The following is a 115343-nucleotide window of genomic DNA, read 5'->3' on the forward strand; positions in this document are numbered from 1 at the left end:
CGATCCTCGCCGCGCTGGAGGGGGTCACGCCCATACCCGACGCACGCCTGTCGAGCGAGACCGCCGGTGCCATGATCGACCGCCTGTCCATCCTCGCGCTCAAGATCCACCACATGCGCGAACAGACGGTGCGCCTCGATGCCGGCACCACCCATGTCGATGCCTGTACGGCCAGGCTGGGGCGCCTCGTCACGCAGCGCGCCGACCTGGCCGGCTGCCTCGACCGCCTGCTGCGCGAGGCACAGGAAGGCCGGGCCTACTTCAAGGTTTATCGACAATACAAGATGTACAACGATCCGGCCCTGAATCCCCTACCTGTACGGGCAAGCCCAGCGTCCACCGATGCCGCCGGCGGCGGGCCGGAGCGTGCCGTGACGGCGGACGTCGATGTGCTGGTACCCACCTGCGGCCGCCCGACCGCGCTGGCGGTCACGCTCACGGCCCTGGCCGCGCAGACCGGCCCGACGATGCGCATCGTCGTCTCCGACCAGTCCGAAGGCGCGGCAGCCTGCGAGCAGCCCCGAGGTGCGCGCCGTGCTGCGCTACCTGCGTGCGCGCGGCATCGCGGTCGACACCTTGCGCCACCTGCCGCGCCGCGGCATGGCCGAGCAGCGCGCCTTCCTGCTGGCGCAGGCCAGTGCACCGGCCTGCCTGTTTCTCGACGACGACGTCATCGTCGAACCCGGCCTGCTGGCGCGCCTGCACACTGCGCTGCGCGCGCAAGGCTGCGGCTTTGTCGGCAGCGCCGTGCACGGCTTGAGCTACCTGGGGCAGCTGCGGCCCGAGCAGGAATCCATCGAATTCTGGGACGGGCCGGTCGTACCCGAAACGGTGCGTCCCGGCACGGCCGCCTGGGCGCGCCATCACCTGCACAGCGCGGCGAACCTGTTCCATGTGCAGTCGCGCCTGGCGCAGCGGAGCGGGCCGCGCCTGTACCGGGTTGCCTGGATCGGCGGTTGCGTCCTGTTCGATGCGGCCAAGCTGCGCGACTGCGGCGGCTTCGATTTCTGGCAGGCGCTGCCGGCCGAACATTGCGGCGAAGACGTGCTGGCGCAACTGCGCGTCATGGAGCGCTACGGCGGCTGCGGCATCTTGCCGTCGGGGGCGTATCACATGGAGCTGCCTACTACCGTCACGATGCGCGAGGTCGATGCGCCGCACGTCCTGCTGGGGCTGCCGCCTGGCGGGAGCGGCACGCAAACCGGCACGCGAAGCGATACGGAGCTCGACACGCAAATCGACAGGCGGGTCGATGGACGAGTCGATACGCAAATCGATACGCAAACTGGCACGCGAAGCGGTACGACGATTGATACGCAAGTCGATATTCAAGTCGATACGCAATTCGATATGCAAGTCGATACGCAATTCACTACGCCGGTGGGCGCGGTGGTGCGATGAGCCCGGCGCACCCGTTGTGTGCCCGCCTCCGCCTTCCAGGCAGCGCAAGCTGCGCGGTGTCGTTGCCGCCTGCCCGCGCCGTCCATCTTGAGTGCTTCATCCTGCCGATGGCATGGCGGCCGACGGAGGAGACATGATGGCGCCAGGGCGCACCGGCAAGCTCGTCGGGGTGCGCAAGATCGCCGTACTGCGGCCCAATGCCGTGGGCGATTTCGTGTTCGCGCTGCCTGCCCTGCACGCGCTCAAGCAAACTTATCCAGAAGCTGAGCTGATACTGCTGGGCTTGCCCTGGCATGGCGCCTTCCTGGCGCATCGCCCGGGGCCAGTGGACCGGGTACTGGTGGTGCCGCCGATGGCCGGCATCGGCCTGGCGCCGGACGCTCCCGACGACGGTGCCCGCCATGCATTTGTCGAGGCCATGCGCGCTGAAGACTTCGACCTCGCCTGCCAGATGTACGGTGGCGGCCGTTACGCCAATCCGCTGGTGAGGGCATTCGGCGCGCGGGTGACGATCGGTGCCCGCGCCGAGGACGCTGAGCCGCTGGACCGCTGGGTGCGCTACACGGAACCGACCAATCGGCGCCTGGCCCTGCTCGATATCGCTGCATTGGCGGGAGCCGGTGGGCTGGTGATGGGTCAGGAGCTGGCGGTGACGCAGGAAGACCGGCATGCGGCGGCATGCGTGCTGGAAGGGATGCCGGCGATGCCTGTCGGCGCTGCTCCCGGGCGCGCGATCGATGCAGTCGCCGGCGCAGCTCCCGGCTCGATTGACGGCCCGATTTCCGGCTCACTTTCGGCATGGGTTCTGGCCCAAGGCCTGGGACAACGCGTGGCGAGGCTGGTCGCCCGGGGCCTGGTTCGCTTCACACGCCAGGTTGCGTTCCCATCTCCGGCCCAGCGTGCGGCCCGAATTCCTGCCCGGTTGTCGAGCCGGTTACCGGCTGGACTTCCAGCCCGTGGCCAGGCCCGATCCGCGCTCCGGTCCCGGCTCCAGTCCCGGCTCCGATCGCCGGCTCGATTCCCAGCCCAGTTCCTGGTCCGCTTTCCGATCCGGTCCCCGGCCCACCTCCCGTCCAGGTTCGCGGCTCGATGCGGGACGCAACACCAGCTGCAACATCTCGCGGGGCTTCCCGCTGCCCTCGCAAGCATAGTGCCGGGGCCGGGCCGGATGAGGCACCGCTGGTGCTGCTGCAGCCCGGCTCGACCGATCCGCGCCGTTGCTGGCCGCCGGCATCCTTTGCCGCTGTCGGCGACGCGCTGGCCGTACTCGGGGCACGCATCGCCGTCAACGGCACGGCCGCCGAAGCACCGCGGGTGCGCGCCGTGATCGGTGCCATGCGCGCACCGGCGCTCGACCTGTCCGGCAAGCTGGACCTGGGCGGCCTGTGCGGATTGATCGAGCGTGCCACCTGCGTGGTGTCGAACGACACCGGTCCACTGCACCTGGCGCTGGCAATCGGCACACCGTGCGTCGGGATTTTCTGGCTGACGAACCTGATCGACGGCATGCCGCTCCGGCCCCACCTGTTGCGGCTGGCCCTATCCCTGCGCACGGATTGCCCCGTCTGCGGCCTGCCCAACCTGAGCAGCCGTTGCGCGCACGACACCAGTTTCGTCGCCGACGTGCCGGTCGAGCAGGTAGTGGTATTGGCGAGCGACGTGCTGGCGCAGGCGGGTGCCGGGCCATCGTGAGGTAGCGCCGGGCCATCGTGATCAGTGTATCGACACCGGCTAACATGGCGGCAGCCCCGCAGCCCCGCAACCCCGCAGCCCCGCAGCCCCGCAACCCCGCAGCCCCGCAGCCCCGCAGCCCCGCAGCCCCGCAACCCCGCAACCCCGCAACCCCGCAACCCCGCAACCCCGCAACCCGCAACCCCGCAACCCCGGAACCCCGCAACCCCGGAACCCCGGAACCCCGCAACCCCGGAACCCCGCAACCCCGCAACCCCGCAACCCTGCAACCCGCAACCCCGGCAGCCCGGCAGCCCGGCAACCCGGCCGCATCGCATCGATGAGCCATGCGCTCCTTGGCGTTTGCGCCGCATTGGCCGCTTTCCAGGTCTTTACCAGTAGGGCCACATCCCCGCCGTGCGCTGCCGTCCCGGGTCGGTGCCGGACCAGCAAGGCGCGTGCATGCTGGAGCACGGCAGCCGAACGCTGCGCGTCGGGATCCCAGATGCAGCGGTGCTGGTCGCGGTCGAGGGGGGCCCAGCGCGCGATATCGGCTTTGCTGAAGATGACAACGCTTTTCAGGCGTAGTCCGGCCGCAATGTGAGACACGCCGGTGTCGTTGCACACGAGCAGGCGGGCGTTCTTCATCAGCGCGGCCATTGCGCCGATCGAGATCGGCGCCGCCGCATTGATTGCCTTGGCCTGCATGTTGCTGGCGACCTCGCTTGCCAGTCCGGCTTCGTCTGCCGAGCCGGTCAGCACCACGCGCACGCCGAATTCCGCGGCCAGGCGGTCCGCGACCTCGGCGAAGCGTTGCGGCGGCCAGCATTTGTCGCGCTTGCGGGCGCCAGGATGGACGCAGATGTAGCTGCCGGGTGCCAGGTCGGGGGCGACGCCGCTGGCCTCGAGCTCCTGGCGGTCTGCCTGGGCGAGCGGGAATTCCAGGTAATCGCCGACCGCTTGCGCACCCAGGCGTTCAACAAGGCTCAGCAGCCGCTCGGACTCGGCACCCAGTTCAGGATAGGGGAACAGGACGGTGTGTTCGGTGGCGACCGGCTCGTCGCGGCAATAGCCGGCCATGGTGCCGGCGCCGAAGCCGGCGACGATCTCGTTGGAGACGAGGCCATTGCCATGCAGTTGCAGCGCCAGCGAAAAGCGGCGCGAGCACATGTCGGCATAGAAAGGCGTCAGCGCCTCGTGGCGGACCTCCTGCTCGGGCAGCTTGGGGTGGCCAGGGAAAGGAACGAAGTCGTCGATATAGCTGCGAAAGCGCTGCGCGAACTGGCGCGCCCAGGGCAGGCCGACCAGGGTGACCCGGGCCTTTGGCAGCGAAGCGCGCAAGGCACGCAGGGCGGGCACGGCGCACAGCATGTCGCCCAGGTGCAGCGCGCGAAACACGACGACGGACTCGATGTCGAGCCGGTGAAACAGCGGACGCCGATACACAGTTTCCTCCTTCGGATGCATGTCTGATGGATGAGTCCCACATCGTCCTGTCGTGCCAAGCTTGCGTGTCCTGTAGAACCTGACGGGCGGCGTCAGCCGGCGCCGCCGACTTCGCGGCTTCTCCGTCCACCGACGCTGCGCCATCGACCACTGCAATTCAGTAGCGCAGCAGCCGGTCCAGCACGTTGCGGGTGATGCGCTCGACCCGGCGGTCGCGCCCGTCGGCGAGCACCTGCGCCCAGTCGGTGGTGCCGCTGGAGAACACGGTGCCGCCGCGATGGAACAGGCCGAGGGTCGCCGCGTGCACGCCTTCGCCAGCCGCATGGCGCGCGCGTGCGGGGAGCTCCTGCCAGCGGTGATCGAGCGGGCAGGCTGCCAGCAGCTGATAGTCGTCGGGCGTGCCGTCCTGGTCGGACCAGGCCGACAGTGTCGCCACACCGCTCGTCGGGTCGAATTTGTCGAGCGGTACGCCGTCGCATTCGTAGCCAGCCAGCGGCGGCCAGGTATCGGCGCCGAAGCTGTCGCCATGCCTCAGGCCGGTTCCCTCGAACACCCAGTGCCCGGGCTGCTGCACGATGAAGCCGGACGTCTGGCGTGCGCCGTCCCACCAGCCGCCACCGTGACGGTAGCTGACGCCGCCCAGGCTGTCTTCCGGACGGGCGGCGCCACTGGACGGCCACCAGTGATCGAAGGCGCCGCGCGGTCCGCCCCTGGTGGCAGACCGGGGCCCGGCCCTTGTCGACCAGGTGGACGCGCCACCAGCACAGGTTGGCGGCAAACCAGGCGGCGTTGCCGCCGGAGGAGACGAAATCCTCGACGGCATCGCGTGTCTGTTCGGTCCAGTATTCGTCGTGGCCGACCGCGAGCAGCAAGCGATAGCGCAGCGGCAGCGCCGGGTCGGCGTGGATGTCGAGATCGGTACAGAAATCGGGCGCATAGCCCTGGCGCGCCAGCCAGCGGATGAAGCGTGCGTCCCAATGGGCAAAGGTCTGGCGCGGCGAGGTGGCGTCGTAGTGGTCCGGCGCGCCCCAGGTGGGCCCGCCGATGCCGCCGCCCGGCCGCCGCAGCGATACGCGTGCGCCAGGCGGGTCGATCGAGCGTGGCGGGTTGCTGTAGTAGCAGCCCCCGCCCGTGAAATTGTAGGCGTGGTAGGTGGCCAGCGGCAGCTTGTAGAGCAGGCCGGCACGGGCACCGCGGCATGCCGGTGCCCGCACGACGAACAGGGCAGCGGCACTGTCGAGCGCAAGCGACAGCGGCTGCGGACCCTTGGCCTCTTCCAGGTGGGCGATGTAGACCCCGGATGGCCAGTGTGCCGGCACCTCGAACGCGTAGGCCGGCCAGTCCCAGTCTTCGCCGGCGCCGCGCTCGCCGGCCCGTTCGCCCGGCAGCCAGCTTGAACTGTGCAGGGCCTCGAAGCCGTCGCGCCAGCGATGGAAGTGGACGCGAAAGCGGCGGCTGTCGGTGGCGACGTGCAGCACCAGCCGCTCGCCTGGCAGGACGCTGGCCTGGCCCGGATAGGCACGGATCATTCGGGCAGCTCCGGCTCGATGCGCTTGCGCAGCAGGTAGGGGGCGGCATGGCCAGCGCGTGCAAGGGCATGCGCCGGAACGATGCCACGGCCTGGGCCGGGGTTTCGACGATCGGTTCGTCCTTGCCGTTGAACGAGGTGTTCAGGAGCACGGGCACCCCGGTGCGTTCGGCAAAGCCCAGCAGCAGCGAGCGCAGCAGGGGATCGCCGCCGGGCCCCACCGTCTGCAGGCGGGCAGTACAGTCGACGTGGGTAATGGCCGGCACCGTGCTGGCGCGCTCGGGCCGCACCGGTGCCGCGAACTGCATGAAAGGGGAGGGGCCGGGCACGTCGAACCAGTCCCCGGCCTGTTCTTCCAGCACGACCGGTGCGAGCGGGCGGAACCACTCGCGCGCCTTGACGCGGGCGTTGATCCAGTCGCGCATATAGCCGCGGCGCGGGTCGCCCAGGATGCTGCGGTGGCCAAGCGCGCGCGGGCCGAATTCGCTGCGGCCCCGGTACAGCGCCACTACCTTGCGTGCGCACAGCAGGTCGAGCACGCGTGCGCACAGGGCGTCGCGACCGGGCAGGCGTTCGACCAGCAGGTCGGGGGCGTCGCGCAGCGCATCCACCGCGGTATCGATGTCGTCAAACTGCGGTTCCGGGCCGAGGTAATCGTGGGTCCAGCGGAATTCCACTGGCTGGCCGGCCAGTTCGCCCAGGCCATACATGGCGCAGCCGAGGGCGGTGCCGGCGTCGCTCGGTGCGGGCGGAATGAACACGCGCCGGAACGGGGTTTCGCGCAGCAGGCGCTCGTTGGCCGAACAGTTCAGGCCAGTGCCGCCGGCGAAACACAGGTTGTCGAGTCCGGTGGCGGCATGGAGCCAGCGTGCCGGGGCCAGCAGGGCTTCCTCGAAGGCGCGTTGCCCGGCCGCCGCCAGGTTGGCGCAATCGGAAAAGCCGACGCCGGGCGTGCCGTAGAGGAAGCGGCCGCGCTCTCCCAGCAGCGCACGCCAGGCCGGCGGGATGGTGACGCGGCAGCCCTCGACCGCGAGCGGGGGCAGTCCCAGCGCCTGGGGATTGCCGTGCGGCGCCAGGCCCATCACCTTGCCCTCGTTGCCTTCGCCGGGAAACAGCGCCTGGGTCAGCAGGAAGTAGAACATGCCCAGCCCGGCCGGGCGGGCGTCATCGCGGTCCCACAGCTGCTTGTCGATGCAGGCGAAGCGTTCGCGGCTGGCGACATAGAAGGACGAGACTTCGCGCCAGTCGCCGGGTACCTCGCTTGCACCGCTCCAGTATTCGGTGAAGCCGGCGACGGGGCTGCCCTGGCCGTCGACGATCATGACGGCGGCTTCGCGAAACGGCGACGGGTGGAACACGCTGTACAGGTGGGCCACGTGGTGCGAGATGCGGGCACGGCGGCAGCCGGGGGCGAGCACGAGGGTTTCGGCCAGCTCGGCCTCGTATTCGGCCAGCGAGCCGATTTCGGCATCCGACGAATAACATTCGACCAGCACGTCGATCGGCCGCTCGAGGCCGGGCAGGGAGGGCAGGTAATGCGCGCGCAGGTCGCCTGGTTTGCCCCAGTGGTGTTTTTTTCGGGTGAGCCGTTCCTTCTGGATCGCCCAGGCCAGCTGCGAGCCATGCATGAGGCAGATGCTGGCGTCCTGGGTGCGGTTAATGCCAAGCACAACGGGTGCATCGTTCATCGTGTTCTCCTCGGTATTGTTCGGGCGATGCAGCGATCCAGTGACTCTTTGAGCATGATGAGCTGGGATTAGTTCAGCCATGCCGGCGCGATGCGGTCAGGCAGCGGACGCGGCCACACGGCGCGCCGGCCTCGGAAACCCGGACGCGCAAACACGGTCTGAGAAAGTGCGTGCCCACGCCAAACGGGGGAGGACCATGGCGTCGCTCAATCCGGTCCAGGTCCGGAAATACCTGAAGGGAGTCGACTACCCGGTGTCGCGCGCGGCGCTGCTCGACAGTGCGCGCAGCATGGGCGCCGACGAAGCGCTCTGTGCCTCGATCGAGCAATTGCCTGGCGACGCGTACCAGACGCCGGCCGATGTCAGCCAGGCCCTCGGGCGCCTGCTGCCGGGTGGCGCGCCGTGGTCCTCCGGCGCCGACGGTGCGTCCGTGGCCGGCACGCCGACGGGTGGACTGCCCCGGGACGGCAGCGATGCCTTCCTGGTGCTGGCCATGCAGGATGCGATGGCGGAGATCCAGGTCTGCGAACTGGCGCTCGAAAAATCCGGCAAGGACGCGGTGCACGCCTTTGCCCAGGCGATGATCGACGAGCACGGCCGCATGGGCCGCGACATCGAACAACTGGCCGCGCGCAAGGGCCTGCCGACACCGCAGACCATCCGGCCGGAGCAGGAAATGACGGTCGAGGAATTGGCCAGCCTGTCCGGGCGCGACTTCGAGCAGCGCTGGATCCAGTACAACATCGACCTGCACGAACGCGACGTCAAGCTGTTCCGCCAGCATGCGCTGGACCAGCGCGACAGCGAGATTCGCGCGCTGGCAGGGCAGATCGGCGAGGCGCTGGCCGGGCACCTGCAGATGGCGCACGAACTCGGCAAGACGCTGGCCATCCCTGAGCAGCGCAGCGTCGGCACGCGCCGGTCCGGCACGGTATGATGGAAGCTTGAATCCTCATCCGTGACCGACGATGCTGCAAACGCCCCCGACCTTCACGCCGCTGATGGCGCCCCAGCAACACGACGCCCCCCTGACTTTCCTGTTCCATGGCGGGCGCCTGCTCGTGCGCGAACACGACCTGGCCCTGCCGGACGCCGCGGCCCTGGCGCAAATCGGGCTCGACCCGGCCCGGGTCCAGCCGGTCGGCCTGCTCGGCGAGCGCTATTGCCAGGCGGGCTGGCTCGACCAGGAGGCGGCGCTCGAAGGCTACGCCTGGCACGGCCTGCGTTCGCTGCTGTTCGGCGCCTTCGACGAGCAGCTGATGGGCGTGGCCGGGCGCGCCGCGCAGATCGCCGAATGGGCGCGCACGCACCGTTTCTGCGGCGCTTGCGCCCATCCGATGGCGCGCGTGCTGCACGAACGCAGCTTCAGGTGCGCCCATTGCGGGCACCTGGCCTACCCGCGCATTTCGCCGGCGATGATGGTCCTGATCCGCAAGGGCGACGCGGTGCTGCTGGCGATGCACGTGGCCTCGCCCACGAAACGCTTCACGCCGCTGGCGGGATTCCTGGAAGCGGGCGAATCGATCGAGGAAGCGATCCACCGCGAGGTGTACGAGGAGGTAGGATTGCAGGTGAGGAACCTGCAGTATTTCGCGAGCCAGTCATGGCCCTTCCCGCATTCGTTGATGATCGCTTTTACGGCCGACTACGCGGGTGGCGAGATCCGCGTCGATCCCACCGAGATTGCCGAGGCGCGCTGGTTCGGACCGGATGATGAGTGGCCCGAGCGCGTGCCGCAGGTGTCGGTGTCGAGCGTGCTGGTCGACGCGCACCGGCCACCGGGACGCTAGGCGCGACGCATATAAGCCGCTGGCTGCGCGGCGGCGTACTGCGGTGCCGCCGCGCCTTGCCGTGCGCACTTTGTCGAGCTGCGAGGATTACTGCACCGCTGGCGGCAAGGCCGGCGCGCCACGCACTTCCAGCGCGACGCTGCCGACCTGTGCGCCGGCCGGGGCTGGTGCGAACGACGGCACGAGCTCCACCCGCGCGCTGTCGTCGGGGCGCGCGCCGGTACCGCGCAGCTGCACCGCGCGCTGCAGCAGGTCGAACCAGAACGGGGCGCCGAACAGCGTCGTGGCGGCCGTCACGATCCAGCCCGCCACCTGCAGCGCGAAAGCGGCATTCAGGACCGGCGGAAAGCTTTGCCAGCCGATCGGCAGGGCCCACAGCTGGCGCAGGGTTTGCGCGTCCAGCGCGCTGGGCACGGCGCCGATGTGCGCGGCCAGCTGAGGCTGCTGCCACAGGGTGCGGAACAGGGCGATACTGTCGATATTGAACAGGATCGCCAGCAGCAGCGAGACCAGGAAGGAAATCAGGAGCTGGCGCCGTTTGTAGCTGCCCGACACGCGCTGCATCGCATTGTCGAACCAGCCGGCGACCAGGCGCTGGAAGCGCTCCAGGTCGCCACCGGCGCGCGCGTGCAGGGCGTGCAGTGCGCGCCGTACCTGCGGGTCGCTGACGGCATCGATATCCGCGCCGAGCCGCGCGAAGTTGCCTGGTACCTGCTGGATGCTGTCGATCAGCGCGATCGCGAAGTGCGCCGGTTCGATATAGGATGGGCGCGCCGCAAGCGCCGGTTCGGCGACCGTGCTGCCGTCGCTGTGCGGATTGACGAGCGGATGGGCATACACGGCCTGCGCCAGCGCCTCGAAGCGTGGGTCGTTCAGCATGCTTTTGATGCCGGCCAGCAGCGTATTGGCGCGCAGGCGAAAAGCCGCCGCCAGTGCCTCCTGCACCGTGGTCACGATCAGCGCCACCGTGCCATAGCAGAACGTCAAACCGATTGCCAATTCCAGTACCGAGCTTCCGAACATAGGCCGCCTCCGTCGCATGAGAACGGATTCACGCTAGCCCAAGCTTGTCAGCGTTGAGTTCGGTTTGCTCAAGAAAATGGCAGCCTCCAGTCGCTTTCGCGCATTTTCTATATACTGGCGGCAATCGCATTTTTCAGCGCATTTTTCAGGCGCACTTTCCAAGGTTTCCCCATGTCCGACAAAGAAGCATTCACCGAGCACGACTGGCGCCGCCTGCTGGCCAGCCTCGGTGAGGATCCGAACCGCCCTGGCCTGCACGAAACGCCTGCGCGCGTTGCCAAAGCCTGGAAGCACTGGACTTCCGGCTACGACCAGAACCCGGTCGAAGTCCTGAAAGCCTTCGAGGACGGTGCCGAGCAATACAACGAATTGATCGTGGTGCGCGGCATCCCGGTCTACAGTCATTGCGAACACCACCTGGCGCCATTCTTCGGCAAGGCCACCGTCGGCTACCTGCCGAACGGGAAGATCGTCGGCCTGTCGAAGCTGACCCGCCTGGTCGACATTTTCTCGAAGCGCCTGCAGGTGCAGGAGCGCATGACGATGCAGATCGCCAACGCGCTGATGGAAGTGCTGGAACCGAAGGCGGTCGGCGTGGTCGTCAAGTGCCGCCACATGTGCATGGAAAGCCGCGGCATCCGTACCCAGGGCGAAGAAACCATCACCTCCTGCATGCTGGGCGAATTGCAGCCGAACCTGGCGCTGCGTACCGAATTCCTCGCACTCGCACGCGACTGACCTGCACCCCTGCCGGCCCTGGCCGAACAGCTTTCCGCGGGCCGGCGCTGCAGTTCGGGAACCTGTTCCGGAACTTCGCCCTCAAAGGGATTTTGGGGCGACGACATGGCCAGGCCCGAATTCCCCAGCGATATTCCACGCGAGCAGTTCGAGCTCGTGCGCGACATGCTCGAAGCGGCACGGCGCAAGACGCGCCCGCGCAAGCATGACCTCTACGATGTGTATTGCGCGGTGCTGTATTTCCTGCACACGGGCATCGCCTGGCGCAGCCTGCCGCGTGAATTCCCTCCCTGGCGCACCGTGCACGAGTATTTCACCCAATGGACGATGCTGCGCGAGGGCGATCGCACCCTGCTCGAGCAGACGCTCGACCGCATCGGCCGCGATGCCGAGATCGCGCAATTGCACAGGCTGCTGAGGCCGCACTGAGCGGAGGTTTCCGGATACCGAGGGCGGCGCAGAGGCAGCCGTCCCGATGCTGCGCATGCCCAGGCGCGTGCAGTGTCTCAGCGGCTGTGTGCACTGTTAGCCACAAAAGTTCCCTTCATCGAACGCGTTTGTCTGCGCTGCGACAGAGCTTTTCACCACTGCACGCCGCTTGTCACAATCTGTTGCGATTTCGAATCGTGCGCATCTGCCGGCTGGGCTAAGCTGGACTATTGTCTTTATTGCATCCAGCCATGTTCGATCACCTGAACCAGTTCCTGTTTTCCTTTATTAACGCCGCTCCTGGCCTCGCGGGCTGGCGCCTGCACGGCGCCCTGTTTGCTGCCGAGTGGATCGTCCTGGCGGTGCCGCTGGGCCTGGTGCTGATGTGGACCAATGGCACGGCGGCACAGCGCGAAGCGGCCGTACGCGCGCTGCTGGCGGCCATCGTTGCCTTCACGCTGAGCAAAGTCATCGGCCTGATGTGGTTCCATCCGCGTCCCTTCATGGTCGGGGTCGGTCAGACTTTCCTGCATCACGCACCGGACAGTTCCTTTCCGAGCGACCACGCGACCGGCATGTTCTCGGTGGCACTGGCTCTGGTGCTGAGCAGCGTGGGCGAGGCGCGCCGCTTCGGCTATGTCCTCCTGGGACTGGCCGTGGTGGTGGCCTGGGCCCGCGTTTTCCTGGGCGTGCATTGGCCGCTGGACATGGCAATGGCCTTGGTGGTGTCGCTGGTGGGCGCGCTGCTGGCCAATGGCCGCTTCGGCCTGGCGCTGGCGGCCATGCTGGTGCCGCTGATGCGTTCGATTTACCGCCGTGTACTGGCTTTGCCGATCGCGCGCGGCTGGATCCGTCCTTAGCGCTGAGCCATACACCCCGGGCGCGCTGTATCCCTACTGCGTCGTTGGCGCCGCCGCTTCCTCGAACACCAGCTTCTTGTTCTCGTCGAGGTGGAACAGGCCGAGCGGCTGCCCGGTAACCTGTTCCGGCGCGTCCATTTTGCTGCAGCCCTGCGTTTCCACCCGCCATGCCTGTTCGCCCGCACGCAGCGTATAGATGTTCTCGCCGGAGGCGAACAATTCCAGGTCCACGTCCGACATCGGCAGCCTGCCCAGTTCGATGCGGCGCTGGCAATCCGGCATGCGCGCGGCAATCAGCTCCAGCGTGACGTCCTTCTTCCAGAACTGCTCCTGCCGCGCACGCACCGTCAGCGCGTGCTGGTTCCCTTCGATGTAATAGGTGGCCGAATCGTCGACGCAACCGGCCAGCAACAGGGGAGCGAGCAGAAGAAGTTTACGCATGCATGGAGTCCAGGTGGGGGCCGGCAGGCGCCGGCGCCGCGGCCAGTATAGAACGCGTCATTCTTGCCTTGCAACACAGCACCTGGAAGACAGGTCGGCGGCCGACACAGCGGGACTCTCCCGGACTCCCCGTTTTTGCGAAATCGGCGATGATGAATTCATGTCGTTTTCACCCTTCCTGCAATGAAGCAACCCGAATACGAACTGCTCGACACCGGCGCAAGTGCCAGGTCGACCGTCAAACCGGTCAAGATGTGGACGCGCGGCGTGCCCGTCGAACCCGGTGCCAAGGACCAGCTCGCCAAACTGGCCGAGTTGCCTTTCGTTTACCACCACGTGGCTGTCATGCCCGACGTGCACATTGGCAAGGGCTCGACCATCGGCAGCGTGATTCCGACGCTGGGCGCGGTGATCCCGGCCGCGGTTGGGGTCGACATCGGCTGCGGCATGATGGCGGCAAAAACCACGCTGCGTGCGACTGACTTGCCCGACAGCCTGGGCAAACTGCGCAGCGCCATCGAACAGGCGATTCCGCACGGAATGTCGCCGAAGACGCGCAATGCAAGAGGGCGCGACGTCGGCTCATGGGACCGCCCGCCGCCGCCCGTCGACGCCGGCTGGGCGAAACTGAAGGACGAATTCGACGCGCTGTGCCGCAAGTGGCCGAAACTGCGCGGCACGAACAACTACAAGCATCTCGGCACGCTCGGCAGCGGCAACCATTTCGTCGAGATCTGCCTCGATGAAGACAATTTTGTGTGGTTGATGCTGCACTCCGGCTCGCGCGGAGTCGGCAACGCGATCGGCACCCATTTCATCGAACTGGCCAAGCAGGACATGCGCCGCCACATGGTGAACTTGCCCGACGACGACCTGGCCTACCTGCAGGAGGGCACCCAGCACTACGACGATTACGTGGAAGCCGTCGGCTGGGCGCAGAAGTTCGCGCGCACCAACCGCGACGTGATGATGCAGAACCTGATCCACGCGGTACGTGCCGTGATTCCAAAGCCCTTCGAGACCCATGTCGAGGCGGTCAATTGCCATCACAACTATGTGCAGCAAGAGCGCCACTTCGGCCGCGACGTGATGATCACGCGCAAAGGTGCGGTCTCGGCGCGCACCGGCGAATTGGGCATCATTCCTGGGTCGATGGGCGCAAAGAGCTTCATCGTGCGCGGCAAGGGTAACCCGGAAAGTTTCAATAGCTGCAGCCATGGGGCCGGCCGCCTGATGAGCCGCACCGAAGCCAAGCGGCGCTTTACCCGCGCCGACATGGAACGCGCCACGCAGGGCGTCGAATCACGCAAGGACGATGCCGTGATCGACGAAATCCCGATGGCCTACAAGGACATCGATGCCGTCATGCGGGCGCAAAGCGAACTGGTGGAGGTGGTGCATACCCTGAAGCAGATTGTCTGCGTGAAAGGATAACCAGCAGGCGCATTGCGGCGGGCCGCAGGTGCACCACGTCCCGGATCCATCCAACCGACGAGAAGACCATGCCAGACGACGATCAACATGCCATGGCGCAGCAGGCGCCGCCCTACGTTCCACCGCAGCCTCTGACCCTGCGCATTAACGGGACAGACCACCAGCTACTGGTCGAGCCGCGCGTCAGCCTGCTCGACGCGCTGCGCGATCGTATCGGGCTGACCGGTACCAAGAAAGGTTGCGACCGCGGCCAGTGCGGCGCCTGTACCGTGCTCGTCGATGGCCAGCGCATCAATTCCTGCCTGACGCTGGCGGTGATGCACGACGGCCGCGAGATCACCACCGTGGAGGGGCTGGCGCAGGGTGACAAGCCGCACCCGGTGCAGCAAGCCTTCATGGACCACGACGCTTTCCAGTGCGGCTATTGCACGCCCGGCCAGGTGTGCTCGACGGTGGCGCTGCTGCGCGAACTGGCTGAAGGGCAAGCCAGCGCCGTCACGCGCGGCGAGCGGCTGGTGCAACTCAGCGAGGAGGAAATCCGTGAGCGCATGAGCGGCAACCTGTGCCGCTGCGGCGCCTACCAGAACATCGTCGCGGCAATCCGCACTGCGGCCAGCGTCGCCGGTCAATGAGGGAGGCAGCGTGCATTCACTGAGCTATGAACGGGCGCGCGACCTCGCCCACGCGATCGAACTGGGCAGCGAGCCCGGCAGCAAGTACATCGGCGGCGGCACCAATTTGCTCGACCTGTACAAGAGCGGCATCGAGCGGCCGGTGCGCCTGGTCGACGTCAGCCGGCTGGCGCTGAACGGGGTCGAGGAATTGACCGACGGCGGACTGCGCATCGGTGCGATGGCCAGCAACACGGTCGCGGCGAATCACCCGCTGGTGCGCACGCGCTATCGCGTGCTGTCGGAAGCGATCCTGAACGGTGCCACGGCGCAGTTGCGCAACATGGCCACCGTGGGCGGCAACCTGCTGCAGCGCACGCGCTGCTATTACTTCACCGATCCTGCTTTCGAACACTGCAACAAGCGCGTGCCTGGTTCCGGCTGCGCGGCCATCGACGGTTTCAATCGCATCCACGCCATTCTTGGTGCCAGTCCGTCCTGCATCGCCACCAACCCCTCGGACATGGCCGTGGCCCTGGTGGCGCTGGACGCGAGGGTGCGCCTGGCGGGGCCGGATGGCGAACGTGTGGTGCCGATGGCTGATTTCCACCGCCTGCCGGGCGATCAGCCGCAGTTTGACACCGTCATCGCACCGGGCGAACTGATCACGGCCATCGACCTGCCGCCGCCGTTTGCCGCGCAATCGCATTATGTAAAAGTGCGCGACCGCGCCAGCTATGCCTTCGCGCTGGTGTCGGTGGCGACCGTCCTCGACTTGCAGTGTGATGTCGTGCGCGACCTGCGCCTGGTGCTGGGCGGCGTCGCCCATAAACCATGGCGGGCCGTCGAGGCGGAGGACCTGCTGCGTGGCCAGCCCTTGAGTGAGGATGCGATCGCGCGTGCCGGCGCGGCTGCCGTGGCCGGCGCCCAGCCCTATGTCCATAATGCCTTCAAGGTCGAGCTGGTGCCGCGTGCCATCGCCCGGGCACTGCGCATTGCGGGAGGACGCGCATGAACAGCATCGGCGCACCCATGAATCGTACCGACGGCTGGGACAAGGTCAGCGGCGCGGCGCGCTACTCGGCCGAGCACCCGGTCGATAACCTGGCCCATGCGGTGCTCGTTACCAGCACCATCCCGAACGGACGCGTCAAGCGGATCGACAGCAGCGACGCGCAGCAGGTGCCGGGCCTGCTGCTGGTGATGAGCCATGAAAACGTGCTGCGGCTGCCGCGCGAGACCAGGGCCGGCAAGGTATCGCCGCCGATCGGCCGCGTGCTGTCGCTGCTGCAGGACGCCGACGTCCACTACAACAACCAGCCGATCGCCGTTGTCGTCGCCGAAACCTTCGAGGCCGCGCGCGAGGCGGCGGCGCGCCTGCGTGTCGAGTACGAGCACAAGCCGGCCCTGCTCGACTTCGAGGAAGCGAAGCAGCACGTGCATCCTCCAGAAAAAGTGCTCACGCAAAAGCCGGACACGAAACGTGGCGATTTGCAGACGGGCCTGCTGGCCGGCAGCAGTCGCATCGACGTCACTTACCGCACGCCGATCGAGCACCACAACCCGATCGAGCCGCACGCGACGATTGCGGCCTGGGACGGCGAACACCTGACGCTGTACGACTCGACCCAGTACATGAAGGGCGTGCAGCGCACCGTGGCGGGCACGCTCGGCATCGACCCGGAAAACGTCACCGTGCTGTGTCCGTATGTGGGCGGCGGCTTCGGCTGCAAGGGCTCGGTGTGGTCGCACGTGGTGCTGGCCGCCATGGCGGCAAAAATGGCGGGCCGGCCGGTGCGCCTGGTGCTCGACCGCAACCAGATGTTTGGCCCGGTCGGCCAGCGTCCGGTCACCGAGCAGCGCATGCGCCTGGCGGCGATGGGCGACGGCCGCCTCACCGGCAGCGCCCATGACACCGTCGCCTACACCTCGATGATCGAAGACTGGATCGAGCCTTGCGGGCTGATGACGCGCATGATGTACGCAGTGCCGAACCAGGAAACCTCGCACCGCCTGGCGCGCATGCACCTGGGCACGCCGACCTTCATGCGTGCGCCCGGTGAAGCCTCGGGGTCGTTCGCGCTGGAGTCAGGCATGGACGAACTGGCCCATGAACTCGGCATCGACCCGCTGCAGCTGCGCCTGCAAAACTATACCGAGCGCGATCCGGGCAAGGATTTGCCGTTCTCCAGCAAATCGCTGCGCCAGTGCTACGAAGTCGGCGCCGAGCGCTTCGGCTGGAGCCGGCGCAACCCGCAGCCGCGTTCGATGCGCGAAGGCGATAAGCTGGTTGGCTGGGGCATGGCGACGGCCACCTATCCGACCAACCGTTCCAAGGGCGCCTGTTCGGCCACGATGGCGCCTGACGGGAGTGTCGTGTTCCGCTCGAGTACCCAGGACCTGGGCACCGGCACCTATACCGTCATGACGCAGATCGCCGCCGATGGCCTGGGCGTGCCGGTCGCGCGCGTCCGTTTCGAGCTGGGCAATTCGCAATTGCCCGAGGCTCCCGTGTCCGGCGGCTCGACAACCGTCGCGAGCGTGGGGTCGGCGGTGCTGGCGGCGGGTGGCGCCTTGCGCCTGAAACTGATCGGCATCGCGGTGGCGGACGAACGCTCGCCACTGTACGGCGTCACCGCCGACGAGGTCGATGCACAGGATGGCGAACTGTTCCTGCGTGCCGATCCATCCCGGCGCGAGGCGATGGCAAGCATCGTCGGGCGCCATGGCGGTGGGCCGGTGGAAGCCATGGCCGAGGCCGAACCGGGCGACGCCAGCAAGCAGTTCTCGATGCACGCTTTTGGTGCGGTGTTCGTCGAAGTCCATGTGGACGAAGCGCTGGGCGAAGTGCGGGTGCCGCGCGTGGTCGGCGTGTACGGCGTGGGGAAACTCATGAACGCGAAGACCGGGCACAGCCAGCTGATGGGCGGCATCGTCGGCGGCCTGGGCATGGCGCTGCTCGAGGAAACCGTGATCGACCCGCGCAACGGCCGCGCCGTCAACGGCAACCTGGCGGAATACCACGTGCCGGTGAATGCGGATATCGGCCATATCGATGTGCAGGTGGTCGAAGAAGAGGATCCGCACGTGAATCCGCTCGGCGCCAAGGGCATCGGCGAAATCGGCATCACCGGCGTGGCGGCGGCAGTGGCGAATGCCGTGTATCACGCGACCGGCAAGCGGATCCGCGCGTTGCCGATTACGCTCGATAAATTGTTGTAGGGTTGGTGCGGCCGGCGAGGTGTGGCCGGCGAGGTGCGGGCTGCGGGGCGACTCGTCACGCGGGCATCCAGCCTGCGTACCCCGACGCGGGAATCGCTGGCGGTAGCATCATCGTGCGCGAGGGTTTTGCTGCCGACAATCACCGCGTGGACGGCCGAGCCGCCTCGCCGGCCGCGTCCACCCTACGGTCACCGTGGACGGTTTCGTAGGGTGGGCACCCCGTGCCCACGCGGTACCGTCGTGTCCGCCAGTTCCGGATCGATGACTGAGCGCTCGCATCGGCTCCGCGAGCCGTACCGGATATCGATCAGCCAGTCCATACGTTTCAGACCGCGGCAGCGACCATTCACCGCAAGCGATATACGCGCGCAGTTATCGCATGGGCACGGGGTGCCCACCCTACCGAAATCCGGAGCCGCCAACGATCCGTGATCAGCGTGGTGCCCCTTCCCACCCCCCACCCAGCGCCAGGAACAGCGTCACCTGATCGCTCGCCAGCGCCGCATTCGATGCCGCCACCGCCGCCTCGCTGGTCGCCAGCGTGCGCTGGGCGTCGAGGGTGGTGAGGAAATCGGTGCGGCCGAAGCGGTACAGCCTGTCGGCCTGCTGTGCCGCCAGCGCACTTTGGTCGCGTGCCGCGCGCAGGGCCGCATTGCGGTCGAGCTCGCGCGCATAGGTGCTGAGCGCCGTCTCGGTTTCGCGCAGGGCGTTCAGCACCACGCCGTCGAAGCGCGCCAGCGCGCCGCCCGTTCCCGCTTCGGCCTGGGCGATGTGCATGCGCGCCGTGCCGGTGGCCGGCAGGCTCCACGAAATCAGGGGGCCCAGGCTGTAGCGCAGCGTGTTGCCTTCGCCGAAGCCGGACAGGGTGCCGCTGCTGCCGGCGGACAGGCCCAGGCTGATCGCCGGATACAGCTCGCCGGTGGCCACGCCGATGCGCGCGGTGGTGGCGGCCAGCTGGCGTTCGGCCTGGCGAATGTCCGGTCGCCGCCGCAGCAGGGCGGCACCGTCGCCGACTGGAATGGTCGATGCCAGTTGCGGCGCGCGTTCGCATTGGGCCACCGCCGGCGGAAAGCGGCCGGGAACGTCACCGGTCAGCACGGCAAGACGGTACAGGGCGGCGCGCCGCTGTGCTTCAATGGTGGCAGCGCTGCGCGCAATTGTTCCAGTTGGCCCCGCGCGCGGCTGTTGTCGAGGGCGGTGCCGCGGCCAAGCTTCACCCGCTGGGCGGTGGAGCGCACGAACTTGTCCTGCAAGGCGACGGACTGCCGCGCGATCACGATCTGCTGGCCGGTGGCGCAGGCATCGGGCGTAGGCGCGCGCGGTGTCGGCGGCCACCGTCACCCGTGCCAGGTCGAGCGCGGCCTGGGCGGCGTCGGCATCGGCGCCGGCCGCTTCGACGGCGCGCCGGATCTTGCCGAACAGGTCGAGCTGGTACGACACGTGCAGGCCGGTGTCGTAGCTGGCGCGGTCCGGCAGCGCGTGCGGCACGCCGCTGACAGCACCGGCCGCACGGCCGAACGCGGGCGCCGCGGACAGGTCCACGCCCGGGCGCTGCAATTGCTCGGCCTCGGCGACGACGGCGCGCGAACGCTCCAGGTTGGCGGCCGCCACGCGCAGGTCGGTATTCGCCGCCGGGGCCTTGTCGACCAGGCCGTCCAGCGTGGCGTCGCGGTACAGGCGCCACCACTGCGCTGGCAGCGGCTGCGCGCTGAACGGCTTGTCGGCGGCGCCGAGGAAAGGCGTGGCCGCTTCAGGACGCGCCACGACGGCTTGCGCCGGCACCCGGTAGTCGGGACCGACCGTGGTCGAGCAGGCGGCGACCAGCAGCAGCGGCAGCAGCTTGAGGAAAGTACGGCGGGCAGCCATCATGCGCCCCGCTTATGTGAGGCCGCCATGGTGTGCGCCGGTGCCGGCGTGGCAGGGGGCGCGCAACGGCCGGCAGCACCTGCACGGTCGCGGTCTGGCCCGCCACCAGGCGCACATTGGCCGGCACCGGGTCGAGCGCCACCCGCACCGGAATGCGCTGGGCCAGGCGGACCCAGTTGAAGGTCGGGTTGATATTCGGGAGCATGTTGGTGCCGGTGCTGCGGTCGCGGTCCGAGATGCCTTCGGCGAAGCTTTCGACGTGGCCGCTGAGTTTCTGGCCTGCGCCCATCAGCGACACCGCGACTGGATCGCCGAGGTGGATTGCGCCCAGCTTGGTTTCCTCGAAATAGCCTTCGACGTAGAAGGAGGCCCGGTCGACCAGGGCCATCACCGGGTGGCTGGCGCTGACATACGCCCCGGGACGCAGGTCCAGGTTGGTGACGGAACCGCTCACCACCGACACCACCCGCGTACGTTCCAGGTTCAGGCGCGCGGTATCGCGGTTGACGAGCGCTTGCGCCAGCGCCGCACGGGCCTGCTCGACGCGCGACTGGCCCTGCTCGCGCGCTTCCCGGGCCACCAGGTCGCCCAGCTGGACATTGCGGCGCGCCTCGCGTTCGGCCTGGGAGAGCGACGCGCGCGCCGCCTGCTCGGCCGCTTCGGCCTGGCGCAGCGCGAGTTCGAAGCGGGCACGGTCGATGTCGAACAGGACGTCGCCGGCTTGCACCTGCTGGTTGTCGTGCACATACACCTTCGTGACCTGGCCGGTGACGTCGGGCGCGACCTGCACCACATAGGCCTTGACGCGGCCATCGCGCGTCCAGGGTTCGATTTCATAGTGGCGCCACAGCTGCCAGCCCGCATAGACGGCGCCGGCGGTGGCCAGCAGGGTGATGCCGACGCGGGTGATTGCTCGGGGATTGAATTTCATGACCATCTCAAAACAGGTTGGAACAAAGGTAGGCAAGCATGCCCAGCACGATGACGAACAGCGAAAAATCAAACAGCGCCGGATGCCAGACATGGCGATAAAAGCCGGTGCGCGCCAGCACGCGGTTGACGAGGCGCGAGACCACGAGCGCGAGCAGGGCCAGCAGCAACAGCGGCGGGAAATAGATGCCGTAGAGGCTGACTTCGCCGATCATCGGATCTCCTTTTCAAGCAGGGGTGAGGGTTGGTACGGGGGCGCCTGCGGGAACAGGTCGCGGCGGATGCCGGCCAGCGCCGCCAGCGCCTGCTGCCGCGCATTGCCCCCTGGGCGGCGGCCACCGAGCGCAGCGCATTGTCGAGCGAAGCGAGCAGGTGCGCGTCTTCCAGCGTGTCGACCTGCGGCCGCGCCGCGAAATGCTGCGCCAGGTGTTCCAGCAGCGCCCATAGCGCGGCCTGGCTGCGGCCGAGTTCGCCGCTGGCGGCGCGCAGCTGCGTCATGTTCAGGCCGATGCGCAGGTCGACCAGGGCATCGGCCGCCTGCAAATCCGCGTGAAAGCCGGCCATCGCCAGGCGCGGCGTCAGCAGGGCGATGCGGTCGACCATGCGTGCCGAGAATTCCGGCACGGAAGGCACTTGCCGGCCATCGCCGATGCGCGCCAGTTCTCCCCAGCCGGCGCGCAGCAGGCGGCGCGCGGTCCAGCCGGCACCGACGCTGCGGAACATGCCGATGACGAGCACCGCCAGCGCCAGGCCGGCCAGTTGCGCCAGCGTCGCATTGATGAAGGAGGCGGCGTCGGCGGTATTCGTGTCCTGCATGGCCAGGGTGCCGGCGATGCCGAACATGAAAGGCATGGCCTTGCCGAAGGTGGCTGGACGCGCAATCAGGACGCCCAGCACCAGGAACACGGGCGCGGCCGCCAGCACGAACATCTCGAAGCTGTGGATGGCCGGCAGCACCGCCAGCAGATAAAAGGCCGACAGCGGGATCGAATAGATTGTCCACACCAGGAAGCCTTTAATGAAAGGCACCGGGTCGTCCTGGGTGGCGAAGAAACAGGACATGACGGCGGCCATCATCGGCACCGCGGCGCCAGCCGGCCAGCCGGTCAGGATCCAGAAGGCGCAGCCAAACCAGGGTCGCGATCACGGCCGCCAGCGCGGAAACCATCGCCAGGCCGCGGTCCAGGTGCAGCGCCTGCGGCTTGACGCCGGCCAGGTCGCGGCCCAGGCGCGGCATGCGGCCGTCCGCACCTTCTCCAATCTGGCCGCGCAGCGTGCGCGCTTCCACGCACAGGTCGACCAGCGCGCGCAGGCGGGCACCCACATTCAGTTCCAGCAGTTGCGGCCAGTCCGCATGGCGCCCCGGCTGTGGTGTGAGGGCAGCGATGGCGCCATGCAGGGCGGCCGGCGTGGTGGCCAGGGTTGCGTCGCGGCGGGCACCGGTCCAGGCGGTGATATCGGCCAGCAGCGCGTGCCAGCGCGACGAGGCTTCCGGGGCGCCCAGTTCGCGCAGCGCGCGCAGCCGGTCTTCCACTGCGGAGAGCAGCGGCACCATCGCCGCCAGCCTTTCCTGCAGCGCGTGGATGGCCTGCGCGGTCCAGCGCAGGTGCGAAGTGTCGAAAGGCAGGTGCACGGCCATCATGCGCAATTCCGTGATATCTCCGGCCAGCTTCCTGCGATCGAGCGCGCTCTGCGGCGTGCCGCCCGGGGGGCCAGCGCGTCCGCAATCCAGGCCTGGGCGTCGCGCAGCGCGTGGTCCAGGCGGGCCAGCATCACCGGGCCGAAACCCTGCGGAAAGACCAGCGAATGCACGACGGTGGCGCAGCTGATGCCGAGCAGGATTTCCTCGACGCGGGCCAGCGCGATGTCGAAGATGGTGCCGGGATCGTTCACGGCAGGAAAAGCGATCAGGCCCGCGGTGTAACCGGCCAGCATCACGACATAGGAACGGGGCGTGCGGTCCAGCAGCGACAGGTACAGGCAGCCGCCCACCCACAAGGCCAGCGCCAGCGACAGCAGTTCGGGAGAATTTGCAAAAGCTGGCACGATCAGCACCGTGGCCAGCGCCCCCAGCAGCGTGCCGCCGAAGCGGTACACGGCTTTCGAGCGGGTGGGTCCTGCGAAGGGCGCGGCGACGATGTAGGCCGTCATCAGCGCCCAGAACGGACGTGGCAAGCCGATGCGCATCGCGATGTAGAGCGCCAGCATCGCGGCGGCGAAACTTTTCAGCGAAAAGAGCGCCTCGTTTTTCGACGGCAGCTTCACGCTTTGTCTGGATTCTGCTCGCTTGGCTTGCCAATGCGCGACTGGATGCAGGTCAGCACGCGCAGGCAGGCATCGATGTCGGCCGGGTCGCATTCGCCGAACACGCTGCGGCGAAACGGAATCAGGGCCGCTTCCATCTGCGCCGCGCGGGTGGTGCCGTCATCGGTCAGTTGCAGGATCTTCGCGCGCCGGTCCTGCGGATCCTCGCGGCGTTCGATCAGGCCGTTGTCGATCAGGAGGTCGACCACACGCACCAGCGAGGACGCTTCCAGCCCCAAGGCGTCGGCCAGCACGCCGGGACGCACGCCTTCCGCGCCAAGACGGCCCAGGATCAGCACGGGCAGCGCTGTGGCCTGCGACAGGCTGTATTCGGAGGCAACCTTGTCGGCCATCGATTTATACGCCCGGGAGGCCTGGGTGAGGGCGGTGGTCAGTTGCATCAGGGTGTGGTCGAGGGAGTCCATGCGCTTCGCATTTTGGTTTGATTGCGAAAGTTTAGCATGCGAAGTAATTTCTTGCTGACGCCCGCACCTGTTCGCCAATCGATACTGCCCGACGTCTTATCGTTCCGCCACCATCGACGCGATCGCCACCAGCGACAGCGGCGCCTCGAACTCGTGTTCCGGCTCCACCTTGCGCAGCGCCTCGATTGGCGCATAGCCCCAGTGCACGGCGGCAAAGGCGATGCCGGCGCGGCGGGCGGCGTCGGCGTCGGTGGCCTGGTCGCCGATGTAGAGCGCCGCGCCTGGCACCACCGCCGCGCGCCGGATCACCTTGCGGATGCGCGCGGTCTTGCCGAAGACCGAGGCGCCGCATTCGTACTGGCTGATCAGGCCGGCCAGTTCCGGCCCCAGCACCGGCGCACGTTCTGTTCCGAATTCGACGAGACGATGGTCAGCGTGATGCCGCCGCGGGCCAGTTCGCGCAGCGCGTGGTCGATATGGGGAAACAGGCGGATCTGCCCCGCATTCGCGCTCATCAGGCTCTTGAAGCTGGCGGCGGCCAAGGGGAGCTTCCAGGCGGGCATGCCGACGTGGCGCATCACCTCGCGCGTGCCCGCGTGGCGCAGGCGTTCGGCCTGGCCTGGGTCGATGCGGCTGAAGCCATGCTGGTCGGCGATCTGGTTGAACACGCTCAGGAAGAACGGAAACGAGTCGGCCAGCGTGCCGTCGAAGTCGAAGATGGCGAGTCGGTAGGTCATGGCAGTTTAAGTACTCACCCAAAAATAAATGTGTTTTTGGCTGCCAGAACCGACGCGTTGCTGCGTTGGCTCCTGCTTGCAGTGCTCGCACTGCGGCGCAGCCGCCGCCTTGCACCGCATCCGGTTCTGTTTGCCAAAATTCCCATTTATTTTCGGTCGAGTACTTAGGAGGGCGCGCTTGCATGATACACAAGCGCGCCCGCGCCGCCTTGACGCCTGCCTTCACGCCTGGGCGGCGCGTTCCGGCACCACGAAGGCCAGGCTTTCCTCGAACGAACGCAGCACCATGTCGACATGCTGCTGCACCACGTTCTGGTTGGCGGCGGTTTCGCCGAAGGGCAGGCGGATCGTCACCAGCAGCGCGTGCGGCAGGGCGGCGCGCAATTCGTCGGCCACGCGCTGCCACTGGTCCAGCATCGATTCGACCGGATAGGTGATGAACACGGTCGACACCAGGTCGGCCGTCTGCGGGCCGGGATTGTCCTGCTCGGTTCCAACGACGACCCTGCGCGCATCGATGTCGAGTTCGCGCAGGGCGCGCACCAGCAGTTCGCTGAGCAGGTCGTCGCGTTCGGTGCCCAGGCCCGCGCACAGCACCACGGAATGCGCCGGCACGTCGAGCGAGCCCTGCCAGCGGCCGAGGCGGGCTTCGCGCATCTGGCGCAGGTGGGCGCCGACATTCGCATCGAGCAGCGACACACGCTGGCGCCGCCGCCGCGACGAGCCCGACACCGGCGTCAGCGTAGCGGCAACCTCGGCGATGGTGCTGCGGATGCGCGCGCCCCGGTTCATTTCGATCTGGCCGCTGCGCTGTTCGGCCGCGGCCAGCGAAATGCCCGGCAGCAGGATCTGGTCGCAATAGCGGGCGAAGCTGTGGCGCGCCAGATAGGATTTCGCATCGGCCAGGATGGCGTGGGTCTCGCCGCCCAGCGCGCGCTGGTAAAAGCGCTGCGCCGTGTTCACGTTCGGCACTTCCCCAGCAGGATGGTGACCGGTTCCAGCGCCCGCACGTGGCGCCCCGCCACCACCGGGCACAGGGTCAGTGGCGTCGACAGCAGCAGCCCGACCGGACCCCACAGGGCGCCCCAGAACAGGGCCGAGACGATCACGGCCAGCGGCGACAGGCCCGAGCTGTGCCCATATACCTTCGGCTCAACCACGTTTGCCACGAACAGTTCCAGCGCGACGAATACCGCCAGGCAGGACAGCGCCAGGCTCCAGCCCGGATCGATGGCGGCGACGAACGTGGCGATGAGCACCCCCCGCCACCATGATGCCGAGGTGGGGCACGAAGCGCAGCAGGCCGCTGAGCGCGCCCCACAGCGCCGCATGCGGCACGCCGAAGCCCCACAGCAGCACGCCGATCAGGCTGCCGAAAGTGAGGTTGACGACGAATTGCGACAGGAAAAAGCGCGACACGCCGCGGGTGGCGTCGGACAGGGCGCGCACGGTGCGGCTGATCTCGGCCTGGCCCGCCAGGCGGATCGCACGGTCGCGCAGGGATTCGTGTTCGAGCAGGATGAATACCAGCAGCACCAGCACCAGGCCGGCCTCGCCGATCGGCCCCCAGGCCAGCGCGAACAGGCGTGCCAGCGTGTCGCGGGTGGTGGCGCGCGGGGCGCGGATTTCCACCGGCAGCGGTTGATTGGCGCCGGTGGTGAGCGTGCCGCGCTTGACCGTCACCGGCGGCGGGGGCGGCACCGGTGCCTGCGGCGCCACCGCGCTCAGTTCGGCCTCCAGGCGCGCGAACGGACGCTCGGTGATCTCGCGCACGCGTTCGATCTTCGAGCGGATGGCGGCGCGGTATTGCGGCAAATCGCCGGTGACGGCGACCAGCTGGAAGGCGAGGATGGTACCGGCGCCGATCACGCAGGTGCCGGCCAGCAGCACCGAGACCGGGGTCGCCGGCAGGCGCCGGAAGCCGACGCGGCGCAGGCCGCGGATCAGGGGCGCGAGCACCAGGCTCAGGATCGAGGCCAGCGCCAGCGGCTCGAGCACGTCGCGTCCGAAGTAGAGCAGTCCGAGAATGCAGGTCGCGGTGACGACCGAGCTCGAGGTCAGGTTGTTGAGCAGGGATGAATCGCGCATCGGGAACGGGAACTCCGGCATTGCTGCTGCGTTGTGGTGGTCGCTGAACCGGCAGGGCCGGCGCCCAGCAGTCTAGCATCAATGGCAACCCGGCAGTTTGCCGTCGCGTTTACCACCCACCCGCGTGCGCAGGAGCGGTTGCGCGTGGCAAACGGTGGCGACTGCGCCACCCTACGAGCGTGTGAAAAAATGGCCATGGCCGCGTTGCATCATCTCGCCGTACCCTCGTACTGTCTTCGACGATGCGCCTTGCCCTGACCATTTTTTCACACGCTCTACGGCGCGATCTCGGCGAGCGCGGCGATCAGTGCGGCGGCGTCGACCGGCTTGACGAAATGGTGGTCGAAGCCGGCCTGGCGCGACGATTCGAGGTCGCTTGACTGCCCGTAGCCGGTCAGTGCGACATAGCGCGCCACCTGCAGCGCGGGTGCGGTACGCAGGCGGCGTGCCAGCTCGTGGCCGTCGATGCCGGGCATGCCGATGTCGAGGATGAAGACGTCGGGCGGCGCGGCCAGCGCGGCGTCCTGTACCGGTAGGGGTCGTTGATCGTGTCGACCTGGTGGCCGGCCGCGCCCAGCAGGGCACCCGGGGTGGCGGCGGCGTCGACGTTGTCGTCCACCAGCAGGATGCGCAGCGGCCGCGCGGCGCACATTGCCGTGGCCGCGGGCAGGACGGGGCCGATGGCGCCTGCGGCGCGCTCGCCGCCATCGACGGCAGCTCGACCGTGAAGCGCGCCCCGCGCCCCGCCCCCTCGCTGTGCACCGCGACCTGGCCGCCATGCATGCCAACGATATTCTTTACCAGCGCCAGGCCGAGGCCAAGGCCGCCCCGGGCCCGGTCCGGCGTGCGCTTGCCCTGCACGAACAGGTCGAACACGTGCGGCAGCAGCGCCGCGTCGATGCCGTTGCCGTTGTCGCTGACGACGATGCGCACCTTGCCGTCTTCGACATCGACCGCCAGGGTGATGGTGCCGCCGCGCGGCGTGTACTTGGCAGCGTTGGCCAGCAGGTTGGCCGTGACCTGGATCAGGCGCGCGCGGTCGCCCAGCACGCAGGCACGGGCCGAACCGAGCTGCAGCGCCAGCGCATGCCCTCCGCCCTCCACCAGCGGATGCACCTGCTCGGCGGCGCTGGTGACGACGGATTTGACGTCCACTTCGCTCTGTTCCAGCTGCACCATGCCGCGCGTGACGCGCGAGACGTCCAGCAGATCGTTGACCAGCGTCGTCATGTGGCTGACCTGGCGCGAAATGACCTCGCTGTACTGGCGCACCTTGTCGGCGTTGTGCGGCATCAGGCGCAGCACCTGGGCGGCGGCGCTGATCGGCGCCAGGGGATTGCGCAGCTCGTGCGCTAGCATCGCCAGGAACTCGTCCTTGCGGTGGTTCGCGGCCTGCAGCGCTTCTTCGTTCAGCTTGCTCTCGTGGATGTCGGTGTCGGTCCCGAGCCACTTGACGATGACGCCGCTCTCGTCGCGCAGCGGACGGCCGCGCGCCAAGATCCAGCGGTACTCGCCCGAGTGGTGGCGCGCGCGGTAGGTGATTTCGTAGGGGTCGCCGGTCGCCACGCTGTGCTCCCAGCGCGCCCGGCCGGGCTCGCGGTCGTCGGGATGCAGCAGGCTCTCGGCCCAGGCCGTGCCCTCGGCGGTGCCGGCCGCCATGCCGACAAAGGCGTAGAACTGCTCGTTGTGGTAGTCGACCGTGCCGTCGGGCAGCGCCGTCCACACCATCTGCGGCATGGCATTCGTGATGGTGCGAAAGCGCAGTTCGCTGTCGCGCAATTCCTCTTCGAAGCGCTTGCGTTCGGTAACGTCGCGGGTAGTGCCGGCCACCGCCTCGACTTCGCCGTCGGGCCCGAGGATGGGCACGAAGATGTAATCGTAGATGCGCGGTCCGACAGTGCCGGTAAAAGGCACTTCGCCACGGATCGGCTTTCTGGTCGCCTTCACCTGTTCGATCTCGCGGTCGTGCATGGCCGCATGCCAGGGCTCGTAGCCCAGTTCCAGGAAGGTCTTGCCGACCGCTTCCTCGAGCGTCTTGCCCAACAATTTCAGCAGCACGGCGTTGGCGAAGGTGAAGCGGTGCTCGAGGTCGAACACATAGACCAGGTCGGGCGTTGCCGACAGCACGGTTTCGTACAGCCGCCGGCGCCGCTCGGACTCTTCGTGCAGCGTGGCCAGTTCGCGCTCGGCGGCGTCCTGGCGCGCGGTGCTGTCCTGTTCGCGCAGGTGGCGTTCGGTCAGCAGCGCCAGCAGATCCGTGAAGTAGCCGATTTCGGCGGCCAGGGCAGGGCTCGGTGTGCGCGCGGCCGCGTGATAGAACGTCAGCGTGCCCAGTACCCGTCCGCTCGGGGAATGCAGCGGAAACGACCAGCAGGCGCCGACTCCGTGGGCCGCGGCCAGGTCCCGGTAAGGAGGTGGCAGCGGATCGCGCGCCACATCCGCGACGACGACGGGCGCGGCGCCGTGCACGGCCCGGCCGCATACGCCCCGTCGGGGCCGATCGGCAGCGCGCCAGCGCCGCCGCGAGCTGCGCCGGCAGGCCGCTGGCGGCGGCCATGGTGAGGTCGCCTTCCACTTCGTCGATGACGTAGAGCGCCGCCCAGGTGTCGCCGATCAGCCGGCGTGCTTCTTCCAGCAGGCTGTGCAGGATGGCGTCATGGGACGCGCCGCGCACCGCTTCCGACAGGATGTGTTTCAATCCGCCGAAATCCAGGCCTTCCGGATGTAGCCTCATCATGGGCATTCGCAAGTGGAAAATATCCGATTGTAGCGCACGGCCCAACCGTTCAGGGAGGCTTTGCGGGGCTGCGGCGCCCGTATCCGGCCCCCGCGGCCGCGCTCCACGCGCGCACGGTTTGAAAGGTGTGTTTCCTTCGCGTGAACAGCCTTACAATCTTGCTACCTTTATATCTGCGAAGCCCGATCCCATGGCCCAAATCCATCCTGCCGGCTGGCGCGAGATGTCCGTCACCGGGAATGCCGCACGCGAGATCGAAACCCTGGCCCTGCTCGAGCAGCGCCTGTCCGATACGCCCTACCACATCTACCACGGCGTGCACTGGACGAACGTCGAGCAGGGTTACTCGGTATATGGCGACGTCGACTTCATCATCGTCGCCCCGAACGGACGCATGCTGCTGATCGAGCAGGTGGCGGGCCTCCTCAACGAAACGCGCGACGGCCTGCTGAAGAATTTTCAAGGTAAACCGCGCAAGATCCGCGCCCATATCCTGCACACCATCGAGGGCCTGACGCGCCGTTACCAGGGCGAGCTGTCGATCGACTACCTGCTGTACTGCCCGGATTACACGGTGCGCGACCCGAACCTGGCCGGCATCGACCCGCGCCACATCATCGACGCCACCAACAAGGGCCGGCTGGGACGCATCATCCGCGAGGCGCTGCCGATTACCGAGAAAACCGAGGACTTCGACAAGGTGACGCGCTTCCTCGGCGACACGCTCAGCCTGCGGCCCGACCCGAGTTCGATGATCGGCTCGGCCACGCAGATGGTGACGAGATTGTCCGGCGGCCTGGCCACCTGGGCGCGGCGGCTGGAGTTTTCTCCCTACCGCCTGCGCGTGGCCGGCACGGCCGGCAGCGGCAAGACGCAGCTGGCGCTGGCCGAATATACCGCCGCGCTCGACGCCGGCCTGCGCCCTCTATATGTGTGCTTCAACCGGCCGCTGGCCGACCACATCGAGCGCCTGGTGCCGCCGGGCGGACGCGTGTCGACCTTCCACATGCTGTGCGACGCCTACATGCGCGCCCAGGACGTCACGCCGGATTACTCCTCGCCCGAAGTCTGGAACGACATCGAAAAGGCGCTGGCCGAGGTGGCGCTGCCGGAAACCTGGCAGTACGACGTGCTGATCGTCGACGAAGGCCAGGATTTTTCCAGTTCCTGGCGCGACATCGTGCTGGGCATGGTCAAACCCGGCGGGCGTGCGATCTGGCTGGAAGACCCGGACCAGAACCTGTATGGCAAGCAGATGGTGACGCTGCCAGGCTGGGTGAAGCTGCATTCCGACACGAATTACCGCAGCCCGCGCCAGATCGTGCAGATGCTCAAATCGATCGGCGCCGCCAGCGAAGCGGTGGAGGCCGGCAGCCCCTTCAAGGGCGCCGACATCGAGGAGCTGACCTATCCCGAAGGCGACGTCGAGGCGATGCTGGCGCAGACCCGGCGTGCCGTGACGACTTGCCTGGCCGCAGGCTTCGGCCGCCACGACATCGCCATTTGCTCGTTCAGGGGGCGGGAAAAGTCGGCCATCCTGAATATCGACAAGCTGAGCGACGCGCATACGCTGAAGTTGTTCACGGGTTCGTATGACCTGTTCGGCAACCCGGTATTTCGGGAAGGCGGGCTGCTGGCCGAATCCGTCTATCGTTTCAAGGGGCAATCAGCGCCGGCGCTGATTTTCACGGAAATCGACTTCGAGGAGATGACGGACCTGGTGCTGCGTAAACTCTTCGTCGGCATGACGCGCGCGCGGTTGAAGCTGGTGCTGGTGATGAGTGACCGGGCGGCGCTGCAGTTGCTGGACCGGATGTAGCCCGCCGTCCGCGGTCAGATCCCGGCCCCGTCCTGCGCCGCGGGGGGAACCTGCGTCCCGCTATGCTCCTTGGCCACCCGTACGCAGTTGCGGCCCTCGTGCTTGGCCTCGTACAGCGCCAGGTCGGCCGCGTGCATCAGCAGCTGCATGTTGTTGCCGTGCTGGGGATAGGATGCCACCCCGATCGATGCGGTCGCACCGATGCGTTTGCCGTCGTGCAGCACGTCGCCGGCGGCGATCGCCAGGCGCAGGGCTTCGGCGCGCATGAGCGCATTGTCCTGGCCGCAGTCGGCCAGCAGCACCACCATTTCTTCGCCGCCCATGCGGCAGGCGACGTCGCAGGCGCGGATGCCTTCGCGTAGCGTCAGCGCCACCTTGCGCAGGATGGCGTCGCCGCCCTCGTGGCCGAAGGTATCGTTGATGCGCTTGAAATGGTCGAGGTCGAGGATCAGCACGCTCAGGGGCGCATCGTTCCGGCTGGCGCGCGCCATCTCGCGCTTGAGCACCTCGTCGAGGTAGCGCCGGTTGTAGAGCTGCGTGAGCGGATCGACGATCGATTGCTGGCGCAGCGACACGCGCAGGCGCACATTGCTCAGCGCCAGGCCGAGCTGCTCGGCGAGCTGGCCGATCCAGGCGCGCTGGTCTTCGGCCGCGTCCAGCAGCTCGTCGCCCGCCACCGTCAGGCAGCCGATCACGTCGCCCTGCGTCACCAGCGGCAGGCACAGGCGGCCGGTATCGACCTTCGGCACGTGGCGGCAGGCCAGGCCCCCGTTCGGGCCGAACTGGTGCGGACTGCCGCGCCGCAGCGCCCAGCAATCCGTCGCTTCGATGATGTCCGGCTCGTGTTCGGTCGTGCCCCAGCCGGCCTTGCGCTCGAGGATATCGCGCGAGTTGTTGTACAGATACAGGCTGCCGGACAATTTCGGCAGCACGCGCGGCAGATAGCTGGCGATGACGCCGGCCGATTCGTCGACCGTCTCGGCCAGTTCCAGCGAATGCATCAGTTCCGCGCTACGGAAGAGCAGGGCGTTTTGCAGCGAGATGCGCTCGCTTGTCAGTTGGGTCTGGTCGGCAGCGTCCTGCGCCTTGCGCTCGGCCGCGTCACGCTGGCGCAGCACGCGCGAAGCGGCAACCAGCACCCCGGCCAGGAACAGGATGTTCGTAATCGTTGCCACGAGACTGGCGTTTGCGGCGGAATTCGAGGTCGCCAACAATTGATTGCCGAGTTCGGCACGCCGGTGCGAATACATTGCCAGTTCCTCGCCGATCAAATGGCGCAGCCCATCCATCTGCGCCTTGCCGGTGCCGGTGGCGATGAAGGTGGCTGCAGCGGCAAAACCCTGTTCACGGCGCAGGACGATTGCCTGCTCGACGTTATGCATTTTCGCTGCCGCGGCACGCTCGATGACGGCAAAGCGGGCAACCTCGCCAGGGCTGGCCATGCCTTTGCGAAGCCCCTCCTGGGTTGCAGGAATCGTGTTGATCGCCGTGTGATACGGCTCGAGAAAGCGTTCGTTTCCGGTGACAACGAAACCGCGCTGCGCGGTTTCGGCATTGAGCAGCTGCTCCAGCAAGGTCATCTGCAGCCGCTCGACGTCGGCAGCGGCGCGCAGCTGTGACATCACGGTCGTCACCTGGTTGTTGACGACCATCGGCAAAGCAGCGACGGTCGACATGACAAGGATGATCGCGCAGGCGGCGAGTTTGATCTTGGATTCGAATTTCATCTGTGGAGGCTGGGCTAACGCGGCTTCATTGCCGGCCAGCCCACAATCCCACGGCATTCTGCGGCAGCCGCTACCTGATGAGGGTAGGTTATCACAGGCCATAGGCGATTTAAGGTCTGGTGCGTAGCGGGGTTGCGGGCGGTTGTGAGGCGGACGCCCCGCTGACGAAAATCGGTTCGCGTCTCGTCAGCGCCGGGTTGGCGCGACTGGAATTGTTTCTCTAATCACAGCAACTTCTGGTCAGCGTGAAACAATTGCTAACCTTTCTCGTGGTAGCACTTGTACAAGCTCGGCTATGATGGCGGCCCGGTCGGCAATATCAGCATCAATGCGTGCTTTGGTAGGGTCGGAAAGCATTGTTGACGATAGTGCGAAGCATGAGGTGGGAATGAGCGCAGCAGGCGTAACAGCGCCCCGAGCGAACGGGGCCGGTGGTAACCAATTTTTCTTGATCAATCTGTTGAAGGCAGGGGCGGCGCAGCTGATCGTGTTGCACCACTTGGCGTTCTATGGACCGATGGCGGATCACGCGCGCCAGTTGGCGCCCGCGCTGTTCGATTGGCTGGCCGCCGATGCGCGGATTGCGGTGCAGGTGTTTCTTGTTGTGGGCGGTTTCCTGGCTGCCAAATCCTTGTCGCCGCGCGGATTGCCCGGCCTGAGCAATCCCCTTGCCACCATTTGGCGCCGCTACCTCAAGCTGGCGCCTCCGTTCTTGGTGGCGATGCTGCTGGCCATTGGTGCCTCGGCATTGGCATCGACCTGGATGACCCATGACTCCATCGCCGCACCGCCGAGTTTCGGCCAGCTGAGCGCGCATGCCTTGCTGCTGCACGATGTGCTCGGCTATGAAGCCTTGTCCGCAGGGGCCTGGTATGTGGCGATCGATTTCCAGTTGTATGCGGCGATGAGCTTGCTGCTGTGGGGATGCGGACGCTTCGCTGGCGGGCGCAATCTGCCCTGGCTGATGCCGATCGTGATGACGATCGTGGTCGCCGCTTCACTGTTGTACTTCAACCTGGATTCGGATTGGGATGTGTGGGCGCCGTATTTCCTGGGTAGTTACGGCCTGGGCGCGCTGGCATGGTGGGCAAGCGATCCTGCACGCCGCCCGCGCGCCGTTGCGCTCTTGCTGCTGATGATGGTGGTGCCCGCCTTGCTGGCGTTGACGCTGGATTTTCGCAGCCGTATCGCGGTGGCCCTGGCGGTGGCCTGTGTGTTGATGTTGTGCGGACGAACGCAAACTGCTCCAACAGGAATGTGGCCGCTGGTGAATCGCTTAGCGAAGATTTCTTACTCGGTATTCCTGATTCACTTCCCAGTATGCCTCGTGGTCAATGCCGCGTTCACTCAGTTTGTCCCCACCCAGTCCCACCTACAGGCGGCCGGCACGCTGTTCGCTTGGATCGCTAGCTTGGCAGCGGGGGCATTGTTCTTCCGCTGGATTGAGAGGCCGCTAGGGCAGATGGCGAAGTTGCGCCCTAGCTCGAGGGATGCACTTGCATTCAATGCAACCCGCTGAAAATGGGCAAGTAAAGATGGATGTGGCGCGGTTGCTTTACAATGCAAGCGCCTCACGTCAGAATGCAAGACTGCTCGTTAACACACGCCTTTTCGAAGTGGCGAAGAGGTGATCTCGACGGACAGCTGATCTAGCCGAGTTTGCGAGTTTCGGCGGAGCTCGCACTCCCAGACGACAAGCACTCGCCACCCTGCTGCTTCAAGTGCTGATTGTTTTCGCATGTCTCGCTCTATATTGGAGTTGAATTTCTCGTTCCATTGCCCGGCATTTGATGCGGGTGTCGTGGCGTAGCGGCAACCATGATGCCGATGCCAGAAGCAACCATGAACAAAAATCGCGACCTTGTACTTCGGGAGAACCAGATCTGGGGAGCCAGGCAAGTCACGAGTATGGAGACGGAAGCGAAAACCTTGTGCGTGGAGATATTTACGCACAGTCATCTCCGGCTTTGTGTCTTTTGAACGAATTCCGGCCATCATTCTCGACCGCGTGGCTGAATCGACTACGTCCATTTTTCCTGGTATCCTGTTCCCCCACGCAAGTTTTCACGTTAGGCCAAGTTGCTCATCGAACCGCTATCCAATCTTGCGGGTACTATCCCGATTGTTGACCTCTTTGCTGGACCGGGAGGTCTTGGTGAAGGATTTTCGTCGGTAAAGGGCGATCCTTTCAGGATAATTGTATCCGCAGAAATGAATTCTTCTGCGCGCAATACGCTTCGTCTGCGTGCCTTTTATCGTTTGCTCAAGCGCCAAAGCGGGAATGCGCTCGATTCGTATTACCGATTTTGCAATGGGCAGGCAGACCTTCCCCATGACGATACCAACCTTGACAAATGGATAGAGGCAGGCGAAGAAGCGCGGCAGCTGGAGCTCGGTAACCCTGCCGACAATGACGAGCTCGACCGCCGAATCTCGGCTTACGAACTCGGGCCAGATATACCTTGGGTCCTGATCGGTGGGCCGCCATGCCAAGCATATTCGCTTGTCGGACGGGCTCGCAACCGCGGAAAGGTCGAGTACCGCGCGGAAGACGATCATCGTCATTTTCTCTACAAGGAGTACCTGCGGATCATCCAGAAGTACCGCCCTGCGGTGTTCGTCATGGAGAACGTGAAGGGCATTCTTACGGCGACTGTGGGCGGGAGAAAGATTTTTGAAACGATCCTTCACGATCTTTCGGATCCCGACAGGGCAATGGAAATGCCGGCTTCCGGAAGTGGATACCGAATACACTCGCTGACCTGCCGTACCAGCTTCTCCACCAAGGATGCGCCCCGAAAAATCGATGTGCACGATTTCGTGATTAAAGCAGAACAGCACGGAATTCCCCAGGCACGGCACCGCGTAATTCTCATCGGTGTTCGCGATGACATCGGCCTTGGGTCGCCCGGGCAGATCGAGAAGGTTGCCGAGGTCACAGTCGCGCGGGTCATAGGCTCGTTGCCCAAGTTGCGCAGCCGGCTCAGCAAGGAACTCGATTCAAGCGAGAGTTGGGGGGAGGTCGTGGCGAATCACTTCCGCGAAATGGCTCGAGAGGTCACGGCTAGCAAAGCACAGGCTGAATTGCGGCATGTGCTCGAGGAGGTGTCCGCGGAGATCCCTCGGGGACTAGGGACGGGCGGCAACCAGCTTCGCAAGATCGGTTCCGACGAAGATGATCCGACATTGCTTGATGGCTGGTATTACGACCCTCGCCTTGAAGTCTGGCTGAATCACGATGCGCGAGGGCACATGCGCGCCGATCTGCGACGGTATGCGTTTGCGGCAGCATTTGCTGATGCGTTCGGCTGGTCGCCGAAGGGGCATGCCGAGTTCTCGTTGCAAGGTTTGCGGCCGAACCATGACAACTGGGAGACAGGAAAGTTCTCGGATCGCTTTCGAGTTCAGCTGCAAAATCGGCCCGCAACGACAGTAACCAGTCACATTTCGAAAGACGGCCACTATTTCATCCATTACGATCCGAAACAGTGCCGGAGCCTGACTGTGCGGGAAGCCGCAAGGCTCCAAACTTTTCCAGATAACTACTTTTTTCAGGGAAATAGAACTGAGCAGTTTCACCAAGTCGGGAACGCAGTGCCTCCGCTACTTGCGAAAAAGATCGGCGACATCGTTATTGCCCTGTTACGTGGTGGGGATGCAGGCTCTACGGCCCCTGCACAACAGGATCTCTGGGCGACAAGAGTTCCGTAACCGTTCTGTGCCGGCTGTCAGTCAGAGTGAAAACAGAGCGTGTGTTGGAAAAATGCTGCGGTGATTGTTTGTTAGTTTTAAGTGCGCAAAATAAGTGATAATGAAAGGAAATAAGTTTCCCTTGTCACTTTGAAGCGCATCACTGCATGGCCCATCACCACCACTTGGTGTTTCATCCTCGCCCTTTGCTCCTGTGGCTGAAATCCAGGTCGCAATAATGCAGGCGGACAGAAAGCTTAGTCCGCTTTTCCGGCTTGCCCTCAAGTCGGGGGCAGTGGAGGCGATTGCGCTCCACATTCATCGCGGCGAATCGCTAAATGGCCGCGATTCTGCCGGTCTCACGCCGCTGATGATCGCGGCCATTCACAACCAGCAGGATTCGTGCACGAAGCTTCTTGCCTTGGGTGCAGATGCGTCGCTGCTCAGTGCCGGCGGTAAGACGGCCGTCGAGCTGGCGCGTGACCATGGCCACCTTACGCTTGCTACACTTCTCCTGCCACGTGGTGCGCCGAATTCCGACGGGCCTCACACCGCTGAGATTGGCAATGTCCTGTTGAGCAACGGATCTTCTTCGCCTCCCGCGATCGGCGGCACGCATCTCCTGCCTCTTCAACACTGCAGCGCAGAGGGCCTTCAAATGGCTTCCGTTGACACCACGTTGGCGCAGAGCGCAGAAATCCACCCGTTAGAATTTACTGATGATCTATCCGGATGGACTGCCGACGCAAACGTTAGTGTGCCTGTTCACGATGCAGACTGCGTAATGGCAGCCGAGGGAGTTCAGCGGCGTATCTCTGAGCACCGCAGAATCAGCGACGATGCTGACTGGTCAGCAATCGACTTCGAACTTCCTGAAGCTCGCGCAGCCCAGCTTTCGCCCCGGATCGAGGATCTAGCCGCAGTTGAAGGCCTCATTGCATCCGGGTTGCGCGACGGCTACGTGACGGACGACAACCTTCAACAGGCGCTCGAAAAGGACTTTGGTTTTGAGATCGAGCGTGTGCGGGTTGTCATGGAGGGGCTTCTCGACGATCTCGGCATTCTGCTGGAGACTGTCGGCACACCCCTTCCCCAAGTGAGCCTCAGCGCCAATAACGAGGAGTTAATCGAGGTTCTTCATGTGCTCCACGATCGTCTCGCCGAACCCACCGGGCCGGAGCATATGTACTTCACTGAGGCACGCAAGTACGACCTCATCAAGCGCGAGGACGAGGAACGGCTGGGGCGGCAGATGGACAGCACCCTCGGCCAATTGACCCGCGCCCTTGCTTCGCTGCCCGAGCGCGACTGGCTGCTTTACTTTGCACAGACTGGTGAAGGCGGCGGTGTCGCCATCCATGAGCTGGAGGATGGTGACGAAATGGCTGAAGGCGGCGAGTCGCTCGAAGCTGCTTCGGAAGAGAAGGGCGCCGATAGCGTTGAGGGCGATTTCCGATCCTACGTGCAGCTCGTCCGCAGCGGCGCACCGGAGAATGGCCGTGACAGGGCAGTGCCGCGGCCCGCCCCGGTCGACCTGAAGAGGATGCTTGACGCAGCATCGCGGCTTGATGACGTTGCCGCCGATCTCGTGAACTCGTCGATTGCCGGGTACGAGCGTGCACGCGATCGCTTGGTGACTGCCAATCTTCGCTTGGCGATCTCGCTCGCGCACAAGTATCGCTACAGTGGTCTGCCGCTGGCAGATTTGATTCAGGAAGCGAACATCGGTCTCATGCGTGCTGCGGAACGATTCGATTTCCGGCGCGGCTTCAAGTTCTCCACGTACGCGACTTGGTGGATACGCCAAGGCATGAGCCGGAGTGTACAAGACACCTCACGCACAATTCGAGTGCCGGTTCACCAAGGCGAAAAAATATATCAGGTCAGCCGGGTGCAGCGCGAGCTGGAATACGGTCGCGCAGGAGAGGTGCGTCCCGAAGAAATCGCCAATCATCTCTCTCTTTCGTTGCGGCAGGTTGAGCAGATCATCCGTGCTGATATCCGGGTAATTTCTATTGAGGAGTGCGGTCCGGATCTCGAACCATTTACTCCGGATCCCTTCAGCATCGTTGACCTGCAATGTGATCCGTTGCAGAGAGCGTGTGACCGTAGTCTGGCTACGGCAATCGAACGCTTGCTTGCCGGGATCGACAAGCGAGGACGCCAAGTGATCGTAGCGCGTTTTGGCTTCGATGGCGCGGGTGGCCGGACCCTCGATGAGGTGGGGCAGCAGTTCGGCGTGACACGGGAACGCATTCGCCAGATAGAAGCAAAGACTCTTCGAAAACTCAACCATCCATCCCGTGCCGATGTGCTTGCTCCCTACGCGCCAATGGCCCGTACAGGGACCGAACCGCAGGAAGAAGAATGAAAGAAAACGGATTCCGCCACGCGCCTCCGCGCGCGGTCGCAATGATAGAAGCGCTGCGCGGATTGGGTTACAGCACCGCCACGGCGCTTGCCGACATCATCGACAACAGCATCGCTGCCGGAGCGAAAAATGTCGAGCTGACATTCGAATGGAGTGGCAAGGGAAGCCGAGTCCGCGTAGAGGATGACGGCGACGGCATGAGTGCCGTCGAGCTCGACTCTGCAATGCGTCTGGGGGAAAAGAACCCACTGGACCGCCGGGACGAAAATGACCTCGGGAGATTCGGTCTTGGGCTGAAGACGGCCTCCTTCTCCCAGTGCCGACGCCTGACCGTTGCGTCCGTTGGGCCGGATGGATTGCAGTGCCTGCGCTGGGATCTCGATGTTCTGGCCGCCAGCGAAGGCGATGGCTGGCATTTGCTGGAAGGGCCGCATGACAGCGCCGGCGAGCTGGTTGAACAGTTCGGTAGTCGTTCGCATGGAACCCTGGTGTTGTGGGAGGTCCTTGATCGAATCGTTACGGACAGCTATGGCGAACAGGATTTCCTCGACATGATCGACCGAGTCGAGCGGCATCTGGCGATGGTGTTTCATCGGTATCTCGAGGGCACGCGTCCTCGTCTGCGGCTGCGCATCGGCGGCAAGCCAGTCAATCCCTGGGACCCGTTCCTGTCAGGCCATCCGGCAAAGCCGTGGCATTCCCCGCCGGCGTCGGCTCCTGGAATGCCCGGGGTAGAGGTGGAATGTCATGTCCTTCCGCACAAGGATCGGCTGACCTCAAAGGAGCATGAGTCGGCCCAAGGGCCTGACGGCTGGACGGCACAACAGGGTTTTTATGTTTACCGTAACGAGCGGTTGCTAGTGGCAGGAAGCTGGCTTGGGCTCGGCCAAGGACGCGGGTGGACCAAGGACGAGGCACACCGACTTGCTCGCATTCGGCTCGACATACCGAATTCGGCCGACCAAGCATGGAAAATCGATATCCGGAAATCGACCGCCAGGCCCCCGGTGGAGGTCCGCGCGTGGCTCGCAAGGCTTGCTGACGAGACGCGCAGCAGGGCACGCAAGGCGTTCGCACTGCGTGGCCAGGCTCCTCGGAACCGAAACGGCGAAGAAGTCAGCCAGGTATGGCGCTCGCAGAAGTTCTCGGGCGGAATGCGCTACCGCATCGACACCGACCATCCCGCCGTGCGCGCCGTGCTTGACGACGCGCGCGCGCTGGCCCCCCAAGTACTGGCAATGCTGCGTGTGATCGAGGAGACCGTACCGGTTCAGCGGATCTGGCTCGATACGGCGGAAAACCGGGAGACTCCGCGCACGAGCTTTTCCGGCGAGCCACCCGCGGCGGTCACCGAAGTGCTGATGGTCATGTACCGCAACATGGTTCTGCTCAAGGGCATGTCGCCGGCCATGGCCCGCACCCGTCTTCTGCTGTCCGAGCCATTTCAGAATTACCCTCAACTGGTGGGCTCGCTGCCCGACCAGCCTCCCGAACTGGAAAAGAAACCATGACGTCACAAGTCGAAGCCAACAAGACAAGCGTTATCAAGATCGTGCAGGAGCTGCTGTTCAATGAACCCGACAAGAGCGCCATCACGCCCGCACTGATCGCGGAGAAGATTGCGCTGGTGCTGATGATGAATCAGCGCTGGGGTGAAGGCCTCGACCGCGACGCGGTGTCGGACGAGCTGATTCGCCGGTTCAGCGTGTGGCGCAGCCAGGACAGCTGGCTCGAGAATAATGAAGGTCACGTGCCTTGGCTGACGCCCGAGCGCAAGAAGGACTGGCGCTACTGGCAGCGGTACCGGGAGTTCCAGGAGGCCCGCATGGCATGGGAGGCCGTCGACGGCCTCGACAAGTCTTCCGACCGCATTCTTGGCATGCTGGAAGACCCACAGCGCAAGGGCCCCTGGGACCGCCGCGGCCTTGTTGTCGGCCACGTTCAGTCCGGCAAAACCGGTAACTACACTGGCCTCATCTGCAAGGCAGCCGATGCCGGCTACAAGATCATCATCGTCCTCGCCGGGATGCACAACAACCTCCGTACGCAGACGCAGATGCGTCTCGACGAGGGCTTCCTCGGATTCGAGACCAACCCATCTGCCGAAGGCATGCGGCTCATCGGAGTAGGCACCATTGATCAGGATCCGTCGATCCGGCCGAACTACGCGACCAACCGGACGGACAAGGGCGATTTCATTGCCAGCAATGTCAAGAATCTAGGGGTATCGCCAGAAGCGCTCCCGTGGCTGTTCGTGGTGAAGAAGAACAAGACCGTGCTGGCCCGGCTGCTACGCTGGATTCAGACGCATGTTGCCGACGCGGTGGAGCCGGAGACCGGCCGCAAGGTGGTCACGCACCTGCCTCTCCTGATCATCGACGATGAAGCCGATCATGCCTCCGTTGATACCGGAGCGCAGCTCTTCGATGCCGACGGCAAGGCTGACGAGGACCACCAGCCTACGGCCATCAATGGTCTTATCCGGCGGATCCTGCACGCGTTTCATCGCAAGGCCTACGTCGGATATACGGCCACGCCATTTGCCAACATTTTCATTCACGAACGTGGCACCACCGCAGAGGCAGGGCCAGACCTTTTCCCGGCAGCATTCATTCACAATCTTGGTTCGCCTTCCAACTACGTTGGCCCGGCGCGTGTGTTCGGTCTCTACAATGGAGATGAGCGTCAGGGCAGCCTGCCGCTGGTGCGCACCGTCGACGATCACTGCAGCAAGGATGGACGATCCGGCTGGATGCCGGTTGGGCACAAGAATACCCATGTTCCATCGGATGCCGATGAAAGCGCGCTGCCAGCCTCTCTGCGTGAAGCCATCGACGCGTTCATCCTTTCCTGTGCCGCGCGTCAGGTACGGGGACAGAAAGCGCAGCACAGCTCGATGTTGGTCCACGTGACCCGCTTCAACGCAGTTCAGCTCGAAGTCCACACGCGCGTCGAACAATACGTGCGCTCCATCGATCAGCGCCTGTCGCGGCGGATAGGGCATCAGCCGGTTCTGGACAGGCTGGCCGAACTGTGGGCGAATGATTTCGAGCCCACTACGGCAGAGATGGCGGAAAAGGTACCCGACGCGGGTCCCTTCAGCTTCAGCACATGGGGAGAAATCGCTGAGGTTCTGCCGCTCGTAGTCAGCGAGATCAGCGTGCGAGTAATCAATGGCACAGCTGGCGACGTGCTGGACTACACCGAAACCGCTGATGGCCTGAAGGTAATCGCAATTGGGGGCGACAAGCTGGCACGGGGACTGACGCTGGAAGGACTGTGCACGAGCTACTTCCTGCGCGCTTCGCGGATGTACGACACGCTCATGCAGATGGGACGCTGGTTCGGCTATCGTCCGGGCTATCTCGATCTCTGCCGCCTTTACACCACTTCGGACCTGATCGAATGGTTTGAACACATCGCCGATGCGTCCGAGGAGCTGCGAGACGAGTTCGACATGATGGTGGAAAGCGGCGGCACACCCCGCGACTATGGCCTGAAGGTCGTATCGCATCCGGTGCTGATGGTTACCTCGCGCCTGAAGATGCGCTCGGCACGGAGCCTGTACCTGTCGTTCAGCGGGCATGTCATCGAAACCGTGGCGCTGCATCGACAGCAACGGCAGCTCGACACGAACTTCGCGGCGTTCAATGAACTGGTCGCGGCCATGGGCGAAGGCAAGCGGGATCCGGTACAGCAGCGCCCCGCAACGGACGACCGTTGGAGCGGGGTGCTCTGGGAGGCGGTGTCGCATGAACACGTGACTGATTTCCTCAGCGCATACAGCACGCATCCTGAGGCAATGAAGGCGAACAGCCTCCTGCTTCGTGACTTCATCGTCAAGATGGTCAAGGAAAACGAACTGACAGAATGGACTGTGGCAGTGATTGGTGGCGGAAAGCCGGACAACCCCGTCAACGTTGCCGGCGTATCCGTGCAACGGGCGAAGCGTTCGGCGAAGTCGCACACGGTGGACCGGCAGTCTATCGGTCGTCTGCTGTCGCCCAAAGACGAGGGTATTGATTTCGGCATTGAGGCGTGGGAAGCCGCACTGGCGGAGACACGCAAGATCTGGAAGGAAGATTCTGCTCGATTGAAGAATCAGGCAGAGCCTGATGTTCCGAGCGGCCCTATTCTGCGGCGAGTACGGGGGCATGGTGCCCCTGGAGTACAAGCCCATCCCGAGCGGGGCGTACTGCTCGTGTATCTGGTCGATGTCGAAGGTATTCAAGGCGAACCGGCTACAGGTGAAACGCCGGTGGTCGCTTTCGGAGTGAGCTTCCCCGGAAGCCGTTCCGGTACAAAGGTCGAATACAAAGTCAATAACGTTCTTTGGGAACTGGAATATGGCGCCGCTGATTAACGAGGAAGTACTCGCTGCCTGGCGTGCGCTCGCCAGCGACACGCGTGGCGAGGGCGGCTGGCGCTGTATTCCGATTTCAGGATTGGCAGGGGGGCGTCTCCAGGCGGCTCGGCGGTTCCCGGAAAACAGTGAAGCCCTCATCATCGGGTTCTCATCAGTCGCCCTGCCTGCACCATCGATGCTACCCGCCGCGGCTGGCTTTCGCGTTGAACGCGCTTCGGTGGGACTGCCAGGCGAATGGCTTGCGCTGGTCCGTCAGGAGGAGGGGGGTATCGAACTGTTCTCGAGAATGGTAACCGATGTCGTGGCAGCAATCGCGGCGAACGCGGAGTCGTCCCATCAGCGAAAGATGCAGATTTTCCTTGGTCGCATTCGAGCATGGCAACACTTCATGAGCAGGAGCTCGGGAGCATTAAGCGCTGAAGCCGAACTGGGGTTGAGCGGCGAGCTTGTATGTCTCGAACGGCTGGTTTCCGCTGGGCTGGACCTGCATGCGGCAGTCGAGGGCTGGCGTGGGCCGCTTAATGGCCTCCAGGATTTCGAGGTCGGATCGGGTGCCATCGAGGTTAAGAGCACGCTGGCTCACGACGGCTTCCCGGTCACCATCATGTCTCTGGCGCAGCTGGATGATTCAGTGCGGCAACCGCTATTCCTTTTCGGCTGCCGCTTCGCCCTTGCGGCTGATGGTCTGTCGCTTGCCGCCAAGGTGGCTGCGCTGCGCAGTGTGCTCGAGAGCGACCCTGCGGCGGCGGCCCTGTTCGAGAATGCATTGCTGCATGCCGGGTTCGTGGACGCGCATGCAGAACATTACACCCGCTGTCTGACGGTGTCGGAAGGGCGATTCCTGCGTGTCGACGAAAGCTTTCCACGCCTCGTTGCCGCGAACGTGCCCGCTGCCATCCGCCACGCCCGCTATGAAATCGATCTGGACGGGGTCGATGTTCCCGCAGCCACGATCGAACATATCCTCACTATGACTGGAGCCATCTGAGTATGGAACTCATCGATTTTTTGCACCAGACGCAACATGACGTAAGGCAGGAAATGGCGGCACGCGCTGCCGAACCTGGAGGAGAAACACCATTCGCCGAGCTGGTTTTCACCGAGGTGGTCACACGGCACATGTCCGATATCGGGATGACTTTCGAACCCGAGATCTGCCACTATTCTGCTCGAGTAGGGGAAGGGATATTGAAGCTCAGCGGTTACGCGCTGTCCGAGGACGTCGACCAGCTCGACCTGTACGTCAGTCTGTACGAGGGCTGCGACGACCTGGTTGGGATCCCTGACTCCGAAACCACCCGCGCAGCGGAACAGTGCTCCCGCTTCCTCAACCAGTGCGTATCGGGCACGCTGTCTGCAAAAATGGACGAGTCTCACGATGCATTCGCACTAGTCCAGACGATCGAGAAGGCGTACGCAGGCCTCGAGCAGATCCGCATTTACGTTCTCACTGATCGCAAGGCCAAAACTCGAAACTTCCAAGCACGCCAGATCCAGGGCAAGACAGTCAAGCTAGAGGTAATGGACATCGAACGCTTGTTCAATCACTGGCAGGGTGGCAAGCCGCGGGACGAACTGGTTGTAAATTTCAGCGATGTCTGCGGCAGCTCCCTTCCATGTGTCTGGGTATCGGACAGCGAGGCGGAATACGACTACGCAATGACCGTGTTCCCCGGTGAAGCATTGCGCTTTCTCTACGAAAAGTATGGCCCGCGCATCCTGGAAGCGAACGTGCGGTCTTTCCTTAGCCAGACCAACACAGTCAACAAGGGGATCCGTGACACTCTGCGCGATCAGCCAGAGCGGTTCATGGCGTACAACAACGGTGTCGTCATCGTCGCAGACGAAGCACACTTGGAGCGCGCTGCCGACGGCAGTCCGGGCATTGCATGGCTCAAGGGAATGCAGGTCGTCAACGGGGGGCAAACCATGGCCTCGATCTTTTTCACGAAGAAGAAGTTCGCCGGAGTCGATCTTCGCAAGGTCCGTGTGCCTGCCAAGGTTATCGTTCTGCGGCGGTCGGACGAAGTTTCCGAGGACGCGCTGATCGCCGACATCTCTCGCTATGCGAACTCACAGAGTGCAGTAAAGGGCTCGGACCATTACGCGAACAAGCCATTCCATGTCCAGATGGAGAAGCTGGCGATGACTACATACTGTCCGGACGGCGTTGGGCGCTGGTACTACGAGCGCGCTGCGGGCAGCTACAAAGTGATGCTGGATCGAGAAGCCAAATCGGCAGTCGACCTTCGGCGCCTGCAGGATTCGATGCCGCCAAGCCGCAAGTTGACCAAGACCGATTTTGCCAAGTACCTCTGCGGCTGGATGCAGCTCCCGGATCTAGTCAGTCTAGGGGGGCAGAAGGCATTCCCGATCTTCATGAAACGGGTGATGCAGGCCGACGACGAGACGCCGAATCTTCCTGACGCCGCTGAGTACCGGCACATGATCGCGAAAGTGATCATCTTCAAAACGGCGACACGTCTGCTGAAGAGCCGTTTCCCGGCGTTCAAGGCGAACGTGACTGCCTATACCGTGGCGGTCGTCTCGCTGATGCTGGGCGACCGGATCAGTCTCGACGCCATTTGGCAGAAGCAGGGAATTTCGACGGAACTCGGCAATCAGATCGTCACGTGGTCGGACGAAGTAAACGACATGCTTCACCGTACGGCTAACGGTCGAATGCTTTCCGAATGGGCAAAGAAGAAAGAGTGCTGGGAGATGCTGTCGAAGCACGCATGGTCGAATCCTGATCAGAGTATCCCTGAAGTGGCTGCGTCACGCTCACGGCCCGTTCTCTGATCACACTACAACGCAGTTCCAGGAGCAAGAATGGTATTGAAGGATTTTCTCTCGGCCGTGCACGACGAGGTGCGCGACCGAATGGCAGCGGATGCCGCATCGACAGGCGGCGCGCCCCAGTTCGCCGAACTTGTGTTCACATCAGTATTTGCTCGCCACATGGCCGAACGGGGCATTACCTATGACTCGCAGCCATGCCGCTACTTCGCTTCCATCGACCATCACGACCTCCGGCTCAGCGGATACGCTCTTTCCGATGAGCTCGACAGACTCGACGCCTTTGTCAGTGTGTACAGCGGCGATGAGGAGCCACGCTCCATCAGCGAGCAGGACGCCCTCGATGCTGCTGAGCAGTGCGGGCGTTTTCTCGAGATGTCGGCGCGTGGCACGCTGGCCGCGCACGTCGACGCGTCGCATGACGCATTTCTGTTGATTTCCACCATCGCCAGCGCGTGGTCCGATATGTCGCACGTGCGTATCCACGTGCTGACGGATATGTGCGCCGGAACGATGCTCTTGCCATCGCTTGAAATTGGGGGAAAGACCGTCGCCGTCGAGGTAGTGGATATCGAACGCGTCTTCGATCAGCAGCAGGGTGCTGAGTTGCAATCACGTTTTCGTGCCCTCTCAACTTTTCGCGAAGAATGGATGGCATCGATTGCGGTCGACGTTCAGGCCAGTGGCGAAAGCGCGAGTGCCATCTTTGCCGACGATGCCGCGGCACGCTTGACCGATGCAGAGGAGTTCGCGGACTTCCAGCGCTGTGATTTCAACGGAACCGCTGCAGGTCGCGGCCCGATGCGTGTAAATGGCCATGCATTTGACGATACAGATGGCACTCTGGCGTTAATGGTCACTGATTTTTCCGGCGCTCAGGATATCGACTATCTCGGAACCAATGACGCTCGCCTGCACTTCGACATGCTGGAGACATTCATCGACGCGTCGTTGCACGGCGATGTGTCTAGGGACCCCGGTTTGGCGGGTACCCCCATCGCCGGCCTTGCGGCGGACATCGTTCGCATGCGGCCCGGCATTCTGCGCATTCGGATGTATCTGGTCACTGATCGGCTGTCGGACTTCGGCGGGGAACTTGAAGGAAGCGACGAGCTGTCCGGGATTGCTCTGGAACGGTATGTGTGGGATGCAGCACGCTTTCACCGCGCTTCCGAATCCGTCAGCGGGCGGGATGATCTCGAAGTCGATTTCTGTGTCGACGGTAGCAACGGGGTTCCCGCTCTGCATGCCGGGTCAGCCGACGGTGACTATGAGGGGTACCTCTGCACTATTGGCGGGGCGGTGCTGGCCGCGATTTATGAGCGCCACGGAAGCCGCCTTCTTGAGGGGAACGTTCGATCCTTCCTTAGCACAAAGGGGAAGATCAACTCAGCTATCCAGACAACCATTTCCGACAAACCGGAGATGTTTTTCGCGTACAACAACGGCATCGCTGCAACCGCCGAGGCAGTTGAATTCGATTCTGCCTCGTCGCGCATCGTCAGGGCGGTCAATCTTCAGATCGTCAATGGCGGTCAGACCACAGCGTCCCTCGCGGCCGCATGGCGCGCTGGGCACGACCTGTCGAAAATCTGCGTGCAGATGAAGCTGTCAGTACTCTCGCCGGCTCGCGCGGGCGAACTGATACCGTTGATTGCTCGATTCGCCAATAGCCAGAACAAAGTCAATGAGTCGGACTTTTTCGCAAACCACCCGTACCATCACAGGATTGAACAGCTCTCCCAGCGCGTTATGGCGCCGGCTGTCGAGGGAGAGGAGCAGACGCGATGGTATTACGAACGGTCGCGGGGGCAATACGTCAACGAGCAGAAGAATCTCGACAGCAATGGCAAAAAGCGCTTCCTCGCGATAAACCCGAAATCGCAGCTGCTGACGAAACTCGATGTCGCCAAGTACGAGAACACTTGGAAGGGATTGCCGCACAAGGTCAGCTGTGGAGCTCAGAAAAATTTCGTCTTCTTCGCTGGCTGGTTGGCGAAGCGTTGGACCGAGAACGACAGCGCGTTCGACGAACTCTATTTCAGGAATCTAGTTGCGATGTCGATCCTGTTCCGCCATACCGAGCGTCTCGTCGGTGAACAGCCCTGGTATCAAGGAGCATACCGCGCCAATATCGTCACGTACGCTCTGGCTGTGCTTCAGTTCACGGTGCTCAAGAGTGGGAAGGGGCGTCAGCTCGATCTTGACGAGATCTGGAAAACGCAGCGTGTTCCTGATGCGCTCAGCGACTACATCGCGAGCATTGCCAAGGCCGTTCTTGGTGTTTTGACTGACCCGGAGCGGCCCCGTGCGAACGTGACCGAATGGGCCAAGCAGGAAGCTTGCTGGGAGCGGGCGCGCGATGCTGTTGTTCCGCTGAGCGAGCCGGTGTTCGACAACTTGGTAGATCCAATCTCGCGCAAATACGCCGAAGGCAGTGGGGTACAGGAGGTTGGGTATGGCGTTTTCGCGAGAACGGCTGTCTTGGGAATTCGGCCAGCTCAGTGGGAAGAGCTGCGGCAATGGGGCGCTGCGAACGCCATGCTCGATGCGCGTGAAGCAGAACTGCTCCGGTCTGCCACCCGAATTCCGAAATTCGTCCCATCAGTGAAGGAATGCGAGCGGATTTGGTCAATACGGTCCAAGTTGATCAAAGAGGGTTTTGAAGAGCCAGATAAGCGTCTGAGTGCTTGATCGTCCAAGTTCCGCGGTCCGCCAAGACATGCAACGTTCGAGGAATAAAAAACGGCCTAATTAGGCTAATGCCGTTCAGTTAAGACTGGACGGCATTTTTCTTTTGGGTGTTGTAAACGGTAGCTGAGGCTGTTCACCTGCGTCATCATGTTTGATGACGCGCTTCATTTTCTCGTGCAAGCCCAGGAAGACCCGGATTGGGCACGCTTGGGACAACACTTGCCGTGCGAGTGGATCGAGCAAGCGGTTGCATACACTGGTAAAGCAAGTATTCGGCAGCGCCGCTTGCCTGCCGAACAGGTGGTGTGGCTGGTCGTCGCTTTAGCGCTGTACCGTCACCAGTCCCTCAGTGAGGTAGTCGACGACCTGGATCTGGCATTGCCGAACGCGCACCTGATGCAACGCCTTCGCCAGCGACTTGTCATGCTGCTCAATGAAGAACGGCCCGGTCGAAAACTCGACCGGGCCGTGAAGGCCTTACCTCAACGCTATACCGTTCGCGTCCTAAAAAAAGGACCTTAACTGACCTGAACGGCATTAGCCTACTTAGGCCGTTTTTTTATGCACTCGGGTCCGAATGTGGATGTTAATAACCGACGTTTAAACGTCAATATTCCCCGCCTGCAGCGCATTCGACTCAATGAAGTTCCTGCGCGGCTCCACGTCATCGCCCATCAGCGTGGTAAAGATCTGGTCTGCCGCAATCGCGTCCTCGATCTGCACCTTCAGCAGGCGGCGCACGGTCGGGTCCATCGTGGTTTCCCACAGCTGTTCCGGATTCATCTCGCCCAGGCCTTTGTAGCGCTGTTTGGAGACGCCGCGTTCGGCTTCTTCGCGCAGCCAGATCATCGCTTCGTGGAATTCGCGTACGGCGAATTCCTTCATCTTTTCGCCTTCGCCGCGGCGCATGATGGCGCCTTCGCCCATGAGGCCCTGGAAGGTCGCTGCAGCGTTCGCCAGCACGGCGTAATCGTTGCTGAGGACGAAGTCGGCGTCGATCGAGGTGACGTAGACGTTACCGTGGCGCATGCGCTCGATGCGCAGGGAATGCTTTTCGGACAGGTCGTCCGAACGCACGACCACGCGCACGGCCGGGTCGTTGATCGCCTGTTCCATCGCCTGGGCAGAGGCGCCGGCCGCGTCCAGGGTCGACATGTCGAGCGTGGTGCCGCTCATGATGGCGGTCAGTGCGGCGCGGTCGATCACGCGCGTCAGGCGCATCATGATGGCGTTCGCCAGGTTGTACTGGCGCACCAGTTCGGCCAGGGCGTCACCGTTGATTGGATCGGCGCCGTCACGCGGGATGAGCGAAGCGCCGTTCAGCGCCACCGTCATCATGTAGCTCGCTTCCTCGATGTCGTCCTTCAGGTAGCGCTCGTCGCGGCCGGCCTTGACCTTGTACAGCGGCGGCTGGGCAATGTAGATGTGGCCACGTTCCACCAGCTGCGGCATCTGGCGGTAGAACAGCGTCAGCAGCAGGGTGCGGATGTGGGCGCCGTCGACGTCCGCATCGGTCATGATGATGATGCGGTGGTAGCGCAGTTTGTCGACGTTGAATTCGTCCGGGCCGATCGAGGTGCCCAGCGTGGCGATCAGGGTGGTGATCTGCTCCGACGACAGCATTTTCTCGAAACGCGCTTTTTCCACGTTCAGCACCTTGCCGCGCAGCGGCAGGATCGCCTGGAATTTACGGTCGCGGCCCTGTTTCGCGGAGCCGCCTGCCGAGTCACCCTCGACGATGTACAGTTCGGCCAGTGCCGGGTCGCGTTCCTGGCAGTCGGCCAGTTTCGACGACAGGCCCAGGCCGTCCATCACGCCCTTGCGGCGGGTGAGGTCGCGCGCTTTACGGGCGGCTTCACGGGCGCGGGCGGCTTCCACGATCTTGCCGCAGATGATTTTCGCGTCGTTCGGCTTTTCGTTGAGGAAGTCGGTCAGGGTTTTCGCGACGATTTCCTCGACCGGGCCGCGCACTTCCGACGACACCAGTTTGTCCTTGGTCTGCGACGAGAATTTCGGCTCCGGCACTTTCACCGACAGCACGCAGGTGAGACCCTCGCGCATGTCGTCGCCCGAGATTTCGACTTTCGCCTTCTTGGCGAAATCGTTCTCGTCGATGTATTTATTGATCACGCGGGTCATCGCCGCACGCAGGCCGGTCAGGTGGGTGCCGCCGTCGCGCTGCGGGATGTTATTCGTGAAGCACAGCACCTGCTCGTTGTAGGCATCGTTCCACTGCATCGAGACGTCGACCGAGATGTTCGTGCCGTGCTCGGACATGCGGTCGCCGGTGGCCTGGAACACGGTCGGGTGCAGGACGCTCTTGGTCTTGTTGATGTATTCGACGAAGCCGCGGGTGCCGCCTTCGAAAGCGAAGACTTCTTCCTTGCCGGTGCGGTGGTCGGAGAGCTTGATGTTGACGCCGTTGTTCAGGAACGAAAGTTCGCGAATACGCTTCGACAGGATCTCGTAGTGGAATTCGACGTGGGTGAAGATTTCTTCGTCGGCCCAGAAGTGCACTTCGGTGCCGCGTTTATCGGTTTCGCCGATGACCTTGATCGGGGAAACCTCGAAACCGTCGACGATTTCGATTTCGCGGTTCTGCGGAACGCCGCGCACGAATTCCATCTGGTGCACTTTGCCTTTTTGGCGCACGGTCACGCGCAGCAGTTTCGACAATGCGTTCACGCAGGAGACGCCGACGCCGTGCAGGCCGCCCGAGACTTTATACGAATTCTGGTTGAACTTGCCGCCGGCGTGCAGTTCGGTCAGGGCGATTTCGGTGGCCGAGCGCTTCGGCTCGTGCTTGTCGTCCATCTTGACGCCGGTCGGAATGCCGCGGCCATTGTCGGCAATCGAGATCGAATTGTCGGCGTGGATGGTGACGTGGATTTCCGTGCAGTAGCCCGCCAGCGATTCGTCGATCGAGTTATCGAGCACCTCGAAGACGAGGTGGTGCAGGCCGGTACCGTCCGAGGTATCGCCAATGTACATGCCTGGGCGCTTGCGCACCGCTTCCAGGCCTTCCAGAATTTGAATCGAGGCGGCGCCGTACTCGTCCGAGGGCATCGGCGATTGGGGCATGTTATTGGCGTTATCGGACATGGACTGCTTTCTCAAAAAACTGTGTATTCAAACTGCTCAGTTCGGGGCTGCCCCTTGATTATTCAAGCAAATAAGCAAGAGGCAGCCGGCGAGACTTAGATACGCATCGGCATGACGACGTACTTGAAGTCGCCATTGTCGGGAATCGAGATCAGGGCAGACGAATTCGAATCGCCCAGCGCGATGTTCACCTGGTCGCACTTCAGGTTGTTGAGCACGTCGAGCAGGTAAGTCACGTTGAAACCGATGTCGATCTGGTCGCCGCCGTAGTCGATTTCCAGTTCTTCGACTGCTTCTTCCTGGTCGGCATTGGTCGAGCTGATCTTCATGCTGCCCGGGGTGATGATGCAGCGCACGCCCTTGAACTTATCGCTGGTCATGATTGCGGCGCGCTGCAGCGAGCGCAGCAGTTCATCGCGGCTGATCGTGAAGTCGTTCTTGTAACCCTTCGGGATCACGCGGGTGTAGTCAGGGAATTTGCCTTCGACCAGCTTCGACACCAGTTCGATGTCGGCGAAAGTCAGTTTCACCTGCGAGGCGGCGATGTCGAGGCGCACGGTCTCGTCGCTTTCTTCCAGCAGGCGCTGCAGTTCGATGATGGTCTTGCGCGGGATGATGACTTCCTGGCGCTCGAAGGTCTGGTCCGCTTCGACCTGGCAGAAGGCAAGGCGGTGGCCGTCGGTGGCAACCGCGATGACCTTGTTACCGTCCAGGACCAGCAGCAGGCCGTTCAGGTAGTAGCGGATGTCCTGCTGGGCCATCGCGAAGTGCACCATGTTGAACAGGTGCTTCAAGGTCTTTTGCGGCAGGGTGACCGAGGCGTTGTGGGTTTCGGCGACCGAGACGGTCGGGAACTCTTCGGCGGCCAGGGTCTGCAGGGCGAAGCGCGATTTGCCGCTCTGGACGGTCAGGCGCTTGTTTTGCAGCGTCATGGTGACGTCGCCCGATTCCGGCAGCGCGCGCAGGATGTCGAGCAGCTTGCGGGCGGCGACGGTGGTGCCGGTCACGTCTTCGCCGGAACCGATGTTCGCGAGCGTGGTGATCTGCACTTCGGTGTCGGTCGACAGGAAGGAAACGCTTTCGCCGTCCTTGCGGATGAGGATATTGGCCAGAATCGGCATGGTGTGCCGACGCTCGACAATACCGCTCACGATCTGCAGTGGCCGGAGAAGCGTGTCTCGGGTGGTTTTGACCAATTGCATAATTGTCCTCAGTGGGTGGTAACTTAAAGATCTACTTCGAAATGTTGCTGTAGCACTATTTTGCCGTGTGCTGGGTACAAATACAAACTTATGTAGGGTGGACGGCTTGGCCGTCCACGCGTTCGACAAGCACCCGGATGTCGATACGCTGTTATGGTTCATTTCCGCCGGTTGAACGCGTGGAGTAGTTCAGGCCGGGGGCCTGAACTACGACCCGTCCACCCTACGTTTTAACCCTTCAGCGTCTGTTCCAGCACGTGCAGCTCGTGGTTGCACTCGGCATTTTTCTGTCGGTCGCCGGCGATCTTGCGCACCGCGTGCAGCACGGTCGTGTGGTCGCGGCCGCCGAACAGCTCGCCGATCTCCGGCAGGCTCTTTTGCGTCAGCTCCTTGGCCAGGTACATCGCGATCTGGCGCGGGCGGGCGATGTTCGCCGGGCGCCGCTTCGAATACATGTCGGCGACCTTGATGTTGAAGAAGTCGGCAACCGTCTTCTGGATGTTCTCTACCGAGATCTGGCGGTTCTGCACCGACAGCAAATCCTTCAGGGCTTCCTTCACGATGTCGATCGTGATGTCCTTCCCGTGGAAGCGCGAATAGGCCAGGATCTTGCGCAGTGCGCCTTCCAGCTCGCGCACGTTCGAGCGCAGGTGTTTCGCAACAAAAAAGGCAACGTCGTCCGACAGGACCACGCCTTCCGATTGCGCTTTCTTGAGCAGGATGGCCACGCGCATTTCCAGTTCCGGCGGTTCGATTGCGACCGTCAGGCCGGAGTCGAAGCGCGAAATCAGGCGGTCGTCCATGCCGGTGATTTCTTTCGGATAGGTATCCGAGGTGATGATGATCTGCTTCTTGGCCGCGATCAGCGCTTCGAACGCATAGAAGAACTCTTCCTGCGTGCGGCTTTTCCCGCCGAAGAACTGGATATCGTCGATCAGCAGCATGTCGAGCGAGTGGTAATAGTGCTTGAAGTCGTCGAAACCCTTGCGCTGGTAAGCGGTGACGACGTCGCGCACATACTGCTCGGCGTGGATGTAGCGGATGCGGGCGCCTGGGTTATCCACCATCACCTGGTTGCCGATCGCATGGATCAAGTGGGTTTTACCGAGGCCGACGCCGCCGTAGAAGAACAGCGGGTTGTAGGACACGCCCGGGTTGTTCGCCACTTGAATGGCGGCGGCGCGCGCCAGCTGGTTGGCCTTACCGGTCACGAAGCTGTCAAAAGTCAGGTCCGGGTTGATGCGGCTCTGCTCGCGCTTCGGCGAGTTGGCGATGTTCAAGTTCTGCTGGGGTTCCGGCGCCGGGTTCATTGGCCTTAGCTGGCCCGGCTCTACCTGGTTCACGGGCGCAGGGCGCACGGCGTCCGGCTTTTTCGCGTTCAGGCGCGGATCGAGGACGAACTGCACCTCGACCGGGGCTTCCCAGTACTGGCAGGCGAGGGCGGTGATGCGGTTGGCGAACTGCGTCTTGACCCAGTCGAGCTTGAAGCGGTTGGGCGCCGCGATGCGCAGTTTGCCGTCCTCGTAGTCGAGGGCGACGAGTGGCTTGATCCACGCGCTATATTGTTGCGGCGTCAGCTCGAGCTCCAGCTGCGCGGAAGCGGTCTGCCAAAAGTTTTCCATGTGCGGTGCTTAATGATACGTAACACGCTATTTTACCCGTCTCGCCGCAAGTTATCCACAGGTTGCCGCAGATTTTTCAACGCGAGCTGGGGATAAAGACGAAGTTATCCTCAGTGGAAACAACAGCTGCCTTGACAGCCTTGCGCCAAATAGAGTCTAATTCAGGGTTCCCTGTCCGCCCACCTGTCAGCCAAGCAATTGATGGTTGATAAATGCACGGACGATGCTAAGGCGTGACGCTGGCTTAACAACTGCGAACTGTCATTGGCGCCGATTCCTGACGAGAAGACGTCAGACCCGATTTGCACACTATTTTGCTTTAAGCGAGACCACCATGAAACGTACTTACCAACCTTCCGTCGTCCGTCGCAAGCGCACGCACGGCTTCCGCGCACGCATGGCTACCCGTGGTGGCCGTCAAGTCCTGAACGCACGCCGCGCCAAGGGCCGCAAGCGTCTGGCTGTCTAAGCCAGTTCGCTGCTCGACCCGCGGCCGGTCATGCCAGGCGAAGGTTCGCACGACTTCGCGCGCGCTCGGCGCATTCTAAAAACGGATGAGTTTTCATCCGTTTTTCGTTTGCGGCCCACGCAAAAGTCCGCGCATTTCGTGCTCTATACCCGCCCCAGCCCGCTGCCCCATGCGCGGCTGGGCATTGTCGCGGCCAAGCGCTTCGCACCGCGGGCGGTCACCCGCAATACCATCAAGCGCGTCACCCGCGAACTGTTTCGTACGAACCAGATCGTGGCGGTCGACTGCATCGTGCGCCTGGCGCGTCCGGTGAACACCAAGGCTGGCCCGGCCACCAACAGCGCGCTCAAGCGCCTGCTGCACGCCGAACTGTCGCGCTTGCTTGGGTCGCAGCACCCGGACGCCCAGCGTCCACGCCGCCCGGCCCCGCCGGCGCCGGTGCCAACGCCGCCAACGCCATGAAAACCCTGCTCATCTGGATCGTGCGTGCCTACCGGCTCGTGCTGTCGCCGATGCTCGGGCAGAACTGCCGCTTTTATCCGTCCTGTTCCGGTTATGCCCTCGAGGCGCTCCAGTTGCACGGCGCGCTGCGCGGCAGCTGGCTGGCCGCGCGCCGCCTTGGCCGCTGCCATCCCCGGAACCCGGGCGGGCTCGATCCCGTGCCTCCGCGCCGGGACGGGCATTCCCACTCAGCCGCTTGCGGTTGCAACCACTCCTGATCAATACCTCAATGGAAATCAATAAACGTACCATTCTGTGGGTTGTCTTCGCTTTCTCGATCTTCATCCTTTGGGATAAGTGGATGGTAGCGAACGGCAAGCAGTCGATGTTCTCGGGCGCGCCGCCGGCCAAGGTCGCCCAGGCACCCGCCGCCAATGCCACCACCGGTGTGCCGGCCGCCGGCGCCCAGGCAGGTGCCGCGCCAGGCGCGCCTGGCCAGGCCGCAGCGCCCGCAGCCGCGCCTGCCGAACGCATCACCATCACCACCGACGTCGTCAAGGCGGAAATCGACACCGTCGGCGGCGTGATTCGCCGCCTCGAGCTGCTGAAGTACCCGGACCACTTCGACAAGACGAAGAACCAGGTGCTGTTCAATGTGGGCGGCAACAACGTCTACCTGGGCCAGACCGGCCTCAGTGGTGCGACCCCGGCCGGCGCCATGCCGAACCATAACACCGTGTTCGTGCCGCGTCCGGGCGCGCGTACGCTCGACAACGGTAACACCGTGCAGCTCGTGCTCGACGCCGAGCAGGGCGGCGTCAAGCTCACCAAGACGCTGACTTTCAAGCGTGGCGACTACGTCATCGACATGCGCCATGACGTCACGAACCTGACCGCGGCCCCGGTCCAGCCATGGCTCTACCTGCAGCTTCAGCACGACGGCAACAAGCCGGAAGGCAGCTCCTGGTTCAGCCCGAGCTTCACCGGCCCGACCCTGTTCACGCCGGAAGACAAGTACCAGAAGCTGTCCTTCGAAGCCATCGAGAAGAACAAGGCCGACCATTCGAAGAAAGCCAACAGCGGCTGGGTAGCGATTTCCCAGCACTTCTTCGTCTCGGCCTTCATCCCGGCGGACAATGCCTCGCGCGACATCTACACGCGCAAGGAAGCGACCAACCTGTACGCGATCGGCACCAACCAGCCGCTGGGCACCCTGCAGCCTGGCGCCACGGTCTCGAACACGGCGCGCCTGTACTCGGGCCCGCAGGACGAGAAGACCCTGGAAAAGATCACCCCGGGCCTGGAACTGGTGAAAGACTACGGCATGTTCGCGATCATCGCGAAACCGCTGTTCATGATCATCGATTTTATTCATGGACTGCTGGGCAACTGGGGCTGGACCATCATCGTCTTCACGATCCTGATCAAGCTGGCCTTCTTCCCGCTGTCGGCCGCCGGCTACCGCAGCATGGCGAAGATGCGCGTGGTGACGCCGAAGATGCAGGCGATCCGCGAGCGCTTCAAGAACGACCCGATGAAGATGCAGCAGGCCACGATGGAGCTGTACAAGGCCGAGAAGATCAACCCGCTGGGCGGCTGCCTGCCGATCCTGGTGCAGATGCCGGTGTTCCTGGCCCTGTACTACGTGCTGCAGGCCTCCGTCGAGATGCGCGGCGCGCCGTGGATCGGCTGGATCACCGACCTGACCCAGCCTGACCCGTGGTTCATCCTGCCGGTGCTGTACGCGATCTCGATGTTCGTCACCGCCAAGCTGAACCCGCAGCCGGCCGACCCGATGCAGGCCAAGATGATGATGTTCATGCCGCTGGCGTTCTCGGTCATGTTCGTCTTCTTCCCGTCCGGCCTGGTCCTGTACTGGGTGGTGAACAACCTTGTGTCGATCGCGCAGCAGTGGGTCATTACCAAGAAGATGACGCCGGCCGCCAAGTAAGCCGAACGCCGTCTTTGAAAGCCCGTGCATGTCACGGGCTTTTTTTATCAGCTACACTTTTCCTATGAAGCTAGACACCTCTCCCATCGCGGCGATCGCCACCGCACCCGGACGCGGCGGCATCGGCGTCGTCCGCGCCTCGGGCAAGTCGCTCGGCGTCCTGATCGAATCGCTGTTCCCCGGCACGACGCTGGCGCCGCGCCATGCCACCTATATTCCATTCAAGGCCGCCGACGGCAGCGTCATCGACCAGGGACTGGCCCTGTACTTCAAGGGACCGCATTCCTACACCGGCGAAGACGTGCTGGAACTGCATGGCCACGGCGGCCCCGTCGTGCTGCAGATGCTGCTGGCGCGCGTGCTGGAAGCGGGGGCGCGCGCATGGCCTGCGCCTGGCCGAGCCGGGCGAATTCACGCGCCGCGCTTACCTCAACGACAAGCTCGACCTGGCCCAGGCCGAGGCCGTGGCCGACCTGATCGACGCCTCGACCGAGGCGGCGGCGAAATCGGCGTCGCAGTCGCTGTCGGGCGCGTTCTCCCAGGTGGTGCACCGCCTGGTCGAGCAGACCATCAATTTGCGCATGCTGGTCGAGGCCACGCTGGATTTTCCGGAAGAAGAAATCGATTTTCTCGAAAAATCGAATGCGCGCGGCCAGCTGGCCATGATCGTCGAATCGCTCGAACACGTGTTCCGCCAGGCCGCGCAAGGGGCGCTCCTGCGCGAGGGCCTGAACGTGGTGCTGGTGGGCCAGCCGAACGTCGGCAAATCCTCGCTATTGAATGCGCTGGCGGGGGCGGAGGTGGCGATCGTCACGCCGATCGCCGGCACCACCCGCGACAAGGTCAGCGAGACGATCCAGATCGAGGGCATCCCGCTGAACATCATCGACACCGCCGGCATCCGCGCGATCGACGAGGGCATCGACGTGGTCGAGCGCATCGGCATCGAGCGCACCTGGGGAGAGGTCGGCAAGGCGGACGTGATCCTGCACCTGCTCGACGCCAATCTCGGGCCGAGCGCCGCGGACGAAACCATCGTCGCCGCCTTCCCGCCCGGCGTGCCGGTGCTGCGCATCTGGAACAAGATCGATTTGTCCGGCCACCGCGCGGCGATCGACACCGCGCCGGACGCGACCCACCTGTACCTGTCGGCCAACGAGAAGACCGGCATCGACCTGTTGCGCGCGGAACTGCTGCGCATCGCGGGCTGGCAGCAGACCGGCGAATCGCTGTACTTGGCGCGTGAACGCCACCTGATCGCGTTGCGTGGCGCGCGCGAGCACCTGGAGATGGCGCGCCAGCACGCGGCGCAGGATGACCAGTCGCTCGACCTCTTTGCCGAGGAATTGCGCCTGGCGCAGGATCAGCTGTCGAGCATTACGGGGGAGTTCACGCCGGATGATTTGCTGGGGGTGATTTTTAGCCGGTTCTGTATCGGGAAGTGATGGTCTTTCGTCGGGTCGCGGCAGGCGAGGCGCTTGACCACGTGGGATCACCATCAATGATCCCGCTCCAGCTGAGGTAGCTCCGCTTCATGCCCCGTACCAACTGGCGATGATCCCGCGTGGGCTCGAGAGCCCACCCTACAAATGCTTCATGCCGCGTACTGGCTGGCGATGATCTCGCGTGGGGTCAGAACCCACTCTACGAAATCGAAGCCATGTAGTCCGTGCATGCAGCGAGCCCGGCGCATGCCTCCGCGCGGCCGTGCTAGGCTCTCCCTGAGCAAACAGAGGAGTGACCATGCCTGAGATGAACACCCGCGCACGGCGCACACTGCTGACGGGCCTGGCTGTGGCCGCCGGCGCCACGCTGCTGGCTTCCTGCGCGTCCATCCTTGGCCCGCGCGATGTCGACATCCCGCTGTCGTCACTGCAGGCCGGCCTCGAGCGCCGCTTCCCGCTCGACCATCGCCTGCTGCAGCTGTTCGACCTGCGCCTGGCGCGCCCGCAATTGCGCCTGCTGCCGGGCGACCGCGTGTCGCTGACGGTCGAGGCGACGGTGGCCCAATCCTTCCTGCGCAATCCCTCGCCGGCACGCTGGCCTTGTCCGGGCGCCTGAACATCGACCCGGCACGCAGCGGCGTCTTCCTGGCCGAGCCGCGCATCGAGCGCTTCGACATTGGCGGGCTCGATTCCGGAGTGCAGGCCCAGCTGGCACGCGCCGCCAACGGCGTGCTCGACCGGACCATGGTGGATATCCCCATCTACAGTTTCCGCATGGAGGAGCTGCGCTATGCCGGCGTGCAGTATGTGCCAACCCGGATCGCCACCACGGCGAACGGCTTGCGCGTGTCGCTCGAGCCCGAAAAGCGCTGAACCGCACGCCCCCTTGCCAACAAGCCGTCCATGGCAGCGCGCACGCTTGCTTCGGCGCGAAAAACCTTATCAATAATGCTAAGCTTTTCTCAGCTGGCACGGCCTTCCGTGCCGTTCGCGCAGGCTATTCCGCGATCTGTTGTTCCCTTGCTGCACCTGTCGGACGACAGGAACAACGTCATTGCGGCGCAGGCAGGTTGAGCGCACACTGGGCATCGATAACGGCTGTGGCAGGGCTGCCGCGCACGGAATCCGGATTTGCGATTGATCATGCCTGGGATGTTCCACTGAAGTAATCTTGTTTGATGACTTGACGTGCTGCCGGTAAGGGGTAGACCTTGGAAACGATACAAGACAGTTTGATGAACGACAGTGCGGCAGCGGAACCGCTGGCTGCGGGGGGCGTCCAGGCACGTCCCACACGCCTGAGCCTGCCACCGAAAGGATCGTGCTGGTATTGCGAGAAGCCGGTCGACAGCGTACGCCGCTTCTGCGGCAAGGACTGCACCGACGCCTTCGACGAAGAAGCCGAATACACGCGCTGAGCGCGTTTCACCTCATCCATATGGCGGCGCAACTCGCTCCGCGTCTTTCGCGGCACGCCGCCGTTTTCAGCGTCGGGTTGTTGGCGCCGCTCTTGTGTCTGGCATTGCGTCCGGCAATGTGTCAGACCGAACGCCGGGCGGTGTGCTTTCCGGCGGCTAAGGTGCCGCGCATTTGCCGCTCATTTGCCGCCCAGGTGGCGCTCCGTTCCCGCATTGCGTGACCGGCCGAGCAGTTCCAGCGCGCGTTCGTAGTCGAAAGCCGTGACAGCCGCGCTGAGGTCGGCACTGGTACGCTCGCCGAGCTCCCTGCGCAGGGTTGCGCCTGCCGCCTCCACCAGTTCGATCGCCGCGCCGTCGCCGCTGCCGAGCAGCGCGCGCAGCCGGCCCACGACGTCGGTGCCGGTGTCCAGCGGCGGTGCGCTGCGCTCCTCCGGCGCCAGCAAGTCGTCCAGGTATGCAGGCACCGCGCCGGGGCGGCATCGAGGTGCGCGAGCAGGGCGTCGAACAGGGGCGTGCCTGGCGCCGGTGTCCTGAGACGCAATGCCTCCTCCAGCGCCATCGCCGCGCCATGCAAGGGTCCAGCCTCGATCATGCCGGCCGCACCCTTGAGCGTGTGCACCAGGCGCCGCGCCAGCGGCAGGTCGGCATTTGCCAGCGCACGACCGATGGCCGGGCCGGCAACGCGGTAATCGCCCCGAAAGCGCGCCAGTGCGCGCAGGTAGATCGTGCGGTTGCCCATCAGGCGCTCGATGCCGGCCGCCACGTCCACGTCGGGCACCGTTGCGGTGTCCTTCGAAGGGGAAGCGAGGGCCGGATCGGGCGTCGTCATCCGCTCACAGGGTCGTGAACGTCCAGCTGCGGCTGACAGCGACGCCGCTGACCGTGCCGGAGAAGTTCACTTCGTAGACGGTGTTTGGCGCCAGTGGCGCCAGCGGAACGATCGCCGCCGACGAGCCGCCGGTGTGGGTGTCGTTGGTCTCGGTCAGCAGGCGCACCGCCAGGTCGGCGCCGCCACGGGGACGCACCGTAAAGCTCGTCACGCGGACGGACTTGTCGATGTTGGCGTGCACGCTGATCGGATAGCCGACCTCGTTGCGGTCCGGGACGGGATCGGGCGATTCGGTGTCGCTATAAAAATTGCGCGGCACGGCCGCCATGCCATTGAAAGGCCATACAGCTACCTGGCCGCTGGGCAGGCCCGTACCGTAACCGTTGTTCGCGGTGAAGTTGGCGGTGAAATAGTTATAGCCCTGGGCCGTCGTCGCCGCGCCGGTGCCGATTTCCTTGAACACCGGCTCGAAAATCACGAAGCGGTGGTAGATCGCGGTGATCAGCTCCTCGGCCATGTACTGGCCCGAGCCGTTGTTGGTCGCGGAAATGACTTCGCCATAGGCACGGCTCGCGTTGACATTGAAGACATAACCGGCGCTCTGCAGGCGGTCGGCGAGTTCCGCACCGGTGAAGCCCTGTTTGCCGGGCGTCTGCACGTGCGTGATGGTGTTGTTGATGCGCTGGTAGTCGGAATGGCCCTGGGCCGCGATATCGATCACGCTGCTGTGGGTGAGCGTCGACATGCCAATCAGGCCGCGGCGGTAATTGATCCATTCGCGGCCGTCGAGTGCGATATTGCCGGTGGCGACAGGCGCATTCGGCGCACCGGGGATGGGCGGGTTGTTGGTGACCGGCGGTACCGGCGTGAGTGGATTGGGAATTACCGGTTGCGTCGGTGGTGCCGTCGGTGGCGCCGTCGGCGGCGTATTGCCGACCACGCCAGGAGCAGGGCTCGCGTCGCCGCCACCGCCACCGCCACAGGCAGCCAGGGTCAGGGCGGTCACGCATCCCGCCAGTATCATCCGCGCGCGCAGCAGCTCGCTCATCCGTGCACTCCTGATCAAGGTCAAACCAAGGAAAATCCATTCTAGGCGAAATTCTGTACGTATGACGTCGGCCACCGCGCCGGATACCGCGTCGGCTACCGCGCCGGATACCGCGTCGGCTACCGCGTCGGATACTGCGCCGGTACGTGCGCGACCACAGCAGCCCTGCCACGGTAGAATAAGGACATCATTTTCTTGTCCGGACATCCTTTGAACCAAGCCCGCCCCGCCCGATTGGCACGCGCCAAGTTCGCCCTGCCGAGTTTCGTCACCCTGCTGTCGATCGCCTGCGGCTTCGGCAGCATCGTCATTTCGGTCGACAATGCCCAGGTCGGCGCACCTGGCGACTACCGGCTGGCCGCGATCCTGCTGGTGCTGGCCGGCGTATTCGACGCACTCGACGGCTTCGTCGCCCGCGCCACCAACACCCAGTCGGCCTTCGGCGTGCAGCTCGATTCAATCGCGGACGTCATGAACTTCGGCTGCGCTCCTGGCCTGCTGCTGTACTGCTACGGTTTTGCCCAGATGAGCGCGGCGCACCCGACCATCGTGCGCATGGGCGGGCTGGCCTGCTTCATCTTCGTTGCCTGCGGCGCCCTGCGCCTGGCGCGCTTCAACATCTCGGTCGGACGCACCGATCCGCGCTACTTCGTCGGCATGCCCATCACGGCCGGCGCCGCCTGCGTCGCCTCGGTCGTCGTCGCCTGGCCCGACCCGGTCGTCAACAATGCGCAGGCGTTTGCCGTGATGGCGCTGATGGTGGCTGTCGGCACGCTGATGGTCTCGACCGTACGCTTTCCTAGCAGCAAGCAAAAGTTGACCAAAGGAATGTATATCGTCCTGGCGATCGCGATCCTGTTGCTGATCATATTGCGCACACGTTTCTTCGTGCTGTTCTTCCTGTTGTACGTCAGCGCCACGCTCCTGCTCAACATCGCCTGGATGAATGGCTGGCGCGGCATTGCGCCGCCGCTGGTGTATGAGGACGACGAGGTCTGATTCGACGCGGAAGGGCTCCCATGATCTCGGACGCGCTGCTGGAAAACGTGGCCAGCCATGCCATGCACTGCGCCCTGGGGTTCGAGGAAACGGAACGTGTCGTGTTCTTCCGCAAGGGGCTTGCCGCGTCCTAAATCCCGCCGCGGCGGGCAGCAGATCAGGCGAACTTGTCGAGCAGGGCAGCGAGCCGGACGGCGCTGGCGCGGGCCGCGTCCAGGTCCTCGGCCTGCTCGCTATGGGTCACCACGCTGGCCGTCAGGAGCTGCACGAAGGAGCGGTCGAGCGCCTTGCGCGCCGCCGCCATCTGCTGGGCCACCGCTTCGCAATCGGCGGGTTCGGCCGCCAGCGCGATCAATTTCTGCACACCGCGCAGCTGGCCTTCGATGCGGGCCAAGCGGTTCAGCAGGTCTTTCTTTTGCTGTGCCGAGAGGGCGCGGCCCTCGACGATTTTGACGGGCTCGGCCATGGCTGCCTCAGGCCACTTCGTGCCCGCGCGCGGCGCGCAGGATGGCGAACCAGTCGCTGCGTTCCAGCGCGAATCCGGTGGCGGCGACGGCGTCGGCCACGGCGTCGATGCGTCCGCTGCCCGTGATCGGCAACGGGCGGCTTGGCAGGGCCATGATCCAGGCAAAGACGACGCTGGCAAACGATTGTCCCGTGCGTCCGGCCACTTCCTTGACGACGTCGCGCAGCGCGATGGCCTGGGCGTCGTTCGAGGTGAACAGGCGCCCGCCACCGAGCGGCGACCAGACCATGGGCGCGATGCCCAGGTCTTGCAGGCCGTCGAAGGTCTCGTCGAACATCGGACCCGTGTACAGCGGCGAGAACTCGACCTGGTTGGTTGCCAGCGGCACGCGGCGGTTGAGCGACTCGAACTGGTGGCGCGTGAAATTCGATACCCCGACATGGCGCACCTTGCCCTCCCTCTGCAGGCGCGTAAACGCCTCGGCGACCTCGTCGAAGTCCATCAGCGGGTCGGGGCGGTGGATCAGCAGCAGGTCGAGATAGTCGGTACCGAGCTGGCGCAGCGATTCCTCGCAGGAAGCGACGATGTGCGCGGCCGAGGTGTCGTAGTGCTGGATGCTGTGCGCTGGCCGTGCTGTGGAGACCAGCTTGATGCCGCACTTGCTGACGATTTCCATGCGCGCGCGCAGGCCGGGAGAGGCACGCAGCGCCTCGCCGAACAGGCCCTCGACGCTGTAGTTGCCGTAGATGTCGGCGTGGTCGAAGCTGGTCACGCCCATCTCGAGGCAGCGCTCGATGAAATCGACGCGCGCCGCGACCGGCATGTCCCATTCGTTCATGCGCCACATGCCGGCCACGATGCGCGACAGTTCGAGGCCATCCTTGCGGGTGGACAGGCGGGGGCAGGGCGCGGCGGAGTGGGTCATCGGTCGGGATTTGTAGAAATGGTAACGGTTCATTATAACGGCCCGGCCTGACCCAAGTAGCGGCAAAAAAAATGCCCGCCGGCGCGAAGCGGGCGGGCATCGTGTGCGAGAAAAAACGCTTACTTCATCATCAGGCGCATCGAATCCCAGGCGCGGCCGAAAATGCTCGCTTCCGGCACTTCTTCCAGCGCCACCACCGGCAGCACCAGCAGCGGCTTGTTGTCGACCATCATTTTGAGGGTGCCAACGCGGCCGTTGCGGGCCAGCGGTGCCACCAGCGGATCCTTGCGCTCGAGCACAGGCTTGAGCTTGCCGGCGACGCCTTTCGGCACCGTGATCAAGACGTCATTGGTGAAACCGATCTTGACGTTCGATTGCGCGCCTTTCCACACTTCCGGCGTCGCCACGGCCTGGCCCTTGCTGTACAGCTTGACGGTGTCGAAGTTCTGGAAGCCCCAGTTCAGGAGCTTCTGGCTTTCCTGGGTACGCACGGCATCCGAGCTGGCGCCCGAGACCACCGAGATCAGGCGGCGCTGGCCGGCATTGCCGTTCGGGCGGCGGGCCGAGGCGATCATGCTGTAGCCAGAGGATTCGGTGTGGCCGGTCTTCATGCCGTCGACGGTGGGGTCGAGCCACAGCAGGCGGTTACGGTTCTGCTGGGTGATCTTGTTATAGGTGAATTGCTTGACCGAGTCGATTTTGTAGAACTCGGGGAAGTCGGCAATCACGGTCGCAGCCAGGCGCGCCAGGTCGCTCGCGGTCGAGAAGTTGTCCGGGCTCGGCAGGCCGTGCGGGTTGGCGAAACGGGTGTTTTTGAGGCCCATGCGCTGCGCTTCGCGGTTCATGAGCACGACAAAGGTGCCTTCGTCGCCGGCAACGGCTTCGGCCAGGGCGACGGCGGCGTCGTTACCCGATTGCACCATCAGGCCGTGGAGCAGGTCGTTCACGCTCACTGGCGTGGCCGGATCGATGAACATCTTCGAGCTGCTGTTGTCGACTTTCCAGGCGCGGGTCGACACGTTGACCATGGTGTTCAGGGCCAGCTTCTTGTCGCGGATCGCCTGGAAGGTGACGTAGGCCGTCATGACCTTGGTCAGCGAGGCTGGCTCGATACGCGCATTCGGGTCCTGGGCGGCGATGACCTGGCCGCTGGTGGCGTCGAGCAGCAGCCAGGACTTGGCGGCGATCTGTGGGGCGGGCACGGTTTGCGCGCTCGCCGACAGCGTCAGGAGGCTGGCGGCCAGGGCCGCAATCAGTTTTTTCATGGGAGATCAGAAGTCAGTAGGGGTGGTGCGGATGCCATCGTCACGCCCTTACGCGTCAAGCGTCAGGTGTTGCCCGACAGCACGGGTTCACTGCAGTGCCACATTATAGGTCAGTACTACGCTCAATTGTCACGGCGCCACATTTGTACGACAAGATTTTTGATCGGATTGAGACGGCGGTGGAAGAAGTGGTCGGCGCCCGGGATCACGATCACCGGGATTTCCTGCGGCCGCGCCCAATCAAACACCATCTGCAGCGTGATCGTATCGTCCAGCTCGCCGTGAATCAGGATCGTGTCTTCCGGCACGCTCGGCATCGGCCATTTGCCGGCCGCGGTACCGACCAGCACCAGACGCTCGATGGCGTCGGGCTTGCCTTCGTTGAGCAGGCGCGCGTGCAGCTGGGCCTGGACAAAGGTGCCGAAGGAAAAACCGGACAGGGCCACCGGCAGGCCGGGATACTGCGCCTGCATGTGTTCCATCATCAGCTGCATGTCGTCGACCTCGCCATGGCCGCGATCGTGCTCGCCCTCGGACTGGCCGACCCCGCGGAAGTTGAAGCGGGCGGTCGCATAGCCGAGCGTGACGAAGGTGCGTGCTAGCGTTTGCGTGACCTTGTTTTCCATCGTGCCGCCGTACAGCGGATGCGGATGGGCGACCAGCGCGATGCCGCGCGGCGCGTCTTCGGGCAGGTCGAGCATGCATTCCATCTTGCCTGCATGACCATCCAGGAAAAAGCGTTTCGAAAACTTGTTCATTCGTTGGGAAATCAGATTTTCAGGCGTTCGACGATCTTGCCGCCAAGGATATGGGTGTCGATGATGTCGTCGATGTCGCTCGTGTCGACATAGGTGTACCAGGTGCCCTGCGGGTAGATGACGACCACCGGGCCCTCTTCGCAGCGCTCGAGGCAGCCGGCCTGGTTGATGCGTACCTTGCCCGGCTCGTTCAGGCCGAGGGCCTTGATGCGCTTCTTGGCATGCTTCTGCGCGATCTCGGCGCCGGATTTGCCGCAGCTCTGGCGGCAATTCTCGCCGTCGCGCACGTTCATGCAGAAGAACACGTGATGTTCATAAAAAGGTTTTTCGTCGCTCATGTCTTTTCATCCAGGTATCGGCGGCATGGCCAGCCGCCATGATACGCGTTCTGGGGCAAGGCCGAATCACCGCAGGGCGGACGCATCTACCCGCGGTTCAATTTATGCGAAGGCAGCAGCAGGAACCACAGCGCAAAGAAAGGCCACAGCAATGACAGGAACTGCGCCGCCCCGTTGAAGTTCAGGAATTTGCCCTGCACCCAGCCCTGCAAGGTCGAGGTGAAATACGGGTTGGCCGGAATCGTATTCACCACGATCAAACTCAATACCAGCGTCACCACGGCCAGCCGGCGCTGGGCCAGCTGCGGCGCGAAGGCGAGCCCGGCCAGCATGATCAGGCCGATCAGGAAGCCGCCCTCGGCGCCGGGCGTGACCCAGACGAAAGCATTGTCGGGCCGGAACAGCAGCGAGCTCGACAGTGTTTTGAGGAGCAGGGCCGCGCCCAGCATCAGCAGCATCAGGGTATAGCGCGGCGCACCACGGCGCAGCAGGCACAGCAGGGTGAGCGCGGCGCCGACCATGCCGCAGGCGGTGATGATGGTTTCCGACAGCCAGTACTGTTCGACGCTCATCGCCGGACCGGGACGCAGCATGGCGATCAGGTCGATGTCCTCGTCGAACCAGCTTGATAGCCAGCTTGACACGATCGGCAGCACCTGGCCGTGGCCGAACAGGAAGCTCTGCGGATAAATCTGCGCCAGCGGCCACAGGGCCAGCAGCACCAGGCCCTGGCTGGCATGGGGCGCGAACCATTTTTTACGCAGCCGGTACAGGCGGCCCTGGTCGAGCAGGCTGCGCGAAATGAAGGGGCCGATGCAGGCGCCGACGAAGGCGCCGGCGGAATTGGTCAGCAAATCGAGGTTCGAGGGCACGCGGCTGGGCAGGAAATTCTGCACGGCTTCCATCGAGCCCGAGACCAGGAAGCCGAGGATGGCCGCCAGCAGCGCCGCCCAGATCCCGCGCACCAGCGGATACAGGGCCAGCACCAGCAGGATCCCGAGCGGCACGTAACCGACGATGTTGACCATCACGTCGAAGCCGGTCCAGTAGCGCTGCTTGACCAGGTTCATGAACGACAGCAGCGGCAGGCCATTGCTGCGCCAGCCGGTAAACGGATACCAGCTGGCATAGACGATCAGCAGCAGATACGCCAGCAGCGCGGCGCGCGCCACGGGGAGAACCGCGCGGCCGCGCGTCCTCGGGCGCCGCGTGCTGCGGGTCGGTCCCGGTCATCGCTTGCGGTTGTCGAAGCCGGCGAGCCAGGCGACGATGTCGGCAGCGGCGCCGTCGGTGCTGGCAGCCGGGGCACGTGCGCCGCCGGCGGCATCGGCACTGGGGGCCGGGGTGGCGCGTGTAAAGGTACGCTGGTCAGCCAGGGCATGGCCGTTGAAGAGCGAGGCGCGCAGGACCAGGCGGCCTTCGCTGGCGCTGGTACTGGCGAAGGTATGGCTGAAGTCGTCGATTTCGATGCGCAGGATCGGCACCGTGGTCGCCGTGTCGGTTGCCGACAGTACCTTCACGCCGGCCTGGGCCAGGCGCGACTTCAGGCGCTGGGTCACCAGGAGCAGCGGGTTGGCCGTCCAGCGGCTGTTGGCATAGGTGCGTGCCTGCAGCGGATCGGCATAGTCCAGGCGATACACCATGCGTTCGTTCTCGAAGGCCGGCGAGCCGGTCGCGTCCGTCACGACGATGGCCGCCAGTGGCGCCTGCGCCACCTGGCTCGCTGGCGGGCCAAGCGGGCCGAAATCGAACTGGGTGGTGGGCGCGGCCTTTTCGGAGGCGCAGCCGGCAAGCGACAGCAGCAGGGCGGCGCCAAGGATGCGGGACAGGTTCATGGGGGTAATCCTCATTTGGTCGGGGCGACGAAGCCCGGTTCGCCGGGGCCGGGTTGGGCATTCGGGCCGCCGAACAGGATGCTTTGCGGACGGTCGCCGAGCGCGTCGGAGGTGCGGCGCACCGAGCGCAGGGCCGTGCGCGCCTCGTCGGTCATGCGGGTCAGGTGCGGCAGGGTGTCCGATTCCAGGTCGCTGGTGACGCCCGGAGCGAGCCGATGGCGTCGTTCAGGCGGTTGAGCGGGCCGTCCGGGGCCTGCAGGCCGGTGGCCAGGCGGTCGTAGTTGCGCACGGTGCTGGTGGCGCTGTCGGCGAAGGTGTCGAAGGAGGTCAGGCTCTGTTCGAGCTTGTCGGCCAGGCGCGGCAGCTTGTCGATGGTCGGGCCCAGGCGCTCGGGAATCTTGCCATAGGCCTCGGCGGCGCGGCTGATGTTGTCGAAGGAGCCGATGATGATCCTCTGGTTTTCGTCGCTCATCAGGTTGTTGATGCGCGCCGTGATCTGTTCGGTGCGGTCGAGGATGGCGAGACCGCGCTTTTCCAGCTGGTCGAGCAGGCCCGGACGCAGCGGGATGCGGCCGACGTGCTCGGGGTCGGTCCTCAGGAGGGGCGAACCGGTGCGGTCGTCGTCGAGCTGGATGAAGGCGATGCCGGTCACGCCCTGGTAGCCCAGCGAGGCAAAGGTGGTGGTAGTGATCGGCGAGCCTTCTTCCACCGACAGGCGGATCAATATCTGGCCGGTGACCTTCGGATCGAACACGATCTCGTCGACGCGGCCCACTTCCAGGCCGCGATAGCGCACCGTCGCCTGGGGGTTCAGGCCCGGGATCGACTGGGTGGTGATGATTTCGTAGGGCGCGAACTCGTTCTTGTCGCGGTTCAGCCAGAGGCCCACCAGGATCGCGGCCACCAGCAGCGCGATCGTGAAGACACCCGTCATCAGGGCATAAGATCGGTTTTCCATGTCACTCCTTTGGATGTTCCTCGGCGGCGCCGTTGCGTTCCTCTTCGCGTTCCTCATCGCGTTCATCGAGCACTTCGAGTGCCCGCAGGCCGCGGCCGCCGAGGAAGAATTGTTTGATGAATGGGTGGTCCACCTCCACCACGTCGCGCGATGGCCCCACCGCCAGGACGTGTTTTTCGGCCAGGACCGCAATGCGCGAGGACAGCGCAAACAGCGTGTCGAGGTCGTGGGTGACCATGACGACAGTCAGTTTCAGCTCCCTGTGCAGCGCGTGGATCAGGGTCACGAAGGCGTCCGACGCGTCGGGGTCGAGGCCGGCGGTGGGCTCGTCCAGGAACAGCAGCCGGGGCTCCAGTGCCAGCGCGCGTGCCAGGGCCGCACGCTTGGTCATGCCGCCCGACAGGTCGGCCGGCATCTTGTTGGCGTGTTCGGCGCCCAGGCCCACCATGTCCATTTTCAGCAGCACGGCATCGCGGATGACGTCGTCGGGCAGCGCGCGCAGTTCGCGCATCGGCAAGGCGATGTTGTCGAACACGGTCAGCGCCGAATACAACGCGCCCTGCTGGAACAGCATGCCCCAATGGTTGCGCATGCGCTGGAGCTGCTCGGGACCGGCCTCGCTGATGTCTTCGCCGAACACGCGCACGCAACCCCGCGTAGGGCGCTCCAGGCCCAGCATCTGGCGCAGCAGCACGGTCTTGCCGGTCCCCGAACCGCCGACGATGGAGAGGATTTCGCCCGAATAGATTTCCAGGTTCAGGTCCTGGTGCACCACGGTCTTGCCGAACTTGGTCCACAGGTTGCGGATCTCGACCACCGGCGGACCGACGTCCTCCTCGGGCTTGCGGTTGAGCTCTTGTGTGCGCTGGTTCTCCGCCATCAGAAGCCGACCCCGTTGAAGATGATGGCGAAGACCGCATCGGCCAGGATCACCACGGTGATGGCCGTCACCACCGAGGTGGTGGTGCCGCGCCCGAGGCTTTCCGTGTTCGGCTTGATGCGCAGGCCGAAGTGGCAGGACAACAGCGCGATCAGCATGCCGAAAGCCACGCCTTTCAGCAGGCCGATGGTGTAGTTCACCAGCGGCACCGCGTCCGGCAGCTTCTGCAGGAAGTAGCGCGCCGACAGCCCTAGTTCGATCTTGGCCGATACCATGCCGCCGATCAGCGCCATGGCGTCGGTCCACACCACCAGCAAGGGCATCGAGACCGCCAGCGCCACCACCTTTGGCATGATCAGGCGATAGCCATGCGAGATGCCCATCACCAGCATGGCGTCGAGTTCCTCGGTGACCTTCATCACGCCCAGCTGGGCCGTGATCGAGGAGCCCGAGCGGCCCGCCACCAGGATCGCCGCCAGCAGCGGCCCGAGCTCGCGGATGACGCTCATGCCCAGCAGGTTGACCACGAAGATGTCGCCGCCGAGCATGCGCAGCTGCTGCGCCGCCAGGTAGGCAAACACCACGCCGATCAGGAAGCCGACCAGCGCCGTGATGCCCAGGGCCTGCACCCCGGAGTGGTAGATATTGGCGGAGATTTCGCGCCAGGGCCCGGTATTCGGACGGCGGATGAAGCGTCCCAGGTCCTGGACCAGGCGGCCGATCAGTTCGACGAAACCGTGCAGGTGTTCGAAGAAGTTGAGCAGGCCGGCGCCGAGCGCGATGATCCAGTTCAGCGGGCTAATCCTGGCACGCGGCAAGTTGTGGCGGCTGGCCTTCTCGATGCGGGCGAACAGTTCTTCCTGGCGCGGATTGAGCTGCAGTCTGGCGGGGCGCTTCTTGCCCCAGGCATTCCAGAGCATCTGGGCGCCGATGTGGTCGATGCTGGCCACTTCGGTCAGGTCCCAGTCGAGCGAGGACTTGTTCTTGAGGCCTGCCAGCGTGCGGTTAATACGCTTGAGCATGCCTTTCTGGCTCAGCGCGTGCACCTGCCAGACCCCGCTCGCCATGACAGATTGCGCCGCGCCGCCGGCGGAAGGTCGAATCGTCAATATTGGCGTATTTTCAATCTGCATTGTTGCAGTGTAAAAGGAATTTGCCGACTCTGCATTGAGGGTCCCCCTAGCGTGCTCAGGCTGCCAGGTGGCGTACCTGGCGTGCCGGTGCCGCGACCGCGGCGGCCGCCGTCGTCTTGTCCCGGGCGTGGCGCTCCTGCGCCTTGGCGCCGGCGTCGATGCTGCCGGCGTAGTCGCTCGCCACCAGCGCCTGCGCTGCCTCGCGTCCCATACCCGTCACCTGCAGCCACTCGACCACCAGCTTGGCCAGCTTGTCGAGGGCGATGCGGTGGGTGGCGTCGAGTTTCGTGTACAGCCAGTCGGAGAAGGCCATGAAGTTCTCGAACGGCCGCGCGCCCAGCAATTCCTTGACCGTGTGCGCGAAGCGGCCCGAGTTCGCCACCAGGTCCCAGTAACGGGCAAAGCGCACCAGGCGCTGCATGGTCGCAAAATCGATCAGGCTGGTGGCCAGCACGGTGTAGGGCGGATACGGGTCGTAGACCATCGCGTAGGGCCCGGTGTGGCGGATGATCGGCGTGCCGCGCAGGCGTTTTAGTATGCCGAACTGGATCTCGTGCGCACCGAGGCCCACCAGCTGGTCGAAGCCGCGCGCGAAGCTCGGCACGTCCTCGCCCGGCAGGCCGGCGATCAGGTCCACGTGCAGGTGGGCCTGCGAGTGTTCGCAGAGCCAGCGGATGTTCTCGGCCGCCTTCTCGTTGTTCTGGCGCCGGCTCACCAATGCCTGCACCTCGGGATTGAAACTCTGGATGCCGATCTCGAACTGCAGCGCGCCCGCCGGAAACTGGGCGATGGTTTGCTTCAGCGCTTCGGGCAGGTGGTCGGGTACCAGCTCGAAGTGGGCATAGACCGGGTCGTCAGGGTTCGCCGCGAGCTTCTCCAGGAAGAAGCCCATGATCCGTTGGCTGGTCTTGACGTTCAGGTTGAAGGTGCGGTCGACGAACTTGAACAGGCGCGCGCCGCGGGCGTACAGCGATTCCAGCTCGGCGAGGAAGGCATCGAGCGGGAAGGGCCAGGCCGTCTTGTCGAGGGAGGACAGGCAGAATTCGCATTTAAAAGGGCAACCGCGCGAGGCTTCGACATAGATCGTACGGTGCGCAATATCCTCCGCACTATATAAAGAGTAGGGCAGGGCGATCTCGGCGATCGGCGGCTGCACGCCGGTATGGGTCTTCATCAGCGGCTTGGGGCCGTGCAGGATCTCGGCGCACAGCTTCGGGAAGGTGATATCTCCCCAGCCGGTGACGACGTAGTCGGCCAGGCGGCAGATTTCCTGCTCATTGGTTTCGAACGATACCTCCGGTCCGCCCAGCACGATCGTCACCTCGGGGGCGACGCGCTTCAACATGGCGACGATCTTCGTCGTTTCCTCGACGTTCCAGATATACACGCCGAAGCCGATGATGCGCGGACGCGTTGCCAGCAGGCGTTCGACGACCTCGGTGGTCTTGGCGCCGATCACGAATTCCTGGATGCGGGTCGTGGCGGCTAAGGGCCCCATGTTCGCCAGCAGGTAGCGCAGTCCCAGCGAAGCGTGGGCATAGCGGGCGTTCAGGGTGGAAAGGAGGATCGTCATGGGGGAAGGAAGAGGGAGGGAAACGGCAAAGGGAGCATTTTACGCGTCCGCGACGCAATCGGGGCTGGCGCCGGCCGATATTGCCTGTTAGAATGCACGCCGGAATTCAGGGATCTGTTGCCCCGTTGTGGAACAGACGCCCAGCAAGTCATGCCTGATGACCATAGCAAGTCGGTCCCACCCCTTCCCATCCCGAACAGGACCGTGAAACGACTTTGCGCCGATGATAGTGCTGCAACCAGTGTGAAAGTAGGTTATCGTCAGGCTAGTTATAAAGAAAAGCCCCGGCCCGTGTGCCGGGGTTTTTTTTCGCCTGCCGCCTGCACAGGCCTGCCTCCCGGGCGACCGCCTCGCGCCGGCACGACGCTGGCGCTCGCCATTCCCATCCCCTTGCCGCGCCCGCCCACAACCACCGCGCGCTTTGTGCTCGTTACAACAGGTTGCTTTCCATATTGCAATTATCAAAGAAGCATGCCTAGAATGCCCGCTCGGCCATTCTTCCTGAAAGCAGACCATGTTCCTCAGTAATATCGAAACCATTCCGGGCAAGACCATCACCGCGGCGCATGGCGTCGTTTCCGGCAGCACCGTGCGCGCCAAGCATGTCGGCCGCGACATCATGGCTGGCCTGAAGAACATCGTCGGCGGCGAACTGCGCGGCTATACCGAGCTGCTGGAAGAGTCGCGCGTGCAGGCGATCGAACGCATGAAGGCGCAAGCCCGGCAGATGGGCGCGAACGCCATCGTCAACGTGCGCTTTTCGACCTCGTCGGTGGCAGTCGGCGCCGCCGAGATCTATGTCTACGGCACCGCGGTTACCGTGAGCTGACATGGAACTGATCTTCCTGCTGGTGTTCTGGGTTGTGCCGCTGGTGCTGGGGTACGTGTTCGGCCAGATGAACGAGAAGCGCCATTACCGCTCGATATACGCGCGCGAGAAAACCTGGCTGGCGCTGCCGACGACGGCAAGCCGCGTCCCTTTGAGCCCCGGCCAGCCCGTGCGCTGCGAGCTCGTCAGCGGCAGCGTTGTCGTCTCGGTCGACTATTTCAAGCGCGCCGCCGCGGCGCTGCGCAAGGTGGTCGGCGGCCCTGTGAAGTCCTATGAAAGCCTGCTCGACCGCGCCAAGCGCGAGGCCGTGCTGCGCCTGAAAGAAAGCTGCCCGGGCGCCCACGAGATCGTCAACCTGCGCCTGGAAACGGCCTCGCTGTCGAAGAACATGCAAGGCGCCATCGGGTCGGTGGAGGTGTTTGCCTTCGCGACCGCGCTGTATTTTGCCGAGCAGCCCGCCAGGCACGCGGCATGAAATACACGCCCTCGCTGCCGGAACACAATGACAATGTGACGCAGGAGCATCCGCTCGCGGATTTCCTGCGCATCCTGGCCGGCCTGGGCGTGCTGGCGCTGGCCGGTTTCTTCGTGCTCGGCCTGCTGATTGACACCGTGGTCGACCACATGGATGCAGGCACCGAGGCCTCGCTCACGCGCATCATCGCCGAGAAGACCCCGGCCATGCCGCCAGGGGACCGCGGGGACGACGCCCGTGTCGCACGCGTGCAGGCCCTGGCCGACAGCCTGCGCGCCTGCGCCGGCATCAGGGCCCGGCCACGCTCCGCTTGACCGATTCCACTGTGCCAAACGCGGTGGTGGTGCCCGGCGGGACGATTTATGTCTTCGCAGGCTTGTTCGAGCACGTGCAGTCCGAAAACGGCCTGGCCTTCGTGCTGGCGCACGAGTTGTCGCACCTGGCCCACCGCGACCACCTGCGGGCGCTGGGACGCGGCATCGTGCTCTACGGCCTGGCAACGCTGGCGACCGGCGACGGTTCGGCCCTGGCCGGCGTGCTGGCGCCAGTGCAGCAGGCGGGCGAAGCGAGCTACTCGCGCGGACGTGAAGCGGCGGCCGACGCTACCGCCTTGCAGGTGCTGCAGTGCCGCTATGGGCACGTCGGCGGCGCGACCGAATTCTTCGAATCGCTGCAGGAAAGCCACGACAGCGCCATCCCCGGCTCCCACTATTTCGCCTCGCACCCGCAAATGGGCGCGCGCATCGCGGCGATGCGGTCGGAGGCCGCCGCGGCGGGAATGAAGACGGGGGCGGTACGGCCGTTCGATACCTCGAAATAAGGCCCCCAAGGCAAGCGCAGACGAGGCGCTCGATGGTCTATTGCTATCGTCCCTGATTGCACGATCGGTATCCGACGAGATGTCGCATGAAGCCGACAAGCCGGTACCGAACCCATCAAAATGAATAGGTTTGGAAAGTCCAGCCGCCATTCACACTGACTATCCGCATCAATATAGTGCAGCTCGCCCAAGAGCGCCTGACAAAGGTAAGGCCGCACGCGCGATGCGCGCGCCCTCCATAGCCGCGTTGGGCCGCCAGGCGTACTGTCTTCGTCGGCGCGCCTTGCTCTGAAGGTGTTGTCAGGCGCGCTAAGCCAGGCGGCACCTGTTTTTCATCTCGCACGCGGCCCCGCCGCAGAAAGCGCCAACATGAAACGTCAGCCGGGCGGACACCGACGCCTTGTTTCCCTTTCCCTGCGGGCCGCGAGCGCGGCTGCCCTTGCCTTGTTGCTTGCCGGCTGTCATGGCGACCCGGACGACAAGGGTACGATCACGCCGCCCCCGCCAGTATCGCCGGCTCCGCGCATCAAGGTGGACCTTGCTCGCACAACCTACGGTGTGCCGCACGTGCGCGCGAACGATTTCCGCAGCCTCGGCTACGGACTGGCTTATGCCTATGCCCAGGACAACCTGTGCATGTTTGCCGATTCCGTGCTGACGGTGCGGGGCGAGCGCTCGTTCTTCTTCGGCGGCGACGCCAGGGCGCCGGTGCGCAGCGGCGACTCCTATGGTGCGGCCAGCGGCTTCATGGACCTCAAGAACGAAGACAGCGATTTCTTTTTCAAGGGCTATCTCGACATCGCCCAGCTGCGCGCCAGCTACGCCGCCGGTGCGGCCGAGCCGCGCGAACTGGTCGAGGGCTATGTCGAAGGCTACAACCGCTACGTGAAAAGCTTCGCGGGCCAATACCCGGCGGCATGCAACGGCGCCAAGTGGGTGCGCCCGATCACGGTCGACGACATGTACCTGGTGATGGCCGAAAAGGCCCTGCATGCGACCGGCCAGGTGTTCTCGAAAGAATTCGTCGCTGCCGGCCGCGCCGCCAGTACGCAGACCGTGGCAGCCCGCGCCAGGACCGGCAAGCTCGATCCAGCCTTCCTGCTGGCCCGCCTCGACCAGCTCGACCGCCAGGGTTTCGGCAGCAATGCGCTGGCGGTCGGCAAGGACTTGTCCAGCAACGGCCGCGGCCTGTTGCTGGGTAATCCGCATTACCCCTGGACCACGGCCGACCGCTTCTACCAGGCCCACCTGACCGTCCCCGGGCGCTACGATGCGATGGGCGTCATCATCGGCGGCATTCCCGCCATCGTCATCGGCTTCAACCGCGACATCGCCTGGAGCCATACGGTGACGACGGCCGTGCACTTCACGACCTTCCGCCTCGCGCTCGATCCGCGCGACACCAGCGGCACCACCTATCTGTATGACGGGCAGCCCGTCAAGATGACGTCGAAGACGGTCAGCGTCGACGTGCTGCAGGCCGATGGCTCCGTGGACAGGCGCAGCAAGACCTTCTGGTTCAGCCAGCAGGGCGCCGTCATCGTCAAGCCGGAGGCCGGCATGACCTGGACCGCCAGCGCCGCCTATGTGCTCGCCGATCCGAACCGCAACAACACCCGCATGCTCGAGCAGTGGCTGGGCATTGGCACCGCCACCAGCGTGCAAGGCATCAAGGCTTCGCTCGACAAGACCGTCGGCCTGCCCTGGGTGAATACGGTGGCGGCCGACCGTAACGGCAACGCGCTGTATGCCGACGCCAGCGTCGTGCCGCACATGGCACCGCAAAAATTCGCTGGCGACTGCATGCTGCTGCAGGCGGCGCTGATGTTCGACGGCTCGCGCAGCAGCTGCGCCTGGGGGCTGGATGCGAACGCCCCCGCCGGTATCTTCTCGCCGGCGAACGGTCCGTGGTTGATCCGCAGCGATTACGTCGGCAATTCGAACGACAGCTACTGGCTGAGCAATCCGAAAGCCCTGTTGACCGGGCCGGCACCGTACGGCTTCTCGCCGCTGTACGGCCGCGTCGGCGTCGAGCAGTCGCTGCGTACCCGCATCGGTTTCAAGCAGTTCGAGGAACAGGCGGCGCAGCGCGGGAAGCTGGGCCTGGCCGACCTGCAGCAACTGGCCTTCGCCAACCGCCTGTATGCGGCCGAGCTGGTCCTGCCCGAGCTGCTTCCCGCCTGCTCCGGCAGCGCCGATGCCTTGTTGGCGCAGGCCTGTACCGTGTTGGGGGCCTGGGATCGCCATGTCGATATCGACAGCCGTGGTGCCGTGCTGTTCCGCGAGTTCTGGAACACGGCGGCCACCATTCCGAACAAATGGGCGGTACCGTTCAATCCGATCGATCCGGTCAATACGCCGTCCGGCGTGGCGCCGGCCGCCATCCCGGCCATGCTCACAGCACTCAGGAACACGGCCACGAAACTGCAATCGATGGGCATTCCGCTCGACGGCCGCCTGGGCGACTACCAGACCGAAACCCGGAACGGCGTGCGCATTCCACTGCATGGCGGCATCGGTAACATCGACGGTTCTTATAACTCGCTGACGATGCGTACAGGCTTGACTGCTACCGGCTATAACGGCGTGCATTGGGGCGAAAGTTATATCCAGACCGTGGGTTTTGACGACCAGGGACCGGTTGCCCAAGCGATGCTGACCTATGGGCAGTCGACTAATCCGGCGTCGCCGTATTACACGGACCAGACGAATGTATTCTCCCGCAAGGGGTGGCCGGTGCTGCCGTTTAGCGAGGAGAAGATCCGTAGCGACCCGGGCTACCAGGCGCAGACGCTGACGGCAGAGCAATAGCGGAACAAGGGGAGTCGGCAGGAGGTGGCAGCTGCAAGGCAGCCACCTCTGTCTTTTTTTGGAGATTTTTTCGAAACGGTCTTGCGGACAGCTCATCGGCTTTGCTATGATTCGCCTCCGCTTCGCAGCGTGTGTAGCTGAGTGAAAACTGCAACGAAATCAAGTAGTTGAGTTTGCAACAGCAAATACAGAAATCTGCGGTGAAGCAAAGAAGGGGTTGACGAAGATCGCGAAACACTGCATAATCTCACTTCTCTGCTGCTGACGAACAAAACGATTCGCGACAAAGCAGCAAGGCAGTACCGAATAAAGTTCTTTAACAATTAACAGTCGATAAGTGTGGGCGTTTGATGAAGGTGCCAGCTGACTAGTTCAGCTGATTACTTAAATTATCAAATGTTCACAAAAGTATTAAGCGTTGTCTCAGCAATGAGATAACGGTCAGTATCTTGAGTGAGCGACTCCGCTAGCAATAGCGGATGACACGAAAGTGTCAACAAGCAGAGATTGAACTGAAGAGTTTGATCCTGGCTCAGATTGAACGCTGGCGGCATGCTTTACACATGCAAGTCGAACGGCAGCACGGGCTTCGGCCTGGTGGCGAGTGGCGAACGGGTGAGTAATATATCGGAACGTACCCAAGAGTGGGGGATAACGTAGCGAAAGTTACGCTAATACCGCATACGATCTAAGGATGAAAGCAGGGGACCGCAAGGCCTTGTGCTCCTGGAGCGGCCGATATCTGATTAGCTAGTTGGTAGGGTAAAGGCCTACCAAGGCGACGATCAGTAGCTGGTCTGAGAGGACGACCAGCCACACTGGAACTGAGACACGGTCCAGACTCCTACGGGAGGCAGCAGTGGGGAATTTTGGACAATGGGCGCAAGCCTGATCCAGCAATGCCGCGTGAGTGAAGAAGGCCTTCGGGTTGTAAAGCTCTTTTGTCAGGGAAGAAACGGTAGAGGCTAATATCCTCTGCTAATGACGGTACCTGAAGAATAAGCACCGGCTAACTACGTGCCAGCAGCCGCGGTAATACGTAGGGTGCAAGCGTTAATCGGAATTACTGGGCGTAAAGCGTGCGCAGGCGGTTTTGTAAGTCTGTCGTGAAAGCCCCGGGCTCAACCTGGGAATTGCGATGGAGACTGCAAGGCTTGAATCTGGCAGAGGGGGGTAGAATTCCACGTGTAGCAGTGAAATGCGTAGAGATGTGGAGGAACACCGATGGCGAAGGCAGCCCCCTGGGTCAAGATTGACGCTCATGCACGAAAGCGTGGGGAGCAAACAGGATTAGATACCCTGGTAGTCCACGCCCTAAACGATGTCTACTAGTTGTCGGGTTTTAATTAACTTGGTAACGCAGCTAACGCGTGAAGTAGACCGCCTGGGGAGTACGGTCGCAAGATTAAAACTCAAAGGAATTGACGGGGACCCGCACAAGCGGTGGATGATGTGGATTAATTCGATGCAACGCGAAAAACCTTACCTACCCTTGACATGTCAGGAATCCTTGAGAGATCAGGGAGTGCCCGAAAGGGAACCTGAACACAGGTGCTGCATGGCTGTCGTCAGCTCGTGTCGTGAGATGTTGGGTTAAGTCCCGCAACGAGCGCAACCCTTGTCATTAGTTGCTACGCAAGAGCACTCTAATGAGACTGCCGGTGACAAACCGGAGGAAGGTGGGGATGACGTCAAGTCCTCATGGCCCTTATGGGTAGGGCTTCACACGTCATACAATGGTACATACAGAGGGCCGCCAACCCGCGAGGGGGAGCTAATCCCAGAAAGTGTATCGTAGTCCGGATCGCAGTCTGCAACTCGACTGCGTGAAGTTGGAATCGCTAGTAATCGCGGATCAGCATGCCGCGGTGAATACGTTCCCGGGTCTTGTACACACCGCCCGTCACACCATGGGAGCGGGTTTTACCAGAAGTAGGTAGCTTAACCGCAAGGGGGGCGCTTACCACGGTAGGATTCGTGACTGGGGTGAAGTCGTAACAAGGTAGCCGTATCGGAAGGTGCGGCTGGATCACCTCCTTTCTAGAGTAGCACCGGGAGCTAACGCTCCATCACCAAGCGTCCGCACTTATCGACTGTTGAACAAGAAGAACACAGTTTCGGGGCTGTAGCTCAGCTGGTTAGAGCACCGTGTTGATAACGCGGGGGTCGTTGGTTCGAGTCCAACCAGCCCTACCAAGTTATTGGAAGTATCCGATAAGGGGGATTAGCTCAGCTGGGAGAGCACCTGCTTTGCAAGCAGGGGGTCGTCGGTTCGATCCCGTCATCCTCCACCATCACTTGGTAGTATCGAAGAGCCTGAAAGTACAAACGTAAGCAAGTCGTTGAAGACTGCCGCTTAGGTTTGGTCTTTTAGAGATCACTGTTGTTCTGTTCTTTAACAATCTGGAAGAAGTAAAGTTTTTTTAAGCGTGCAAACGCATCAGCAATGATGAGTGAGCACACTTAGGGTAGTAGTAAAAGTATCAACAAACATGCAACAAGCTGTACTCCTTGAACTATGACGCTCCCTGGTGCGAACCAGGGGCTAACGTTATAGGGACAAGCGAATAAGTGCACATGGTGGATGCCTTGGCGATTACAGGCGATGAAGGACGTAGTAGCTTGCGATAAGCTGCGGGGAGTGAGCAAACACACTTTGATCCGCAGATTTCCGAATGGGGAAACCCGGCCTTTTAGGTCATTGCATGCTGAATACATAGGCATGCAAAGCGAACGCGGCGAACTGAAACATCTAAGTAGCTGCAGGAAAAGAAATCAACCGAGATTCCCAAAGTAGTGGCGAGCGAAATGGGAAGAGCCTGTACGTGATAGTCGACTGGATAGTGGAACGGATTGGAAACTCCGGCCATAGAGGGTGATAGCCCCTTACACGAAATTCAGACGGTGGTACTAAGCGTACGACAAGTAGGGCGGGACACGAGAAATCCTGTCTGAACATGGGGGGACCATCCTCCAAGGCTAAATACTCGTAATCGACCGATAGTGAACCAGTACCGTGAGGGAAAGGCGAAAAGAACCCCGGGAGGGGAGTGAAATAGATCCTGAAACCGTGTGCATACAAACAGTCGGAGCGGACTTGTTCCGTGACGGCGTACCTTTTGTATAATGGGTCAGCGACTTACATTCAGTGGCGAGGTTAACCGAATAGGGGAGCCGTAGAGAAATCGAGTCCGAACAGGGCGACAGTCGCTGGGTGTAGACCCGAAACCAAGTGATCTACCCATGGCCAGGATGAAGGTGCGGTAACACGCCCTGGAGGTCCGAACCCACTAATGTTGAAAAATTAGGGGATGAGCTGTGGGTAGGGGTGAAAGGCTAAACAAACTTGGAAATAGCTGGTTCTCTCCGAAAACTATTTAGGTAGTGCCTCAAGTATCACCATCGGGGGTAGAGCACTGTTATGGCTAGGGGGTCATTGCGACTTACCAAACCATTGCAAACTCCGAATACCGATGAGTGCGAGCTTGGGAGACAGACGTCGGGTGCTAACGTCCGGCGTCAAGAGGGAAACAACCCAGACCGCCAGCTAAGGTCCCAAAGATTGGCTAAGTGGAAAACGAAGTGGGAAGGCTAAAACAGTCAGGATGTTGGCTTAGAAGCAGCCATCATTTAAAGAAAGCGTAATAGCTCACTGATCGAGTCGTCCTGCGCGGAAGATGTAACGGGGCTAAGCCAGTCACCGAAGCTGCGGATATTTTTCGAAGTACTTGTACTTTGATCGATATGGTAGGAGAGCGTTCTGTAAGCCTGCGAAGGTGTCTTGTAAAGGATGCTGGAGGTATCAGAAGTGCGAATGCTGACATGAGTAGCGATAATGCGGGTGAAAAGCCCGCACGCCGTAAGCCCAAGGTTTCCTGTTCAACGTTCATCGGAGCAGGGTGAGTCGGCCCCTAAGGCGAGGCAGAGATGCGTAGCTGATGGGAAGCAGGTTAATATTCCTGCACCGTCGTATGATGCGATGGGGGGACGGATCGCGGAAGGTTGTCTGACTGTTGGAATAGTCAGTTTCTGCTTCATAGAAGGCACTTAGGCAAATCCGGGTGCGTAATTCAAGGGAGTGGGACGAGCGGCCTTGTGCTGCGAAGCAATCGGAAGTGGTTCCAAGAAAAGCCTCTAAGCTTCAGTCATACGAGACCGTACCGCAAACCGACACAGGTGGGCGAGATGAGTATTCTAAGGCGCTTGAGAGAACTCGGGAGAAGGAACTCGGCAAATTGGTACCGTAACTTCGGGAAAAGGTACGCCCCGGTAGCTTGACCACTTTACTGTGGAAGGGCGAAAGGGTTGCAATAAACTGGTGGCTGCGACTGTTTAATAAAAACACAGCACTCTGCAAACACGAAAGTGGACGTATAGGGTGTGACGCCTGCCCGGTGCTGGAAGATTAAATGATGGGGTGCAAGCTCTTGATTGAAGTCCCAGTAAACGGCGGCCGTAACTATAACGGTCCTAAGGTAGCGAAATTCCTTGTCGGGTAAGTTCCGACCTGCACGAATGGCGTAACGATGGCCACACTGTCTCCTCCCGAGACTCAGCGAAGTTGAAATGTTTGTGATGATGCAATCTACCCGCGGCTAGACGGAAAGACCCCATGAACCTTTACTGTAGCTTTGCATTGGACTTTGAACCAATCTGTGTAGGATAGGTGGGAGGCTTTGAAGCGGGGACGCCAGTTCTCGTGGAGCCATCCTTGAAATACCACCCTGGTTTGTTTGAGGTTCTAACCTTGGTCCGTTATCCGGATCGGGGACAGTGCATGGTAGGCAGTTTGACTGGGGCGGTCTCCTCCTAAAGTGTAACGGAGGAGTTCGAAGGTACGCTAGGTACGGTCGGACATCGTGCTAATAGTGCAATGGCATAAGCGTGCTTAACTGCGAGACCGACAAGTCGAGCAGGTACGAAAGTAGGACATAGTGATCCGGTGGTTCTGTATGGAAGGGCCATCGCTCAACGGATAAAAGGTACTCTGGGGATAACAGGCTGATTCCTCCCAAGAGTTCATATCGACGGGGGAGTTTGGCACCTCGATGTCGGCTCATCACATCCTGGGGCTGTAGCCGGTCCCAAGGGTATGGCTGTTCGCCATTTAAAGTGGTACGTGAGCTGGGTTTAAAACGTCGTGAGACAGTTTGGTCCCTATCTGCCGTGGGCGTTGGAAATTTGAAGGGGGCTGCTCCTAGTACGAGAGGACCGGAGTGGACGAACCTCTGGTGTACCGGTTGTCACGCCAGTGGCATTGCCGGGTAGCTAAGTTCGGAAGAGATAACCGCTGAAAGCATCTAAGCGGGAAACTTGCCTTGAGATGAGATTTCCCGGAGCCTTGAGCTCCTTGAAGGGTCGTTCGAGACCAGGACGTTGATAGGCTGGGTGTGGAAGTGCAGTAATGCATTAAGCTAACCAGTACTAATTGCCCGTACGGCTTGTCCCTATAACCTTAGCAGGATATGGATTCAAGAAATACAGCGCTGTTTGTTGATACAGCTGCTACCACTTACTTCTTCCAGATTCAGAGCAGCGTTGCCCATTAGGGAAACGATGCTCGTACAAGTCATGCCTGATGACCATAGCAAGTCGGTCCCACCCCTTCCCATCCCGAACAGGACCGTGAAACGACTTTGCGCCGATGATAGTGCTGCAACCAGTGTGAAAGTAGGTTATCGTCAGGCTAGTTATAAGAGAAAAACCCGCTGATTGCGATCAGCGGGTTTTTTTTCGTCTTGAAAAAACCCGCCGGTCCAGGTCCATACTGTGGACCCTCACCTCCGCGGGGTTTTTTGCGTTTGGGCGGCTGTTATATACAAACGAATGCTTCTGTCGGATCCCAGCCGCGTTTCCCTGCCGCGCTCTCCATACTGATGGTCAAAATCAATTCCTTACAGCATCATCCGGTATAAGTTTTTAACTTTGCCGTGAATGGGAATGACCATGTCTCGAAACATCTTGCGCGCTGTCTTTGGCCTCGCCACTCTTGCCCTGGCCAGCACCGCCAGCGCTGCCTCTGCCCCAGCCGGCGTGAAGGATGCGCTAGCGAATGAACCCATCGGTTTGCTGCCGGGCGCGGGATTCCAGCTACGCACGGGAAAGTGCACGGACTGCCCGGTGCCGAAGCAAAACCTGTGGTATTTCGAGAACGAGATCATTGCTGTACCGGCGAGCTCGGCCGCCACCGCAAGCTTCACACCTGGCAGCGACAGGAATCGCGACGTTGCCAACTGGGCGGCGACACCTGCGTCCGCACAGCTCGCCCATCCCTCGCTTGTCTGGATGGGTGCCCCCCAGGTCCTCGAGGGGGCAACCGTTCTGCCGGGCGCGCGCACGTTGCGCACTGTCGACGGCAAGGACCTGGACATGCGGCTCGTTCCCAAGCTGTCCACCAATCGCTCGTTCGCTAACGGCGCGACGTTTTCCTATTTCGAAGGGCGCCAGGTCCGACTGCGCGGCGCGCTCGGTAGCGAAAACGGACGCCCGGTCTTTACTGCGCGCACCATTTGGCCTGCCGACTTTTCGCTCGATACCGCCAGGCTCAAGAACGCGCCACTGAAAGACTCAGCTGAGCTGACCGCGCTCGTGCGCGAGCCGCTCAAGCCTCAACAGGGCGTCGATACGCGGCTGTTATGGGAGCGTCATCCAGGACAAGCGCGCAATTGGCAGGACAAACCTGTCCTCGGCATTGTGCTCAACGGCGCGCAGGGTGACGACGACGAATCCCTGGGCGGTCATTTCGCCATCGCGACCGGACGCTTTGGGAAAAATGGCGACTGGTCGGGCTGGGCGGTGAATAATTTCTACAATCTCGATTCGGTCAGCGAAAAAGGCATTGTCGCCGCCACCGTCCCGATGGATAACTATCTCATGGACGTGAACAGCGGGCAGCAATATTACCGGCCGTCCTATATGCTGGTGGCGGTACTGAACAACCAGCGTACCGCCGTGGCCTTCCAGGGCGGCGTCCAGCGCGTATTCAACCATTTTTACCGGCACGATTTCCGCTACCGCCACGCGGCCGCCAACTGCACGGGCATCAGCGTCGACGTGTTCGAAGCACTTGGCTGGCATGTTCCGAAACGCGGCCCGACCGCGCCTATCAAATCGCTCGGGGCGTATGCTTATTTATCGGCCAAGGACGTCAGTTTCGCAAGCGGCAGGAAGATTTACGATTATCTGAACGAAGAGCAGACCCGCCTGTTCCCTGCCGTCGCCTTCGATGCGATGGGGCAGGACCTCCTGCAGCTGGTCAGTGCCGATGGAGTCCAGCCGCGCGCCCTGTCCACGTACGAGCAGCAACTGCGCGACGACGTCGAAGCGATCATGCTGGTCCGTATTGCGCAAGTGCCGTCCAGCCGCGCCAATGGCTCCGCCCCCGTGTTCTCGTTCGACGAATTCAGGTCGCGCGTACCGCAAGACCAGTCGCAATGGAAGATAGTACCCGTGGCCGACCGTCCCTTCCCGGTAGCGCTGCAGGGAGAAGGCTTCGTCGCAGAGAAAGACCCATCAGTCGTGCCGCTCCCGATCGCGGGCATAGGCGCGACCTTAGTCTTGGGAGCTGTCGCCTGGCGCCGGCGTAAGCAGGCGCAGAAGAAGACGATCGCGGCCACCCAGCCTTCTCGTGATCCTGTCGCTGTCGAGTAAAAAAGCACAGACAACAAGGCCGCATCCTTATTGCGCTTGCCCCACACCTGGCAGAGAGGGCTTCAAGAAATTTGCATCGTCGCCCCTGGTAAGCGAGATGCCAGAGGCGGCGAAGATTTTTTCTGCAACGCTCTTGCGCACGACGTCAGACCTTTGTTATGATTCGCGTCCGCTTCGCAGCAAGCTGTGTCGCTGATGAAAACTGCAACGAAATCAAGTAGTTGAGTTGACAACAGCAAACACAAAATCTGCGGTGAAGCAAAGAAGGGGTTGACGAAGATCGCGAAACACTGCATAATCTCACTTCTCTGCTGCTGACGAACAAAACGATTCGCGACAAAGCAGCAAGGCAGTACCGCCCTCGGCGGGAGCCAAAGTTCTTTAACAATTAACAGTCGATAAGTGTGGGCGTTTGATGAAGGTGCCAGCTGACTAGTTCAGCTGATTACTTAAATTATCAAATGTTCACAAAAGTATTAAGCGTTGTCTCAGCAATGAGATAACGGTCAGTATCTTGAGTGAGCGACTCCGCTAGCAATAGCGGATGACACGAAAGTGTCAACAAACAGAGATTGAACTGAAGAGTTTGATCCTGGCTCAGATTGAACGCTGGCGGCATGCTTTACACATGCAAGTCGAACGGCAGCACGGGCTTCGGCCTGGTGGCGAGTGGCGAACGGGTGAGTAATATATCGGAACGTACCCAAGAGTGGGGGATAACGTAGCGAAAGTTACGCTAATACCGCATACGATCTAAGGATGAAAGCAGGGGACCGCAAGGCCTTGTGCTCCTGGAGCGGCCGATATCTGATTAGCTAGTTGGTAGGGTAAAGGCCTACCAAGGCGACGATCAGTAGCTGGTCTGAGAGGACGACCAGCCACACTGGAACTGAGACACGGTCCAGACTCCTACGGGAGGCAGCAGTGGGGAATTTTGGACAATGGGCGCAAGCCTGATCCAGCAATGCCGCGTGAGTGAAGAAGGCCTTCGGGTTGTAAAGCTCTTTTGTCAGGGAAGAAACGGTAGAGGCTAATATCCTCTGCTAATGACGGTACCTGAAGAATAAGCACCGGCTAACTACGTGCCAGCAGCCGCGGTAATACGTAGGGTGCAAGCGTTAATCGGAATTACTGGGCGTAAAGCGTGCGCAGGCGGTTTTGTAAGTCTGTCGTGAAAGCCCCGGGCTCAACCTGGGAATTGCGATGGAGACTGCAAGGCTTGAATCTGGCAGAGGGGGGTAGAATTCCACGTGTAGCAGTGAAATGCGTAGAGATGTGGAGGAACACCGATGGCGAAGGCAGCCCCCTGGGTCAAGATTGACGCTCATGCACGAAAGCGTGGGGAGCAAACAGGATTAGATACCCTGGTAGTCCACGCCCTAAACGATGTCTACTAGTTGTCGGGTTTTAATTAACTTGGTAACGCAGCTAACGCGTGAAGTAGACCGCCTGGGGAGTACGGTCGCAAGATTAAAACTCAAAGGAATTGACGGGGACCCGCACAAGCGGTGGATGATGTGGATTAATTCGATGCAACGCGAAAAACCTTACCTACCCTTGACATGTCAGGAATCCTTGAGAGATCAGGGAGTGCCCGAAAGGGAACCTGAACACAGGTGCTGCATGGCTGTCGTCAGCTCGTGTCGTGAGATGTTGGGTTAAGTCCCGCAACGAGCGCAACCCTTGTCATTAGTTGCTACGCAAGAGCACTCTAATGAGACTGCCGGTGACAAACCGGAGGAAGGTGGGGATGACGTCAAGTCCTCATGGCCCTTATGGGTAGGGCTTCACACGTCATACAATGGTACATACAGAGGGCCGCCAACCCGCGAGGGGGAGCTAATCCCAGAAAGTGTATCGTAGTCCGGATCGCAGTCTGCAACTCGACTGCGTGAAGTTGGAATCGCTAGTAATCGCGGATCAGCATGCCGCGGTGAATACGTTCCCGGGTCTTGTACACACCGCCCGTCACACCATGGGAGCGGGTTTTACCAGAAGTAGGTAGCTTAACCGCAAGGGGGGCGCTTACCACGGTAGGATTCGTGACTGGGGTGAAGTCGTAACAAGGTAGCCGTATCGGAAGGTGCGGCTGGATCACCTCCTTTCTAGAGTAGCACCGGGAGCTAACGCTCCATCATCAAGCGTTCACACTTATCGACTGTCAATAAGAACTGTATTTAGCTGAAGCGGAAAGCTTGAGCTAAGTGTAGTTATTGTTCTTTAACAATCTGGAAGAAGTAAAGTTTTTTTAAGCGTGCAAACGCATCAGCAATGATGAGTGAGCACACTTAGGGTAGTAGTAAAAGTATCAACAAACATGCAACAAGCTGTACTCCTTGAACTATGACGCTCCCTGGTGCGAACCAGGGGCTAACGTTATAGGGACAAGCGAATAAGTGCACATGGTGGATGCCTTGGCGATTACAGGCGATGAAGGACGTAGTAGCTTGCGATAAGCTGCGGGGAGTGAGCAAACACACTTTGATCCGCAGATTTCCGAATGGGGAAACCCGGCCTTTTAGGTCATTGCATGCTGAATACATAGGCATGCAAAGCGAACGCGGCGAACTGAAACATCTAAGTAGCTGCAGGAAAAGAAATCAACCGAGATTCCCAAAGTAGTGGCGAGCGAAATGGGAAGAGCCTGTACGTGATAGTCGACTGGATAGTGGAACGGATTGGAAACTCCGGCCATAGAGGGTGATAGCCCCTTACACGAAATTCAGACGGTGGTACTAAGCGTACGACAAGTAGGGCGGGACACGAGAAATCCTGTCTGAACATGGGGGGACCATCCTCCAAGGCTAAATACTCGTAATCGACCGATAGTGAACCAGTACCGTGAGGGAAAGGCGAAAAGAACCCCGGGAGGGGAGTGAAATAGATCCTGAAACCGTGTGCATACAAACAGTCGGAGCGGACTTGTTCCGTGACGGCGTACCTTTTGTATAATGGGTCAGCGACTTACATTCAGTGGCGAGGTTAACCGAATAGGGGAGCCGTAGAGAAATCGAGTCCGAACAGGGCGACAGTCGCTGGGTGTAGACCCGAAACCAAGTGATCTACCCATGGCCAGGATGAAGGTGCGGTAACACGCCCTGGAGGTCCGAACCCACTAATGTTGAAAAATTAGGGGATGAGCTGTGGGTAGGGGTGAAAGGCTAAACAAACTTGGAAATAGCTGGTTCTCTCCGAAAACTATTTAGGTAGTGCCTCAAGTATCACCATCGGGGGTAGAGCACTGTTATGGCTAGGGGGTCATTGCGACTTACCAAACCATTGCAAACTCCGAATACCGATGAGTGCGAGCTTGGGAGACAGACGTCGGGTGCTAACGTCCGGCGTCAAGAGGGAAACAACCCAGACCGCCAGCTAAGGTCCCAAAGATTGGCTAAGTGGAAAACGAAGTGGGAAGGCTAAAACAGTCAGGATGTTGGCTTAGAAGCAGCCATCATTTAAAGAAAGCGTAATAGCTCACTGATCGAGTCGTCCTGCGCGGAAGATGTAACGGGGCTAAGCCAGTCACCGAAGCTGCGGATATCCTTTATTGGATATGGTAGGAGAGCGTTCTGTAAGCCTGCGAAGGTGTCTTGTAAAGGATGCTGGAGGTATCAGAAGTGCGAATGCTGACATGAGTAGCGATAATGCGGGTGAAAAGCCCGCACGCCGTAAGCCCAAGGTTTCCTGTTCAACGTTCATCGGAGCAGGGTGAGTCGGCCCCTAAGGCGAGGCAGAGATGCGTAGCTGATGGGAAGCAGGTTAATATTCCTGCACCGTCGTATGATGCGATGGGGGGACGGATCGCGGAAGGTTGTCTGACTGTTGGAATAGTCAGTTTCTGCTTCATAGAAGGCACTTAGGCAAATCCGGGTGCGTAATTCAAGGGAGTGGGACGAGCGGCCTTGTGCTGCGAAGCAATCGGAAGTGGTTCCAAGAAAAGCCTCTAAGCTTCAGTCATACGAGACCGTACCGCAAACCGACACAGGTGGGCGAGATGAGTATTCTAAGGCGCTTGAGAGAACTCGGGAGAAGGAACTCGGCAAATTGGTACCGTAACTTCGGGAAAAGGTACGCCCCGGTAGCTTGACCACTTTACTGTGGAAGGGCGAAAGGGTTGCAATAAACTGGTGGCTGCGACTGTTTAATAAAAACACAGCACTCTGCAAACACGAAAGTGGACGTATAGGGTGTGACGCCTGCCCGGTGCTGGAAGATTAAATGATGGGGTGCAAGCTCTTGATTGAAGTCCCAGTAAACGGCGGCCGTAACTATAACGGTCCTAAGGTAGCGAAATTCCTTGTCGGGTAAGTTCCGACCTGCACGAATGGCGTAACGATGGCCACACTGTCTCCTCCCGAGACTCAGCGAAGTTGAAATGTTTGTGATGATGCAATCTACCCGCGGCTAGACGGAAAGACCCCATGAACCTTTACTGTAGCTTTGCATTGGACTTTGAACCAATCTGTGTAGGATAGGTGGGAGGCTTTGAAGCGGGGACGCCAGTTCTCGTGGAGCCATCCTTGAAATACCACCCTGGTTTGTTTGAGGTTCTAACCTTGGTCCGTTATCCGGATCGGGGACAGTGCATGGTAGGCAGTTTGACTGGGGCGGTCTCCTCCTAAAGTGTAACGGAGGAGTTCGAAGGTACGCTAGGTACGGTCGGACATCGTGCTAATAGTGCAATGGCATAAGCGTGCTTAACTGCGAGACCGACAAGTCGAGCAGGTACGAAAGTAGGACATAGTGATCCGGTGGTTCTGTATGGAAGGGCCATCGCTCAACGGATAAAAGGTACTCTGGGGATAACAGGCTGATTCCTCCCAAGAGTTCATATCGACGGGGGAGTTTGGCACCTCGATGTCGGCTCATCACATCCTGGGGCTGTAGCCGGTCCCAAGGGTATGGCTGTTCGCCATTTAAAGTGGTACGTGAGCTGGGTTTAAAACGTCGTGAGACAGTTTGGTCCCTATCTGCCGTGGGCGTTGGAAATTTGAAGGGGGCTGCTCCTAGTACGAGAGGACCGGAGTGGACGAACCTCTGGTGTACCGGTTGTCACGCCAGTGGCATTGCCGGGTAGCTAAGTTCGGAAGAGATAACCGCTGAAAGCATCTAAGCGGGAAACTTGCCTTGAGATGAGATTTCCCGGAGCCTTGAGCTCCTTGAAGGGTCGTTCGAGACCAGGACGTTGATAGGCTGGGTGTGGAAGTGCAGTAATGCATTAAGCTAACCAGTACTAATTGCCCGTACGGCTTGTCCCTATAACCTTAGCAGGATATGGATTCAAGAATACAGCGCTGTTTGTTGATACAGCTGCTACCACTTACTTCTTCCAGATTCAGAGTAGCGTTACCCACAAGGGAAACGATGCTCGTACAAGTCATGCCTGATGACCATAGCAAGTCGGTCCCACCCCTTCCCATCCCGAACAGGACCGTGAAACGACTTTGCGCCGATGATAGTGCTGCAACCAGTGTGAAAGTAGGTTATCGTCAGGCTAGTTATAAGAGAAAAACCCGCTGATTGCGATCAGCGGGTTTTTTTTCGTCTTGAAAAAACCCCGCCGGGTCAGGTCCATACTGCGGACCCTCACCTCCGCGGGGTTTTTTTGCGTTTGGGCGGCTGTTTTTGCCCAGGGACTGCGGCAGAGCCGCCAACGCGCAACCGAATGTAACGCCCGTTGAAAGTCCGCGTCCCCGCACTACACTCCAATCAGATTGGCAGTTTCGGAGGCGAACATGGACACGCAACTCGACGGGCACGCAGGCGTACAGGCAAGCAACCGGATGAAGCGACATGGATTACGGCGCTCTCTTGCCGCACTGCTGCTTGCTGGTGGACTGGGAGGCTGCGTGTATGCGCCGCCGTATGGCGCTTACGATCCCTATTATCCCGGCTACAGCTACCCTGCCTACGTCGGGCCGCCTGTCTCCGTCGGCCTCGGCTTCGGATATGTCGAGCACCGCCACAGCTATCACGGCGGTGGCTACGGTCATGGCCGGCACCATGGGTATGGCCGAGGCCACGGTTGGGGAAGACGCTAGGTCGTCCGGCCAAATTGGCAACGAGGGACGGCGGTTCGATGGCACGCAGGAATAGGCGGCGTATCGAACCGCGCCCAAGCCTTGGTGCGCCTGACAAGCCTCCATCGCTGTGTTGCACCCGCTCGCCGTACGGGCGCACTGTCTTCCGGTTCGCCGATGCGACGGCTGCGTCGGGTGGCCGCATCCCTTGCTATGAAGGTTTTGTCAGGCGTTCTTATTTAGCGATCAGCACCAGCGTCCCGCGCCCGCACACGCCATAACCGGCATTTTCGCCGCCTACCAGGACCTCCGTTCCCGGCGCCTGCACTTGGGAGGCGCCTTCCGCCCAGTTGCAGGTATCGGTCACGCGGTACCAGTTTTTGCCGGTGCCCGGCCATGGCAGCGTGAAATTCACCTGGGCGCTCCAGGCATTGTGGGCCACATAAATGCTCGAGGCAGGATCGCCGAACTCGGTGCCATCGATGCGCCAGGCAATCGCATGATTGGCTGAGTTATTGAAATAGGTGGCATCGGCGACACCGCCGTCCGGCCTGAACCAGCGCAGCTGCTCCATGATGTTGCCGTTGTTATCGGCGCTCGAATAGAAGTCCGCCGGACGTAGGGCTGGATGCGCTTTGCGGAAGGCGATTATCGCCCTGGTGAAGGCCTGGAAGTTCGCCTGGTCCGTGGTGCGACTCCAGTTCAGCCAGTTGGCGGAGGAATCCAGGTTATACGGATTGTTGTTGCAGTTCAGGCTGCGTAAAGCCTCGTCGCCGCCGACCATCATCGGCACGCCGGCCGACAGCATCATCAGCGCCATGCCGTTACGCGCAGCCTTTCTCTGGTCGGCAGCAATGCCTCCCTGGTCCCAGCTGTTGTTATTGTCCTCACCACCATCGCTCGGCCCATACGGCCAAGCCTGGTTATTGTTCTTGCTGTTGCAGCTATACAGGTCTTTCAGGGTGAAGCCGTCATGCGCGGTAATGAAGTTCACCGAATGCCAGGGCTTGCGGCCATCGTCTCCATATAAGTCGCTGGAGCCGGCAAAGCGCGTCGCCATTTGTCCGGTTGTCGTCGCCACCGTGCCGAGCTTGTTCTGTGCCGTGCGCACGACGTCGCGGTAGGCGCCGTTCCATTCGGCCCAGCCGCTGGGGAAGCCGCCCACTTGATAGGAATTGCCGCCGATCGCCCAGGGCTCGGCGATCAGATCGACGCCACTGCCGCCGGCCGCGGGCCGCGGCGGCAGTTCGGCGACGATGCGGTTCAGCGCGTTACCCGCATCCATTTTGTCGAAGTTAAAACAGCCGTGCTGGCAGCTGTTGCCCAGGACCGAAGCGAGATCGAAGCGATAGCCGTCCACGCCCAGCTTGTCGCGCCAGTAGGCGAGCGAATCGACAATCAGGTTCTGGGCGATCGGGTTGCGCGTATTGTAGTTGCCGCCTACGCCAGTGTTGTCCCAGGAATTCTGCAAATCCGACGTCAGGCTGTAATAAGTGGGGTTGTCGAGGCCACGCATGCCGTACAGGTTATAGGTGGTCTTGTCGGCGCTGTTCCACGCCCCGCCTTCGCCCGTGTGGTTATAGACGACGTCGATCAGCACCTTGATGCCCTTGTCGTGGAACGCTTTCACCATTTCCTTGAACTCGCGCGTCGGCCCGCCCGGGCTTTTGTCGTAGGCATAACGTCGATCGGGCGCGAAATAGGCCAGGGTCATGTAGCCCCAGTAGTTGTCGCCTTGCGTTGTAGTCGGGACATTGTCGTTGGTATCGTTCTGCGTCTCCTGTACCGGCAGGAACTCGATCGCCGTCACGCCCAGGCTGGCAAGCGCGGCCGCCTTCAAGGCGGCGCCCTTGTAGGTGCCGCGGTAGGCTGCCGTGATCGAGGTGTCGTTCATGGTCAAGCCGCGCACATGGGCTTCGTACACGACGTCGTCCTTCAGCGCGCGCGTTGGCTTGGTGCCGATCGACTGGCTGTCGCCGGCGAGCACGATGCCTTTTGGCGCCGAGGAACCGCTGTCGATGTTCCGGTAGGTAGGGCCGCTGGCGTAGATCGTGCCGTTGCTCATGGTCGACGTGGTCGGGTCATGGCTCAGCTCAAGCGCATAGGGGTCGGTCAGCAGTTTATTAGGATTGAAGCGGTTGCCGGCGGCGTCGACATCGCTGATGAAGCCAAGCCCGGAACCCTTGGTCCAGCTGCTGTGATACGGCCAGTTCGGTCCCCAGGCGCGGTAGCCATAATAGAGCGTGCCGCCCAGCCCCTGGCCGCCCAGGGTCGCGGTCGGGATCGTCACGCTCCAGACGCCGCCCGTATTGGTCATCAGGTAGCGCGCCTTTTCGGCGCTGCCGGTGGCAGTGCTGTACAGGTAAAGCTCGATCCGGGTGGCTTTGCTCGAGTGCACCTTGAAGGTGACATTCGCCTTGGTGGCGTCGTAGGCGGCGCCGAGCTTGTTGGGGTTGATTGCCGCCCAGGCCGGCGTGGCAAGCAGAGCGCCCGTGATCAGGGCGGATAGCAGGGTGCGGTGCAGCTTCATCATCGTGTCTCCGTATTGTGTGTTATCGCATCGTTTAGCCGGAGACTGGCCTGCCGCGGCGAGCCAACATGGAGTCTCCTGACTGCCTCTCAGGCGGACATGTACTTTCGCTACCTCTACTGGGCCGCTCATCAATACATCAAGGCGACGCTACTCCCGTGCTCATTCCAAGTCAATCGTGTTCAGGTAGTTTTGCTACGCGCGATCTGGCGCTAATGGTCGGTGCTGCGGTCGCGGACGAATCTGGGGCACAATGTCTTGTAATGTTGCCATTCCAATAAACAGGACGAGCATGAACGAACAGCTTGCACGGCGCGTCGTACTGGTACGGGCGATCGAAACGGCCGATACGCAGCATCAGGTCTTGAGTGAAGACGATCGAAAATATGCCAGCCGCAGCGCGCGCGAGCTGGCGGCCTGGCAGGCGGCGGACAGCAAAAGCGCCGTCACGCAGGAGCATTTCCTGGGCCAGCGCGCCGAGCAAATCCTCAAGCGCCTGGCCGAGCGCACGCCTGCATTCGGCGCTTTTCAGAAACGCGGCCTGGGCATGCCGGGCGTGTGGGCTGCCTTACCCTTGCTGGCTTTGCTCGCCGGTGCGCTGCTCGACCGCATCGCCGACCCGCACCGAGTCGACCTGCTGTCGGCGCCGCTCATCGGTATCGTGGCCTGGAATCTCCTTGTCTACCTGTCCCTGTTGGTGTGGGCTCTGGTTCCCCGCCGCAAGACGGGGCCTGCGGGTGGCGGTCTCTTGCGCCGCCTGAGTGTGGGCAAGCCGGCCGTGCCGCGCAAGCTGCCCTCGGCCCTGTCCACCGGCGTTGCCAACTTCATGGGCGAGTGGGCACTCCTCAGCGAGCCGCTCACCCGCGCGCGGCTGTCGCGCACGGTGCACCTGGCGGCTGCCGCATTCGCCCTCGGCGCTGTGTTGTCCCTGTATGCGCGTGGCCTGCTGACCCAATATATTGCCGGCTGGGAGAGCACCTTCCTCGACGCGAACCAGGTACACACGCTGCTGTCCTGGCTGTTCGCGCCGGCGCTGTTCGTGTTCCGGCAATTGCAAGGTTTTTCGCTGGCAGACATCGAGGCGCTGCGCTTCACGGCCAACACGCCGCCCGGCGGTGGCGAGCGCTGGGTACACCTGTACGGGGCGACGATCCTGCTGCTGGTGGTGCTGCCGCGCCCGGTATTGGCCGCCATTGCCGCCATGCGCGCGGCGCGCCTGAAGCGGCGTTTCCCGCTGGAGCTCGAGCACCCGTATTTCCGCAAGCTGGCCGACAGCATCGGCGCCGGTACGCCCGCCGTCCTGCGCGTGCTGCCGTACAGCTTCACGCTGGACGAGGCGCGCGACCGCGGCCTCTGGACCGTGGCGGCGATGGCCCTCGGCGCCCAGGCGCGGGTGCTGCTGCGCCCGACCGTGCCCTATGGCGAGGAACCGAAGGAGGCGCTGCGCGAGAACGGCTTCGACGAAGCCGGCGTCACCGTCACCGCCGCCCTGTTCAGCCTGTCTGCCACGCCGGAGAAGGAAAACCACGGCGCCTTCCTCGACCATCTCGTACGTTCCAGCCGCCGCGGCGTGGCCGTACTGCTCGACGAATCAGGCCTGCTCGAGCGCGGTGCCGGCCAAGCCGGTCTGGAAGCGCGCCTTGCCGAGCGCATTGCCCTGTGGCGCCAGTTCTGCAGTTTCCATGGCACCGCAGCCACGATCGTGAACCTGCTCGACCCGGCGAAACGGCCGATCGAACTGGGCGCGGGACTGGCCCTGCCGGAGCTGCGCTGATGGACGCCCCGGTCAAGATCCAGTTTGCGCTGGTATCGCATACGAACAACGGCAAGACCACGCTCGCGCGCACGCTGGTGGGCGCGGACGTAGGCGAAGTGCGCGACGCGGCCCACGTCACCACCTTCGCTGAAGCCCATCCGCTGCAGACGAGCGCGGCCGGCGACACCCTGTTGCTGTGGGACACGCCCGGCTTTGGCGACTCGGTACGCCTGCTGAAACGCCTGGCCCTCGCCGGCAACCCGATCGGCTGGTTCTTGCGTGAAGTGTTCGACCGCTACCGCGACCGTCCGTTCTGGCTCAGCCAGCAGGCTTTGCGCGCGGCCAAGGAAGAAGCCGATATCGTGCTGTATCTCGTCAATTCCTCCGAGGCGCCGGGCGACGCCGGTTACCTGCCGGCGGAGATGAACATTCTCGAATGGCTGGGCAAACCGGTGGTGGTGCTGCTCAACCAGCTAGGCCCGCCCCGGCCCGGCGCCGTGGAAAGTGCCGAGCAGCAGGAGTGGAAGTCGCACCTGGCGCGTTTTCCCGTCGTGCGCGAGGTGCTGGCACTGGACGCCTTCGCCCGCTGCTGGGTGCACGAACATGTATTTTACGAAACGGTCGCGCCGCTGCTCGACCCCGCCAAGCAGCCGGGCTACGCACGCCTGCGGGCGGCCTGGGACAGCCACAACCGGCAACGCTATGCCAGCGCGCTGCGCATGACGGCCGAGCAGGTGACGAATGCGGCGCGCGACAGCGAAGCCGTTCTGGAGGAGGGCGGCGGCCTGTTGCGCGGTGCCATGAAGGCGGTCGGACTGGGGCGCGACCAGCAGAAACGCCGGGAGGCGGCGATGGCGGCGCTGGTCGAGCGGCTCAATGGCGAGATCGGCAAGACAACGATGCGCATGCTGGTGCTGCACAAGATCGATCCGGGCGAGGCGACCAAGGTCAATGCGCGCGTGCGCGAGAATTTCGCGATCAAGGCGCCGATCGACAGGGCACAGGCGGGCTTGCTCGGTGCCGTGGTGTCGGGCGCGGCAACGGGCTTGTCGGCCGATTTGATGGCTGGCGGTCTGACCCCGGGTGGCGGGGCGCTGCTGGGGGGCGCTTGTCGGTGGACTCACCGCGGCCGGTGCCGCCCGGGGTTTCAACGGGGCAAGGACCGCGACAAGCCGAGCGTGCAGTTCGCCGACGCTTTCCTGCAGACCTTGCTCGTGGGCGCGGTGCTGCGCTACCTGGCCGTTGCCCACTTCGGCCGTGGGCGCGGCAATTATGTAGAGGGCGAGGCGCCGCCCTTCTGGCAGGCGGAAGTGGAGGCCGTGCTGGCCGCGCAAGGGGCTGACTTGCCGGCACTCTGGCGCGATGCGCGCTGCCACCGACAGCGAAGCGGCGTTGGCGCCGGTCCGTGAGCTCGTCAGCCGCGTCACCGACGCGACGCTGGCGCGGCTGTATCCGGACGCTGCGCCGCAGCTGGGCTTGCTGGCTGCGGCGAAAGATGTGGCTGGGACAATGCCGCCGTCTAGCGAAATCCGTACTGCGCGCTGAAGCCGACCACCCAATTGCGACCTGGCGCCGGTTCGTAGAAGCGGCGATTGCTGTCACCGACGATGACGGAACCGACATAGTCGCGGTCGAACAGGTTGTTCAGGCGCGCAAATTCCTTGAAACGCCATTGCCCTGACTGCTGGTGCGCCTGCAGGCGCAAGTTCACGATGCCATAACCCGGCGCCGGCACCGCCGTGTTGGCATCGTCCGGGTGCACCTTGCTGCTGGCCAGCGCTTCCAGTGCCGCCTTGAATCGTCCGTCGGCAGTGGCCCAGCCGAGTTCGCCATACAGGTTGGCGCGCGGCACGCCGGGCAGGCGGTTCCCGGCCGGGATGCTGCCGAAGCCCTCTTCGTATACCGCGCGCAGCAGATTCGCTGCAATCCGCGTGTGCAGACCGTGCGCCATCTGGCTATCGAACGACAGCTCCATACCGCGGCGCAGTGTGGCACCGGCATTGCGATAACTGGTGCGGCCGCCGCTTGCGGCATCTACCACGAGCTCATCCGTCGTACGCACCTGGAACAGGGCAAGGTCAAGGCGCGCATCCTTGCCCAGCATGAGCTTGGCACCGGTCTCCAAGTGGGTGCTGCGGCTTGGACGCAGGCGGAAATTGAAGCCGCCGCCGTTGCCGGAATAGAACAGCTCGTTCAGCGTCGGCGTCTCGAACCCGCGTGCGGCGCTGGCGTACCAGTTCAGGCCTGGCGTCACTTTATACAGGATCCCAAGCACTGGGGCGGTGCCGCTATAGTCGACATGTCCGCTGTCGTTGCCGTTGTCGAGGAAACGGTCGCTTACGTCGACCTTCAGCGAACTGCGGCGCAGCCCAGCAGTAAGTACCCACTTATCCGTCGTCCATTCCGCTTGCAGATAGGGGTCAAGGCTGGACAGGCTGTTCTGCTCGTCCCGGCGCAGGCGCCCGCGCAGCCCGAATTGATTGCCGATGAAATTTTCGAAACCCTGGCGGTCATCGTCCGAGCTGGCGTATTCAAAACCGACGGTGGTGCGCAATGTGCCGCCGGCAAGCGGGCGTACATCGCGCCAGTTGAGGTCGATACCGTGGAAGCGGCGGTCGAAGTCGACCACGCCGCCGGAATGGCTGCCTGCTTGCTGGAAGGCGCGCGAGAACGCCTGGTACTGGATCACCTGGCGGTTGCCGCCATAGGCCGTGACCTGGAGCCGGTTGGCGCCGAAGCGCTGTTGCCATTGCAGGCCGATCTGCTGGTGATCGATACTTTTGCGCGTGTCGTAGCGCTCGGCGAAGCTGCGTTGCGGCGACTGCGGGTCGCTCGTATCGATTTCGCCGGCACGCGGATCGCGAACATAGGTGCTCCAGCTGATGCCGAGCGGATCTTGCGTGTCGCGCTGGTGCAGTGCGTTGGCGACGATCGTCAGCTTGCCATCCCCGGAGTTAGGCATCGTCAGCTTGGCATAACCCTGTTCGCGGGTCGCGGCGCTATGTGCGCGGTAACCATCCGTCTGGAAGCGCGACGCGTCGAGCAGGTAGCCGACATGGCCGGCCTGCCCGCCCGCATTGATATCGACCTTGCGCATGCCGTCGCTGCCGGCGCTGGCGCTGAACTCCAGCTCCGGCGCCTGCCCCGGTTCGCGTGTAAATAACTGGAGTACACCACCGGAATGGTTGCCATACAGGGCGGAGAAGGGGCCACGCAGTATCTCGATGCGCTCGGCCATGTCCAGGTTAAAGGTTGCAGCTTGCCCCTGGCCGTCCGGCATCGTCGCGGGAATGCCGTCGGTAATCAGGCGCACGCCGCGCACGCCGAAAGCCGAGCGCGCACCAAAGCCGCGCGAGGAGATCTGCAAGTCCTGCGCATAGTTCTGGCGGTTCTGCACCACGACGCCGGGAACGGCGGCCAAGGCTTCAGACAGGTTCACGCGCGGCTGGGCGGCACCGATCCGGTCCGCACTGATCACGTCGATTGCCGCGGGGAGGTCGACACTCGCCTGCTCCGAGCGGCTGCCGGTGACGACCACGACCTGCGCTGGCGGTAGCGGAGCGTTTGCCGGCTGGGCCGCACCGAGTGCCGGCAGGGCAGCGAGCGTAGCCGGGAGCAGTCGTAAGCGGAAGAGGAAAGAGGGCATCGTCGTCGCGCCATTGTTGATCAGGCGACAATGATAGTCCTGCCCTCGATTTCGCGTTGCAGGTACGATTTCGCAGTGCACAAAAAAGTTCGTGCCGCCCTCTTGCAGAGCATCAGCGAACTTTGCTATGATTCGCCTCCGCTTCGGCGCTGCAGGAAAAGCCTAAAGGAATCAGCTAGTTAAGCTGACAACTTCGAGAGCTTGGACAGCGAGCTGAAGAAAAAAAGAAGTTGACGAGAATCAGAAATTGCTTCATACTCTTCTTCCTCTGCTGCTGACGAACAAAACGATTCGCAACAAAGCAGCAAGGCAGTACCGAATAAAGTTCTTTAACAATTAACAGTCGATAAGTGTGGGCGTTTGATGAAGGTGCCAGCTGGCTAGTTCAGCTGATTACTTAAATTATCAAATGTTCACAAAAGTATTAAGCGTTGTCTCAGCAATGAGATAACGGTCAGTATCTTGAGTGAGCGACTCCGCTAGCAATAGCGGATGACACGAAAGTGTCAACAAACAGAGATTGAACTGAAGAGTTTGATCCTGGCTCAGATTGAACGCTGGCGGCATGCTTTACACATGCAAGTCGAACGGCAGCACGGGCTTCGGCCTGGTGGCGAGTGGCGAACGGGTGAGTAATATATCGGAACGTACCCAAGAGTGGGGGATAACGTAGCGAAAGTTACGCTAATACCGCATACGATCTAAGGATGAAAGCAGGGGACCGCAAGGCCTTGTGCTCCTGGAGCGGCCGATATCTGATTAGCTAGTTGGTAGGGTAAAGGCCTACCAAGGCGACGATCAGTAGCTGGTCTGAGAGGACGACCAGCCACACTGGAACTGAGACACGGTCCAGACTCCTACGGGAGGCAGCAGTGGGGAATTTTGGACAATGGGCGCAAGCCTGATCCAGCAATGCCGCGTGAGTGAAGAAGGCCTTCGGGTTGTAAAGCTCTTTTGTCAGGGAAGAAACGGTAGAGGCTAATATCCTCTGCTAATGACGGTACCTGAAGAATAAGCACCGGCTAACTACGTGCCAGCAGCCGCGGTAATACGTAGGGTGCAAGCGTTAATCGGAATTACTGGGCGTAAAGCGTGCGCAGGCGGTTTTGTAAGTCTGTCGTGAAAGCCCCGGGCTCAACCTGGGAATTGCGATGGAGACTGCAAGGCTTGAATCTGGCAGAGGGGGGTAGAATTCCACGTGTAGCAGTGAAATGCGTAGAGATGTGGAGGAACACCGATGGCGAAGGCAGCCCCCTGGGTCAAGATTGACGCTCATGCACGAAAGCGTGGGGAGCAAACAGGATTAGATACCCTGGTAGTCCACGCCCTAAACGATGTCTACTAGTTGTCGGGTTTTAATTAACTTGGTAACGCAGCTAACGCGTGAAGTAGACCGCCTGGGGAGTACGGTCGCAAGATTAAAACTCAAAGGAATTGACGGGGACCCGCACAAGCGGTGGATGATGTGGATTAATTCGATGCAACGCGAAAAACCTTACCTACCCTTGACATGTCAGGAATCCTTGAGAGATCAGGGAGTGCCCGAAAGGGAACCTGAACACAGGTGCTGCATGGCTGTCGTCAGCTCGTGTCGTGAGATGTTGGGTTAAGTCCCGCAACGAGCGCAACCCTTGTCATTAGTTGCTACGCAAGAGCACTCTAATGAGACTGCCGGTGACAAACCGGAGGAAGGTGGGGATGACGTCAAGTCCTCATGGCCCTTATGGGTAGGGCTTCACACGTCATACAATGGTACATACAGAGGGCCGCCAACCCGCGAGGGGGAGCTAATCCCAGAAAGTGTATCGTAGTCCGGATCGCAGTCTGCAACTCGACTGCGTGAAGTTGGAATCGCTAGTAATCGCGGATCAGCATGCCGCGGTGAATACGTTCCCGGGTCTTGTACACACCGCCCGTCACACCATGGGAGCGGGTTTTACCAGAAGTAGGTAGCTTAACCGCAAGGGGGGCGCTTACCACGGTAGGATTCGTGACTGGGGTGAAGTCGTAACAAGGTAGCCGTATCGGAAGGTGCGGCTGGATCACCTCCTTTCTAGAGTAGCACCGGGAGCTAACGCTCCATCACCAAGCGTCCGCACTTATCGACTGTTGAACAAGAAGAACACAGTTTCGGGGCTGTAGCTCAGCTGGTTAGAGCACCGTGTTGATAACGCGGGGGTCGTTGGTTCGAGTCCAACCAGCCCTACCAAGTTATTGGAAGTATCCGATAAGGGGGATTAGCTCAGCTGGGAGAGCACCTGCTTTGCAAGCAGGGGGTCGTCGGTTCGATCCCGTCATCCTCCACCATCACTTGGTAGTATCGAAGAGCCTGAAAGTACAAACGTAAGCAAGTCGTTGAAGACTGCCGCTTAGGTTTGGTCTTTTAGAGATCACTGTTGTTCTGTTCTTTAACAATCTGGAAGAAGTAAAGTTTTTTTAAGCGTGCAAACGCATCAGCAATGATGAGTGAGCACACTTAGGGTAGTAGTAAAAGTATCAACAAACATGCAACAAGCTGTACTCCTTGAACTATGACGCTCCCTGGTGCGAACCAGGGGCTAACGTTATAGGGACAAGCGAATAAGTGCACATGGTGGATGCCTTGGCGATTACAGGCGATGAAGGACGTAGTAGCTTGCGATAAGCTGCGGGGAGTGAGCAAACACACTTTGATCCGCAGATTTCCGAATGGGGAAACCCGGCCTTTTAGGTCATTGCATGCTGAATACATAGGCATGCAAAGCGAACGCGGCGAACTGAAACATCTAAGTAGCTGCAGGAAAAGAAATCAACCGAGATTCCCAAAGTAGTGGCGAGCGAAATGGGAAGAGCCTGTACGTGATAGTCGACTGGATAGTGGAACGGATTGGAAACTCCGGCCATAGAGGGTGATAGCCCCTTACACGAAATTCAGACGGTGGTACTAAGCGTACGACAAGTAGGGCGGGACACGAGAAATCCTGTCTGAACATGGGGGGACCATCCTCCAAGGCTAAATACTCGTAATCGACCGATAGTGAACCAGTACCGTGAGGGAAAGGCGAAAAGAACCCCGGGAGGGGAGTGAAATAGATCCTGAAACCGTGTGCATACAAACAGTCGGAGCGGACTTGTTCCGTGACGGCGTACCTTTTGTATAATGGGTCAGCGACTTACATTCAGTGGCGAGGTTAACCGAATAGGGGAGCCGTAGAGAAATCGAGTCCGAACAGGGCGACAGTCGCTGGGTGTAGACCCGAAACCAAGTGATCTACCCATGGCCAGGATGAAGGTGCGGTAACACGCCCTGGAGGTCCGAACCCACTAATGTTGAAAAATTAGGGGATGAGCTGTGGGTAGGGGTGAAAGGCTAAACAAACTTGGAAATAGCTGGTTCTCTCCGAAAACTATTTAGGTAGTGCCTCAAGTATCACCATCGGGGGTAGAGCACTGTTATGGCTAGGGGGTCATTGCGACTTACCAAACCATTGCAAACTCCGAATACCGATGAGTGCGAGCTTGGGAGACAGACGTCGGGTGCTAACGTCCGGCGTCAAGAGGGAAACAACCCAGACCGCCAGCTAAGGTCCCAAAGATTGGCTAAGTGGAAAACGAAGTGGGAAGGCTAAAACAGTCAGGATGTTGGCTTAGAAGCAGCCATCATTTAAAGAAAGCGTAATAGCTCACTGATCGAGTCGTCCTGCGCGGAAGATGTAACGGGGCTAAGCCAGTCACCGAAGCTGCGGATATCCTTTATTGGATATGGTAGGAGAGCGTTCTGTAAGCCTGCGAAGGTGTCTTGTAAAGGATGCTGGAGGTATCAGAAGTGCGAATGCTGACATGAGTAGCGATAATGCGGGTGAAAAGCCCGCACGCCGTAAGCCCAAGGTTTCCTGTTCAACGTTCATCGGAGCAGGGTGAGTCGGCCCCTAAGGCGAGGCAGAGATGCGTAGCTGATGGGAAGCAGGTTAATATTCCTGCACCGTCGTATGATGCGATGGGGGGACGGATCGCGGAAGGTTGTCTGACTGTTGGAATAGTCAGTTTCTGCTTCATAGAAGGCACTTAGGCAAATCCGGGTGCGTAATTCAAGGGAGTGGGACGAGCGGCCTTGTGCTGCGAAGCAATCGGAAGTGGTTCCAAGAAAAGCCTCTAAGCTTCAGTCATACGAGACCGTACCGCAAACCGACACAGGTGGGCGAGATGAGTATTCTAAGGCGCTTGAGAGAACTCGGGAGAAGGAACTCGGCAAATTGGTACCGTAACTTCGGGAAAAGGTACGCCCCGGTAGCTTGACCACTTTACTGTGGAAGGGCGAAAGGGTTGCAATAAACTGGTGGCTGCGACTGTTTAATAAAAACACAGCACTCTGCAAACACGAAAGTGGACGTATAGGGTGTGACGCCTGCCCGGTGCTGGAAGATTAAATGATGGGGTGCAAGCTCTTGATTGAAGTCCCAGTAAACGGCGGCCGTAACTATAACGGTCCTAAGGTAGCGAAATTCCTTGTCGGGTAAGTTCCGACCTGCACGAATGGCGTAACGATGGCCACACTGTCTCCTCCCGAGACTCAGCGAAGTTGAAATGTTTGTGATGATGCAATCTACCCGCGGCTAGACGGAAAGACCCCATGAACCTTTACTGTAGCTTTGCATTGGACTTTGAACCAATCTGTGTAGGATAGGTGGGAGGCTTTGAAGCGGGGACGCCAGTTCTCGTGGAGCCATCCTTGAAATACCACCCTGGTTTGTTTGAGGTTCTAACCTTGGTCCGTTATCCGGATCGGGGACAGTGCATGGTAGGCAGTTTGACTGGGGCGGTCTCCTCCTAAAGTGTAACGGAGGAGTTCGAAGGTACGCTAGGTACGGTCGGACATCGTGCTAATAGTGCAATGGCATAAGCGTGCTTAACTGCGAGACCGACAAGTCGAGCAGGTACGAAAGTAGGACATAGTGATCCGGTGGTTCTGTATGGAAGGGCCATCGCTCAACGGATAAAAGGTACTCTGGGGATAACAGGCTGATTCCTCCCAAGAGTTCATATCGACGGGGGAGTTTGGCACCTCGATGTCGGCTCATCACATCCTGGGGCTGTAGCCGGTCCCAAGGGTATGGCTGTTCGCCATTTAAAGTGGTACGTGAGCTGGGTTTAAAACGTCGTGAGACAGTTTGGTCCCTATCTGCCGTGGGCGTTGGAAATTTGAAGGGGGCTGCTCCTAGTACGAGAGGACCGGAGTGGACGAACCTCTGGTGTACCGGTTGTCACGCCAGTGGCATTGCCGGGTAGCTAAGTTCGGAAGAGATAACCGCTGAAAGCATCTAAGCGGGAAACTTGCCTTGAGATGAGATTTCCCGGAGCCTTGAGCTCCTTGAAGGGTCGTTCGAGACCAGGACGTTGATAGGCTGGGTGTGGAAGTGCAGTAATGCATTAAGCTAACCAGTACTAATTGCCCGTACGGCTTGTCCCTATAACCTTAGCAGGATATAGATTCAAGAAATACAGCGCTGTTTGTTGATACAGCTGCTACCACTTACTTCTTCCAGATTCAGAGCAGCGTTGCCGATTGCGGAAACGATGCTCGTACAAGTCATGCCTGATGACCATAGCAAGTCGGTCCCACCCCTTCCCATCCCGAACAGGACCGTGAAACGACTTTGCGCCGATGATAGTGCTGCAACCAGTGTGAAAGTAGGTTATCGTCAGGCTAGTTATAAGAGAAAAACCCGCTGATTGCGATCAGCGGGTTTTTTTTCGTCTTGAACCCCCCCCGCCGGGTCAGGTCCGCACTGTGGACCCTCACCTCTGCGGGGTTTTTTGCGTTTGGGCGGCTGTTTTTCGTCCCCTGCATTGGCCTTGGCGGTCATGCTTCGCCATATGGGCTTGGCGGCTCGTCGTCCACTGGCCTCGATAAGCCGACACGAGAATCGGTAACGCTGGTACTGCGTCGACGGTGGACTATGGATCCGCCCGATTTATAACGAGCGTGCGCAACCAGCTCGTCCTAGCGCGCATCCTTCCCCTGTCCCCGCGCATTGCTGCGTGCATTCCCGCGTTTCCCCAGCAGTGCGTCAAGCCACCTGTTCCTGACAGCGCCGTCGACATCGACCGAGGTAGGCCATTCCACAGGCCATTCGATCGGAGGCAAGCCAAGGCGCGCAGCGTGCTCTTCAGCCTCATGATGGCACTGCACGATGCACGTCTGGCTGTGCAATCGATGCTCGAGGACATCGAAGCGCGCCATCATGTCGCGCTCGAAACCACGGGGCGTACCACCGCGGCCGACATTGCTGAAGCGGATGAATGCGTCGCGTGCAGAGGCCAGGTCGACGGCGGACGCAGCCGAACCCGTGCACATTCCGAAGAAAGCCTTGGACAGGGCGGGGAGCCAGTGCTGGCTCTGCGTGACGAGATGATCAAGCAGGCCGGCAATCGCGCCGTCGTCCAGCGGAGCCAGGAAAGACAGCGGGGAGTCGCGCTCGATTTGGACGACCAGGCGCTGCGCCGCGTCCTCTTCAACGGGCGCATCGGCGGGAAACAGCCAGCGCCGCTTCTCGGACGCTCCCGCAAGCGGCACCGACATGGTCTGGAACAACGCCGCATCGGCAGGGTTGGCGCCAGCCACGTAGAACACCGGGACCACGTCGAGCCACTCGCTGCGCGTGTGCGCGAACAGGAGCGCCTGGACGAACGGTCCCCGCATGCGCACCAGATCGCGTTCCGCATACAGGCGGAAGCCGGGCAGGACGAGCGGACAACCGCTTTGTTTTCCATATCCCGATAGATCGAACTCTGTTATCGCCATCTCGCACCTCCTCGCCGCCGCAATGGATGGTGTCGCTCGACATAGCGCGTGCGTATCGGACTGCAGCGTGGAACCCGTCACGCGCGATACGCCACGTCTACACAGCGTAGCCCAAGCGCGGGCGCGCGGACACTGACAGCTTTGATAGCCTTGACCTGCCTTTCACACCGTCCCTGCAGGCCGTGTGCGCAGACGGAGAAACGGTCTTGCACGGACGTAGGGGAACGCGCGCCGGGAAACGCGCGACCAGCCAGTCAGCTGCCGCGTTATGGATTGGCTGCGACAACGTCCTCAAACTCATACACGATGAGCGTGTCGTCGTTCCAGCTACTGTCGGCCAGCAGAGGGTAGTAAACGCGTTTGTTGGCAGGGTCGATCCGCAGGTTCAGCTTGCGCTCTCCGGAGACGAATGCAACGTTCGCAAGTGGTCGTGGCGCCTGGTAACGCAGACCCACCATTTTCGAACGGCACATGCCGCCGATCGCCGACAAGCTGTTGCGAGTCAGGAAAGGCATGTCCTCGCGATTGACCGCCCAGCCGATCTCGCACTCGAGCCGCAGGTCGCCCAGGCGGCGCGCGTTGTCAGGCACGCCCGGCGTATGGATATCGCCGCGCCAGCGCAGCACGCCCTTCGACTTGTTCGAAACGAGCTCGGCGTTGTCTTCCGCCGCGCCGGGCAAACGCGGCAGGATAAACGTGCCGTCGCCGGCGACCGGCAGCGGCACGTCGGTATTCTTGCCCGACAGTTTCAGCGTCACCGTGTCGAAGGCGATTTTCCTGGTGTCGGAGACGAGTTGAAACTTCAGCGGAGCCGCAGGGGCCAGCGAATGGAGTTTTTCGAATGCATCGAGACCTTTCAGCATCTGCCGATAAGGTTTAAGTTCGGGGTTTTTGACGCCACTGACTTCGACCACCTGTACGGCTTCGGTGGATGCGGGCGCAGCGTCGGTTTCCTGCGCAGAGGCGCCGGCCGAAGCCATCAGTGCGAGAAGCGAGAAGGTTGTCAGTTTCATTGGTACGCGATCCATATGACGATTGTAAGCAGATGAGACGATCGCGCGATGCACCTGTGCTCCACGCGGACGCCATCCGGAACATCAGCCCCCATCCGGAAGATCACGCACGAACAGGCGGAAGTTCTTCCACATGAACAGGCACGTAACCATCCCCAGGTAAGCCAATAACAGCGCAACGGCTGCGATCTTGAAAGTGATGAAGTCAGGGCTTTCCGCGATGATGCCGTACAGGTAAGCGCACTGCCTGAACAATACCAGGGCAAAACCACAGGTCGCCGCAAATAGTCCGTAACCATAGAGCACATCGGTCCAGGCACGCTCCTTGCGGACTGGCCACAGGCGCGGCTTCAGACGGAGATTGAAAAAGTCACGGATCAGCCAATAGCCGTCGGTATTCGGCAGCGGCGTCAGGCTGAAGATCGCGCCCAGGATGGCCATCGTCGCCGCCATCTGCACCTGCTGGGGCCCGAAGGCGAGCAGGCAGGCGCCGAAGCTACTCTGAAAGAGCGCGCCTGCCATGGCAACGACTGCCTTGCCGCGCTCGTCGGTCAGGCAAATGCTCGATACGTCCGCCGCCATCGCTGGCGTACCGCGGAAGGTCATGACCCGGATCGAGCCCGTGGCACCCGTCATCCTCAGGCAGGCGGTGGCATGGCCGAATTCATGGATCGTCATGCTCAGCAAGAGAACCGCAATCGTGATCGCGGCGTCGACGAAGGTCACTTGCATCGCCCAATGCGCGAAGTCGTGGATCCTTGCGAAATGGACGCCTGGCAGGCTGTAGAGTACCACCTGGAGCAGGACGAGAAACAACAGTCCAGGTGCCGAGAACAGCGGTCCCAGGGGACGCGCCAGCTGGCTGACAGTGCGCGAGGAGATACGCAGCCTGCGGGCGATACGGCGGCGCAAGTCCGGCGCTTGCGGCGTATCGCACACCAGGCCATGGGATGTCAAGGAGGCAAACATCTTTTCCGACACCTGTTCGCGTCCGAAAATCCGGTTGCGGTTCAAATCGGAAAAGGTCCGCATTTCGTCTGCGGTAAGGTTTTTCAATAACAAACGGCGGGTACCCTGACTGAGCACGGCGAACGTATCGCCGAGCGCTACATCATCGACGTCAAATTGATATAACGTAGTCGATTTCATTCTTGATTTCTTTTCCGAAGTGCGCGACGACCGCTGGATCGTCGCTGAACGTATCGATCCCGTCCTGGATGTTTTTGAATTGCAGTTTTGCCGGCACTTGCCACGCTTGCATGGTCCTGGTGTGCACGACATAACGCTGGTCCTGGACGCAGAACGTGACCGCACAATTCTGCGCCTGATCGAATTCGAAGAAGCGGTGGAACTGATGGAGGCGTTCGTATTCGGCCGGGTCCTCTTCGAGCGCCTGTCCAAAGGCCTGGAAAGCGGCAGGAAGATCCAGGTGGCCCGCGTTCTCGATCCTGAAATCCTTGCCTATTCTTTTCGTTATCAGGATTTCATAACCCGGATCGATCATCTCGAGCAAACGTCCCAGCGAGGAGTGTCCTTTGAAATGCCCGCCCTTGATCGGATAACGGACATCCGGCGGACTATCGAGCCGTGTCCATGGAATATCCAGCAGGAGAATGCCCGGTATCCCATCGTGGATGGCACGGCGCAAGGTTTTCACCATGCCGAGATTACTCTGGATGAATTCGAGCTGGAAGCCGTGCTGGACCGCCAGCTGCTTCAGGGAATTCCGATGGCCTTCCTGCTGCTCGCCGATCAGGCTATACACGACACCGGGCCCGCTGCGCTGCGCCATTGCCCGATAGAGCAGGGGATAAAGCGAGAAATGAAAGGATGCGAACATGCGGCCCGGCTGCGGCGCTTCCGGCCAGGGCATTTCTACCTGTGTTTGCCGAACGACATTCCGAACCATCTGGAGAGACTGGGCAAATTGACGCGCTGCCCAGTCTCTCGAGATCTCGAAAGACTCAACCGGGGTTTTTCCAAGATTAATTAAATTGGCAATCGCCAGTGCACGATTTAAATTACTCGTCTTCAACTCTACCTCAGCACCAGTTGGTCTATCGAACAATCAATTACGAAGCGTCGTATTCGCAGATGCAGCCGCAGACTTTTTCTTCGCGCATCGCGATTTCTTCGATGCTGATTGCGGTGGTGTCGGTTGCTTCAACAGCGGCAGCTTTTTCTTTGTCGGCGAAGATCGATGCGAATTTTTTCAGGGCGTCCATTTGGTATCCAGTAAAGAATTATAGAAAAAGAGCCAGACTATTTTCATAGCTGGCTCAATTTGTTTTATTAGAACATCGTGCTGCAGATGCAGATGCCTGCGTCTTCAGCCATTTCTTCGCGGCGGGTGATTTCCGAAATGTCCAGTGCGACGACTTCGGTGGTTTCTTGTTGTGCTTCGCCGTTCAGCTCGATTTGGTTCATTGTTTTCTCCAGTTTTTATAATGTGCCACCGGCTGGTGACTGCGTAAATATACGCGGGCCCTTTGCGCGATGTCAAACGATATTTAGACGGTAAAATGTCTCGTTACGCTCGGATATATTTTACGTTTTAATATATGCGAATGGCATGGCCGTTTATGTAAAGCGCATGGAATATTGCTCAATTAAAATATCGATTATTAATTCTGAATCTGATTTGTATAAAGTTTATTGAATGCTGTTGGCGGCGGCGATGACGAGGCCCGGAGGCACGCCATGCGCACGGTGTCGATGCGTGCAGCACAAATCTGCGGCGCCAAGCCGGACCTGGCGCAGCATTAGCCGCTAAAATAGCTTGATGCGCATCCTTATCGTCGAAGACCATCCCGACATCCTGGCGAACCTGTATGGTTTCCTGGAGCCGAAAGGCCACGTGCTCGACTCCGCGCGCAACGGCTATGCGGGCCTGGCGCTGGCGTCCGAAAACGAATACGACGTCATCGTCCTCGACCTCGGCCTGCCCGGCCTGAACGGCCTGGAGCTGTGCCAGAAACTGCGCAACGAATTGGCCAGCCGCACGCCGGTATTGATGCTGACGGCGCGCGACAGCCTCGCCGACAAAGTCGCCGGTTTCGACAGCGGCGCCGACGATTACCTGGTCAAGCCGTTTTCCCTCGTCGAGCTCGACGTGCGCCTGAAGGCGCTGGTGCGCCGCTCCGAGGGCCGTACCGCCGCCAGCAGCAAGCTGCGCGTCGGCGAACTCGTGTTCGATCCGGATACCCAGGAGGCGACCCGCGAAGGGCAGCCGATCACGCTCACCCGAACCGGTTACGTGCTGCTGCGCACGCTGATGGCCGCGTCGCCACGCATCGTCTCGCGCGAGACGCTCGAGCACGCCGTATGGGGCGACGACCGTCCCGACAGCGACGCCTTGCGTACGCACATCCACGCACTGCGCCAGGCCATCGACAAACCTTTTACCCACGCCATGCTGCGCACCGTCGCCGGCGTCGGTTACCGACTGGCGCTTCCCGATGCAGCCGGCTGATTCGCTGCGCAGGCGCATCGTCGTCGCCTTCATCTCCTTCGGGCTGGTGCTGTCGCTGTTCTTTGCCGCCATTGCGATCGTCGCGGTCGAGGGTATCGAAGTGCACCTTGTCGACAATCGGCTGGCCGAGGTGGCCCAGTGGGCATTGCCGCGCGAAGCCGCCGGTCTGGCGGTCGACCTGCCGGCCGGGCTGCGCTTCCACCGCGGCAATGCCATCCCCCGCTGCTGCGCGGCTTGCCGCCAGGCGTGGCCGAGGTCGACGTCGACGGGGTCGGCCTGCACGTGCTCAGCGGTAGCGATGCACGGGGCCCGTATGTCGTCGTCGACCACGAGAGCGATTACGAAAAGGTCGAGCTGGTCGTATATGCGATGTTCGCCGTCTGCTTCCTCGGCTTCGTGCTGCTGGCCGCGGCGCTCGGCGGCTATTTTGCGCGGCGGGTGGTGACCCCGATCAGCGAACTGGCCGATGCCGTCGCCCACGGCCGCAACGCGCTGCCGTCGACCGCGCGCAAGGATGAGCTCGGCATATTGGCGCGCGCGCTGGAAGCGCATACCGCCGAACTGCGTGCCTTCCTCGACCGCGAACGCTTCTTCACGGGCGACGTCAGCCACGAACTGCGCAGTCCGCTGACGGTGATCATGGGCGCGGCCGAGATCCCGGTGGCGAATGCGGCCGATGCCGCCACGCGCGCACCGGCAGAGCGCATCTACCGGGCGGCGCGCGACGCCGCCGAATGCGTGACCGTGTTGTTGCTGCTGGCGCGCGGGCCGGAACTCGGGCGCCTGGCGCCGGTGCAGGTCGATGCCATCGCCGCGCGCGAAGTAGAGCGCTACCGCGCGCTGGTTGCCGGCCGGCCGGTACGGATGCAGTACAGCGACGGCGCCCAGTTCAGCATCCAGGCGCCCGCCGAGCTGTGCGCCGCCGCCATCGGCAACCTGGTGCGCAATGCCTGCCAGTACACCGAGCAGGGCGAGGTCATCGTCGCGCTCGAGCCGGGACGTGTCATCGTCGAAGATACCGGCCCCGGCTTGCCCGCAGCCGTGCGCGACACGCTGGTCCAGGCGGGAAGCCACGCGGGGGTGCCGTCGCAGGGATCCGCCGGCACGGGCCTGGGCCTGTCGCTGGTGATGCGCATCTGCGAATACCTGAACGCCTCGCTCGATTACGAAGAGCGGCTTGGGGGCGGCAGCCGTTTTACCATCCGCTTCGCCGATTTCACGCCTTCTTAACACGGGGTTGATCCCCCGCTGACGTCCCTCATCCTATCCTGCCCAACAGGGTGGCCAGTTGCGGCCGCAACGTTTGGACGGATGGCAAAGTTGGACAAGTTCTTCGCTCGGCGCATCAATGCGCATTTCCTCACGCTGGTTGTGGCTTTGCTGTTGGCCACGTTCAGCAACATCAAGTTCTGGACGACCTTCGCGCAGGCCGCCGGCGGGCTGACGCTCGCCAGGCTGCCGCTGCTGGCAGGCGCGTTCGCGATCATCGTCCTGTTCTTCAATGCCTGCCTGACGCTGGCCAGCTTCCGCTTCGTCGCCAAGCCGGTGCTGATCGTGCTGGTGCTGACCGCCTCGGCCGCCAGCTATTTCATTGCCGCCTACGGCGTCGTCATCGACAAGGCAATGATCCAGAACGTGTTCGAGACGGACACGCGCGAAGCGGCCGAGCTGTTCAACTGGCACATGGTGCTGACCGTCGGCCTGCTCGGCGTGTTGCCGTCGATCCTGATTGCACGTGCACAGATCCGCTTCCCGCAAGGTGTGCGCGGTTTGCTGGGACGGGCCGGCATTGCCGGCGGCTCCCTGCTGGCGGCAGTGCTGCTGCTCGTGCTGCTGTTCAAAAGCCTGGCACCGGCCGTGCGCGAACACCGCGAGCTGCGCTTCCTGCTCACGCCCACCAATACCATCCAGGCCCTGCATGGCTACCTGCGCAACAAGTGGAGCACGCCCGTGGTGGTGGCGCCGCTAGGACGCGATGCGATCAAGGGGACGTCGTGGGCCGGACAGGCACGCAGGACGGTCACCGTGATCGTGGTTGGCGAGACGGCGCGTGCGATGAATTTCTCCCTCAACGGTTACAGCCGCGAGACCAATCCGCTGTTGTCGCGCCAACCCGGCCTGATCAATTTCTCGAACGTGAGTTCCTGCGGCACCGCAACCGCCGTGTCGGTTCCCTGCGTGTTCTCGGCACTCGGCCACGACCGCTTTTCGCAGGAAAAGGCGTCGAGCCAGGAGGGCTTGCTCGACGTGCTCAAGCATGCCGGCTTCGACGTCCTGTGGCGCGACAACAATTCCGGCTGCAAGGGCGTCTGCGACCGCGTCGCGTACCAGGACATGTCGCACCCGACAGCGGGCGACCCCTTCTGCGAAGGCGAGGAATGCCATGACGAGCGCCTGCTGGCCGGACTGCCCCAGCTGATCCGCAACAGCCATGGCGACCTGGTCATCGTGCTGCACCAGAAGGGCAGCCACGGTCCGGCTTATGCGCACCGCTATCCGCGGGGCTTCGGCCGCTTCGGTCCGGTATGCGACAGTAACGAGTTCGAGCAGTGCTCGCGCGAGTCGATCGCCGCGGCCTACGACAACACCATCCTGTACACCGATTATTTCCTCAGCAAGACCATCGACCTGCTGCGCGAGACGGCGCAGGATGCCGGCGTCGACACGGCGATGCTGTACTTCTCGGATCACGGCGAGTCGCTCGGCGAGAACAACATGTACCTGCACGGCGCGCCCTACATGTTCGCCCCCAGCGAACAGACCCGGGTGCCGATGATGCTGTGGATGTCCGACGGTTATACATCGCGCTTCGGCATCGACCGTACCTGCCTGATGGCGCGCCGTGACCAGCCGGTGTCGCACGATAACGTGTTCCATTCGGTGCTCGGCATGCTGGACGTGAACACGGCGGTGCTCAATCCCAAGCTGGACCTGTTCCGCGCCTGCACCCGGGGCAGCTGATGCGGCACACGGACCTGACCCAGGCGCCGGCGCTGCTCGGCGCGCGCCAAGTTGCGCGCCTGTGCGCCTGGCTGGCGCTGACTGCCCTTGTCATCCTCTGGATCGGCCGCTGCACCGACATCGACCTGATGCTGGCCGACGCGGTCTACGACACGGCGAACCACGTCTTCCCGTGGCGCCACGCCTGGTTGACCGATACCTTCAGCCACGTCATCCTGAAGGGTTTGCTAACGCTGGCGGCGGCCTATTTCATGCTGGCGGCGGCCTTCGACGCTTTCCGTCCACGCGCCGCGCGTGACGCCGCAAGCCGCCTGCGCCTGCGCGTGGTGGGACTGTCGGCGCTGCTGGTGCCGCTCGCGATCAGCGCACTCAAGCAGACAAGCGACGCGTATTGTCCGTGGGACCTGGCGCGCTACGGCGGCCATGCGCCTTACTTGCGGCTGTTCGATGCGCTGCCGCCCGGCGTGCTGCCCGGCCATTGCCTGCCTGCGGGACACGCTTCGAGCGCGCTATGGCTGGTGGCGCTGTGTGTCTACTGGCTGCCGGGCCGCCCGGGCGCGGCGGGAAAGGCTGCCCTGTGCGCGCTGGCCGCCGGGGGCATCGTCGGCTGGATGCAGCAGCTGCGTGGCGCGCACTTCCTGACCCACACCCTGTGGTCGGTCTGGATCGCCTGCGCCGTGGTGCTGCTGGTCGTGCTCGCACTGCAGTGGCAGCTGGGCTACCGGAGACAGGAAGCGCTGGCGCCCTTCATCGACGATCCGGTCGACGAAGCCGCGTGAGCCTGGCGCAAGGCCGCCATCGCGGCGTTGCGGGCGCGACCTGCCGCGTGAGTCTCTTGCCGCTGTCCCGAACGGCATCCCTTGCCCCGCAGGCCCTGCCTGTCTGCTGTGCCTACAGCGGCTGCAGGTTCGCTCCGCGCAGGCCGACCAGCAGGGCGCGGCCGTCGGGCTGCACCCGGAACTCGCCGTATTTGGCCGCTTCCCAACGCTTGGCTTCGCCTTCGGTGAAGTACCGGGCATCGGTGACCAGCATCGGGTGCCCGTGCTTGTACACCAGCTCGATCAGGATGTCGCCCGGTGCCAGTGCG

General features: G+C 62.3%; 82 protein-coding genes, 4 tRNA genes, 10 rRNA genes and 11 pseudogenes (2 of these 107 cut by a window edge). 59 read left to right on the forward strand and 48 right to left on the reverse strand.

All coding sequences use genetic code 11. The features are described from left to right. Both G4G31_RS25250 and G4G31_RS25255 read left to right on the forward strand, forming a co-directional pair. Positions 1-209 (forward strand): annotated as a pseudogene (locus G4G31_RS25250) (DUF4254 domain-containing protein); its annotated part reaches 265 nt to the left of the window's first position; the annotation flags it as partial. A 325-nt stretch (positions 210-534) separates the two neighbouring features. Beyond that, complete coding sequence (locus tag G4G31_RS25255) at positions 535-1401, forward strand: glycosyltransferase family A protein (RefSeq protein WP_229425371.1); 867 nt, start codon at positions 535-537, stop codon at positions 1399-1401. On the opposite strand, the gene G4G31_RS05035 is transcribed toward G4G31_RS25255, so the two are convergent. Further along, positions 1373-2071, reverse strand: a complete 699-nt coding sequence (locus tag G4G31_RS05035) for a hypothetical protein (RefSeq protein WP_182990557.1) — start codon at positions 2069-2071, stop codon at positions 1373-1375. The two genes, G4G31_RS25255 and G4G31_RS05035, sit on opposite strands and share 29 nt — an antisense overlap. Positions 2072-2583: 512 nt before the next feature. Here G4G31_RS05035 and G4G31_RS05040 point away from each other — a divergent pair. Continuing rightward, positions 2584-3093 carry a glycosyltransferase family 9 protein gene (locus tag G4G31_RS05040; RefSeq protein ID WP_229425372.1) on the forward strand — a complete coding sequence of 170 codons (510 nt, stop codon included), beginning with the start codon at positions 2584-2586 and terminating at the stop codon, positions 3091-3093. Between the two features lie 39 nt (positions 3094-3132). On the opposite strand, the gene G4G31_RS27435 is transcribed toward G4G31_RS05040, so the two are convergent. The 3 genes and pseudogenes from G4G31_RS27435 to G4G31_RS28060 all read right to left on the reverse strand — a co-directional run. After that, positions 3133-4518 carry a glycosyltransferase family 9 protein gene (locus tag G4G31_RS27435; protein WP_267873654.1) on the reverse strand — a complete coding sequence of 462 codons (1386 nt, stop codon included), beginning with the start codon at positions 4516-4518 and terminating at the stop codon, positions 3133-3135. A 157-nt stretch (positions 4519-4675) separates the two neighbouring features. Beyond that, positions 4676-6047 (reverse strand): annotated as a pseudogene (locus G4G31_RS28860) (N,N-dimethylformamidase beta subunit family domain-containing protein). Positions 6048-6153: 106 nt separating this feature from the next. Continuing rightward, positions 6154-7815, reverse strand: a pseudogene (locus G4G31_RS28060) (carbamoyltransferase); the annotation flags it as partial. 115 nt (positions 7816-7930) lie between these two features. Here G4G31_RS28060 and G4G31_RS05060 point away from each other — a divergent pair. Further along, positions 7931-8671 (forward strand): DUF4142 domain-containing protein, encoded by a 741-nt coding sequence (locus tag G4G31_RS05060; protein ID WP_182990559.1) that lies wholly within the window; start codon positions 7931-7933, stop codon positions 8669-8671. A gap of 31 nt (positions 8672-8702) precedes the next feature. Then, positions 8703-9524, forward strand: coding sequence for an NAD(+) diphosphatase (nudC, locus tag G4G31_RS05065; RefSeq protein ID WP_182990560.1), 822 nt, complete (start codon positions 8703-8705; stop codon positions 9522-9524). Between the two features lie 87 nt (positions 9525-9611). Here nudC and G4G31_RS05070 read toward each other — a convergent pair whose 3' ends face one another. Then, positions 9612-10547, reverse strand: a complete 936-nt coding sequence (locus G4G31_RS05070) for a hypothetical protein (protein ID WP_182990561.1) — start codon at positions 10545-10547, stop codon at positions 9612-9614. 171 nt (positions 10548-10718) lie between these two features. On the opposite strand from G4G31_RS05070, the gene folE reads away from it, so the two are divergent. From folE to G4G31_RS05085, 3 genes and pseudogenes are all read left to right on the forward strand, one after another. After that, positions 10719-11285 (forward strand): GTP cyclohydrolase I FolE, encoded by a 567-nt coding sequence (gene folE, locus G4G31_RS05075; RefSeq protein WP_182990562.1) that lies wholly within the window; start codon positions 10719-10721, stop codon positions 11283-11285. 105 nt (positions 11286-11390) lie between these two features. Beyond that, positions 11391-11666 (forward strand): annotated as a pseudogene (locus G4G31_RS05080) (transposase); the annotation flags it as partial. Between the two features lie 299 nt (positions 11667-11965). Then, positions 11966-12574, forward strand: coding sequence for a phosphatase PAP2 family protein (locus G4G31_RS05085; protein WP_182990564.1), 609 nt, complete (start codon positions 11966-11968; stop codon positions 12572-12574). 33 nt (positions 12575-12607) lie between these two features. Here the strand turns inward: G4G31_RS05085 and G4G31_RS05090 are convergent, their stop codons facing one another. Next, positions 12608-13015 (reverse strand): hypothetical protein, encoded by a 408-nt coding sequence (locus G4G31_RS05090; protein WP_229425375.1) that lies wholly within the window; start codon positions 13013-13015, stop codon positions 12608-12610. A 183-nt stretch (positions 13016-13198) separates the two neighbouring features. Here G4G31_RS05090 and G4G31_RS05095 point away from each other — a divergent pair, with 183 nt between their 5' ends. The 4 genes from G4G31_RS05095 to G4G31_RS05110 are packed head-to-tail and all read left to right on the forward strand — an operon-like array spanning position 13199 to position 18282. Beyond that, the gene (locus G4G31_RS05095) at positions 13199-14449 is read left to right on the forward strand and encodes an RtcB family protein (RefSeq protein WP_182990565.1); all 1251 of its coding nucleotides are present in this window, start codon (positions 13199-13201) and stop codon (positions 14447-14449) included. Further along, positions 14434-15081, forward strand: a complete 648-nt coding sequence (locus G4G31_RS05100) for a (2Fe-2S)-binding protein (RefSeq protein ID WP_374011343.1) — start codon at positions 14434-14436, stop codon at positions 15079-15081. Before G4G31_RS05095 ends, G4G31_RS05100 begins: the two co-directional genes overlap by 16 nt. 10 nt (positions 15082-15091) lie before the next feature. Continuing rightward, positions 15092-16075 (forward strand): xanthine dehydrogenase family protein subunit M, encoded by a 984-nt coding sequence (locus G4G31_RS05105; protein ID WP_182990567.1) that lies wholly within the window; start codon positions 15092-15094, stop codon positions 16073-16075. Next, on the forward strand, positions 16072-18282 hold the full coding sequence (locus G4G31_RS05110; protein WP_182990568.1) for a xanthine dehydrogenase family protein molybdopterin-binding subunit: 2211 nt from the start codon (positions 16072-16074) through the stop codon (positions 18280-18282). The genes G4G31_RS05105 and G4G31_RS05110 overlap by 4 nt, the downstream gene beginning before the upstream one ends. A 432-nt stretch (positions 18283-18714) precedes the next feature. Here the strand turns inward: G4G31_RS05110 and G4G31_RS05115 are convergent, their stop codons facing one another. The 13 genes and pseudogenes from G4G31_RS05115 to G4G31_RS05150 form a co-directional block, all read right to left on the reverse strand. Further along, entirely contained in the window at positions 18715-20151 is a 1437-nt protein-coding gene (locus G4G31_RS05115) for an efflux transporter outer membrane subunit (RefSeq protein WP_229425376.1), read from the reverse strand. Beyond that, complete coding sequence (locus tag G4G31_RS05120; RefSeq protein WP_182990569.1) at positions 20033-21079, reverse strand: HlyD family secretion protein; 1047 nt, start codon at positions 21077-21079, stop codon at positions 20033-20035. Before G4G31_RS05120 ends, G4G31_RS05115 begins: the two co-directional genes overlap by 119 nt. Before the next feature lie 7 nt (positions 21080-21086). Beyond that, positions 21087-21293, reverse strand: a complete 207-nt coding sequence (locus tag G4G31_RS05125) for a DUF1656 domain-containing protein (RefSeq protein WP_182990570.1) — start codon at positions 21291-21293, stop codon at positions 21087-21089. Positions 21294-21453: 160 nt separating this feature from the next. Continuing rightward, positions 21454-22155, reverse strand: a pseudogene (locus G4G31_RS28065) (FUSC family protein); the annotation flags it as partial. Continuing rightward, positions 22094-23436: pseudogene (locus G4G31_RS28865) on the reverse strand (FUSC family protein). The pseudogenes G4G31_RS28065 and G4G31_RS28865, both read right to left, overlap by 62 nt. Further along, positions 23340-23807, reverse strand: a complete 468-nt coding sequence (locus G4G31_RS05135; protein WP_182990571.1) for a MarR family winged helix-turn-helix transcriptional regulator — start codon at positions 23805-23807, stop codon at positions 23340-23342. The pseudogene G4G31_RS28865 and the gene G4G31_RS05135 overlap by 97 nt, the downstream one beginning before the upstream one ends. A 96-nt stretch (positions 23808-23903) precedes the next feature. After that, positions 23904-24200, reverse strand: coding sequence for an HAD hydrolase-like protein (locus G4G31_RS25275; RefSeq protein WP_229425377.1), 297 nt, complete (start codon positions 24198-24200; stop codon positions 23904-23906). Continuing rightward, positions 24173-24544: an HAD hydrolase-like protein gene (locus G4G31_RS25280; RefSeq protein ID WP_229425378.1), complete on the reverse strand. Its 372-nt coding sequence runs from the start codon at positions 24542-24544 to the stop codon at positions 24173-24175. The genes G4G31_RS25275 and G4G31_RS25280 overlap by 28 nt, the downstream gene beginning before the upstream one ends. 222 nt (positions 24545-24766) lie before the next feature. Beyond that, entirely contained in the window at positions 24767-25507 is a 741-nt protein-coding gene (locus G4G31_RS25285) for a hypothetical protein (protein WP_229425379.1), read from the reverse strand. After that, positions 25504-25803 (reverse strand): AI-2E family transporter, encoded by a 300-nt coding sequence (locus tag G4G31_RS27440; RefSeq protein WP_267873655.1) that lies wholly within the window; start codon positions 25801-25803, stop codon positions 25504-25506. The genes G4G31_RS25285 and G4G31_RS27440 overlap by 4 nt, the downstream gene beginning before the upstream one ends. Further along, positions 25697-26632, reverse strand: a complete 936-nt coding sequence (locus G4G31_RS25290; RefSeq protein ID WP_267873656.1) for an AI-2E family transporter — start codon at positions 26630-26632, stop codon at positions 25697-25699. The genes G4G31_RS27440 and G4G31_RS25290 overlap by 107 nt, the downstream gene beginning before the upstream one ends. Before the next feature lie 275 nt (positions 26633-26907). Continuing rightward, entirely contained in the window at positions 26908-27411 is a 504-nt protein-coding gene (locus G4G31_RS28870; RefSeq protein WP_374011344.1) for a response regulator, read from the reverse strand. Then, a pseudogene (locus G4G31_RS05150) lies at positions 27404-29101 on the reverse strand (PAS domain-containing protein); the annotation flags it as partial. The gene G4G31_RS28870 and the pseudogene G4G31_RS05150, both read right to left, overlap by 8 nt. A gap of 458 nt (positions 29102-29559) precedes the next feature. Between G4G31_RS05150 and G4G31_RS05155 the strand changes: the two are divergent. Beyond that, complete coding sequence (locus tag G4G31_RS05155; RefSeq protein ID WP_182990573.1) at positions 29560-31188, forward strand: ATP-binding domain-containing protein; 1629 nt, start codon at positions 29560-29562, stop codon at positions 31186-31188. A gap of 14 nt (positions 31189-31202) precedes the next feature. Here G4G31_RS05155 and G4G31_RS05160 read toward each other — a convergent pair whose 3' ends face one another. Further along, on the reverse strand, positions 31203-32915 hold the full coding sequence (locus G4G31_RS05160) for a diguanylate cyclase (protein WP_182990574.1): 1713 nt from the start codon (positions 32913-32915) through the stop codon (positions 31203-31205). A gap of 388 nt (positions 32916-33303) precedes the next feature. Here G4G31_RS05160 and G4G31_RS05165 point away from each other — a divergent pair, with 388 nt between their 5' ends. After that, positions 33304-34434: an acyltransferase gene (locus tag G4G31_RS05165; protein ID WP_182990575.1), complete on the forward strand. Its 1131-nt coding sequence runs from the start codon at positions 33304-33306 to the stop codon at positions 34432-34434. Positions 34435-34511: 77 nt separating this feature from the next. On the opposite strand, the gene G4G31_RS05170 is transcribed toward G4G31_RS05165, so the two are convergent. Further along, on the reverse strand, positions 34512-34946 hold the full coding sequence (locus G4G31_RS05170; protein WP_182990576.1) for a very short patch repair endonuclease: 435 nt from the start codon (positions 34944-34946) through the stop codon (positions 34512-34514). Between the two features lie 48 nt (positions 34947-34994). On the opposite strand from G4G31_RS05170, the gene G4G31_RS05175 reads away from it, so the two are divergent. From G4G31_RS05175 to G4G31_RS05210, 8 genes and pseudogenes are all read left to right on the forward strand, one after another. Continuing rightward, positions 34995-36626, forward strand: a complete 1632-nt coding sequence (locus G4G31_RS05175) for a DNA cytosine methyltransferase (RefSeq protein ID WP_229425380.1) — start codon at positions 34995-34997, stop codon at positions 36624-36626. Between the two features lie 217 nt (positions 36627-36843). Next, on the forward strand, positions 36844-38976 hold the full coding sequence (locus G4G31_RS05180; RefSeq protein ID WP_182990577.1) for a sigma-70 family RNA polymerase sigma factor: 2133 nt from the start codon (positions 36844-36846) through the stop codon (positions 38974-38976). After that, entirely contained in the window at positions 38973-40487 is a 1515-nt protein-coding gene (mzaB, locus tag G4G31_RS05185) for an MZA anti-phage system associated ATPase MzaB (RefSeq protein WP_229425381.1), read from the forward strand. Before G4G31_RS05180 ends, mzaB begins: the two co-directional genes overlap by 4 nt. Then, entirely contained in the window at positions 40484-43339 is a 2856-nt protein-coding gene (mzaC, locus tag G4G31_RS05190; protein WP_182990578.1) for an MZA anti-phage system associated Z1 domain-containing protein MzaC, read from the forward strand. Before mzaB ends, mzaC begins: the two co-directional genes overlap by 4 nt. After that, positions 43323-44330: an MZA anti-phage system associated PD-(D/E)XK motif protein MzaD gene (gene mzaD, locus G4G31_RS05195; protein ID WP_182990579.1), complete on the forward strand. Its 1008-nt coding sequence runs from the start codon at positions 43323-43325 to the stop codon at positions 44328-44330. Before mzaC ends, mzaD begins: the two co-directional genes overlap by 17 nt. Before the next feature lie 2 nt (positions 44331-44332). Continuing rightward, complete coding sequence (gene mzaE, locus G4G31_RS05200; RefSeq protein WP_182990580.1) at positions 44333-46144, forward strand: MZA anti-phage system associated AIPR family protein MzaE; 1812 nt, start codon at positions 44333-44335, stop codon at positions 46142-46144. A gap of 30 nt (positions 46145-46174) precedes the next feature. Then, positions 46175-48835: an AIPR family protein gene (locus G4G31_RS05205; protein ID WP_182990581.1), complete on the forward strand. Its 2661-nt coding sequence runs from the start codon at positions 46175-46177 to the stop codon at positions 48833-48835. 147 nt (positions 48836-48982) lie between these two features. Further along, positions 48983-49222 (forward strand): annotated as a pseudogene (locus tag G4G31_RS05210) (transposase domain-containing protein); the annotation flags it as partial. 213 nt (positions 49223-49435) lie between these two features. Here G4G31_RS05210 and gyrB read toward each other — a convergent pair. The 3 genes from gyrB to dnaA form a co-directional block, all read right to left on the reverse strand. Further along, positions 49436-51937 carry a DNA topoisomerase (ATP-hydrolyzing) subunit B gene (gene gyrB, locus G4G31_RS05215; protein WP_182990582.1) on the reverse strand — a complete coding sequence of 834 codons (2502 nt, stop codon included), beginning with the start codon at positions 51935-51937 and terminating at the stop codon, positions 49436-49438. A 95-nt stretch (positions 51938-52032) separates the two neighbouring features. After that, positions 52033-53139 carry a DNA polymerase III subunit beta gene (gene dnaN, locus G4G31_RS05220; RefSeq protein WP_182990583.1) on the reverse strand — a complete coding sequence of 369 codons (1107 nt, stop codon included), beginning with the start codon at positions 53137-53139 and terminating at the stop codon, positions 52033-52035. A gap of 230 nt (positions 53140-53369) precedes the next feature. After that, the gene (gene dnaA / locus G4G31_RS05225) at positions 53370-54761 is read right to left on the reverse strand and encodes a chromosomal replication initiator protein DnaA (protein WP_182990584.1); all 1392 of its coding nucleotides are present in this window, start codon (positions 54759-54761) and stop codon (positions 53370-53372) included. Positions 54762-55095: 334 nt separating this feature from the next. Here dnaA and rpmH point away from each other — a divergent pair, with 334 nt between their 5' ends. The 8 genes and pseudogenes from rpmH (at position 55096) to G4G31_RS05260 (ending at position 60485) form a co-directional block, all read left to right on the forward strand. Then, positions 55096-55230 carry a 50S ribosomal protein L34 gene (gene rpmH, locus G4G31_RS05230; protein ID WP_040378179.1) on the forward strand — a complete coding sequence of 45 codons (135 nt, stop codon included), beginning with the start codon at positions 55096-55098 and terminating at the stop codon, positions 55228-55230. A gap of 108 nt (positions 55231-55338) precedes the next feature. Next, positions 55339-55692 (forward strand): ribonuclease P protein component, encoded by a 354-nt coding sequence (locus tag G4G31_RS05235; protein WP_308601614.1) that lies wholly within the window; start codon positions 55339-55341, stop codon positions 55690-55692. After that, complete coding sequence (yidD, locus tag G4G31_RS05240; protein ID WP_182990586.1) at positions 55689-55949, forward strand: membrane protein insertion efficiency factor YidD; 261 nt, start codon at positions 55689-55691, stop codon at positions 55947-55949. The genes G4G31_RS05235 and yidD overlap by 4 nt, the downstream gene beginning before the upstream one ends. 11 nt (positions 55950-55960) lie before the next feature. Continuing rightward, positions 55961-57622 (forward strand): membrane protein insertase YidC, encoded by a 1662-nt coding sequence (gene yidC / locus G4G31_RS05245; protein WP_182990587.1) that lies wholly within the window; start codon positions 55961-55963, stop codon positions 57620-57622. Between the two features lie 64 nt (positions 57623-57686). Further along, positions 57687-59067 (forward strand): annotated as a pseudogene (gene mnmE, locus G4G31_RS05250) (tRNA uridine-5-carboxymethylaminomethyl(34) synthesis GTPase MnmE). A 298-nt stretch (positions 59068-59365) separates the two neighbouring features. Continuing rightward, positions 59366-59683 carry a hypothetical protein gene (locus G4G31_RS25300; protein ID WP_229425383.1) on the forward strand — a complete coding sequence of 106 codons (318 nt, stop codon included), beginning with the start codon at positions 59366-59368 and terminating at the stop codon, positions 59681-59683. Then, the gene (locus G4G31_RS25305; RefSeq protein ID WP_229425384.1) at positions 59668-59940 is read left to right on the forward strand and encodes a hypothetical protein; all 273 of its coding nucleotides are present in this window, start codon (positions 59668-59670) and stop codon (positions 59938-59940) included. The genes G4G31_RS25300 and G4G31_RS25305 overlap by 16 nt, the downstream gene beginning before the upstream one ends. A 338-nt stretch (positions 59941-60278) precedes the next feature. After that, entirely contained in the window at positions 60279-60485 is a 207-nt protein-coding gene (locus tag G4G31_RS05260; RefSeq protein WP_229425385.1) for a hypothetical protein, read from the forward strand. A gap of 179 nt (positions 60486-60664) precedes the next feature. On the opposite strand, the gene G4G31_RS25310 is transcribed toward G4G31_RS05260, so the two are convergent. The 3 genes and pseudogenes from G4G31_RS25310 to G4G31_RS05270 form a co-directional block, all read right to left on the reverse strand. Then, entirely contained in the window at positions 60665-60949 is a 285-nt protein-coding gene (locus G4G31_RS25310; protein WP_229425386.1) for a hypothetical protein, read from the reverse strand. A 68-nt stretch (positions 60950-61017) separates the two neighbouring features. Next, positions 61018-61314: pseudogene (locus G4G31_RS28875) on the reverse strand (Hpt domain-containing protein); the annotation flags it as partial. Positions 61315-61318: 4 nt separating this feature from the next. Continuing rightward, on the reverse strand, positions 61319-62362 hold the full coding sequence (locus G4G31_RS05270; protein ID WP_182990589.1) for a CAP domain-containing protein: 1044 nt from the start codon (positions 62360-62362) through the stop codon (positions 61319-61321). Positions 62363-62572: 210 nt separating this feature from the next. Between G4G31_RS05270 and pssA the strand changes: the two genes are divergently transcribed. Continuing rightward, positions 62573-63361: a CDP-diacylglycerol--serine O-phosphatidyltransferase gene (gene pssA / locus G4G31_RS05275; RefSeq protein ID WP_229425387.1), complete on the forward strand. Its 789-nt coding sequence runs from the start codon at positions 62573-62575 to the stop codon at positions 63359-63361. Positions 63362-63387: 26 nt separating this feature from the next. Beyond that, positions 63388-63495, forward strand: a pseudogene (locus G4G31_RS05280) (N-acetyltransferase); the annotation flags it as partial. Positions 63496-63518: 23 nt separating this feature from the next. On the opposite strand, the gene G4G31_RS05285 reads toward G4G31_RS05280, so the two are convergent. The 12 genes from G4G31_RS05285 to G4G31_RS05335 all read right to left on the reverse strand — a co-directional run bounded on the left by G4G31_RS05285 (position 63519) and on the right by G4G31_RS05335 (position 73492). Beyond that, a complete protein-coding gene (locus G4G31_RS05285; protein WP_182990590.1) occupies positions 63519-63827 on the reverse strand; it encodes a metal-sensitive transcriptional regulator in 309 nt (102 codons plus the stop codon). A gap of 7 nt (positions 63828-63834) precedes the next feature. Then, on the reverse strand, positions 63835-64752 hold the full coding sequence (locus G4G31_RS05290) for an aldo/keto reductase family oxidoreductase (protein WP_182990591.1): 918 nt from the start codon (positions 64750-64752) through the stop codon (positions 63835-63837). 119 nt (positions 64753-64871) lie between these two features. Continuing rightward, entirely contained in the window at positions 64872-66017 is a 1146-nt protein-coding gene (locus G4G31_RS05295) for a D-alanyl-D-alanine carboxypeptidase family protein (RefSeq protein ID WP_182990592.1), read from the reverse strand. Between the two features lie 122 nt (positions 66018-66139). Continuing rightward, positions 66140-66775, reverse strand: a complete 636-nt coding sequence (locus G4G31_RS05300; RefSeq protein WP_182990593.1) for an alpha/beta hydrolase — start codon at positions 66773-66775, stop codon at positions 66140-66142. Positions 66776-66786: 11 nt separating this feature from the next. Beyond that, on the reverse strand, positions 66787-67113 hold the full coding sequence (locus tag G4G31_RS05305; protein WP_182990594.1) for a ferredoxin: 327 nt from the start codon (positions 67111-67113) through the stop codon (positions 66787-66789). Positions 67114-67199: 86 nt separating this feature from the next. Beyond that, on the reverse strand, positions 67200-68285 hold the full coding sequence (locus G4G31_RS05310) for a VanZ family protein (protein WP_182990595.1): 1086 nt from the start codon (positions 68283-68285) through the stop codon (positions 67200-67202). 57 nt (positions 68286-68342) lie between these two features. Beyond that, positions 68343-68948: an ABC-type transport auxiliary lipoprotein family protein gene (locus G4G31_RS05315; protein ID WP_229425388.1), complete on the reverse strand. Its 606-nt coding sequence runs from the start codon at positions 68946-68948 to the stop codon at positions 68343-68345. 11 nt (positions 68949-68959) lie between these two features. Beyond that, complete coding sequence (locus tag G4G31_RS28080) at positions 68960-69103, reverse strand: hypothetical protein (RefSeq protein ID WP_308622130.1); 144 nt, start codon at positions 69101-69103, stop codon at positions 68960-68962. A gap of 5 nt (positions 69104-69108) precedes the next feature. Continuing rightward, entirely contained in the window at positions 69109-69906 is a 798-nt protein-coding gene (locus G4G31_RS05320) for an MlaD family protein (protein WP_308622131.1), read from the reverse strand. A 1-nt stretch (position 69907) separates the two neighbouring features. Then, positions 69908-70786 (reverse strand): ABC transporter ATP-binding protein, encoded by an 879-nt coding sequence (locus tag G4G31_RS05325; RefSeq protein ID WP_182990597.1) that lies wholly within the window; start codon positions 70784-70786, stop codon positions 69908-69910. Then, positions 70786-71919 carry an ABC transporter permease gene (locus G4G31_RS05330; RefSeq protein ID WP_182990598.1) on the reverse strand — a complete coding sequence of 378 codons (1134 nt, stop codon included), beginning with the start codon at positions 71917-71919 and terminating at the stop codon, positions 70786-70788. Before G4G31_RS05330 ends, G4G31_RS05325 begins: the two co-directional genes overlap by 1 nt. A 55-nt stretch (positions 71920-71974) precedes the next feature. After that, complete coding sequence (locus G4G31_RS05335; protein WP_182990599.1) at positions 71975-73492, reverse strand: B12-binding domain-containing radical SAM protein; 1518 nt, start codon at positions 73490-73492, stop codon at positions 71975-71977. A gap of 153 nt (positions 73493-73645) precedes the next feature. On the opposite strand from G4G31_RS05335, the gene rrf (G4G31_RS05340) reads away from it, so the two are divergent. From rrf (G4G31_RS05340) to G4G31_RS05415, 16 genes are all read left to right on the forward strand, one after another. Continuing rightward, positions 73646-73758: ribosomal RNA gene (rrf, locus tag G4G31_RS05340) — 5S ribosomal RNA — on the forward strand. A 248-nt stretch (positions 73759-74006) separates the two neighbouring features. Beyond that, positions 74007-74321 (forward strand): YbjQ family protein, encoded by a 315-nt coding sequence (locus G4G31_RS05345; protein WP_182990600.1) that lies wholly within the window; start codon positions 74007-74009, stop codon positions 74319-74321. A 1-nt stretch (position 74322) separates the two neighbouring features. Next, positions 74323-74796, forward strand: a complete 474-nt coding sequence (locus G4G31_RS05350) for a YbjQ family protein (protein WP_182990601.1) — start codon at positions 74323-74325, stop codon at positions 74794-74796. Next, positions 74793-75110, forward strand: a complete 318-nt coding sequence (locus tag G4G31_RS05355) for a hypothetical protein (RefSeq protein ID WP_182990602.1) — start codon at positions 74793-74795, stop codon at positions 75108-75110. Before G4G31_RS05350 ends, G4G31_RS05355 begins: the two co-directional genes overlap by 4 nt. Further along, the gene (locus tag G4G31_RS05360) at positions 75107-75616 is read left to right on the forward strand and encodes a M48 family metallopeptidase (protein ID WP_182990603.1); all 510 of its coding nucleotides are present in this window, start codon (positions 75107-75109) and stop codon (positions 75614-75616) included. Before G4G31_RS05355 ends, G4G31_RS05360 begins: the two co-directional genes overlap by 4 nt. A 567-nt stretch (positions 75617-76183) precedes the next feature. Next, on the forward strand, positions 76184-78427 hold the full coding sequence (locus tag G4G31_RS05365) for a penicillin acylase family protein (protein WP_229425390.1): 2244 nt from the start codon (positions 76184-76186) through the stop codon (positions 78425-78427). A 509-nt stretch (positions 78428-78936) separates the two neighbouring features. After that, a 16S ribosomal RNA gene (locus G4G31_RS05370) occupies positions 78937-80467 on the forward strand. Between the two features lie 79 nt (positions 80468-80546). Next, positions 80547-80623: transfer RNA gene (locus G4G31_RS05375), tRNA-Ile, on the forward strand. Positions 80624-80645: 22 nt separating this feature from the next. Continuing rightward, a tRNA-Ala gene (locus tag G4G31_RS05380) sits at positions 80646-80721 on the forward strand. Between the two features lie 263 nt (positions 80722-80984). After that, positions 80985-83876 (forward strand): 23S ribosomal RNA (locus tag G4G31_RS05385). Positions 83877-84001: 125 nt separating this feature from the next. Beyond that, positions 84002-84114 (forward strand): 5S ribosomal RNA (gene rrf, locus G4G31_RS05390). The 16S, 23S and 5S rRNA genes sit together here with 2 tRNA genes alongside, the layout of an rRNA operon. 259 nt (positions 84115-84373) lie before the next feature. After that, positions 84374-86077 carry a hypothetical protein gene (locus tag G4G31_RS05395; protein WP_182990605.1) on the forward strand — a complete coding sequence of 568 codons (1704 nt, stop codon included), beginning with the start codon at positions 84374-84376 and terminating at the stop codon, positions 86075-86077. A gap of 574 nt (positions 86078-86651) precedes the next feature. Beyond that, positions 86652-88182 (forward strand): 16S ribosomal RNA (locus tag G4G31_RS05400). A 277-nt stretch (positions 88183-88459) separates the two neighbouring features. Next, positions 88460-91335 (forward strand): 23S ribosomal RNA (locus G4G31_RS05405). Between the two features lie 124 nt (positions 91336-91459). Next, a 5S ribosomal RNA gene (rrf, locus tag G4G31_RS05410) occupies positions 91460-91572 on the forward strand. Between the two features lie 240 nt (positions 91573-91812). Then, the gene (locus G4G31_RS05415; RefSeq protein WP_229425391.1) at positions 91813-92118 is read left to right on the forward strand and encodes a hypothetical protein; all 306 of its coding nucleotides are present in this window, start codon (positions 91813-91815) and stop codon (positions 92116-92118) included. 214 nt (positions 92119-92332) lie between these two features. Here G4G31_RS05415 and G4G31_RS05420 read toward each other — a convergent pair whose 3' ends face one another. Then, positions 92333-94630, reverse strand: coding sequence for an isoamylase (locus G4G31_RS05420; protein WP_229425392.1), 2298 nt, complete (start codon positions 94628-94630; stop codon positions 92333-92335). A gap of 289 nt (positions 94631-94919) precedes the next feature. Here G4G31_RS05420 and G4G31_RS05425 point away from each other — a divergent pair, with 289 nt between their 5' ends. Together G4G31_RS05425 and G4G31_RS05430 are read left to right on the forward strand one after the other, a co-directional pair. Continuing rightward, entirely contained in the window at positions 94920-96401 is a 1482-nt protein-coding gene (locus G4G31_RS05425) for a DUF2868 domain-containing protein (RefSeq protein ID WP_182990606.1), read from the forward strand. Then, positions 96401-97792, forward strand: coding sequence for a DUF3482 domain-containing protein (locus G4G31_RS05430; RefSeq protein ID WP_229425393.1), 1392 nt, complete (start codon positions 96401-96403; stop codon positions 97790-97792). The genes G4G31_RS05425 and G4G31_RS05430 overlap by 1 nt, the downstream gene beginning before the upstream one ends. A 110-nt stretch (positions 97793-97902) precedes the next feature. Here G4G31_RS05430 and G4G31_RS05435 read toward each other — a convergent pair whose 3' ends face one another. Continuing rightward, positions 97903-100029, reverse strand: a complete 2127-nt coding sequence (locus G4G31_RS05435) for a TonB-dependent receptor (RefSeq protein WP_182990607.1) — start codon at positions 100027-100029, stop codon at positions 97903-97905. 522 nt (positions 100030-100551) lie between these two features. Between G4G31_RS05435 and G4G31_RS05440 the strand changes: the two genes are divergently transcribed. The 5 genes from G4G31_RS05440 to rrf (G4G31_RS05460) all read left to right on the forward strand — a co-directional run bounded on the left by G4G31_RS05440 (position 100552) and on the right by rrf (G4G31_RS05460) (position 105713). After that, a 16S ribosomal RNA gene (locus G4G31_RS05440) occupies positions 100552-102082 on the forward strand. Between the two features lie 79 nt (positions 102083-102161). Further along, a tRNA-Ile gene (locus tag G4G31_RS05445) sits at positions 102162-102238 on the forward strand. A gap of 22 nt (positions 102239-102260) precedes the next feature. Then, a tRNA-Ala gene (locus G4G31_RS05450) sits at positions 102261-102336 on the forward strand. Between the two features lie 263 nt (positions 102337-102599). Then, positions 102600-105475 (forward strand): 23S ribosomal RNA (locus G4G31_RS05455). Between the two features lie 125 nt (positions 105476-105600). Beyond that, a 5S ribosomal RNA gene (gene rrf, locus G4G31_RS05460) occupies positions 105601-105713 on the forward strand. 296 nt (positions 105714-106009) lie between these two features. Here the strand turns inward: rrf (G4G31_RS05460) and G4G31_RS05465 are convergent. The 6 genes from G4G31_RS05465 to G4G31_RS27445 all read right to left on the reverse strand — a co-directional run bounded on the left by G4G31_RS05465 (position 106010) and on the right by G4G31_RS27445 (position 110250). Next, positions 106010-106810: a hypothetical protein gene (locus G4G31_RS05465; RefSeq protein ID WP_182990608.1), complete on the reverse strand. Its 801-nt coding sequence runs from the start codon at positions 106808-106810 to the stop codon at positions 106010-106012. A gap of 266 nt (positions 106811-107076) precedes the next feature. Next, positions 107077-107823 (reverse strand): hypothetical protein, encoded by a 747-nt coding sequence (locus tag G4G31_RS05470; RefSeq protein WP_182990609.1) that lies wholly within the window; start codon positions 107821-107823, stop codon positions 107077-107079. 84 nt (positions 107824-107907) lie between these two features. Beyond that, on the reverse strand, positions 107908-108972 hold the full coding sequence (locus G4G31_RS05475; RefSeq protein ID WP_182990610.1) for a hypothetical protein: 1065 nt from the start codon (positions 108970-108972) through the stop codon (positions 107908-107910). Continuing rightward, the gene (locus tag G4G31_RS05480; RefSeq protein ID WP_182990611.1) at positions 108944-109858 is read right to left on the reverse strand and encodes a hypothetical protein; all 915 of its coding nucleotides are present in this window, start codon (positions 109856-109858) and stop codon (positions 108944-108946) included. The genes G4G31_RS05475 and G4G31_RS05480 overlap by 29 nt, the downstream gene beginning before the upstream one ends. Positions 109859-109895: 37 nt before the next feature. Further along, the gene (locus G4G31_RS05485; protein ID WP_182990612.1) at positions 109896-110048 is read right to left on the reverse strand and encodes a hypothetical protein; all 153 of its coding nucleotides are present in this window, start codon (positions 110046-110048) and stop codon (positions 109896-109898) included. A 67-nt stretch (positions 110049-110115) separates the two neighbouring features. Beyond that, on the reverse strand, positions 110116-110250 hold the full coding sequence (locus G4G31_RS27445; RefSeq protein ID WP_267873657.1) for a hypothetical protein: 135 nt from the start codon (positions 110248-110250) through the stop codon (positions 110116-110118). A gap of 355 nt (positions 110251-110605) precedes the next feature. Between G4G31_RS27445 and G4G31_RS05490 the strand changes: the two genes are divergently transcribed. From G4G31_RS05490 to G4G31_RS05505, 4 genes are all read left to right on the forward strand, one after another. Continuing rightward, on the forward strand, positions 110606-111295 hold the full coding sequence (locus tag G4G31_RS05490) for a response regulator transcription factor (protein ID WP_182990613.1): 690 nt from the start codon (positions 110606-110608) through the stop codon (positions 111293-111295). A 234-nt stretch (positions 111296-111529) separates the two neighbouring features. Then, a complete protein-coding gene (locus G4G31_RS05495; RefSeq protein ID WP_308622132.1) occupies positions 111530-112525 on the forward strand; it encodes a HAMP domain-containing sensor histidine kinase in 996 nt (331 codons plus the stop codon). A 90-nt stretch (positions 112526-112615) separates the two neighbouring features. Continuing rightward, positions 112616-114256: a phosphoethanolamine transferase gene (locus G4G31_RS05500; RefSeq protein WP_229425394.1), complete on the forward strand. Its 1641-nt coding sequence runs from the start codon at positions 112616-112618 to the stop codon at positions 114254-114256. Then, positions 114256-115035 carry a phosphatase PAP2 family protein gene (locus tag G4G31_RS05505; RefSeq protein ID WP_182990615.1) on the forward strand — a complete coding sequence of 260 codons (780 nt, stop codon included), beginning with the start codon at positions 114256-114258 and terminating at the stop codon, positions 115033-115035. Before G4G31_RS05500 ends, G4G31_RS05505 begins: the two co-directional genes overlap by 1 nt. A 112-nt stretch (positions 115036-115147) precedes the next feature. On the opposite strand, the gene G4G31_RS27450 is transcribed toward G4G31_RS05505, so the two are convergent. Then, positions 115148-115343: the 3' portion of a GDYXXLXY domain-containing protein gene (locus G4G31_RS27450; protein WP_182990616.1), read on the reverse strand. 473 nt of this gene lie beyond the right edge of the window; the window shows 196 of its 669 coding nt (coding positions 474-669); the start codon falls outside the window, past its right edge; the stop codon is at positions 115148-115150.

Source organism: Massilia sp. Se16.2.3 (assembly GCF_014171595.1).
Lineage (GTDB): Bacteria > Pseudomonadota > Gammaproteobacteria > Burkholderiales > Burkholderiaceae_D > Telluria.

Excerpts from the sequence above, each read along its gene's own strand:
- G4G31_RS05035 (WP_182990557.1), bottom strand. The coding sequence starts at position 2,071 with ATGCCGGTCTTCCTGCGTCACCGCCAGCTCCTGACCCATCACCAGCCC.
- G4G31_RS05060 (WP_182990559.1), top strand. The coding sequence starts at position 7,931 with ATGGCGTCGCTCAATCCGGTCCAGGTCCGGAAATACCTGAAGGGAGTC.
- nudC (WP_182990560.1), top strand. The coding sequence starts at position 8,703 with ATGCTGCAAACGCCCCCGACCTTCACGCCGCTGATGGCGCCCCAGCAA.
- G4G31_RS05070 (WP_182990561.1), bottom strand. The coding sequence starts at position 10,547 with ATGTTCGGAAGCTCGGTACTGGAATTGGCAATCGGTTTGACGTTCTGC.
- folE (WP_182990562.1), top strand. The coding sequence starts at position 10,719 with ATGTCCGACAAAGAAGCATTCACCGAGCACGACTGGCGCCGCCTGCTG.
- G4G31_RS05085 (WP_182990564.1), top strand. The coding sequence starts at position 11,966 with ATGTTCGATCACCTGAACCAGTTCCTGTTTTCCTTTATTAACGCCGCT.
- G4G31_RS05090 (WP_229425375.1), bottom strand. The coding sequence starts at position 13,015 with ATGCGTAAACTTCTTCTGCTCGCTCCCCTGTTGCTGGCCGGTTGCGTC.
- G4G31_RS05095 (WP_182990565.1), top strand. The coding sequence starts at position 13,199 with ATGAAGCAACCCGAATACGAACTGCTCGACACCGGCGCAAGTGCCAGG.
- G4G31_RS05110 (WP_182990568.1), top strand. The coding sequence starts at position 16,072 with ATGAACAGCATCGGCGCACCCATGAATCGTACCGACGGCTGGGACAAG.
- G4G31_RS05115 (WP_229425376.1), bottom strand. The coding sequence starts at position 20,151 with ATGATGGCTGCCCGCCGTACTTTCCTCAAGCTGCTGCCGCTGCTGCTG.
- G4G31_RS05120 (WP_182990569.1), bottom strand. The coding sequence starts at position 21,079 with ATGAAATTCAATCCCCGAGCAATCACCCGCGTCGGCATCACCCTGCTG.
- G4G31_RS05125 (WP_182990570.1), bottom strand. The coding sequence starts at position 21,293 with ATGATCGGCGAAGTCAGCCTCTACGGCATCTATTTCCCGCCGCTGTTG.
- G4G31_RS05135 (WP_182990571.1), bottom strand. The coding sequence starts at position 23,807 with ATGGACTCCCTCGACCACACCCTGATGCAACTGACCACCGCCCTCACC.
- G4G31_RS25280 (WP_229425378.1), bottom strand. The coding sequence starts at position 24,544 with ATGACCTACCGACTCGCCATCTTCGACTTCGACGGCACGCTGGCCGAC.
- G4G31_RS25290 (WP_267873656.1), bottom strand. The coding sequence starts at position 26,632 with ATGCGCGATTCATCCCTGCTCAACAACCTGACCTCGAGCTCGGTCGTC.
- G4G31_RS28870 (WP_374011344.1), bottom strand. The coding sequence starts at position 27,411 with ATGGCGGCCAGGTCGCGGTGCACAGCGAGGGGGCGGGGCGCGGGGCGC.
- G4G31_RS05155 (WP_182990573.1), top strand. The coding sequence starts at position 29,560 with ATGGCCCAAATCCATCCTGCCGGCTGGCGCGAGATGTCCGTCACCGGG.
- G4G31_RS05160 (WP_182990574.1), bottom strand. The coding sequence starts at position 32,915 with ATGAAATTCGAATCCAAGATCAAACTCGCCGCCTGCGCGATCATCCTT.
- G4G31_RS05165 (WP_182990575.1), top strand. The coding sequence starts at position 33,304 with ATGAGCGCAGCAGGCGTAACAGCGCCCCGAGCGAACGGGGCCGGTGGT.
- G4G31_RS05170 (WP_182990576.1), bottom strand. The coding sequence starts at position 34,946 with ATGGACGTAGTCGATTCAGCCACGCGGTCGAGAATGATGGCCGGAATT.
- G4G31_RS05180 (WP_182990577.1), top strand. The coding sequence starts at position 36,844 with ATGCAGGCGGACAGAAAGCTTAGTCCGCTTTTCCGGCTTGCCCTCAAG.
- mzaB (WP_229425381.1), top strand. The coding sequence starts at position 38,973 with ATGAAAGAAAACGGATTCCGCCACGCGCCTCCGCGCGCGGTCGCAATG.
- mzaC (WP_182990578.1), top strand. The coding sequence starts at position 40,484 with ATGACGTCACAAGTCGAAGCCAACAAGACAAGCGTTATCAAGATCGTG.
- mzaD (WP_182990579.1), top strand. The coding sequence starts at position 43,323 with ATGGCGCCGCTGATTAACGAGGAAGTACTCGCTGCCTGGCGTGCGCTC.
- mzaE (WP_182990580.1), top strand. The coding sequence starts at position 44,333 with ATGGAACTCATCGATTTTTTGCACCAGACGCAACATGACGTAAGGCAG.
- G4G31_RS05205 (WP_182990581.1), top strand. The coding sequence starts at position 46,175 with ATGGTATTGAAGGATTTTCTCTCGGCCGTGCACGACGAGGTGCGCGAC.
- gyrB (WP_182990582.1), bottom strand. The coding sequence starts at position 51,937 with ATGTCCGATAACGCCAATAACATGCCCCAATCGCCGATGCCCTCGGAC.
- dnaN (WP_182990583.1), bottom strand. The coding sequence starts at position 53,139 with ATGCAATTGGTCAAAACCACCCGAGACACGCTTCTCCGGCCACTGCAG.
- dnaA (WP_182990584.1), bottom strand. The coding sequence starts at position 54,761 with ATGGAAAACTTTTGGCAGACCGCTTCCGCGCAGCTGGAGCTCGAGCTG.
- rpmH (WP_040378179.1), top strand. The coding sequence starts at position 55,096 with ATGAAACGTACTTACCAACCTTCCGTCGTCCGTCGCAAGCGCACGCAC.
- yidD (WP_182990586.1), top strand. The coding sequence starts at position 55,689 with ATGAAAACCCTGCTCATCTGGATCGTGCGTGCCTACCGGCTCGTGCTG.
- yidC (WP_182990587.1), top strand. The coding sequence starts at position 55,961 with ATGGAAATCAATAAACGTACCATTCTGTGGGTTGTCTTCGCTTTCTCG.
- G4G31_RS25300 (WP_229425383.1), top strand. The coding sequence starts at position 59,366 with ATGCCTGAGATGAACACCCGCGCACGGCGCACACTGCTGACGGGCCTG.
- G4G31_RS05270 (WP_182990589.1), bottom strand. The coding sequence starts at position 62,362 with ATGAGCGAGCTGCTGCGCGCGCGGATGATACTGGCGGGATGCGTGACC.
- G4G31_RS05285 (WP_182990590.1), bottom strand. The coding sequence starts at position 63,827 with ATGGCCGAGCCCGTCAAAATCGTCGAGGGCCGCGCCCTCTCGGCACAG.
- G4G31_RS05290 (WP_182990591.1), bottom strand. The coding sequence starts at position 64,752 with ATGACCCACTCCGCCGCGCCCTGCCCCCGCCTGTCCACCCGCAAGGAT.
- G4G31_RS05295 (WP_182990592.1), bottom strand. The coding sequence starts at position 66,017 with ATGAAAAAACTGATTGCGGCCCTGGCCGCCAGCCTCCTGACGCTGTCG.
- G4G31_RS05300 (WP_182990593.1), bottom strand. The coding sequence starts at position 66,775 with ATGAACAAGTTTTCGAAACGCTTTTTCCTGGATGGTCATGCAGGCAAG.
- G4G31_RS05305 (WP_182990594.1), bottom strand. The coding sequence starts at position 67,113 with ATGAGCGACGAAAAACCTTTTTATGAACATCACGTGTTCTTCTGCATG.
- G4G31_RS05315 (WP_229425388.1), bottom strand. The coding sequence starts at position 68,948 with ATGAACCTGTCCCGCATCCTTGGCGCCGCCCTGCTGCTGTCGCTTGCC.
- G4G31_RS28080 (WP_308622130.1), bottom strand. The coding sequence starts at position 69,103 with ATGACCGACGAGGCGCGCACGGCCCTGCGCTCGGTGCGCCGCACCTCC.
- G4G31_RS05320 (WP_308622131.1), bottom strand. The coding sequence starts at position 69,906 with ATGGAAAACCGATCTTATGCCCTGATGACGGGTGTCTTCACGATCGCG.
- G4G31_RS05325 (WP_182990597.1), bottom strand. The coding sequence starts at position 70,786 with ATGGCGGAGAACCAGCGCACACAAGAGCTCAACCGCAAGCCCGAGGAG.
- G4G31_RS05330 (WP_182990598.1), bottom strand. The coding sequence starts at position 71,919 with ATGCAGATTGAAAATACGCCAATATTGACGATTCGACCTTCCGCCGGC.
- G4G31_RS05335 (WP_182990599.1), bottom strand. The coding sequence starts at position 73,492 with ATGACGATCCTCCTTTCCACCCTGAACGCCCGCTATGCCCACGCTTCG.
- G4G31_RS05345 (WP_182990600.1), top strand. The coding sequence starts at position 74,007 with ATGTTCCTCAGTAATATCGAAACCATTCCGGGCAAGACCATCACCGCG.
- G4G31_RS05350 (WP_182990601.1), top strand. The coding sequence starts at position 74,323 with ATGGAACTGATCTTCCTGCTGGTGTTCTGGGTTGTGCCGCTGGTGCTG.
- G4G31_RS05355 (WP_182990602.1), top strand. The coding sequence starts at position 74,793 with ATGAAATACACGCCCTCGCTGCCGGAACACAATGACAATGTGACGCAG.
- G4G31_RS05395 (WP_182990605.1), top strand. The coding sequence starts at position 84,374 with ATGTCTCGAAACATCTTGCGCGCTGTCTTTGGCCTCGCCACTCTTGCC.
- G4G31_RS05415 (WP_229425391.1), top strand. The coding sequence starts at position 91,813 with ATGGACACGCAACTCGACGGGCACGCAGGCGTACAGGCAAGCAACCGG.
- G4G31_RS05420 (WP_229425392.1), bottom strand. The coding sequence starts at position 94,630 with ATGATGAAGCTGCACCGCACCCTGCTATCCGCCCTGATCACGGGCGCT.
- G4G31_RS05425 (WP_182990606.1), top strand. The coding sequence starts at position 94,920 with ATGAACGAACAGCTTGCACGGCGCGTCGTACTGGTACGGGCGATCGAA.
- G4G31_RS05430 (WP_229425393.1), top strand. The coding sequence starts at position 96,401 with ATGGACGCCCCGGTCAAGATCCAGTTTGCGCTGGTATCGCATACGAAC.
- G4G31_RS05435 (WP_182990607.1), bottom strand. The coding sequence starts at position 100,029 with ATGCCCTCTTTCCTCTTCCGCTTACGACTGCTCCCGGCTACGCTCGCT.
- G4G31_RS05465 (WP_182990608.1), bottom strand. The coding sequence starts at position 106,810 with ATGGCGATAACAGAGTTCGATCTATCGGGATATGGAAAACAAAGCGGT.
- G4G31_RS05470 (WP_182990609.1), bottom strand. The coding sequence starts at position 107,823 with ATGAAACTGACAACCTTCTCGCTTCTCGCACTGATGGCTTCGGCCGGC.
- G4G31_RS05475 (WP_182990610.1), bottom strand. The coding sequence starts at position 108,972 with ATGAAATCGACTACGTTATATCAATTTGACGTCGATGATGTAGCGCTC.
- G4G31_RS05485 (WP_182990612.1), bottom strand. The coding sequence starts at position 110,048 with ATGGACGCCCTGAAAAAATTCGCATCGATCTTCGCCGACAAAGAAAAA.
- G4G31_RS27445 (WP_267873657.1), bottom strand. The coding sequence starts at position 110,250 with ATGAACCAAATCGAGCTGAACGGCGAAGCACAACAAGAAACCACCGAA.
- G4G31_RS05490 (WP_182990613.1), top strand. The coding sequence starts at position 110,606 with ATGCGCATCCTTATCGTCGAAGACCATCCCGACATCCTGGCGAACCTG.
- G4G31_RS05505 (WP_182990615.1), top strand. The coding sequence starts at position 114,256 with ATGCGGCACACGGACCTGACCCAGGCGCCGGCGCTGCTCGGCGCGCGC.